This window comes from Actinoplanes teichomyceticus ATCC 31121 (genome assembly GCF_003711105.1).
GTDB lineage: Bacteria > Actinomycetota > Actinomycetes > Mycobacteriales > Micromonosporaceae > Actinoplanes > Actinoplanes teichomyceticus.
The window spans coordinates 5,708,561-5,823,903 of record NZ_CP023865.1; the positions used below are offsets into that span (position 1 = coordinate 5,708,561).

General features: G+C 72.6%; 99 protein-coding genes (2 of these 99 running past the window's edge). 48 read left to right on the forward strand and 51 right to left on the reverse strand.

Translation table 11 applies throughout. The features are described 5' to 3' along the window. The 3 genes in view from ACTEI_RS25010 to ACTEI_RS25020 are tightly spaced (at most 60 nt apart) and all read right to left on the reverse strand, a layout consistent with a single transcriptional unit that may run on beyond the window. Positions 1-208, reverse strand: partial view of a carbohydrate ABC transporter permease gene (locus ACTEI_RS25010; RefSeq protein ID WP_122979895.1) — the beginning only. Its footprint begins 689 nt before the window's first position; the window shows 208 of its 897 coding nt (coding positions 1-208); its start codon is at positions 206-208; its stop codon lies beyond the left edge, outside the window. Positions 209-214: 6 nt separating this feature from the next. Then, positions 215-1,144, reverse strand: a complete 930-nt coding sequence (locus tag ACTEI_RS25015; RefSeq protein WP_122979896.1) for a carbohydrate ABC transporter permease — start codon at positions 1,142-1,144, stop codon at positions 215-217. Between the two features lie 60 nt (positions 1,145-1,204). Further along, positions 1,205-2,470 carry an ABC transporter substrate-binding protein gene (locus ACTEI_RS25020; RefSeq protein ID WP_122979897.1) on the reverse strand — a complete coding sequence of 422 codons (1,266 nt, stop codon included), beginning with the start codon at positions 2,468-2,470 and terminating at the stop codon, positions 1,205-1,207. Positions 2,471-2,733: 263 nt separating this feature from the next. Between ACTEI_RS25020 and ACTEI_RS25025 the strand changes: the two genes are divergently transcribed. Beyond that, a complete protein-coding gene (locus tag ACTEI_RS25025) occupies positions 2,734-3,747 on the forward strand; it encodes a LacI family DNA-binding transcriptional regulator (protein WP_122979898.1) in 1,014 nt (337 codons plus the stop codon). 22 nt (positions 3,748-3,769) lie between these two features. Here ACTEI_RS25025 and ACTEI_RS25030 read toward each other — a convergent pair whose 3' ends face one another. Then, entirely contained in the window at positions 3,770-5,419 is a 1,650-nt protein-coding gene (locus ACTEI_RS25030) for an aspartate:alanine exchanger family transporter (protein WP_164466086.1), read from the reverse strand. 322 nt (positions 5,420-5,741) lie between these two features. Beyond that, complete coding sequence (locus ACTEI_RS25035; RefSeq protein ID WP_122979900.1) at positions 5,742-6,839, reverse strand: cellulose binding domain-containing protein; 1,098 nt, start codon at positions 6,837-6,839, stop codon at positions 5,742-5,744. Between the two features lie 315 nt (positions 6,840-7,154). Here ACTEI_RS25035 and ACTEI_RS25040 point away from each other — a divergent pair, with 315 nt between their 5' ends. Beyond that, positions 7,155-8,420, forward strand: coding sequence for a CobW family GTP-binding protein (locus tag ACTEI_RS25040; protein ID WP_164466088.1), 1,266 nt, complete (start codon positions 7,155-7,157; stop codon positions 8,418-8,420). A gap of 91 nt (positions 8,421-8,511) precedes the next feature. Here ACTEI_RS25040 and ACTEI_RS25045 read toward each other — a convergent pair whose 3' ends face one another. Continuing rightward, on the reverse strand, positions 8,512-12,222 hold the full coding sequence (locus ACTEI_RS25045) for a non-ribosomal peptide synthetase family protein (RefSeq protein ID WP_122979901.1): 3,711 nt from the start codon (positions 12,220-12,222) through the stop codon (positions 8,512-8,514). Positions 12,223-12,297: 75 nt separating this feature from the next. Here ACTEI_RS25045 and ACTEI_RS25050 point away from each other — a divergent pair, with 75 nt between their 5' ends. After that, a complete protein-coding gene (locus tag ACTEI_RS25050; RefSeq protein ID WP_122979902.1) occupies positions 12,298-13,185 on the forward strand; it encodes a haloalkane dehalogenase in 888 nt (295 codons plus the stop codon). A gap of 16 nt (positions 13,186-13,201) precedes the next feature. Here the strand turns inward: ACTEI_RS25050 and ACTEI_RS25055 are convergent, their stop codons facing one another. Together ACTEI_RS25055 and ACTEI_RS25060 are read right to left on the reverse strand one after the other, a co-directional pair. After that, a complete protein-coding gene (locus ACTEI_RS25055) occupies positions 13,202-15,007 on the reverse strand; it encodes a class I adenylate-forming enzyme family protein (protein WP_145830933.1) in 1,806 nt (601 codons plus the stop codon). After that, positions 15,004-15,834, reverse strand: a complete 831-nt coding sequence (locus ACTEI_RS25060) for an aminotransferase class IV (RefSeq protein WP_122982393.1) — start codon at positions 15,832-15,834, stop codon at positions 15,004-15,006. Before ACTEI_RS25060 ends, ACTEI_RS25055 begins: the two co-directional genes overlap by 4 nt. A gap of 231 nt (positions 15,835-16,065) precedes the next feature. Between ACTEI_RS25060 and ACTEI_RS25065 the strand changes: the two genes are divergently transcribed. From ACTEI_RS25065 to ACTEI_RS25090, 6 genes are all read left to right on the forward strand, one after another. Next, positions 16,066-17,241: a sulfotransferase family protein gene (locus tag ACTEI_RS25065; protein WP_164466090.1), complete on the forward strand. Its 1,176-nt coding sequence runs from the start codon at positions 16,066-16,068 to the stop codon at positions 17,239-17,241. After that, positions 17,238-18,467: an ABC transporter substrate-binding protein gene (locus ACTEI_RS25070; protein WP_122979905.1), complete on the forward strand. Its 1,230-nt coding sequence runs from the start codon at positions 17,238-17,240 to the stop codon at positions 18,465-18,467. Before ACTEI_RS25065 ends, ACTEI_RS25070 begins: the two co-directional genes overlap by 4 nt. A gap of 13 nt (positions 18,468-18,480) precedes the next feature. Beyond that, positions 18,481-19,398, forward strand: a complete 918-nt coding sequence (gene cysD / locus ACTEI_RS25075) for a sulfate adenylyltransferase subunit CysD (RefSeq protein ID WP_122979906.1) — start codon at positions 18,481-18,483, stop codon at positions 19,396-19,398. Continuing rightward, positions 19,398-20,633: a sulfate adenylyltransferase subunit 1 gene (locus tag ACTEI_RS25080; protein ID WP_122979907.1), complete on the forward strand. Its 1,236-nt coding sequence runs from the start codon at positions 19,398-19,400 to the stop codon at positions 20,631-20,633. The genes cysD and ACTEI_RS25080 overlap by 1 nt, the downstream gene beginning before the upstream one ends. Before the next feature lie 73 nt (positions 20,634-20,706). Next, positions 20,707-21,309 carry a mycothiol-dependent nitroreductase Rv2466c family protein gene (locus ACTEI_RS25085; RefSeq protein ID WP_122982394.1) on the forward strand — a complete coding sequence of 201 codons (603 nt, stop codon included), beginning with the start codon at positions 20,707-20,709 and terminating at the stop codon, positions 21,307-21,309. A 19-nt stretch (positions 21,310-21,328) separates the two neighbouring features. Next, a complete protein-coding gene (locus ACTEI_RS25090) occupies positions 21,329-22,159 on the forward strand; it encodes an arylamine N-acetyltransferase family protein (RefSeq protein WP_122979908.1) in 831 nt (276 codons plus the stop codon). A gap of 88 nt (positions 22,160-22,247) precedes the next feature. Here ACTEI_RS25090 and ACTEI_RS25095 read toward each other — a convergent pair whose 3' ends face one another. The 16 genes from ACTEI_RS25095 to ACTEI_RS25170 all read right to left on the reverse strand — a co-directional run bounded on the left by ACTEI_RS25095 (position 22,248) and on the right by ACTEI_RS25170 (position 41,014). After that, positions 22,248-22,919: a TRM11 family SAM-dependent methyltransferase gene (locus ACTEI_RS25095; RefSeq protein ID WP_122979909.1), complete on the reverse strand. Its 672-nt coding sequence runs from the start codon at positions 22,917-22,919 to the stop codon at positions 22,248-22,250. After that, on the reverse strand, positions 22,919-24,148 hold the full coding sequence (locus ACTEI_RS25100; RefSeq protein WP_122979910.1) for an MFS transporter: 1,230 nt from the start codon (positions 24,146-24,148) through the stop codon (positions 22,919-22,921). Before ACTEI_RS25100 ends, ACTEI_RS25095 begins: the two co-directional genes overlap by 1 nt. Beyond that, a complete protein-coding gene (locus ACTEI_RS25105) occupies positions 24,145-25,401 on the reverse strand; it encodes an ATP-binding protein (RefSeq protein WP_122979911.1) in 1,257 nt (418 codons plus the stop codon). Before ACTEI_RS25105 ends, ACTEI_RS25100 begins: the two co-directional genes overlap by 4 nt. Before the next feature lies 1 nt (position 25,402). Then, complete coding sequence (locus tag ACTEI_RS25110) at positions 25,403-26,686, reverse strand: ATP-grasp domain-containing protein (RefSeq protein WP_122979912.1); 1,284 nt, start codon at positions 26,684-26,686, stop codon at positions 25,403-25,405. A gap of 16 nt (positions 26,687-26,702) precedes the next feature. Beyond that, positions 26,703-27,647 (reverse strand): cysteine synthase A, encoded by a 945-nt coding sequence (gene cysK, locus ACTEI_RS25115; protein WP_122979913.1) that lies wholly within the window; start codon positions 27,645-27,647, stop codon positions 26,703-26,705. Between the two features lie 15 nt (positions 27,648-27,662). Beyond that, on the reverse strand, positions 27,663-27,887 hold the full coding sequence (locus ACTEI_RS25120) for a tautomerase family protein (RefSeq protein WP_122979914.1): 225 nt from the start codon (positions 27,885-27,887) through the stop codon (positions 27,663-27,665). Continuing rightward, the gene (locus ACTEI_RS25125; RefSeq protein WP_122979915.1) at positions 27,887-29,290 is read right to left on the reverse strand and encodes a lyase family protein; all 1,404 of its coding nucleotides are present in this window, start codon (positions 29,288-29,290) and stop codon (positions 27,887-27,889) included. Before ACTEI_RS25125 ends, ACTEI_RS25120 begins: the two co-directional genes overlap by 1 nt. Then, complete coding sequence (locus ACTEI_RS25130; protein ID WP_122979916.1) at positions 29,287-31,197, reverse strand: FAD/NAD(P)-binding protein; 1,911 nt, start codon at positions 31,195-31,197, stop codon at positions 29,287-29,289. Before ACTEI_RS25130 ends, ACTEI_RS25125 begins: the two co-directional genes overlap by 4 nt. Continuing rightward, entirely contained in the window at positions 31,184-33,241 is a 2,058-nt protein-coding gene (gene pabB, locus ACTEI_RS25135; RefSeq protein ID WP_122979917.1) for an aminodeoxychorismate synthase component I, read from the reverse strand. Before pabB ends, ACTEI_RS25130 begins: the two co-directional genes overlap by 14 nt. Before the next feature lie 32 nt (positions 33,242-33,273). After that, positions 33,274-34,491: a 3-deoxy-7-phosphoheptulonate synthase gene (locus tag ACTEI_RS25140; RefSeq protein ID WP_122979918.1), complete on the reverse strand. Its 1,218-nt coding sequence runs from the start codon at positions 34,489-34,491 to the stop codon at positions 33,274-33,276. Positions 34,492-34,661: 170 nt separating this feature from the next. Further along, complete coding sequence (gene pdxR / locus ACTEI_RS25145) at positions 34,662-36,149, reverse strand: MocR-like pyridoxine biosynthesis transcription factor PdxR (protein ID WP_164466092.1); 1,488 nt, start codon at positions 36,147-36,149, stop codon at positions 34,662-34,664. Positions 36,150-36,364: 215 nt separating this feature from the next. Then, positions 36,365-37,024: an acyl-CoA synthetase family protein gene (locus ACTEI_RS25150; RefSeq protein WP_122979920.1), complete on the reverse strand. Its 660-nt coding sequence runs from the start codon at positions 37,022-37,024 to the stop codon at positions 36,365-36,367. Between the two features lie 76 nt (positions 37,025-37,100). Then, positions 37,101-38,468, reverse strand: a complete 1,368-nt coding sequence (locus ACTEI_RS25155) for an aldehyde dehydrogenase family protein (RefSeq protein WP_122979921.1) — start codon at positions 38,466-38,468, stop codon at positions 37,101-37,103. Then, positions 38,468-39,538, reverse strand: a complete 1,071-nt coding sequence (locus ACTEI_RS25160; RefSeq protein ID WP_122982395.1) for an acyl-CoA synthetase family protein — start codon at positions 39,536-39,538, stop codon at positions 38,468-38,470. The genes ACTEI_RS25155 and ACTEI_RS25160 overlap by 1 nt, the downstream gene beginning before the upstream one ends. A 20-nt stretch (positions 39,539-39,558) precedes the next feature. Continuing rightward, positions 39,559-40,410, reverse strand: a complete 852-nt coding sequence (locus ACTEI_RS25165; RefSeq protein ID WP_122979922.1) for an SDR family NAD(P)-dependent oxidoreductase — start codon at positions 40,408-40,410, stop codon at positions 39,559-39,561. A gap of 28 nt (positions 40,411-40,438) precedes the next feature. Beyond that, entirely contained in the window at positions 40,439-41,014 is a 576-nt protein-coding gene (locus tag ACTEI_RS25170; RefSeq protein ID WP_164466094.1) for an FMN-dependent NADH-azoreductase, read from the reverse strand. 332 nt (positions 41,015-41,346) lie between these two features. On the opposite strand from ACTEI_RS25170, the gene ACTEI_RS25175 reads away from it, so the two are divergent. Beyond that, a complete protein-coding gene (locus tag ACTEI_RS25175) occupies positions 41,347-42,633 on the forward strand; it encodes a cation:proton antiporter (RefSeq protein WP_122979924.1) in 1,287 nt (428 codons plus the stop codon). 25 nt (positions 42,634-42,658) lie between these two features. Here ACTEI_RS25175 and ACTEI_RS25180 read toward each other — a convergent pair whose 3' ends face one another. Together ACTEI_RS25180 and ACTEI_RS25185 are read right to left on the reverse strand one after the other, a co-directional pair. After that, positions 42,659-43,099, reverse strand: a complete 441-nt coding sequence (locus ACTEI_RS25180; protein WP_122979925.1) for a hypothetical protein — start codon at positions 43,097-43,099, stop codon at positions 42,659-42,661. Next, the gene (locus ACTEI_RS25185; RefSeq protein ID WP_239082704.1) at positions 43,096-43,470 is read right to left on the reverse strand and encodes an MmcQ/YjbR family DNA-binding protein; all 375 of its coding nucleotides are present in this window, start codon (positions 43,468-43,470) and stop codon (positions 43,096-43,098) included. Before ACTEI_RS25185 ends, ACTEI_RS25180 begins: the two co-directional genes overlap by 4 nt. A 92-nt stretch (positions 43,471-43,562) precedes the next feature. Between ACTEI_RS25185 and ACTEI_RS25190 the strand changes: the two genes are divergently transcribed. From ACTEI_RS25190 to ACTEI_RS25230, 9 genes are all read left to right on the forward strand, one after another. Continuing rightward, positions 43,563-43,988, forward strand: coding sequence for a PPOX class F420-dependent oxidoreductase (locus ACTEI_RS25190; RefSeq protein ID WP_203723839.1), 426 nt, complete (start codon positions 43,563-43,565; stop codon positions 43,986-43,988). Positions 43,989-44,106: 118 nt separating this feature from the next. After that, entirely contained in the window at positions 44,107-45,306 is a 1,200-nt protein-coding gene (locus ACTEI_RS25195) for an ABC transporter substrate-binding protein (RefSeq protein WP_164466096.1), read from the forward strand. A 2-nt stretch (positions 45,307-45,308) separates the two neighbouring features. After that, a complete protein-coding gene (locus tag ACTEI_RS25200; protein WP_239082703.1) occupies positions 45,309-46,199 on the forward strand; it encodes a branched-chain amino acid ABC transporter permease in 891 nt (296 codons plus the stop codon). Then, a complete protein-coding gene (locus ACTEI_RS25205; RefSeq protein WP_122979927.1) occupies positions 46,196-47,194 on the forward strand; it encodes a branched-chain amino acid ABC transporter permease in 999 nt (332 codons plus the stop codon). Before ACTEI_RS25200 ends, ACTEI_RS25205 begins: the two co-directional genes overlap by 4 nt. Next, a complete protein-coding gene (locus tag ACTEI_RS25210) occupies positions 47,191-47,931 on the forward strand; it encodes an ABC transporter ATP-binding protein (RefSeq protein WP_122979928.1) in 741 nt (246 codons plus the stop codon). The genes ACTEI_RS25205 and ACTEI_RS25210 overlap by 4 nt, the downstream gene beginning before the upstream one ends. Further along, the gene (locus tag ACTEI_RS25215; protein WP_122982399.1) at positions 47,924-48,619 is read left to right on the forward strand and encodes an ABC transporter ATP-binding protein; all 696 of its coding nucleotides are present in this window, start codon (positions 47,924-47,926) and stop codon (positions 48,617-48,619) included. The genes ACTEI_RS25210 and ACTEI_RS25215 overlap by 8 nt, the downstream gene beginning before the upstream one ends. 190 nt (positions 48,620-48,809) lie before the next feature. Then, positions 48,810-49,550, forward strand: a complete 741-nt coding sequence (locus ACTEI_RS25220) for a VOC family protein (RefSeq protein WP_122982400.1) — start codon at positions 48,810-48,812, stop codon at positions 49,548-49,550. A 461-nt stretch (positions 49,551-50,011) separates the two neighbouring features. After that, entirely contained in the window at positions 50,012-51,298 is a 1,287-nt protein-coding gene (locus ACTEI_RS25225; RefSeq protein ID WP_122979929.1) for an extracellular catalytic domain type 1 short-chain-length polyhydroxyalkanoate depolymerase, read from the forward strand. 185 nt (positions 51,299-51,483) lie between these two features. Continuing rightward, entirely contained in the window at positions 51,484-53,529 is a 2,046-nt protein-coding gene (locus ACTEI_RS25230) for an Ig-like domain-containing protein (RefSeq protein WP_122979930.1), read from the forward strand. A gap of 104 nt (positions 53,530-53,633) precedes the next feature. On the opposite strand, the gene ACTEI_RS25235 is transcribed toward ACTEI_RS25230, so the two are convergent. Beyond that, positions 53,634-56,057: a ricin-type beta-trefoil lectin domain protein gene (locus ACTEI_RS25235; protein ID WP_122979931.1), complete on the reverse strand. Its 2,424-nt coding sequence runs from the start codon at positions 56,055-56,057 to the stop codon at positions 53,634-53,636. 524 nt (positions 56,058-56,581) lie between these two features. On the opposite strand from ACTEI_RS25235, the gene ACTEI_RS25240 reads away from it, so the two are divergent. Beyond that, a complete protein-coding gene (locus tag ACTEI_RS25240) occupies positions 56,582-57,769 on the forward strand; it encodes a cellulose binding domain-containing protein (RefSeq protein ID WP_122979932.1) in 1,188 nt (395 codons plus the stop codon). Between the two features lie 151 nt (positions 57,770-57,920). Beyond that, entirely contained in the window at positions 57,921-58,394 is a 474-nt protein-coding gene (locus ACTEI_RS25245) for a GNAT family N-acetyltransferase (RefSeq protein ID WP_122979933.1), read from the forward strand. Between the two features lie 158 nt (positions 58,395-58,552). Here ACTEI_RS25245 and ACTEI_RS25250 read toward each other — a convergent pair whose 3' ends face one another. Genes ACTEI_RS25250 through ACTEI_RS25260 form a run of 3 tightly spaced genes read right to left on the reverse strand, consistent with a single transcriptional unit; the run spans position 58,553 to position 61,996 of the window. Beyond that, the gene (locus ACTEI_RS25250) at positions 58,553-60,826 is read right to left on the reverse strand and encodes a heavy metal translocating P-type ATPase (protein WP_122979934.1); all 2,274 of its coding nucleotides are present in this window, start codon (positions 60,824-60,826) and stop codon (positions 58,553-58,555) included. Positions 60,827-60,836: 10 nt separating this feature from the next. Next, positions 60,837-61,787: a hypothetical protein gene (locus ACTEI_RS25255; RefSeq protein WP_122979935.1), complete on the reverse strand. Its 951-nt coding sequence runs from the start codon at positions 61,785-61,787 to the stop codon at positions 60,837-60,839. 2 nt (positions 61,788-61,789) lie between these two features. Next, on the reverse strand, positions 61,790-61,996 hold the full coding sequence (locus tag ACTEI_RS25260; protein ID WP_122982401.1) for a heavy-metal-associated domain-containing protein: 207 nt from the start codon (positions 61,994-61,996) through the stop codon (positions 61,790-61,792). Between the two features lie 144 nt (positions 61,997-62,140). Between ACTEI_RS25260 and ACTEI_RS25265 the strand changes: the two genes are divergently transcribed. The 5 genes from ACTEI_RS25265 to ACTEI_RS25285 all read left to right on the forward strand — a co-directional run bounded on the left by ACTEI_RS25265 (position 62,141) and on the right by ACTEI_RS25285 (position 67,480). Beyond that, on the forward strand, positions 62,141-62,518 hold the full coding sequence (locus ACTEI_RS25265; RefSeq protein ID WP_203723838.1) for a helix-turn-helix domain-containing protein: 378 nt from the start codon (positions 62,141-62,143) through the stop codon (positions 62,516-62,518). A gap of 171 nt (positions 62,519-62,689) precedes the next feature. Beyond that, positions 62,690-63,454, forward strand: a complete 765-nt coding sequence (locus ACTEI_RS25270) for a 3-hydroxybutyrate dehydrogenase (RefSeq protein WP_122979937.1) — start codon at positions 62,690-62,692, stop codon at positions 63,452-63,454. Between the two features lie 138 nt (positions 63,455-63,592). After that, a complete protein-coding gene (locus ACTEI_RS25275) occupies positions 63,593-65,488 on the forward strand; it encodes a helix-turn-helix domain-containing protein (RefSeq protein WP_122979938.1) in 1,896 nt (631 codons plus the stop codon). Between the two features lie 102 nt (positions 65,489-65,590). Beyond that, on the forward strand, positions 65,591-66,940 hold the full coding sequence (locus ACTEI_RS25280; RefSeq protein WP_122979939.1) for an MFS transporter: 1,350 nt from the start codon (positions 65,591-65,593) through the stop codon (positions 66,938-66,940). 246 nt (positions 66,941-67,186) lie between these two features. Further along, positions 67,187-67,480 (forward strand): DUF1330 domain-containing protein, encoded by a 294-nt coding sequence (locus ACTEI_RS25285; RefSeq protein WP_239082671.1) that lies wholly within the window; start codon positions 67,187-67,189, stop codon positions 67,478-67,480. 304 nt (positions 67,481-67,784) lie between these two features. Here ACTEI_RS25285 and ACTEI_RS25290 read toward each other — a convergent pair whose 3' ends face one another. Continuing rightward, positions 67,785-68,420, reverse strand: a complete 636-nt coding sequence (locus tag ACTEI_RS25290) for a CGNR zinc finger domain-containing protein (RefSeq protein ID WP_203723813.1) — start codon at positions 68,418-68,420, stop codon at positions 67,785-67,787. 97 nt (positions 68,421-68,517) lie between these two features. Between ACTEI_RS25290 and ACTEI_RS25295 the strand changes: the two genes are divergently transcribed. After that, complete coding sequence (locus tag ACTEI_RS25295; protein WP_122982402.1) at positions 68,518-68,970, forward strand: VOC family protein; 453 nt, start codon at positions 68,518-68,520, stop codon at positions 68,968-68,970. Between the two features lie 82 nt (positions 68,971-69,052). Further along, a complete protein-coding gene (locus ACTEI_RS25300) occupies positions 69,053-69,934 on the forward strand; it encodes a pyridoxamine 5'-phosphate oxidase family protein (RefSeq protein WP_122979942.1) in 882 nt (293 codons plus the stop codon). A 205-nt stretch (positions 69,935-70,139) separates the two neighbouring features. On the opposite strand, the gene ACTEI_RS25305 is transcribed toward ACTEI_RS25300, so the two are convergent. Continuing rightward, the gene (locus ACTEI_RS25305; protein ID WP_122979943.1) at positions 70,140-70,910 is read right to left on the reverse strand and encodes an SDR family oxidoreductase; all 771 of its coding nucleotides are present in this window, start codon (positions 70,908-70,910) and stop codon (positions 70,140-70,142) included. A 142-nt stretch (positions 70,911-71,052) separates the two neighbouring features. Between ACTEI_RS25305 and ACTEI_RS25310 the strand changes: the two genes are divergently transcribed. The 5 genes from ACTEI_RS25310 to ACTEI_RS37360 all read left to right on the forward strand — a co-directional run bounded on the left by ACTEI_RS25310 (position 71,053) and on the right by ACTEI_RS37360 (position 76,355). Then, entirely contained in the window at positions 71,053-71,613 is a 561-nt protein-coding gene (locus tag ACTEI_RS25310) for a TetR/AcrR family transcriptional regulator (RefSeq protein ID WP_122979944.1), read from the forward strand. Between the two features lie 678 nt (positions 71,614-72,291). Then, complete coding sequence (locus tag ACTEI_RS25315; protein ID WP_122979945.1) at positions 72,292-74,259, forward strand: CRTAC1 family protein; 1,968 nt, start codon at positions 72,292-72,294, stop codon at positions 74,257-74,259. After that, entirely contained in the window at positions 74,256-75,221 is a 966-nt protein-coding gene (locus ACTEI_RS25320; RefSeq protein WP_122979946.1) for an enediyne biosynthesis protein, read from the forward strand. Before ACTEI_RS25315 ends, ACTEI_RS25320 begins: the two co-directional genes overlap by 4 nt. A 67-nt stretch (positions 75,222-75,288) precedes the next feature. Beyond that, positions 75,289-75,855 (forward strand): hypothetical protein, encoded by a 567-nt coding sequence (locus ACTEI_RS37355; RefSeq protein WP_164466098.1) that lies wholly within the window; start codon positions 75,289-75,291, stop codon positions 75,853-75,855. Then, entirely contained in the window at positions 75,852-76,355 is a 504-nt protein-coding gene (locus ACTEI_RS37360) for a copper resistance CopC family protein (RefSeq protein WP_164466100.1), read from the forward strand. Before ACTEI_RS37355 ends, ACTEI_RS37360 begins: the two co-directional genes overlap by 4 nt. On the opposite strand, the gene ACTEI_RS25330 is transcribed toward ACTEI_RS37360, so the two are convergent. The 3 genes from ACTEI_RS25330 to ACTEI_RS25340 are packed head-to-tail and all read right to left on the reverse strand — an operon-like array spanning position 76,347 to position 79,057. Further along, complete coding sequence (locus ACTEI_RS25330; protein ID WP_187645991.1) at positions 76,347-77,588, reverse strand: RNA polymerase sigma factor; 1,242 nt, start codon at positions 77,586-77,588, stop codon at positions 76,347-76,349. The two genes, ACTEI_RS37360 and ACTEI_RS25330, sit on opposite strands and share 9 nt — an antisense overlap. Continuing rightward, complete coding sequence (locus ACTEI_RS25335) at positions 77,576-77,947, reverse strand: YciI family protein (RefSeq protein WP_122979947.1); 372 nt, start codon at positions 77,945-77,947, stop codon at positions 77,576-77,578. Before ACTEI_RS25335 ends, ACTEI_RS25330 begins: the two co-directional genes overlap by 13 nt. A gap of 33 nt (positions 77,948-77,980) precedes the next feature. Then, positions 77,981-79,057, reverse strand: coding sequence for a TIGR03560 family F420-dependent LLM class oxidoreductase (locus ACTEI_RS25340; protein ID WP_239082672.1), 1,077 nt, complete (start codon positions 79,055-79,057; stop codon positions 77,981-77,983). Positions 79,058-79,174: 117 nt separating this feature from the next. Here ACTEI_RS25340 and ACTEI_RS25345 point away from each other — a divergent pair, with 117 nt between their 5' ends. Then, a complete protein-coding gene (locus ACTEI_RS25345) occupies positions 79,175-79,744 on the forward strand; it encodes a dTDP-4-dehydrorhamnose 3,5-epimerase family protein (RefSeq protein ID WP_122979948.1) in 570 nt (189 codons plus the stop codon). 120 nt (positions 79,745-79,864) lie between these two features. Beyond that, on the forward strand, positions 79,865-80,446 hold the full coding sequence (locus ACTEI_RS25350; RefSeq protein WP_122979949.1) for a dihydrofolate reductase family protein: 582 nt from the start codon (positions 79,865-79,867) through the stop codon (positions 80,444-80,446). A 42-nt stretch (positions 80,447-80,488) separates the two neighbouring features. On the opposite strand, the gene asnB is transcribed toward ACTEI_RS25350, so the two are convergent. Genes asnB through ACTEI_RS25375 form a run of 5 tightly spaced genes read right to left on the reverse strand, consistent with a single transcriptional unit; the run spans position 80,489 to position 85,105 of the window. Beyond that, the gene (gene asnB, locus ACTEI_RS25355; protein ID WP_122979950.1) at positions 80,489-82,333 is read right to left on the reverse strand and encodes an asparagine synthase (glutamine-hydrolyzing); all 1,845 of its coding nucleotides are present in this window, start codon (positions 82,331-82,333) and stop codon (positions 80,489-80,491) included. Between the two features lie 31 nt (positions 82,334-82,364). Then, positions 82,365-83,246 carry a glucose-1-phosphate thymidylyltransferase RfbA gene (gene rfbA, locus ACTEI_RS25360; protein ID WP_122979951.1) on the reverse strand — a complete coding sequence of 294 codons (882 nt, stop codon included), beginning with the start codon at positions 83,244-83,246 and terminating at the stop codon, positions 82,365-82,367. Further along, positions 83,243-83,419, reverse strand: a complete 177-nt coding sequence (locus tag ACTEI_RS25365; protein WP_122979952.1) for a ferredoxin — start codon at positions 83,417-83,419, stop codon at positions 83,243-83,245. Before ACTEI_RS25365 ends, rfbA begins: the two co-directional genes overlap by 4 nt. Next, positions 83,416-84,615, reverse strand: a complete 1,200-nt coding sequence (locus tag ACTEI_RS25370; RefSeq protein WP_122979953.1) for a cytochrome P450 — start codon at positions 84,613-84,615, stop codon at positions 83,416-83,418. Before ACTEI_RS25370 ends, ACTEI_RS25365 begins: the two co-directional genes overlap by 4 nt. Next, positions 84,605-85,105 (reverse strand): pyridoxamine 5'-phosphate oxidase family protein, encoded by a 501-nt coding sequence (locus ACTEI_RS25375; RefSeq protein WP_122979954.1) that lies wholly within the window; start codon positions 85,103-85,105, stop codon positions 84,605-84,607. The genes ACTEI_RS25370 and ACTEI_RS25375 overlap by 11 nt, the downstream gene beginning before the upstream one ends. A 126-nt stretch (positions 85,106-85,231) precedes the next feature. Here ACTEI_RS25375 and ACTEI_RS25380 point away from each other — a divergent pair, with 126 nt between their 5' ends. The 3 genes from ACTEI_RS25380 to ACTEI_RS25390 are packed head-to-tail and all read left to right on the forward strand — an operon-like array spanning position 85,232 to position 88,792. Further along, the gene (locus ACTEI_RS25380) at positions 85,232-86,353 is read left to right on the forward strand and encodes a nucleotide disphospho-sugar-binding domain-containing protein (RefSeq protein WP_122979955.1); all 1,122 of its coding nucleotides are present in this window, start codon (positions 85,232-85,234) and stop codon (positions 86,351-86,353) included. Further along, on the forward strand, positions 86,350-87,555 hold the full coding sequence (locus ACTEI_RS25385) for a cytochrome P450 (RefSeq protein ID WP_122979956.1): 1,206 nt from the start codon (positions 86,350-86,352) through the stop codon (positions 87,553-87,555). The genes ACTEI_RS25380 and ACTEI_RS25385 overlap by 4 nt, the downstream gene beginning before the upstream one ends. A gap of 10 nt (positions 87,556-87,565) precedes the next feature. Further along, a complete protein-coding gene (locus ACTEI_RS25390; protein ID WP_122979957.1) occupies positions 87,566-88,792 on the forward strand; it encodes a serine hydrolase domain-containing protein in 1,227 nt (408 codons plus the stop codon). A 4-nt stretch (positions 88,793-88,796) separates the two neighbouring features. Here the strand turns inward: ACTEI_RS25390 and ACTEI_RS25395 are convergent, their stop codons facing one another. After that, positions 88,797-90,002, reverse strand: coding sequence for a nucleotide disphospho-sugar-binding domain-containing protein (locus ACTEI_RS25395; RefSeq protein WP_122979958.1), 1,206 nt, complete (start codon positions 90,000-90,002; stop codon positions 88,797-88,799). A 184-nt stretch (positions 90,003-90,186) separates the two neighbouring features. Between ACTEI_RS25395 and ACTEI_RS25400 the strand changes: the two genes are divergently transcribed. Beyond that, complete coding sequence (locus tag ACTEI_RS25400) at positions 90,187-91,377, forward strand: nucleotide disphospho-sugar-binding domain-containing protein (RefSeq protein WP_122979959.1); 1,191 nt, start codon at positions 90,187-90,189, stop codon at positions 91,375-91,377. Positions 91,378-91,767: 390 nt separating this feature from the next. Beyond that, a complete protein-coding gene (locus ACTEI_RS25405) occupies positions 91,768-92,547 on the forward strand; it encodes a helix-turn-helix domain-containing protein (protein WP_122979960.1) in 780 nt (259 codons plus the stop codon). Here the strand turns inward: ACTEI_RS25405 and ACTEI_RS25410 are convergent. From ACTEI_RS25410 to ACTEI_RS25435, 6 genes are all read right to left on the reverse strand, one after another. Next, positions 92,526-93,164: a MerR family transcriptional regulator gene (locus tag ACTEI_RS25410; protein ID WP_164466102.1), complete on the reverse strand. Its 639-nt coding sequence runs from the start codon at positions 93,162-93,164 to the stop codon at positions 92,526-92,528. The two genes, ACTEI_RS25405 and ACTEI_RS25410, sit on opposite strands and share 22 nt — an antisense overlap. A 199-nt stretch (positions 93,165-93,363) precedes the next feature. Further along, positions 93,364-94,722, reverse strand: a complete 1,359-nt coding sequence (locus ACTEI_RS25415; RefSeq protein WP_122979962.1) for a cytochrome P450 — start codon at positions 94,720-94,722, stop codon at positions 93,364-93,366. Beyond that, positions 94,719-95,243 (reverse strand): flavin reductase family protein, encoded by a 525-nt coding sequence (locus ACTEI_RS25420; protein WP_122979963.1) that lies wholly within the window; start codon positions 95,241-95,243, stop codon positions 94,719-94,721. Before ACTEI_RS25420 ends, ACTEI_RS25415 begins: the two co-directional genes overlap by 4 nt. A 10-nt stretch (positions 95,244-95,253) precedes the next feature. Next, complete coding sequence (locus ACTEI_RS25425; protein ID WP_122979964.1) at positions 95,254-95,691, reverse strand: acyl-CoA thioesterase; 438 nt, start codon at positions 95,689-95,691, stop codon at positions 95,254-95,256. Then, a complete protein-coding gene (locus tag ACTEI_RS25430) occupies positions 95,688-101,414 on the reverse strand; it encodes a type I polyketide synthase (RefSeq protein WP_122979965.1) in 5,727 nt (1,908 codons plus the stop codon). Before ACTEI_RS25430 ends, ACTEI_RS25425 begins: the two co-directional genes overlap by 4 nt. Positions 101,415-101,443: 29 nt before the next feature. Next, positions 101,444-102,430, reverse strand: coding sequence for a DUF1702 family protein (locus ACTEI_RS25435; RefSeq protein ID WP_122979966.1), 987 nt, complete (start codon positions 102,428-102,430; stop codon positions 101,444-101,446). 209 nt (positions 102,431-102,639) lie between these two features. Between ACTEI_RS25435 and ACTEI_RS25440 the strand changes: the two genes are divergently transcribed. Continuing rightward, positions 102,640-103,440, forward strand: coding sequence for a TIGR03084 family metal-binding protein (locus ACTEI_RS25440; protein WP_122979967.1), 801 nt, complete (start codon positions 102,640-102,642; stop codon positions 103,438-103,440). A 49-nt stretch (positions 103,441-103,489) separates the two neighbouring features. Here the strand turns inward: ACTEI_RS25440 and ACTEI_RS25445 are convergent, their stop codons facing one another. Next, positions 103,490-104,476 (reverse strand): DUF1702 family protein, encoded by a 987-nt coding sequence (locus ACTEI_RS25445; RefSeq protein WP_122979968.1) that lies wholly within the window; start codon positions 104,474-104,476, stop codon positions 103,490-103,492. Between the two features lie 193 nt (positions 104,477-104,669). Here ACTEI_RS25445 and ACTEI_RS25450 point away from each other — a divergent pair, with 193 nt between their 5' ends. Genes ACTEI_RS25450 through ACTEI_RS25460 form a run of 3 tightly spaced genes read left to right on the forward strand, consistent with a single transcriptional unit; the run spans position 104,670 to position 107,838 of the window. Beyond that, positions 104,670-105,242 carry a DUF5987 family protein gene (locus tag ACTEI_RS25450; RefSeq protein WP_239082674.1) on the forward strand — a complete coding sequence of 191 codons (573 nt, stop codon included), beginning with the start codon at positions 104,670-104,672 and terminating at the stop codon, positions 105,240-105,242. Further along, positions 105,239-106,876 (forward strand): FAD-dependent oxidoreductase, encoded by a 1,638-nt coding sequence (locus ACTEI_RS25455; protein ID WP_122979969.1) that lies wholly within the window; start codon positions 105,239-105,241, stop codon positions 106,874-106,876. The genes ACTEI_RS25450 and ACTEI_RS25455 overlap by 4 nt, the downstream gene beginning before the upstream one ends. 5 nt (positions 106,877-106,881) lie before the next feature. After that, positions 106,882-107,838, forward strand: coding sequence for a carboxymuconolactone decarboxylase family protein (locus ACTEI_RS25460; protein ID WP_122982407.1), 957 nt, complete (start codon positions 106,882-106,884; stop codon positions 107,836-107,838). On the opposite strand, the gene ACTEI_RS25465 is transcribed toward ACTEI_RS25460, so the two are convergent. Next, positions 107,822-109,228 carry an FAD-dependent oxidoreductase gene (locus tag ACTEI_RS25465; protein WP_122979970.1) on the reverse strand — a complete coding sequence of 469 codons (1,407 nt, stop codon included), beginning with the start codon at positions 109,226-109,228 and terminating at the stop codon, positions 107,822-107,824. The genes ACTEI_RS25460 and ACTEI_RS25465 overlap by 17 nt on opposite strands. A gap of 176 nt (positions 109,229-109,404) precedes the next feature. Between ACTEI_RS25465 and ACTEI_RS37365 the strand changes: the two genes are divergently transcribed. The 4 genes from ACTEI_RS37365 to ACTEI_RS25480 all read left to right on the forward strand — a co-directional run bounded on the left by ACTEI_RS37365 (position 109,405) and on the right by ACTEI_RS25480 (position 112,950). Continuing rightward, positions 109,405-109,584 (forward strand): hypothetical protein, encoded by a 180-nt coding sequence (locus ACTEI_RS37365; RefSeq protein WP_145830935.1) that lies wholly within the window; start codon positions 109,405-109,407, stop codon positions 109,582-109,584. A 5-nt stretch (positions 109,585-109,589) separates the two neighbouring features. After that, positions 109,590-111,212, forward strand: coding sequence for an acyltransferase family protein (locus ACTEI_RS25470; protein ID WP_122979971.1), 1,623 nt, complete (start codon positions 109,590-109,592; stop codon positions 111,210-111,212). Continuing rightward, positions 111,209-111,706, forward strand: coding sequence for a thiol peroxidase (gene tpx / locus ACTEI_RS25475; protein ID WP_122979972.1), 498 nt, complete (start codon positions 111,209-111,211; stop codon positions 111,704-111,706). The genes ACTEI_RS25470 and tpx overlap by 4 nt, the downstream gene beginning before the upstream one ends. Before the next feature lie 83 nt (positions 111,707-111,789). Next, positions 111,790-112,950, forward strand: coding sequence for an epoxide hydrolase family protein (locus ACTEI_RS25480; protein WP_122979973.1), 1,161 nt, complete (start codon positions 111,790-111,792; stop codon positions 112,948-112,950). Between the two features lie 53 nt (positions 112,951-113,003). Here ACTEI_RS25480 and ACTEI_RS25485 read toward each other — a convergent pair whose 3' ends face one another. Together ACTEI_RS25485 and ACTEI_RS25490 are read right to left on the reverse strand one after the other, a co-directional pair. Then, on the reverse strand, positions 113,004-114,185 hold the full coding sequence (locus ACTEI_RS25485; RefSeq protein ID WP_122979974.1) for an acyl-CoA dehydrogenase family protein: 1,182 nt from the start codon (positions 114,183-114,185) through the stop codon (positions 113,004-113,006). Positions 114,186-114,204: 19 nt separating this feature from the next. Then, positions 114,205-115,343, reverse strand: partial view of a GMC family oxidoreductase gene (locus ACTEI_RS25490; RefSeq protein ID WP_122979975.1) — the 3' portion only. 439 nt of this gene lie beyond the right edge of the window; only the last 1,139 of its 1,578 coding nucleotides appear in the window; the start codon falls outside the window, past its right edge; it ends in the stop codon at positions 114,205-114,207.

The window sequence follows — 115,343 nt, forward strand, 5'->3', positions numbered from 1 at the left end:
GGGGCACCTGGGCGACGGCCTCGCTGGTCTGCGAGGACACGACGAACGACCAGTAGAGCGGGAAGATCGATCCGGCCACGACCGCGATCAGCGCGGCGTAGGTCCAGACCGAGGCGCGGCGCGGGTATCCGAAGGAACGCCGGCGGGGCGGGCGCTGCGGCGCGGGCGTCCCGGCGCGGGTGGACGGCGGGTTGGCGAGAGCGGTCACGTCGGCTCACTCCTCGTTGGCGATGCGCCGGGTCAGCAGGAAGTTGACGATCGCGAAGACCGCGATGATCAGGCAGAGGGTCCAGGCGATCGCGGAGGCGTAGCCGAACCGGAATTCGCGGAACCCCTGTTCGTACATGAACAGCGCGATGGTCTGGAACTGCCGGTCGGAGCCGCCGGTGGGGGTGGAGGTGCCCGCGAACAGCAGCGGCTCCGCCATGATCTGCAGGCCGCCGATCGTCGAGATCACGGTGGTGAAGATGATCGTCGGCCGCAGCTGGGGAACGGTGATCCGCCAGAACTGCTGTGCCGACGAGGCGCCGTCGAGTTCCGCGGCCTCGTACATGTCGTGCGGGATCGCCTGCATCGAGGCGAGGTAGATCAGCGCGTTGTACCCGGTCCACCGCCAGGCCACGATGATCGAGATGGCCAGGTGGGAGCTCCAGGTGTCGGCCTGCCAGTCGATCGGTCCGGCGCCGACGAGCCCGAGCAGCCAGTTGACCATGCCGAAGTCACGGCCGAACAGCTGGGTGAAGACGATCGTCACGGCCACGATGGACGTGATGTTGGGCAGCAGCACACCCATCCGCAGGCTGGTGCGGGCGCGCAGCTTGTGGTTGAGCAGGTGCGCGATCCAGAGCGCGGCGAGCAGTTGCGGCACCGTGGACAGCACCCAGATGCTCAGCGTGTTGCCGAGCGAGTTCCAGAAGTACGGGTCCTGCAGCATCTCGCGGTAGTTCGCCAGGCCCACCCACTGGTGCGCCCCGCCGTCGAGCAGGTTCCAGTCGTTGAACGACACGTACCCCGTGTAGATCAGCGGGAACAGCCCGAACACACCGAACAGCAGGAAGAACGGCAGGACGTACAGGTACGGCGAGCCCTTGGAGTCGAGCCGGCTCAGGGCGGCTCGCCGGGAACTCAGCGCGTTGATGGCCATTGTCGATCCTTCGTCGCCGGGACGGCCGGCGGTCAGCTGACCGCCGGCCGTGTGGATGGGCTACTTGGCGAGGCGCTCGACGTCGCTGACCGTCTGCTGCCAGGACTCGTCGGAGCTCTGCTTGCCCTGCTCGACGCGGCTGAGGCCGTCGCGGATGGTGGTCTGGATGTCACCGGCGCGCGGGCCCTGGTACTGCGGCTTGAGCTCCTTGGCGGCGGTGGTGAAGATCTTGCCGACCGGAGCGTTGTTGAAGAACGGGTCCTTGAGCGCGGCGATCTCCGGCTTGTCGTAGAGCGCCGGGATGGACGGCAGCAGGCCCGCCGTGGTGAACACCTTGGACTGCTGCTCGGGGGCGGTGAGCCAGGCGGCGAGCTTCTTGGCTTCCTCGACGTGCTTGCCCTGCTTCGGGACGGTCAGGTAGGAGCCGCCCCAGTTGCCGCCGCCGCCGGGCACGGCCGCCACGTCCCACTTGCCGGCGAAGGCCTTCGCCTGGTCCTTGATCTTCGCCATCATCCAGGCCGGACAGGCGATCGTGGCGAACTGGCCCTTGGCGAAGCCGTTGTTCCACTCCGGCGAGCTCTCGATCAGCTTGGCCGACAGGTTGGCCTGGATCGCCTGCACCACCAGGTTCCAGGCCTCGCGCACCTCGGGGTTGCTCTTGACCACGATGGTGTTGTCCTGGTCGTAGAAGCCCACCGGCGCCTGTCCGATCACGGCGTTGTACAGCGCGCCGCCACCGTCGAAGAACGCGGTGCCCTTCGGGGCCTTCCTGGTGAACTGCTCGCCGAGCTGGATGTACTTGTCCCAGCCGCTCGCCCACGCGGCGGAGACCTGGTCGCGGTCGGCGGGCAGGCCGGCCTGCTGGAACAGGTCGCGGCGGTAGCAGATGGCCAGGCCGCCGACGTCGGTGCCGTACCCGATCTGCTTGCCGTCCTTGGTCAGTGACGCCTGCCACTTCCACGGCAGGTACTCCGACTCGCGGTCCTTGCCCAGATCGACGAACTGGTTGCCGACCTCGCGCATCTGGGCGATGAAACCGGTGTCGACCGCCTCGATGTCCGCGGCGCCCGAGTTGGTGGCCAGGTGGGTCGCCAGGTCGCGGTGGTGCGCGTTGTAGTCGGCGGTGCGCTCCCGGATCTTGATGTTCGGGTGCTCCTGTTGGTACTGCTGGTAGAGCTGCTGGTAGCCGAAGTTGCCGAAGAGGCTGACGTTGAGCGTGACGTCGCCGCCGTCGCCACCGGACTCGCCGCCGGAGCCGCAGGCGGTCAGCGCCACCGCGGCCACCGTGGCCGCCGCGGCAACCCGCGCCAATCGGGCAAAGACCATGTCAATATCACCTTTCCTTCGGTGTAACCGGTTTCATGAAACCGGTTACACGACGAACAGGGCGAACTAGCAAGCTGAGCACTGGAGAGCCCGGCAGGGGTGTGGCCGGAGGATTCAGGGCTGGGATGCGGCCCTTGCGCCAAGAGTTTGCCCCCATCAATGCCTCACATGTCAAGTAACGAAGAGGTAACGAGATCGCCGACATTGACCCGCGCGACACGCGGCTGTTACGGTGATGAAACCGGTTACATAAGGACGTCGTCATGTCCAGCATCAGGGAGTTGGCACGCCGGTGCGGTGTCTCCGTCGCCACCGTGTCCCGGGTCTTCAACACACCGGAGGTGGTCAGCCAGCGCACCCGCCAGCACGTTCTCGACATGGCCGCCGAGATCGGCTACCTGCCGAACGAGTCCGCCCGCACCCTCGCGACGAAGAAGTCGAACATGGTCGGGCTGGTCTGGGACACCGACCACCGCCGCCCCGGCTGGCGACACCCGTTCCTGCAGGACATCCTCGTCGCGTTGAAGAGCGCCCTGAGCGCGCAGGGGCTGCACCTGCTCATGCTCGCCCCCGACCAGAGCGCCGGCCTCGACCCCGGGCAGCGTTTCGTGCGCGCGGTGCAGCGGCACAACGTCGACGGGGTGGTCGTCATCGACAACGGCAGCCGGGATCCGGCCGTGCTCGCCCTGGCCGACGCCGGGGTGCCCTGCGTCGCGCTCGACCTGCGGTTCACCGGCCCCCGCTGTACGTACATCACGTCCGACAATCACGGCGGTGGCCGCCTCGCCGCGGCGCACCTGATCGAACGCGGTCACCGGCGGATCGCCACGATCACCGGCCCGCTGCCCGCCTGGCCGGCCGTACGGCGGCTGGCCGGTTTCCGCGCGGCGCTCGCCGAGGCGGGCGTGCCCCTTGCCGACACCGACATCGAGTCGGGCGACTGGTACCTCGACAGCGGGCACGCCGCCATGAACCGGCTGCTCGCCCGCGATCCCCGGCCGACCGCCGTGTTCGCCGCCGGCGACGAGATGGCGGTCGGCGCGATGCGCGCGATCCACGAGGCCGGCCTGCGGATCCCCGACGACATCGCGATCATCGGCTTCGACGACATCGAGGTGGCCGCGCTGATCCCGCCCGGGCTCACCACCATCGCCCAGGACAAGACCGGAATCGGCACCGGGGCCGCCGAGGCGATGGTCGCCATGCTCCTGGGAACGGCGCCCCCGCCCGGGCCCACGACGCTGCCCACCACGCTGGTCACGCGCGGCTCCACCTGAACCGGCCGCCGGCCGCGGCGGCTCAGTGGTGCAGCAGCACGATCATCAGCTGAGCGACGAGGACCTTCAGGACCATCGCCACCGGGAAGACCGTCGAGTACGCCAGCGCCGGCAGCTCGTTGCGGGCCCGGTCCTCGGCGAACGTCAGCACGGCCGGGTTGGTGTCGATGCCGGCCATGACACCCATCAGCCAGGACAGCGGCATCCGCAGCAGCCGGCCGACGGCGATGCACGCGACCGCGGTGCCGGCCGCGACCAGCACACCGGCGGCGATCGTCTTCCACGCGCCGCCGTCGGCGAACCCGCGCACGAGCGCGCCGCCGGACTTGAGCCCGACCCCGGCGAAGAACAGCGCGACGCCGACCTGGCGCAGCACCGCGATCGTGGAGCGCGGCTGCTGCCAGGTGATCCGGCCGGTGCGCCCGATCCGCCCGAGGACCAGGCCGGCGATGAGCGGCCCGGCGGCCAGGCCGAGGCGCAGGGTCGCGCCGCCGGCGAGCGGCACCGCGACCGCGCCCAGCACCAGGCCCAGCGCGAGACCGAGGGTGAGGCCGGTGAAGTTGACCCGGGCCAGCGACTGGTCGGAGTCGCCGAGCAGGGCCGTCACGTCCGGCATGTGGTCGCGGGAGGTGACCACGCGGACCCGGTCGCCGAGAAGCAGCCGGGTGGCGGGGGTCGCGATCAGGTCGTGGTCACCACGCCGGACCCGGGTGATCAGCGCGCGGTGGCGGCGCGGCAGGTCCAGGTCGGCGACGGCCATGCCGGCCAGGGCGGGGTCGGAGACGGTGATCCGGCGGAAGTCCAGGGTGCTGCGGTCCAGCGACAGCGCCGGCCAGGCGTTCTCGCCGAGCCGGGCGACCAGATCGCGGGTGGCGGCGCGGGTGCCGACGACCGACAGCAGGTCGCCCTCCCGCAGGACGTCCACCGTGGCCGCCAGGTGCATCTGGTCGCCACGGCGCAGCCGCACCAGCAGCGCGTCACCGCCGCGGGCCAGCTCGTCGGTGAGCTCACGGACGCCGGCGCCGGCGCCCCGGGTGACCCGTACGGTGCGTTCCACCAGCTTCATCGGGGCGGGGGCCAGATGCGTGTTCTCGGCCGCCTCGCGCCCGAAGTCGACCCGCACGAAGATCATGTAGGTGATGAGTGCGCCGATCATGGCGACGACGCCGTACCCGTAGGTCAGGCTCATGCCGACCGCCGCGTCGCTGGCCAGGGCGTCCGCGTGGGCCGGGTCGACGGCGCGCAGCGCCTCCTGGGCGCCGCCCAGCGCGGGCGCGTTGACCAGCGCGCCGGCGAACACTCCGGCGGCGGTGGCGGGCGTGAGGTGCAGCGCGGCCGCCGCGCCGACCGCGGTCAGGGCCGCGACGGTGAGGATGCCGGCCACGAAGATGTTGTCCAGCAGACCGCGCCGGCGCAGGGCGGCGAAGAAGGTCGGGCCGCTGGCGAGACCGATCAGGTAGACGAACAGGGCCAGGCCGAACTGGTCGGCGAAATCCGGCAGCCGCAGCCGCTCGTCCAGGGCGCCGACGCCGAGGCCGACGAAGAAGACGGCCGCGACACCGAGCGCGACGCCGCGCACCCGGACGCTGCCGAGCAGGTGCCCGAGGCCGAGGACGACCGCGCACAGCAGGACGGCGTTGGCCGCCAGCAGGTTGATCGGGGACAAGCTCACCCTCGGTATCGTGTGCGGCCCGCGCGGGTCAGCGGGGGCGATCCAGCCTAAGAGCTGCCCAGTTGAGATGATCCACCGGGCGTTCCGCGCGCGGCGCCGGTCACCGCCCCGGGGCCGCGACGGCGGCGCGACCGGGCCTCGGCCGCGATGCACGACCCCGGCGGATACGGTGAGTAACCGTATTGCGGAACTGGGCGGAAGGCCTGGTGGATGCCCCGCTGGTGGGACCGGGTCCTGCCGCATCCGGACGCCGAGGGCAGGCGCTGGAGCGGGACGGTCCGCCGCGCCCCGGTCGAGGTCGCGGCGGTCCGGCCCGGGCGGATCAGCTGTAGCTGAGCGAGAAGTTGTCGACCGTGAACGCGGACGCGCCCGCGGTGCCGGTGATCTCGAAGCCGAACTGCGCCTCGCCCACGGTCACGTCGCCCCACCATCCGTTGGTCCGCAGCCAGTTCAGGACCGCCAGCACGTCGACGGTCGCGGCGTTCGTGTTGGTGCGCACGAACGAGAACACCGCGTTGGCCCCGTTGGAGCCGCGGTAGACGTTCCAGGTGCTCCCGCCGACCGACACGTTGCGCGCGGTCGGGACCGCGCCGTTGGCGTCGTACTGCTCGGCGATCGGCCCCACCGCGCCGGCCTGGTTCGCCCAGATCATCACCTCGTACGCGTGGTTGTCGGCCCAGATGTCGTAGGCCGTGGTGTAGTCGCCGGTGCTCGGCACGGACACGTTGAACGAGCTGGTGAACGTGGCGAGCGAGCTGAGCCTGCGGTTGAGCGTTCGGCCGGTGTTCGGGTAGGACTTCACGCCGGAGGTCCGCGGGTGGTCGGCGACCACGCCCCAGTTCGTGCCGCTTCGCGCCCAGATCGTCTGCGAGCCCGCGCCGGAGCCCCAGATGTTGTTGTAGAGCGTGTACCCGTTGCTGGTCCACGACGCCCACCGCCCGGAGTCGACCCAGGCCGCGTCCGGCGGGACGCCGGTGCCGGGCTGGCCCGTCGGCGAACTGGTCGGGGTGGTCACGCCGCCGGTGCAGGCGAGCCCGTTGAGCGTGAACGCGGCCGGCAGCGGACTGCCGCCGCCGGTCGCGTTGAAGCCGAACGACACCGTCGCGTTGGTGGCCACCGAGCCGTTGTAGCCGGCGTTGCGGGCGGTGACCTGGGACCCGTTCTGGGTCAGCGCGGTGTTCCACGACTGGGTCACCGTCTGGCCACCGGCGAACGACCACGCCAGCGTCCAGGAGGTCAGCGGGTCACCCAGGTTGGTGATCGTGACGTTCGCGCCGAAGCCACCGGGCCACTGGCTGCTGACGGCGTAGTTGACGGCGCAGCCGGCGGCAGCGGCGGCGGGCCGGGCGGTGAGCACGCCGGCGCCGGCGGTGAGGGCCGCGGTCGCGGCCAGGGAGAGCGCGAGAGTACGTCTGCGCATGGCGGTCGGTCCAATCTCGTGGGGAGTCACACGGCGTCCGTCGAAGCGCTTCGACAAGGGGGCGAGGCTTCCCGGGCGTCAGTGCGAGATGGCGCCGATGGTAAACGTGAGCACTCCCCGTAAGCAAGACGGCGATCGATGCCTGCCGAGTGCGGCGCCGTGCGGGGAGGCACTCGCGGCCGTCAGCGAACCGGGCCGCGGGCGCGGGGTTTCCAGCGGCCCGGCCACCGCGACGCCGCCGGGACGGGCGGGCACGACGCACGGGAACGGCATGGCGGACTTTACAATGAAAATCGTTTCCAACAAGATGGGCGGGTGAGTATCGACCCGAGCACCTCCGTCGCGCCGGCACGCGCCGACCGCCGGCCGGCCGTCACCGTGCTCTCCGGCTTCTCCCCCGCCGCCGTGCAGGCGGCCGCCCGCGCCCTGCTGATCGGCGCCGACCGGCTCCTGGCGATCAGCCACGACCTCACCGGGATCCGCCACGGCATCGTGCGGCGTACGGTGCGTTCGGCCACCGCGCTGATCGAGCAGAGCACCGTCGAGCCGGTGCACGGCTGCGTCTCCTGTACGCTGCGCGACGACGTGCTGCCCACCCTGGTCCGGCTGGCCCGCACGTGCCCGGACAGCGACCTGCTGCTCGTGCTGCCACCGGCGGTGGAGCCCGAGACGGTCGCCACCGCGTGCGCGCGCTGCCTGGTCGACGGCGCGCCGGTCACCGACGCGGTGCGGTTCGACTCGTACGTCACGGTGGTCGACGCGGACCGCTTCCTGGGCGACCTGGCCAGCAGCGACGACCTGCGCGACCGGGATCTGCACGCCGCCGACGACGATCACCGCGCGGTCGCCGAGGTGGTCGCGCACCAGGTGGAATTCTGCGACACGGTGATCCTGTGGAGCCGGCCGGACACCGATCCGGTCGAGCTGAGCCGGCTCGGCACGCTGGTGCACCGGCTGGCGCCGTGGGCCGTCCAGGTGCCGACCGGCACCACGCACAGCCTGGACTGCACCGGACTGACCGCGCTGGTGCACGGCACCGGACGCCACGACCCCCGACGGCCCGGCGTGCTGGGGCTGGCCCTGGAAGGGCGCCCGATCGCGGTGCACGCGCCGAGCCCGGACGGGGTGACCTCGATCGTGTTCGAGAGCCGGCGCCCGTTCCATCCGCAACGATGGCACGACGCGCTGGGCACGCTCACCGGCGACGCGCTGCGCGGCCGGGGGCAGCTGTGGATCGCCAGTCAGCCCGACGCGGTCGTCGGGTTCGAGTGCGCCGGCGGCGGTGTCCGCATGGACGGCCTCGGCTACTGGCTGGCCGCCCTGCCGGTCGAGCGCTGGACGCGGACCAGCGACGACCGGCGGCTGGCCGCCGACCTGGGCTGGGACCCCTACTACGGCGACCGGCGTACCGTGCTGGCGCTGATCGGCCTGCGCCTCGACGCCGCGGCGATCACCGGGACGCTCCGCTCCTGCCTGCTGACCGACGCCGAGCTCGCCGACGGGATGGACCGGTGGCGGCAGCTGAGCGACCCGTTCGCCGGCTGCTTCCCGCTGACCGGCGACCACGCCGAGGGCAACTGATCGAACGTGGCGCCCGCCCGGGCGCCACGACGTCCGGCGCGAGCCTCGCCGCCCGGGCGCCGCGACGCCGCGACGCCGCGCGGCCGGCGTCTCATGACGTGCCGGTCTGTGCGCCGATGGCGGCGATCACCTCGTCCACACCCGGGGCGCGCAGCAGCCCGTAGTGGTCGCTCTCCAGGTCGATCACGGTGGGGGCGACGATGCCCGGCAGCGCGGGGAGGTCGTCGCCGCGGGCCCGCAGCACGGTCACCGGAGCCTGGATCTTGCCGTCGTCCGGGACCCGGTGCAGGCCGTAGGTGTGCCGTACCACGCGCATGATCCGGCGGATCAGCGCGGGTTCCAGGGTGGGGAAGCAGCGGCCGGCGAACGCGGCGAAGGAGTCGTCGTCCACCGCGACGGCCAGGCATTCGTCCGCCATCGGGCCGGTCATCGTGCCGGCGAAGACCGAGAAGAGCACGGCGACGTACCGCTTGTCGGCATAGTCGGCGACCCCGGCCCCGGCGCCGCTGCCGGGCCGCGCCGGCGAGCCGGGCGCGAGCAGGATCAGGTGCTCCACCTGCTCGCCCGCCTGCTCCAGCTGGTACGCGGCCTCGGCCGCCACCCGCGCACCGAAGGAGTACCCCCACAGCGTGTACGGCCCGTGCGGCTGCCGTTCCCGGATCGCGGCCACGTCCTGCGCCGCCATCGACCCGATCGTCGCGTACGGGATCTCCCCCTCGTTGATGCCGTACGCCTGGATGCCGTAGAACGGGCGGCCCGAGCGTTCGGCGAGCACCCGCAGGTTCATCGGGTACCCGCCGAGACCGGGCCAGCAGAAGACCGGTGAGCCGGCGGCCGTGGCGCCGAGTCGTACCAGGCGCGACGCCCGGCGGCCGTCCTGCTCGCCGAGCCGGCGCGCCAGCCCGGCCACCGTGGGGAAGTCGAAGATGACCTGCACCGGCAGCTCGACGCCGAACTCCCGGTTGATCCGGCCGACCAGGGTCATCGCCATGAGGGAGTTGCCGCCGGCCGCGAAGAAGTCCTCCTCCGCCGACACGGTCTCCTGCCCGGTGACGGCCCGCCACAGGGCGGCGACGCGACGCTCGGCGCCGGTGCGTGGCGCCACGAACGGCCGCTGCGCGACGCCGGCCGCGGCGGAGGCGGCCAGCGCCTTCTGGTCGATCTTGCCGTTCGGGGTGCACGGGATCCGGTCGAGGATCACCACGCGGTGCGGGATCATGTAGCGGGGAAGCGTGCTGGCCAGGTCGTCGCGGATCATCTCGGCGGGGCCGCGCATGTGCACGGTGTCCTCCTTCATCCCCTCGGAGGCCACCTGCGCCGCGCTCACCGAGCCGCCGAGCGCGAAGTAGAACGGCAGCCGGCCGCCCGCGATGGTGGCGACCCGGTGCGCCGAGGGCAGGTCGTGGCCGCTGTCCGAGCTGTATCCGGAGGACATGAAGCCCAGGCCGAGGTCGTTCATGGACAACCGCTGCAACGTCCGGCCCAGGTCCAGGTAGCGGCGCCAGTCGGGCCCGCGGCGGCGCACCATGGTGATGCCGAAGGCCGCCCGGTCGTGGACGTGCTGGTTGATGGCGATGACGTGCCGGCGCTCGACCATCCGGTCGGAGATCCGGACCAGATCCCGGCCGCGGTAGGCGTACTGGCCGGGTGGCAGGTCGACGCCGCGGTCGGGGTGGACCTGCAGGTACAGGTCCACCCCGTCGGGTCGTGCCGCGCGGTACGGCACGACGGCGAACCGGCCCAGATAGACGTCGCCGTCGGCGCAGCCGAGCAGGTCGCCGGGGGGCGGGTCGTACGGCAGGCCGGTCACGGTGAGCCCGAGCCGCGGGAGGACCTCCTCGAACAGGCCGGTCATGTGACCGGCCTCGATGGCGAGCACCTCGCGGATGTTGTCGCGGTACACCGGCTCGATGGCGCGTCGCCGGCCGACGAAGTGCACCCGCAGTCCCGGTTCGGCACGCGGCGCGGCCGGCGCGACCTCGACCAGCTCATGGCGCAGCGGGTGGTAGTAGTAGAAGCCGGCGGGCAGGCCCCACAGCCCGGCTGTCTCCAGGATCATCTGGGTGGCGTAGAGCGCGCCCGGCGAGGCGTAGCCGTACTTGGGCAGCAGCCGCTGCGGGCTGCGGAACTCGCCGAACCAGCGCAGCGCCGCGCCGAACTCGGCCCAGCTGACCGCGGTCAACCGGCGGGGCGCCGCGGCGGGCGGGCGCCGGGCGAGCAACCGGAGCAGGGCGGCCCGGGTGACCGGGGCGCCCTCGTAGAACCGGTAGGTCTTGCGGGCGAAGACCCGGCGGCGCTGTTCGGTGGTGGGCTCCCGGCCGGCGAGCGGGATCACCGGGCGCCCGGCCAGTTGCCCGGGATCGCGGACGCCGGGATGGGACAGTTGCGCCCGCACCTGCAGCCGGCTCTCCTTGGACTGGTGGTGGGCGGCGGCCCGGCCCTGGTCCATGAGCGCCGCCTCGCGCGGGTTCAGTTCCACGTACACCAGGAGGTCCTGCGCCTCGGTGGCGACCGCCGCGGCCTGCCGGACCCAGGGATGCGCCTCGGCGGCGAGCCGCACCTCGTCCAGCTCGATCCGGTATCCGCGCAGTTTCACCTGGTTGTCGGCGCGGCCGGCGAACTGCACAGTCCCGTCGCGGTTGGCGCAGGCCAGGTCGCCGGTACGGAACAGCCGGACGCCGCCCGGGCCGGTGACGAACCGCTGCGCGGTCAGCTCCGGGCGGCCCAGGTAGCCGCGGGCCAGCTGGTTGCCGCCGATGTACAACTCGCCGACCTGGCCGGCCGGGACCGGCGCCCGCGCCGGGTCGAGAATGTGGTACTCGGTGCCCGGGATCGCTCGGCCGATCGAGACGCCGGGCGGGCTGCCGGGGCCGACCGCGACCGGATCGACCTCGAAGGCGGACGTGTTGATCGTGCATTCGGTGGGTCCGTAGAGGTTGACCAGCCGGGTGTCCGGCATCGCCGCGAGGCACTCGGCGGCGAGCGTGCGGGGCAGCAGCTCCCCGCCGGTGAAGATGCGGCGCAGCGAGGGGCAGTCGCCCAGCGCCGCGGTGTCGAGCAGGGCGCGCAGCAGCGTGGGCACGCATTGCAGCACGGTGACGCCGTGCCGGCGGACGGCCGCGACGATCCGGTCGGGGTCGCGGTGCAGGCCGCGGGAGCCGGCGACCACGGTGGCGCCGGCGGCGGTCGCGAGGATCTCCCACTGCGCCGCGTCGAAGCTCATCGGGGTCTTCTGGAGGATGACCGCGCCGTCGAGCCGGAAGGTCTCCCGCAGCCAGCGCAGCTGGCTGACGATGGCGCGGTGTTCGATCATGACGCCCTTCGGGCGCCCGGTGCTGCCGGAGGTGTAGACGACGTACGCGAGGTGGTCCGCCCGGTGCGCCGGGCCCCGGTGCGCCCCGGCCGGGGCCTCCTCGGTCGTGACGATCCGGGTGCCCGGGGCGACCAGGTCGGCGAGCCGGTCGCCCAGCCGCGGCTGGGTGAGCACCACCCGGGTCCGGCTGTCGGCGAGCATGTAGCGCAGCCGGTCGTCCGGGTAGTCCGGGTCGAGCGGCAGGTAGGCCGCCCCGGCGTGGAGGATGCCCCAGGCCCCGGTGACCGAGTCGACGGACGGGTCGACGAAGAGCCCGACACACGTCTCCGGCCCGGCGCCGGCACGCGTGAGGTGGGCGGCCAGGGCCCACGCGCGTTCGGCGAGGGCGCGGCGGGTCATGCGGCCCCCCTCGTGGCTCACCGCGGTGGCGGCCGGGTCCGCGCGGACCGCGTGGTCCAGCAGGTCCGTCAGGGTGGGATCGCTTTCCATCGATTCCTCCGGCTGGGGCGGGCGGACACGCCGCGAACACATGTCCGATTCGTCCACTATTTGGTAAAAAGGGGCATGACCTACAGCGCCGCCGCGACGATTCCGGCCACCGACCCGCATCCCCGACGCCGGCTACCGATCGAGGGCAGTCACATCGAGTTCGTCGACACCGGCGCCGGCGACCCGATCGTCTTCCTGCACGGGAACCCGACCTCGTCGTACCTGTGGCGCAATGTCATCCCGGCCGTCGCCGACCTGGGCCGCTGCCTGGCTCCGGACCTGATCGGCATGGGTCGGTCCGGGCCGGCCCCGGACGGCGGCTACCGCTTCGCCGACCACGTGCGCTATCTCGACGCCTGGTTCGACGCGGTGACCGCGGGCCGGCCGGTGACGCTCGTCCTGCACGACTGGGGATCCGCGCTCGGCTTCCACTGGGCGGCCCGTCACCCGCAGCGGGTCCGCCGGATCGCCTACCTGGAGGCGCTCGTGCAGCCCCGGCTGTGGAGCGACTTCGAGCCGGGGCGGGACACCCTGTTCCGGGCCATGCGCTCGGCCGACGGCGAGCGGCTGGTGCTGGGCGAGAACTACTTCGTCGAGCAGGTGCTGCCGCGCAGCGTGCTGCGGACCCTCACGGACGCGGAGATGCAGCGCTACCGGGAACCGTTCGGCGACCCGGGCAGCCGGCTGCCCACCCTCACCCTGGCCCGGGAGCTGCCCATCGAGGGTGAGCCGGCCGACGTGACCGCGGCGGTCGCGGCGTACGGCGCCTGGCTCGCCACCTCCACCGTGCCCAAGCTGCTCATCCGGGTGCGGCCCGGGGCTCTGCTGACCGGCCGGGCCCTGCGGTTCGCCCGGACCTTCCCCGCCCAGCGCGAGACGTCGGTGGCCGGGATCCACTACCCGCAGGAGGACTCGCCGCACGAGATCGGGGCGGCGCTCCGGGCGTTCCTGCTGGACAGGTGAACGCCCGGAGCCCCTCTCACGCGTGCGCCGCGTCGGATTCGACGGCCGGCTGAGCCGCGAGCCGTCGCAGCACGCTCTGCTCGGTGGGGGTACGCGCCACCTCCAGGCCGCCGTCGTCGTCGTCGCTGAGCAGCAGGTGGGCGAAGCGGGCGCGGACCTCCCGCTTGAGCACCTTGCCGGTCACCCCGAGCGGGATCTTGTTCTCCCCCTTCGAGATCACCAGGGCGGCCAGCTCGTGCCGGCCCGCGCGGCGCAGCGCCACGTTGATCTGGTTGAGCAGCTCCTCGGCCGACAGGTTCGCCTGGTCGATCAGGCGCAGCGCGGCGATCGGCGCCAGCGAGGTCGGCTCGACCGGGTCGACCACCCCGACCACGGCGCAGTCCACCACGACCCGGCACGCCTTGAAGATCTCCTCCTCGAGGGTGAGGCTGTAGACCGGGCCACGCCGGGTGGTGATCACGTCGGTGGTGCGGTCGTAGTGGTAGAACCGGCCCTTCTCGTCGCGGTAGCCGACGTCGCCGGTGAGCCAGTAGCCCTGGCGGATCGACTTGTGCGTCAGCTCGTGGTCACCCCAGTAGCCGAGCGTGACGGTCGGGGTGTGCACCGCCAGGAAGCCCACCTGGTTCGGGCCCAGCTCCCGGCCGTGCTCGTCGAAGACCAGCGCGTCCTCGACGATCGGCTCCGGATAGCCGACGCACCGGCCGTACGCCTCGGTGTCCGGTCCGTGGATGTTGAGGAACAGCGCCATCCCCATCTCCGAGGCGCCCAGCCCGTCGAGGTAGTGCGAGCCCGGCCGCCAGGCGCCGTTGCTGCGGTGCCGGCCGAGCCGGACCAGCTCCCGCACGTGCGCCTCGTGCGACGCGTCGGCCGTACTGATCCAGGTCGTGACGTTGGCGGCGGCGGACGGCTCCAGCCCCAGCGCGATCAGCTCGCTGAAGGTGATCGGGAAACCGGTCACCACACTCGGCTTCCACCACCGCATGGCCGCCGCGACGGTGGCGCCGTCCTGCGACTCCATCACCAGCGTGGGCAGCCCGATGACGGTGGCCATCATCATGTAGCTGTAGCCGGAGGAGTGCGAGGCCGGGAACGCCAGCAGCATCTTGTCGTCGCGTCCGGACGGCAGCGTCATGATCCGGGGCCGCTTGCCGGCGAAGAACTGCCGGTGACCGAAGGTGGCGGCCTTGGGCATCCCGGTGGTCCCCGACGAGTGCGAGATCAGGACCGGGTCGCGGTCACCGTGCCGGTAGGGATACACCGGCGGCAGCGGCCCGGCCGGCGGCGCCGCGTGCATCTCCTCCTGGGAAGCGGTGAACCGGAACGGGCGGGCGTCCTGCAGGCCGTTCAGCAGCGGCCCGAGCTTGTCCGCGTCCACCACGACGCCGACCGCGTCGAGCCGGCTCAGGTAGCGGGCCGCGGTGTCCGGCACCATGTTCGGGTTGATCACCGCCGGGATCGCGCCGATGCTGTTGAGCGCCAGGAAGTGCACGAAGCTGGCCATGCCGTTGCGGGTGAACACGCCGACCCGGTCGCCGTGCGTGACCCCCTGGCTGTGGAACCAGCGGGCGTACCGCTCGGTCTCGTCGCGCAGGTCGGCCAGCGAGTAGACGACGACGTCCTCGGGCCCGCCGCCGGGCGGCAGGTGGTGGAACAGCGGGGCCTGGTGATCCTGCCCGCGCTCCAGCGCGTGCCACAGGAAGTCACCGGCGCCCAGCTGGCGGGTGGCCAGCAGCTCCAGACGGGCCCGCAGCCCGCGGTGCGACGGGCCGAAGTGCATGCGCGGAACCGAAGCCAGGTGCCGCTTCACTGATCTGAGTCTCACTGCGTCTCCTCGTTGAATCGGGGCGGCCGGATGGCCTCGGGATCGGGGACGGGTTCCATGAGAGCGTCGAGATGGGCGCGCCAGTCGCGCAGCCGGTCCTGATCGGCGGCCGCGGTCGGCCGCCCGTCGATGTGGGTGACCTGCCGGATGCCGTGCAGGGCGCTGGTGATCCAGACCTCGCTGTCGAGCAGCTCCGGCAGGTAGGCGCAGCGGTGCCGCACCGGCACCCCGAGCGCCTGGCAGCGGCGCAGCAGGAGGTCCCGGGTGACCCCGGGCAGGATGCGCCCGTCCGCGGCCGGGGTGTGCAGCACGTCGTCGTGCCACCACCAGACGGTGCTGAAAGCTCCCTCGCGGACCCGGCCGCTCTCGTCGCGCAGCAGCGCCTCGTCGGCGCCGTGCTCGCGGGCAGCCTGGCGGATCCTCTCCTGGTCGGGGAAGTCCGGCCCCTTGATGCGGGGCCGGCGGCGCGGGTCCGGGCCGGGCCACACCCACGCCGTCGCCCGCTCCGACAGCGCGGGCACCGGGCGTAGCCGCAGGGCCAGCCGTTGCGGCGGGCCCGCGTGCAGCTCCAGCCGGGGGAACCAGGACCCGGTACGGGGCAGCGCCTCGGTCACCGCCGCGCGGAACTGCGCCACGCGCTCCGGCGCCACACCGCACTCCTCGACCGATGCGGCGAACCGGCGCCAATGTCGCGGGTAGCCGCGGGCCCGCCCGTTCACCAGGAGCCAGGAGTCCGCGACCACGGGACGGTAGGGACCGTCCTCGACCTGGTGGTTGCCGCCTGTCTCCCACAGCAGCAGGGGCGCGGATCGCGTCGCCGGTGGCATCGTTCCCTCCTCGGTGGACCGGTGTGGCGCAACGGCTGGGCCGACCGTAAGTCCGGTGATCGCCGCAGCTCCAGTGCCATGTCCGAGCCGGCGTCCGTGCCACTTGCCGGGCCGCGTTTTGGACCCGTGTCCCGCCGCGACGTGGCCCTGTACCGGCCCGCGACGTCCTGCCTATGGTCCGTGCCGATGACGGCCGGGGTGTCCGGCCGGAGAGGCCAAGGGGAGGGTGCCGTGACCGCCATCATCGAACCGATACCGGACGTCTACCGGGTGGAGCAGTTCGTCGACGCCGCGCGGCAGCGCGCCGGCGTGCCGGACTTCGAGTTCGCCCATCTGGACGCGCTCGACCGGCTGCTGACCGCGCTCGACGAGGAGGGACAGCTGAACGCGGCGGGCCGCGCCTCGGTGCGCGGCGCCCTGGTCGCCGCGCTGGCCACGCAGGCCGCCGCGGAGCGGGCGCGGGAGAAGAACCCGCAGATCGAGAAGACCGAGATCCACCGGCCGGTCTTCATCACCGGCATGACCCGCAGCGGCACGACGCTCATGCACAACCTGCTCGGGCAGCACCCCGACCTGCGCTCGCCGGACCTGTGGGAGCTGATGGCCCCGGCCACCGACGGCCGCGACGAGGCCACCAAGCAGGCGCTGGTGCGGGCCGCCGAGAACTTCTGCACCGACTACTACACCGTGGCGCCGCGCCTCAAGGCGGTGCACCTGTGGGAGCCGCACCGCCCGGACGAGGACCACCGGCTCACCGCCCCGACCTTCAAGACGATGGCGTACGAGCTGCGTTACACGGTCCCCAGCTACGGCGAGTGGCTCAAGACCCAGGACCAGTACGACGCCTACGACTACCACCGGTACCTGATGCAGCACATCGTGTGGCGGGTGCCGACCGAGACGCTGGTCCTCAAGGACCCGTTCCACCTGTGGCGAGCCGACGCGCTGGTGCGCACCTACCCGGACGCCCGCCTGATCTACATGCACCGGGCGCCGAGCGTGACGATCCCGTCGACCTGCAGCCTCACCGAGATCATCCGGCTGGCCCGGTCCGACCACGCCGACCGGCTCGCGCTCGGCCGGCTCTGGACGCAGCGCTTCGCCGAGATGCTGGAGCTGTTCGCCACCGCGCAGCGCGAGCACCTGGGCGGCACCCCGGTCCTCGACGTCGACTACCAGCGCCTGATGGCCTCGCCGATCGAGGTGATGGCCGAGATCTGCGAGTTCCTCGGCGCCAGCTGGAACGGCACGGTGGAACGGGCCTTCCGCGACTACCTGGCCGACAACCGCAAGGACAAGCTCGGCCGGCACGAGTACCGGGCGCAGGACTACGGGCTGGACCCGGACGAGCTCGACGAGCGGTTCGCCGGCTACCTGACCCGCTACCGGATCGGCGGCCGGGCATGAACGCGCGAGAGGTGGTGCAGGGCGAGGCGGCCGCCTACGCCGAGTCGGTCCGCGACGCCGAGAAGGTCACCGTCGGCATCGTCACCCCGCTCACCACGCCCGGTGACCCGGTGGCCGGCACACTGACCGTGCGGGGCGCCATCCTCGGCGCCGAGTACGTACGCGAGCACGGCGGTCTCGGCGCCGGCCGGCAGTTCGACTTCGTCATCCGCGACGACCAGGAGACCGTGGCGCTCGACGGCGGCACCATGCCGCGCTCGGCGGTCGGCGCCCTGGCCAAGGTGGCGATCGTCGACCAGGTGATCGCCGCGCTGGGCCCGTGGCACCTGCGCTACACCGACGAGGTCGCCGAACTGGCCGAGCGGCTGGGCCTGCCCCTGTTCGTGGAGAACGCGCACCCGTCGGTCACCGCCAAGCGGCGGCGTACCGTCTTCCGCACCTTCACCTCGCTGGCCGAGCGGATCCCGCTGCTGCTGCGCTTCGCCGCCGAGCAGGGCTTCAAGCGGATCGGCGTGATCCACGCGAACACCGTCTTCGGCGAGTCGGCCGCCGGCCTGATCGCCGCCGAGGTGGAGCGGGCCGGCGGGACGTTCGAGCTGTACTCGGTCCCCTTCGACCAGGAGTCGACGACCGACCTGCGCCCGGAGCTGGAGGCGATCCAGCGGTGGCAGCCGGACGTCGTGATCAACGTGGGTGTGGTGCGTACCAACCACCTGATCGTCAAGCAGGCCGCCGAAATCGGCCTGCTGCCCGCGACGCCGATGATGGCGCCCTTCCAGTGGCCGCTGCGCGCCACCGACTACTGGGCGAACCTCGGCGAGAGCGGCCTGCACCTGGTCTGGCCCGCGACCCAGTTCAGCCCGAACTGGCCGGGGCTGACCCCGATGGGTACCTGGTTCGCCCAGCGCTACCTCGACCGGTACGGCACCACGCCACCGGACACCGCGCTCAACGCGTTCACCGACATCACGATCATCGCCCAGGCCCTGCGGTCCGCGCCCCGGATCGGCCGGGACGAGCTGATCGAGGCGCTGGAGTCCGGCACCTTCGACACCTGGCGCGGCCCGGTCAGCTTCGAGCGCGGCGCCACCCACTGGCACCACAGCCCGCCGCCCGCCGTTCTTCAGCAGTACCAGCAGGTCGACCAAGACGTGTCGACCGTCCCGGTCGTTTATCCGCCGGAGATGAGCACCGCCGGATACGTGCGCCCCGGTAACGGAACCTGAGAGGACTGTCCCGATGACCGATCGCGTCAATCCCGATCTGCGGCCGTCCTACCTGGACGTGCTGGAAGCCGATTCGGTGTACATCATCCGCGAGGTGGTGGGCACCATGGAACGCCCGGTGCTGCTGTTCAGCGGCGGCAAGGACTCCGCCGTCATGCTGCACCTGGCCCGTAAGGCGTTCAGCCCGGGCCGGCTGCCCTTCCCGGTGCTGCACGTCGACACCGGCCACAACTTCCCGGAGGTCATCGAGTACCGGGACCGGACCGTGGCGGAGCACCACCTCACCCTGCACGTGGAACGGGTGCAGGACTACCTCGACGACGGGCGTCTCACCGAGCGCCCGGACGGCACCCGTAACCCCCTGCAGACCGTCCCCCTGCTGGAGGCGATCGAGCGCAACCGCTTCGACGCCGTCTTCGGTGGCGGCCGGCGTGATGAGGAGAAGGCGCGGGCGAAGGAACGGGTCTTCTCGCTGCGCGACGAGTTCGGCCAGTGGGACCCGCGCCAGCAGCGGCCGGAACTGTGGAAGCTCTACAACGGCCGGCACGCGCCGGGTGGGCACGTCCGGGTCTTCCCGCTGTCCGACTGGACCGAGATGGACATCTGGCACTACATCGAGCGGGAGCAGATCCCGCTGCCGTCCATCTACTACTCCCACAAGCGTGAGGTGTTCCAGCGCGCGGGGATGTGGCTGGCGGCCGGTGAGTGGGGCGGCCCGCGCGAGGGTGAGCAGGCCGAGATGCGCACGGTCCGGTACCGGACCGTGGGCGACATGTCCTGCACCGGAGCGGTGCTGTCGGACGCGGCCACGACCGCCGAGGTGATCGCCGAGATCCGAGCCTCGCGGATCACCGAACGAGGGTCGAGCCGCGCCGACGACAAGATGTCCGAGGCGGCCATGGAGGACCGCAAGCGGGAGGGGTACTTCTAGTGACCACCAGCCTTCTTCGCCTGGCCACCGCGGGAAGCGTCGACGACGGCAAGTCGACCCTGGTCGGGCGCCTGCTCTACGACGCCAAGTCGATCCTCGCCGATCAGCTGCAGGCGATCGAGCAGGCCAGCCGCAGCCGCGGTCAGGACGTCGATCTGGCGCTGCTCACCGACGGCCTGCGCGCCGAGCGTGAGCAGGGCATCACCATCGACGTGGCGTACCGCTACTTCGCCACCGACGCGCGCCGCTTCATCCTCGCCGACACCCCGGGCCATGTGCAGTACACCCGCAACATGGTGACCGGAGCGTCCACCGCCCAGGCCGCGGTCATCCTGGTCGACGCCCGCCACGGGGTGCTGGACCAGACCCGCCGGCACACCGCGGTCGCCGCGCTGCTGCGGATCCCGCACGTCGTGCTGGCGGTCAACAAGATGGACCTGGTCGGCTTCGACCGCGAGGTGTTCGCCGAGATCGACACGGCGTTCCGCGCGCTGGCCGAGCCGCTCGGGCTGACCGACGTCGTCACCGTGCCGGTGTCGGCGCTGCGTGGCGACAACGTGGTCGAGCCCTCCGCCGCGATGCCCTGGTACTCCGGGCCCACCCTGCTCGGCCACCTGGAACAGCTGGACGTCGACGAGGACCTGTCCGGCAAACCCACCCGGATGGCCGTGCAGTGCGTCCTGAGCGACGGCAGCTATGCCGGTCAGGTCGCGGCCGGCCGGCTGCGCGTGGGCCAGGACGTGCTCGTGCTGCCCGAGGGCCGGACCGCCACGGTGCGCGGCATCCAGCGCCTCGGCCGGGAGTGCGCCGAGGCCGGCCCCGGGCAGTCCGTCGCCGTCCACCTCGACACGGACGGGCCCGGGCTGCGCCGCGGCGACCTCATCGTCTCCCCCGAGGAGCCGCCGGAGATCACCGCCCGGCTCACCGCCACGGTGTGCCACCTGACCGAGCGGCCGCTGCGGGCCGGTCAGAAGGTCCAGGTGCAGCACCTGACGCGGGTGGTCGACGGCCGGGTCACCGCCATCGGCGAACGGCTCGACCTGACCACGCTGGACCGGTCCTCGGCGCCCGAGGCGCTGGCGGTCAACGACATCGCCACGATCGACCTGGAGCTCGACGAGCCGATCACGCCGGACCCCTACCGGTTCCTCCGGACCACCGGCGCGTTCCTGCTGATCGACCCGGCCGACGGCGCGACGTTGAGCGCCGGGCTGGCCGGGCCGGCATTCCGCTGATCCCCGCGACATTTCACCGTTCCCGATGGGAGGAACCCCAACCGTGTCCGACACCGAGCGCACCCGCGTGGACATGTTCTTCGACCCGGTCTGCCCGTGGGCCTGGCTGACGTCCCGCTGGCTGCTGGAGGCGGAGAAACTGCGCCCGATCGAGGTGCGCTTCCGGATCATGAGCCTGTCCGCGCTCAACGAGGGGCGTACCGACATCGACCTCTTCTATCAGCGCAACATCGAGTCATGGCGTAAGCCGGTTCGCGTGATGATGGCCACCGAGCAGCGCCACGGACACGACGCGGTCCGCGCCCTCTACACCGCCGTCGGCACCCGCAAGCACGTCGAGGGCCAGCGTTTCGGGGTGGGGCTCTACCGCGCCGCGCTGGCCGAGTGCGGTCTGCCGGCCGAGCTGGCCGACGCCGCCGGCGACGCGAGTCTCGACGATGCCGTCCGCAAGAGCCACCAGGAGGGTATGCAGCCGGTCGGGCTCGACGTCGGAACCCCGACGGTGCACGTGCACGTACCGGGCGCGGACACCGTCGCGCTGTTCGGACCGGTCGTCACGCCCGCCCCGCGTGGGGACGACGCGGCCCGGCTCTGGGACGGCTTCCTGCTGATGGCGCAGACGCCCGGCTTCTACGAGCTCAAGCGCAGCCGGACCCGTGGCCCCCAGATCCGCTGAGCGGCTGCGGAGCACGGCGATGAGGCTCGACCACGCGGTCGTGTCGCGGTACCTGGCCCGGCTGGGGTTGCGGGAATCACCCGCACGGACCCCGGCCGGGCTGGCCCTGCTGCACGAGCGGCACGTACAGCGGATCTCCTACGAGAACATCGACATTCAGCTCGGCCGGCCGACCACGGTGCGGCCCGAGGAGAACGCCGTCCGCACCGCCGGCGGGCGGGGTGGTTACTGCTTCCACCTGAACGGGTCCTTCGCCGCGCTGCTGGCCACGCTGGGCTTTCCGGTCGTGCTGCACCGCGGCCAGGTCAAGAAGGAGCCGGACCCGCCGTACGGCGTCGCCGTCGCCAACCACCTGACGCTGACCGTCGAACTCGGCGGCACCGGCTGGCTGGTCGACGTGGGACTCGGCGACGGCCTGCTGCGCCCGGTGCCGCTGCGGCCCGGCGTGGTGCACCAGCCGCCGCTCACGTTCCGGCTCAGCCGCACCGGCCGCACCTGGCGGTTCGTCCACGACCCGCGAGGATCGTTCACGGTCATGGACTGGACCGAGGAGCCGGCCGAGCCGGGCGACTTCGCCGGCCGGCACCGGTTCCTCTCCACCGATCCGGAGTCGACGTTCGTCCGGCGTTTCCTGGCGATGAACCGCGACCGCGACCGGGTCCACACGCTGGTGGACCGGAAGCTGGCGCGGATCGACGCCGACGGGCAGGTCGAACAGCAGCTCGACAGCTTCGACGAGTGGCGCGACGTGCTGGCCGACACGTTCCGGCTACGCCTCGACGCCGTCGACCTGCACCGCCTGTGGCGCCGCCTCCACCAGACCGCGAAGAGCGGTGCCGAGGGAGGCTGAGCCGGCGCCGCCGCGGGCGCCGCCCGCACACCTCGACGGCCGTCCCGCCACCACCGGCGGGACGGCCGTCCGTTTCTCGCGCGCAGCGTCACTTCCGCTGCGCGATCAGCAGGTATTCGTGTGCCCGGTTGGTGAGCATCGGGTCGTCCCCGCCGATCGGTCGCGGATAGAGGTGGATCCGCTCGTCACCCAGGGTCAGGTGACGTCCCAGCAGCCGGCCGACGTCCCAGGCGAGCGGGACGAACGCGCCGGCGAGGCGCCGGTTCTGCACGGCCACCACCGCGTACGCCCCGGGCCGCAGCGTCGCGGTCAGCGCCGTGAACGCCTCGTCGACCGCCGCCAGGTACGCCTCGTAGTCACTCACGGCGTACAACTGGCCCCGCACCGCAGAATCGGCGTCCAGGGCGGTGCCGAAGTACGGCAGGTCGGTCACGATCAGGTCGACGGATCCGTCCGGCACCGGCGGGCGGCGGGCGTCGGTGCAGATCACCACCTGCCCCGGGTACCGCCGCAGCCGTTCGGTGGCCTGCGCGGCGCGCTCCGGCGAAACCTCGATGCCCACGCCGCGGCGGCCGGTGATCGAGGCGGCCACCAGCGTCGTGCCCCACCCGCAGAACGGGTCGAGCACCAGGTCGCCGGGGTGGCTGAACTCGGTGATCAGCGGGGCGATCTGGCTGACCCAGCCACACTGCCCGGCCGCCGCGGGCGGCGTGTGCTCCGGGTCGTCCCCGGTGAGCACGTGCCAGCTGGACACTCCCATCAACGTTCCTCCAGTACGGTCATGGCGGTCGGGGTGCGGACCGCTTCGGCGGGCAGGCGTGGCTCCAGGCGCAGCACCCCGAGCGCGGACACGGTCACGCCGGCGGCGAGCACCAGCCACATGCCGGCCGGGGACAGCGCGAGCAGCCCGGTGAGCACGGCCGGGGCGAGGGCGGACGGCACCGCCCAGGACAGCTGGTAGACCGCGATGTGCCGGCCCCGGGTCTCCTCCGGGGCCGCGTTGACCACCAGCGCCGAGGCGGTCGCGCCGTGCAGCAGCTCGCCCAGCGTGAAGATCGCGGTGGCGACGAACACACCGACCAGCAGGGTGACGCCGGTGGACACGATGCCGAGCACCGCGAAGGACACGAAGGACACCGCGAAGACGGCGGCGCCGGCGGCCACCGCCCGGGTCCGGCGGAACCGGGTGAGCAGGCGGGTGACCTGGATCTGGGCGAGCGCGATACCCACGGTGTTGACCGCGTAGAGGGTGCCGATCAGCGAAGCCGGCTGGTCCAGCTCGGTGGTGAGATAGACCGGCAGGCTGACCGCGAGCACCATGTAGCCGAACGCGGTGGGGATGTTGAGCAGGGTGAGCCCGAGGAACGGCCGGTTGCGGACGACCGTGCGGTAGCCCCCGGACGGCGGCGCCGCGCCGGCCTCGGCGCGGTGCGGTGCGGGAATGGACCGGATCAGCGCGGCCGCCCCGGCGAACGCCGCGGCGCTGGTCAGGACGATCGCGGTGAAGGCGTGGTCGTCGCCGGCCGCCAGGACGCCGCTCGCGATCAGGCCGCCGGCGCCCAGGCCGGCGTTACGGATGCTGCGCTGCGCGGCGATCAGTCTGTCGCGCTCGGTGCCCGTGGAGATCTCGGCGACCAGCGCGTGGACCGACGGTGAGAAGGACACGTCACCGAAGGCCACGACCAGGACCGCCAGGAAGAGCGGCACGGCCGAGTCGACCAGCGGGTAGCAGGTGAAGGCGGCGGCCCGCAGCAGATAGCCGCCGGTCACCACGGCCCGTGCGCCGAACCGGTCGACCAGCACGCCGGTGAGCGGGTTGCTCAGCAGTCCGAGCACCGCCGCGGCGCTGACCACGGCACCGACCTGGCCGATCGGCAGGCCGGTGGTGTGGTGGAAATAGATCAGCGACAGGGGCAGGTACATGCCACTTCCGGTGGCGTCGACGATCATCGCCGCCATGTACCGGACGCGGATCCCGGCGCTCGTCATGACACCTCCGCGATCTCGAACCCGGCGGCGATCCGGTCGCCCAGCTTGCGCAGCCGGGCCTCGCACTCGGCGCGGCTGGGCGCGCTCGCCACGACGCAGGCCAGGAAGTCGGCCGACCCCGCGGCGGGCGGGATCACCTGGCCCGGCCGGGCCCAGTACCAGTGCCGCCGCACCCACTCCTCCTCCGGCGCCGGCGGAACCGCGCGGACCAGGCCGGGCCGCTTCATCAGGATCACCTGGCCGGCCATGGTCCGCGGCCGGGAGCCGGCCAGCCCGTCCAGGCCGGGGGTGGGCAGGCCGAGCTGGGTACGGACCTCCAACTCGGCCAGGTTCACCCCGAACAGCACCTCGAAGACCTCCCGGACCTTCCCCCCGCTGCTGCGGCAGGCGATCTCACAGAGCACCAGCCGGTCGTCGGGGGTGTGGAACACCTCGGCGTGGAACGCGTGGTCGGTGAGCCGGCCGGACCGGTCGGTGAGGGCGGCGAGAACCCGGTCGACCAGGGTCAGCAGCCGGTCGGTGAGCGGGTCCTGCGGATCCAGCGCCAGGTCGACGCGCGGGCCCGGGTCGGTGCCGAACGACGCGAGGTCGTACTGGTACTGCGACGGCCAGGCGACAGCCGTGCGCCCGGCGCGGACGAAGCCGTCGACGTGGCACATCCGGCCGGCGACGAAGCTCTCGACGATGAGGTCGTCACGCGACCGGCCGGGACCGAACGCCTCGGCGAGCACCGCCTCCAGCCCGGCCTCGTCCCGGACGATCCGCAGGCCGATGCTGTTGTAGCCGGCGCGCTGCTTGAGCACGACGGGCAGGCCGTGCTCGGCCACGAACGCCCGGACCTGGCCGGCGTCGGACGCCGCGGCGTAGGGAGCGACGGGGATGCCGGCGGCGCCGGCCAGCCGCTTCATCACCAGCTTGTCCCGGAACGGGAGGATGTCGCCCGGGTACGGCCCGGCAAGCCCGCGCCGCTCGCGCAGCGCGGCGGCCACCTGCAGGTCGGCCTCGTGCGGGGCGAGCACGTGGCTCACCCGGTGCTGTTCGGCGAGCGCGGCGGCCCGCCCCGGCATGTCGCGCTCGTAGTCGTCGAGGACTTCGAGGTGGCGGAAGCCGAGGTGGTCCGGCGGCACCCGCTCGCCGAAGGCCTCCAGCTTGTCCCGGGCGGCGACGATCACCACGTCGCCGTCGTAGTCGGCCAGCCAGCGCTGGTACGGGAACGGTTCGAACGGGTTGCGGTGCAGGACGAGTACGGCCATCTCAGCCCACCATCACCGGCACGACGTCGGCGGCCCGGGCGAGCGTGACCTCACCGGACGGCTCCTGGACGCGTACCCGCAGGTGCTCCTCGACGATCCGCGCCCCGCGCTCCAGCGCGGCCTGCGCGCTCTCCGCCTGCACCGCGACCAGGCCGAGACGGTCCCAGTTGTCGTGGCAGTCGCGCACCTCGTCACCGGGCCGGGCGCTGATCCGCACCGCCAGCACCCCCTCCTGCCGGGCGGCCTCCTCGACCCCGTCGACCGACAGCACCCGGCCGGCCGGCGCCACCAGGGCGCGCACCGCGGCCGTACGGGTCGCCATCGGCCGGTCCGGCAGCTCGTCGACCAGCCGGAACGGCCAGCCCACGGCGAGCCGGTCGAGGTCGATGCCGAAGGCCGCCCGGACCAGCTCGGGTATGGCGTCGCCGCCGTAGCGGTTGTGCCCCTCCACGATCCGCGGGCCCTGCCCGGTCAGCTTGACCTCGGTGTGTCCGGCGCCGTCGGCGATGCCGATGTGGTCGAGGAACCGGGTCACCGCCGCGCACACCCGGGCGCGCTCGTCCTCGCCGATGCGGGCCGGCACCACGTGCCCGAGCTCGGCCGGCCGGGTCGGGTGGGTGAGCTTCTCGGTCACCGTGACGACCACGTGCCGGCCGGCGAAGCTGAACGTCTCGACACTGAACTCGCGGCCGTCGAGGTACTCCTCCATGAGGAAGTCCTCAAGCACCAGCAGCGTGGACACCCGGTCGGTGCGGGTGCCGCGCAGCCGCCGCACCTGCCGCCAGACCCGGTCGTGGTCGCCGGGACCGTCCACCCGGAAGACGCCGATGCTGGCGGTCGCCGTGGTCGGCTTCACCACGTACGGGTACCCGTGCCGGGCGCCGAACGTCACCAGGTCGCGCGGGTCGTGCACCGGCGCGGCGGCGACCGCGGCGGCGTCCCGGCCGGCCAGGTGCTGCCGCATGGCCAGCTTGTCGCGCAGCCGGCGGGCGGCCGCGTAGCCGGTCCCGCCGAGACCCAGCAGGTCGTTGACCCGGCCGGCGATCTCCAGTCCCGGCTCGGTCAACGACACCACCCGGTCGATGCGCCACTGCCGGTGCAGGTCGCGGACCACCGGCTCGGCGTAGGCCCAGTCGGTGTAGTCCCCGACGACCGTCACGTCGGCCAGCGCGCGCTGCCGCTCTGTGATCTTGGTCGGGTGCTGGAGCAGCAGCACCCGCAACCCCAACTCCTTGGCCGCGGCGACCGTGGCGTCTACTCCGCCCACCACCAGAAGGGTTGGCATCGGCTTCCTCTCTCTTTCAGTGGGACCACTGGCTCAGGTAGCGCTCGCCGGTGTCCGGCAGGAGCACGACGATGGTTCGCCCGGCGCTGTCGGGGCGGCGGGCCACCCGGATGGCCGCGTGCACGGCGGCGCCGGAGGAGATCCCGGCGAGCACGCCCGCCCGGCGGGCCAGCCAGCGCGTGGTGTCGGCCGCCTCGTCGTCGCGGACGGTGAGGACCTCGTCGATGAGCTCACGGTCGGTGGTGGGCGCGATGAAGCCCCCGTTGTAACCGGGGATGGCGTGGGTGCCCGCCTCGCCGCCGGAGAGCAGCGGCGAGGCGGCCGGTTCGACGGCGATGGCGCGCAGCCCGGGCTTGCGCTCCTTGAGGTACGCGGCGGCGCCGCACAGCGTGCCGCCGGTGCCCACGCCGCAGACCAGGATGTCCACGTCCCCGGCGGTGTCCGCCCAGATCTCCGGGCCGGTGGTGGCCCGGTGCGCCCGCGGGTTCTCCGCGTTGTCGTGCTGCCGGGCGAACCAGGCGCCCTCGGTCGCGGCCACGATCTCCTCGGCGCGGTCCACGCAACCCTGATAGCGCAGTTCCCGCGGGGTCTGCACCACCTCGGCGCCGAAGACGCGCAGCAGCGCCACCCGCTCGGCCGTGGCGTTGTCCGGCAGCACTATGACGCAGCGGTAGCCGCGCGCGGCGGCCAGCGCGGCCAGCGCGATACCGGTGTTGCCCGAGGTGGCCTCGACCACCGTGCCGCCGGGGCGCAGCCAGCCGCGCTCCTCGGCGGCGCGCAGCATGAACAGCGCGGCGCGGTCCTTGACGCTGGCGACCGGGTTGGCCGACTCCAGCTTGGCGATCACCTCGGTGTCCGGCGCCAGGCCGTCCACCGGCAGGCGCAGCAGTGGGGTGTTGCCGATCAGGTCATCGATGGCGGCCGCGACGCGTCGCGTGGCCGGGAGCGCGGTGGTTGTCACCGGTTACCTCCGTTGTCAGTAGTTGGGCGCCTTCTTGAGCAGGTGGCGGCGCTCGACGATCTCCGGCTGGTAGACCCTCGCGTCCCACTCCGGCTGGTCGACCGGCTCCAAGGCGATCGAGACCACGCCCGGATCGCATCCGAGCGCTCCGGTGACCGCCTCGGTCACCCGGCTGAGCAGGCGCTGCTCGGCCTCGGGCGCCAGCGGCACCGGAAAGAACTTGATGTTGACGTGCGGCATCAGTCAATCCCCTCGTGGTAGCGGTGCAGGACCCGGTCGACGAGCTCGCCCGCGGCGCCGACGTAGCCGGCCGGGTCCAGGGTGGCCGCGACCCGGCCGGCGTCCATCACGTCGGCGACGCGCGGGTCGGCGGTGGCGACGTCGCGCAGCGACTTCCCCCGCTGGTGGGCGCGAAGGGCCAGGTCGACGACGATCTCCTCGGCCACGGCCGGGCCGAACGGCGGGCCGAGCCACACCGCGAGTCGCCCGGCGGCGGCCAGCTGACCGAACACGTCCAGGTTGGCGCGCATCCGTGCCGGGAAGACGGTCAGCCCCTCGGTCAGCTCGGCGGCGGCGTCGGCCGCTCCCCCGGCCAGCCGCAGCGCCTCGCGCAGTGGCTGCCATTCGGCGTGCCAGGCCCCACCGGGCCGCTCGTCCTCGGCGACGAGGCAGTGCGCCACGCTGGCGGCGAGCAGCGGCACCTGGGTGGCCGCCGTCCGGATCCGGGTGGCCAGCACCGGCTGCCGCCGGTGCGGCAGAGCGCAGGACAGGCCACCCCCGGGTGGGGCCGGCTCGGCCAGCTCACCGATCTCGGTACGGGTCATCACCTGCACGTCGGCCGCCAGCGCACCGAGGACGCCGGTGGTCAGGCTGGCCGCGGTGGCGATCTCGTGCAGCGGCGTGCGGACGGTGTGCCAGGCCAGGGCCGGCTCGGCGAGGGTGACCTCCTCGGCGAAGGCGCGGATCAGCCGGGCCGCGTACGCCTCGCCGGAATCGCCGGCCAGCCGGGCGTACTCCAGGTAGCCGCCGAGCGTGCCGGCCTCGCCGCCCAGCTGCACCGGGAGCCCGCCGTCCAGCACCGAGCGCAGGCGCCGCCGGGCGTCGAGCACCCCGGTCAGCCAGCCGGCCGCCTTGAGCCCGAAGGTGATCGGCGCCCCGTGCTGGGTGAGCGCCCGGCCGGGCATCGCGGTGGCCCGGTGCCGCGCCGCGAGCGCCGCCAGCGCATCGGCGGTGGCCGCCAGGTCCGCGTCGATCAGCCGCAGGGCCCGGTCGGCGACCAGCATCAGCCCGGTGTCCAGGATGTCCTGGGCGGTGGAGCCGCGGTGCACGTACTCCGCGGCGGCCGGGTCGACGGCCGTCACCGCGGCGGTCAGCTCCGCCACGAGAGCGTCCACCGGGTTGCCGGCCTTGACGCCGCGCCGGGCGATCCGGTCCAGGTCGAGGCGGCCGGCGCCGGCCACCGCGGTGATGGTGGTGGCGTGCTCGTCGGGCACCACGCCCAGCTGTGCCTGGGCCCGCACCAGCGCGGCCTCGGCGTCGAGCATCGCCTGCAGGACGGCCTCGTCGTCGGTGACCGCCTCGATCGGGCGGCCGGCGCTGGACGGGCTGAGCAGTCCGTGGTCGAATCCCGGGTCCTTGGTCATGCCGCGCCGTCTTCCGCGTACGCGGCCGGGGCGGTGGCCGGTGTGCCGTCGCCGGCCCGCCCTTCGACGCCTCCGGCGATGCCGAGCACGGCGAGACTGATCGCGTCGGCGTCGGCGAGCGTCGCCGGGCTCACGCCGGGCCGGGCCCCGCCCGCGCTGGACCAGCACACGCCCTCGGGCGGGACGCCGAAGACGAACCGGCGCGGGTGCGCCTGCCCGGCCGCGGTCACCGGGCGGAAGGGGCGGCCGGTGACGGCCACGGCGCCGGTGACGTACGGCGCGCCGGTGGGGTCGGTGGTCTCCTCCACCGCGCAGGTGCGGTTGGCCAGCATCCAGCTCAGCAACGGGTCGGCGGTGCGGCGCAGGTCGGTCCGCGGCAGCCGGGCCTCGATCATGCCGGTCACCTGGTGCCGGACGCCGGGGGTCTGCGCCGACGTGACCAGGAACGCCGCCCGGTCCGGGTGCGGCTCGACGTGCAGGTCCGCGCCGGCCGGCTGCACCACGCCGGCCCGGATCAGGGCGGCCAGCTGCTCGGTGCGCGCCGCCGGCAGGCCGAGGCCGAGCAGCGCGTTGATCGGGGTGTACCACTGGTCGAGCCGCCGCCGGCCGGCGTCGGTGAGCCCACCCGGCCCGAGCGCCAGCCGTACCTCGTCGCGCAGGTCGTCCAGCACGCCCACCGCGGCCTCGATCGGGCCGTCGTCGCCGGTCGGGTCCGGCCGCGGGTCGAGGCGGTCGAGCAGCCACTCGCGCAGCTCGTCCGGCCCCGCGAAGACCGGCCCGTCGCCCGGATATCCGATGTCGTCCCAGCTCCACCGCCGACTGATCGGGTAGCGCTCCAGGATGTCGCGTTCAGCGGGGCTGCGCCAGGCGACCGCGAGGTAGTCGGCCTGGAACGCGCGGGCGGTGCAGTCGCATACGTCACGGCGCAGCAGCGCGGTGTAGAAGGCGGTCTCCACCTCCTTGGCGATCCGCGGCCACGCGTCGGCGCCCAGGTCCAGCGGCGCGCCGGCGCGCCGCCGCCGGCCTGCGCGCGGGTCGCGCCCGCCGGCCGGGCCGGGCAGGCCCCAGCGCGAGCCGACCAGCAGGCGCGGTTCCAACCCGGACGGCAGGTAGTCGAGCCGGCCGCGGTCGTCGCGGACGTACCGCCCGGCCCGCCCCTCGGTGAGCAGGGCCAGGTAGTCGGAGAGGCACATCCCGACCCCGCGCAGCAGGGTGGGCTCGCCCGGCCGGACCATCGACAGGTCCACGTCGGCCGGATTGGCCGGCAGCACGTACGTGAGTCCCTGCTCCACCGCGAAGCCCGCCAGCCGCTGCTCCTCGCCGGTCGGTGTGACCGGGTAGTGGCCCTGGGCCAGCACCACGGCGTCGAGGCCGGCGATGCGGTCGCCGGTCTGCAGCAGCAGGCACTGCCGGCCGTCCGGCTCGTCCCACAACGCCACCGCCAGGGTGGCGTGCGCGTGGATCGTGACGTTGTCGCCCGAGGTGGCGAGCACGTGGCGGTAGGCCCAGTCGAGATAGTGGCCGAACAGGCGGCGCGTCGCGGACGAGTCCGGTTCCAGGGCGCGCAGCTCGTCCGCCACGTCCGCCGGGAACCCGCTCAGGTCGCCCAGCAGCACCTGGAAGCGGGCCCACTCGTACAGGGTCGGGCCCTCGCGCAGGTCCCCCTCGATCGCCACGGCGCGATCGGCGAAGACGGTGGTCCGCGCGGCCGGCGTGTTCATCAGCAGGACGCTGGACTGGTCGGTGCGCCAGACCCGGCCGGCGCCCGGCGGGTACGGGTCGACCACGTCCACCCGTACCCGCCGGGTGGGGTCACCGGCGGCGTTGCGGGCGATCCGTTCGAGGACCGCGAGACCGCGGGGTCCCATCCCGACGATGGCGACCGCCAGCGTGTCATCGGCGGACATCGGCGCTCTCCTGGTACTGGCCGGCCAGCACGGCGCGCAGCGGCGCCGCGGCCTTGAGCAGCATCTCGGCGAACTCGCCCTCGGGGTCGGAGTCCAGGATGATGGCGCCGCCGGCGCCGATGCGCATCCGGTCGCCGGCGAGCACCGCGGTCCGGATGACGATGTTCAGGTCGGCGGTGCCGTTGCAGCCGAGGAAGCCGATCGAGCCGGAGTAGACGCCACGCGCCGTGGTCTCCAGGCCGTCGATGATTTCCAGGGTGCGGAGCTTGGGCGCGCCGGTCATCGAGCCGCCCGGGAAACACGCCTCGACGCAACCGAGGATGTCCGCGTCCGCGCGCAGCCGGCCGCGGATCGTGGAGACGAGCTGGTGCACGCTCGCGTACGACTCGGTCTGCATGAGCTTGGGCACCGTGACGCTGCCGACCTCGCACACCCGGCCGAGGTCGTTGCGCAGCAGATCGACGATCATGAGGTTCTCGGCGCGGGTCTTGTCGCTGACGGTCAGCTCCGCGCGCAGTTTCTCGTCGATCACCGGGTCGGGGTCGCGGGGCGCGGTGCCCTTGATCGGCTTGGTCTCCACCGTGCGGTCCGCGGTGACCCGCAGGAACCGCTCGGGCGACGAGCAGGCCACCTCGATGTCGCCGAATCGCAGGTACGCCGCGTACGGCGCGGGGTTGTACCGGCGCATGGCCTGGTAGAACGCGAATCCGTCGCGGGGGCGGGGCAGCACCACCGAGTTGGTCAGGCAGATCTCGTAGCTCTCCCCGGCGACCAGCTCGCGCTTGCAGGAGGCGATGTCGGCCAGGTACTGCTCCCGGTCGCGGACCAGCGCGTCGGCCAGGACCGTGGTGTCGACCGGCGGCGCGGCGAGCGGCTCGGCCGGCGTGGCCTCGGGAACCGACAACAGCCGCTCGACGGTGGCGGTGAGCCACTCCTCGGCGGCGGTGTCGCCGCCCGCGGTGCCGTCGGAGAGCGCCACGAGGTACGTCACCTTGTCCCGATGGTCGACGGCGATCAGCCGGTCGGCGAGCAGCCAGCAGGCGTCCGGCGTGTCGGCCCGGTGCACGATCGGAGAGCCGAGGTCGCCCTTGAGCTCGTAGCCGAACCAGCCGACGTAGCCGCAGGCGAGGTCCCCCGGCAGGTCCGGGTGCCGGGCCTCGATCTCGGCGAGCCGGCGCCGCAGGTAGGTGAAGATCGTGCCGGGCTCCCGCCGGGTCTCGCCGGTGGGTGTCGTGACCTCGACGGCCCCGGAGCCGGTGTCGTACCGGACCACCTCGGACAGCGGCCCCGCCGCGTCACCGAGATAGGAGAACCGGGACAGCCCCTCCTCGACCCGGGCGCTGTCCAGCCAGAACGCGTGGGTGGCGTCGCGGTAGAGCCGGTCGAAGGCGCTCTCCGCGTCGGTCTCCCAGCCGAGGGAGCGCACATGCAGCCGGTGGGCCGTCCGCGCCGGGCGGACCCGGGCCTGGTGGGCGAGGGTCAGCTCACGGAAGTTGGTGAACAGGGTGACACCGTGCTCGGTGCAGATCGACTCCGGGTGGAACTGCACCCCCCACATCGGGCGGGTCCGGTGCCGCAGCGCCATGATGACGCCGTCCTCGGCCCACGCGGTCGCTTCCAGGTCGGGCGGCAGCTGCTCGACGCACAGCGAGTGGTAACGCACCGCCGTGAAGTTCTGCGGGACACCCGCGAACAGGCCGGTGCCGTCGTGGGTCACCGAGGTGAGGTGACCGTGCCGGGGCTCGGGCGCCGGCACCACCTCGGCGCCGTGCCCGGCGGCGATGCCCTGGTGCCCGAGGCAGACGCCGAGGACCGGGACCGGCGCTTCGGCGATCACCCGGGCCGAGAAGCCGAAGTCATGCTCGCGGTCGGGCCGGCCGGGCCCGGGCGAGATCACCACGTTGTCGAACGTGGTGAGGTCCAAGTCCGCGATCGTGGGGTCGTCGTGGCGCACCACCACCGGCTCGGCGCCGTTGACCATCGCGATGAGCTGGAACAGGTTGTAGGTGTACGAGTCGTAATTGTCGACCAGCAAGGTGCGCACGACGAAAGCTCCTTCTCGCAGATCCGGTTCGGTCAGGGGCGCATCGCTTCGGCGACGGCGTCCACCACGACCCCGGCCTGGTGCGGGTTCAGGCGGGGATCACACAACGAGTGGTACGCGCGACCCAGCCGGCTCTCGTCCGGCACGGTCGGCCCGCCCACGCATTCGGTCACGTCTTCGGCGGTCAGCTCCAGGTGCAGGCCGGCCGGCTCGGCGCCGCCGGCGCGCACCGCGGCCACGAAACCGGTGGCCTCGGCGACCACGGTGTCCAGGTGGCGGGTCTTCAGGCCCACACCGGTCCGGACGGTGTTGCCGTGCATGGGGTCGCAGATCCAGGCGACCCGGTGACCGGCCGCCGCCACCGCGTGCACCAGGGGCGGCAGGCGGTCGGCGACGCGCCCGGCCCCCATCCGGCTGATCAGGGTGAGCCGGCCCGGCAGCCGATGCGGGTCGAGCAGCGCGCAGATGCGCACCGCGTCCTCGGGCGTGGCGTCCGGACCGATCTTGACGGCCACCGGGTTCCCGAGGCCGGCCAGGAAGTGCAGGTGTGCGCCGCCGATCTGGCGGGTACGGTCGCCCACCCACGGCAGGTGGGTGGAGCGCAGGAACCACTCGCCGGATTCGTCGTCGAACCGGGTCAGCGCCTGTTCGTACTCCAGGATCAGCGTCTCGTGGCTGGTGTCCAGCGGCCCTCCGGCCCCGGCCAGCTCCTCGATCACCTGCTTGGCGGTGTAGTACGCGGACAGCAGCCGGTACGGGTCCGGCTGGCGGGCCGCCGTCGTGGGCGCCGGATCGTTGACCATGAGCCCGCGGAAGACCGGCAGAAGCCGGTCGCCGACCTGCTCGGTCGGGGCCGATCGCGGCTTGGCGAACTGCCCGGCGATCCGCCCGACGGTGACCGCCCGCCGGCCGGACGACTCGGCGAGCCGCTCGCCGAGCGCGGCCAGCAGCCCACGTTTACCGCGGGCCGCCTCGGCCGCCGCGCGGCCCAGTGGCTCCGCGCAGTCACCGCCCTGCAGCAGGACGGCCGCTCCCTCGGCGACCTGGGCGAGATCGTCGCGGAGCGCGCGGATCTCGCCGACCGCCGTCAGCGGAGGCAGCCCGGACAGGTAGTCGGTGACGGCGGCGAGTTCGCCCGGATCGGGCCAGTCCGGCTGTTGTACGGCGGGCAGCGCCCGCCAGGTGTCCGGCCGCCAGAGGCCGGCGTCGATTTCCTCGAAGTTGGGTGCCAGAAGCCGTGGCGAAGGCATGCTCTCCCCCTACAACCGTGTGGAGCACGTCGCGGCATCGATGTGTCGGAACGGACCGTATAGGGGGTGTCAGACATGGCACAGAGCCATGTGGAGATTCACGGAAGTGCCACTGGAATTGGTTCCGCGAGAAGCGTCCGACATGGCTCTGTGCCGTCGAAGTGGTTCCCTTATATGCTGCGACGCATCCCCGGATTCCGGACATCACGGCCACCGGTGGGGAAGCGACTCCCGGTATAGCGTTCGACCACCATCGCGAGGCGATCCACACCAGAAAGAATCTTCTCGGGTGGCGTGGCGGCGTAACCCAGGACCAGCCCTCGCCCCAGCCGGTCCGGCTCGTCGGCGAAGGAGGACAGAGGGTAGACACGCAACCGCGACTCCCGGCTGAGCTGGGCCAGTCGTCTCTCGTCGGTGTCGTCGGGGGTCCACGCGACCAGGTGCGTCCCGGGTGGAGCGTCGGTGACCGTGACGAAGCCGCCGAGTTTCGCGCGCAGCCCGTCGACCAGGGCCTCACCACGCTCGGCGTAGATGCCGCGCATCCGGCGGACGTGCCGGGCCAGGTGGTTGCCGTCGATGAATTCGGCGAGCGCGGCCTGGGTGAGGATGTTCAGCGAGTTCACCGTGGCGCGCTGGACGGCGGCGGCCACCTGCGCGAGATCGGGCGGGACGACCAGATAGGCCAGGCACATGCCGGGGAAGAGGATCTTGCTGAACGTGCCGACGTAGATGGCGCGTCCCTCGGCGTCCGTCTGGTGCAGCGGCGGACCGGGGTTCTGCGACCAGAACTCGCCGTCGTAATCGTCCTCGACCACCCAGCCGTCCCGCTCCCGGGCCCAGTCCAGCAGCCGCCGGCGGCGGGCTTCGGACATGCGGACGCTCAGCGGGAAGTGGTTGTTCGGCGTCACCACGGCCATCCGGGCATCCGGATATCGCTCCGCGCCGACGTCGATGCACATCCCCTCGGCGTCGACCGGAACCGGGCAGAGGCGGACACCCGCCGAGTGCAACGCGCCCCGGATGGCCTGCAGACCCGGGTCCTCCACGAGGACCTGGTCGCCGGGCTCCAGCAGCGTCATCGCCACCATGTGCACCGCGGTCTGCGCGCTGGGCTGCACGATCACCTGTTCGGGAGTGCACCGCACGCCGCGCATGAGACCGAGCATGGCGGCGATGCCCTTGCGCAGCGGCCAGTAACCGGCCGGGTCCCGGTGGGTGTACAGCGCGCCGGTCAGCTGATGCGAGGCGCGCAGCAGCAGATGCCCCCAGACCTTGGCCGGGAACTGGTCGAGGGCGGGCACCCCGAGGGTGAACGGCCGGTCGGGGTAGCGCAGCTGGTCGTGCGCCGGGGTGAAGTAGGCGGCCGCCTCGGCCATCCGGGTGGCGGCCCGGGAGATCCGCAGCTCCGGGCGGGCCGCCGGACGCGGGGGCGACGCGCCCTCGTCACGAGCGGGCTTGCGGGAGGCCACCACGGTGCCGGAACCGACCCGGCCGTCGAGGTAGCCCTCGGCCAGCAGCCGGTCGTAGGCGACGAGCACCGTGTTGCGGGACACCCCGAGCTCCTTGGCCAGGGTGCGGGTGGCCGGCAGGCGGGTGCCCGCCGGCAGCTGCCCCGCCTCGATGCTCCATCGCATCTGCTCGTACAGCTGCTGGTACAAAGGAATTGTCGAGTTGCGGTCGAGAACGAGACCGCTCCCGGGAAGTGCGGGAGAATCTCGAGGCATTGATCCCCCCTTGCGAGTGCCGAGTCAGGCCGGACGCCAAAACGGCGCCCGGCCTCGCTGACAATTTTCACGGACCACTCGCGACACGACGGGATGCAACCGATCCGTCAAGTCCGGAGTGGACCGCCGGAATTCTCGTTCCAGCAAAGCTAGCCGACACCCAGAAGTAGGTCGGCCATTTGTGTCGGATTATCGACCACATAAGGCGCGTCAGCCGCCGGTAGTGTCGTCGCAATGGGCCGGTCGCCCGATTGCGTGGCGAGATGGACGACCTCACCGGAGGCCAGCCTCTGATAGGTCTCGATCTGCCCGGCCAGGGTGCTCAGCCCGCCCGAAGCGGCCGGCACGCGCCACGGATTGCGCACCGCGTGGTCCAGCGCGAACCCGGTGAGTGCCACCACCAGCGGCGACCGCCGCGGATCGAGATACGCGATCTTGCAAACGTCGTCCTGATCGGCGCAGATCCGCGGGGCGACGCTCACCGCGCCGGCGCCGGCCTCCTCGATCGATACCGCCCGGTAGTCCGGCCTCACGCCGGTGAGGCGCTCGTTGCAGGCGAGCAGGGCCGCGCCGGTGTCGTCGGTCAGCACCACGTCCGGATCGCCGAGCAGGCCGACCGGCCACGGATCCCGGGACTGGATCGGCGTGCTGATCACCACCGCGCCGGCGATCAGGCCGGCGATCAGCCCGACGAATCCCTCCAGCGGGCTCATCGCCACGATGGCCAGGCGTGTCTGCTCGCTGTCGCTGGGCTCACCGATGTGTCGCGCCAGGTTCGCGGCCCGGCGCAGCAGCTCGCCGTACGCCATCGTCTGTTCCCGGCCGTCGGGTGACTGGCACCGGACCGCCGTGCCGGTCGCCCACCATCCGTCCGTCAGTAGGTCCTCAAGCCATCGCATCCTCTTTCCCCCCCATGTCGACGATGCCCTTCGGGTGAAGCAGAAAGACCGACAGGTTCCCGTCGTGCGGCGTGCCCGGCGCCGCCGCCCACGGCAGCGTCCGGCCGCGGGTGACCTTGCCGATGCGCGGATCGGCGACGGCGCCGGCCACGATGTCCTCGTCTTCGGTCAGCAGGTTGGCGACCAGCGCGCCACCGAGCAGGTCCGGCTCCCCGCGGCGCCACGGGGCCACCACGACGAACGGGAACGGCAGTTCGAGGCCGACCGCCGGGTGCCGCGGATCGTCCGTGGACAGCACGGTCGGCAGCGGCCGGTACGAGCCGTCCGGCAGGCCGGTCACCGGCTCCGCGCCCACCGGGGCGTGCACGGTCAGCTCCTCCCGCAGCCCGCGCAGCTGCCCGGCGAGCACCTCCGCCCGGGCGGCGTCGACCGCGGGCAGCACCGCGTCCGGCGCGGTGACGACCGGGCCGCCCAGCTTGTCGAAGCGGGCCGCCAGCCCGTCGGCCACCGCCCGGACGTCGCCGGTGGTCAGCACCAGCGAGATGTTGTTGCACCGGGTGCCGCCGTCGTAGGCCGCCGCGGTCGCGAGGTGGTCGAGAACCTCGTCGGTGGGCGCGACGTCCAGCAGGGCACGGCTGCGCCCCGGGCCCCGCGTCGTCACCGACGCGCTGCCGCGCCAGCGGGCCACCGCCTCGTCGCCGCCGTAGACGATGCCCCGGTCCGCGGACTCCAGCAGATAGGAGCCCACCGCGTGGCTGCCGGGCAGGTAGGACACCCGGTGCGCGGGCAGCCCCGCGGCGAGCAGCGCGAGGACGAGCCGGCGGGCGGTGAACGGGTCCCGGGTGCCGGGCCGGACCAGCACGCTGAAGCCGAGCGCGAGGGCGTGCAGCCACGAGTCGTTCGGCGCGGGATGGTTGCTGGCCATCACGGCCGCGAAGATCCGCCCGGCCGGCACCCAGACGGTCCGGTAACCGCTGCCCTGCTCGGTGGCGGGCAGTTCGGCGGCCACGGTACGCGGCAGCCGGTCGATCGCGCGCACGATGTCGGCGGTGGCGTGGCGGACGGTTCCGCGCGGCAAACCGGTGCCCAGCGCCACGCGGCGCTCGTACTCGTCCGGGGTCTCCCCGTCGAGCTCGGCGTTGGCGAACAGCTCGGCGGCGCGCACCAGCAGGGCGTGCTCGACCGGCCGGCCGTCGGCGGCGCGCCGGGCCTGGGCCAGGGCGCCGGCCGCCATGAGCCGCGGCGCCTGACCCACGTCGGCCAGCGGGGTGCCGCACACGTCGGCCAGCACCGCCCGGTCCAGGCTGTGCACCGTGCGACCGCAGACGATCGGCTCGATCGCGGCGGCCGACATCAGTACACCCCTTCGATGACCCGGTTCGCGCCGACCGTCGCGATCGTGCCGACCTCGGCCAGACCGTCGACCGCACCGCCCTCGGCCGGCTCGACCCGCACCGCGGTGTCCCGCTCCATGACGTTGGGCAGGAACATCTCCTCGGTGACCAGGCTGAGCCGCACCCGCCCGCGCTCGCCGTAACCGACCGGCTCGCCGTCCTCGACCAGGTCGATCCGGATCGCCTCGGCCCACGGCTCGAACACGCAGCGGTGCTTGTCGCCGGGTTGCGGCGGGCGCTGCGGCGCCACGCCCATCAGCGTGTTGCCGTAGATGCCGATGACGGTGGTGTCGGGGAAGAAGATCTCGTCCACCTGCCGCAGGCTCTCCGGGCTGAACGACGTGCCCGCCCAGATGATCGTGTCGACCCGGCGGTTGACCAGCTCGTGCAGCTCCGGGTCGGCGCAGATCGCCTCGATCAGCGGCGGAGTGGTGCTGAGCACCCCGATCGGCTGGGAGCTCAGCACGTCGCGGGCCTGGTCCAGCAGGTGGCGCACATAGCGCCCGACGATCTCCGTGTCACCGGCCGCGACCAGGCGCTTGACCCAGCGCGGGTCGAAGTCGACCGGGTAGAACAGCCCCCCGCCGAGGGCGGCGTAACGCGCGCAGTCGTACGCGAACACGTGCGGCCCGCTCGGGCCCAGGTGCAGCCAGTGCGCCGGGTCGGGCAGGTGGTGCGCGCGCAGCCGCTCGAAGGCCCAGGACAGCAGGCGGCTGCGGTAGTCGCGGTCCACGATGCGCTTGGGCGCGCCGCTGCTGCCACCGGACTCGTACACCTGGAACCCGGCGCCGGTGAGCCCGCGCGGGATGAGGTCGCCGGCCGGCGTGGTGCGCAACCGGTCGCTGAGGTCCGGGAAGCGCAGCAGCCCGGCCGCGTCGGTCACCTCCTCGATCGGGTCGAAGCCCAGCTCGGGCAGCTGCCGCAGCCAGAAGGGCGATCCGGTCTCCGGGCTGAAGTGCCACCGCATGAGGTGCCGGACGCGCTCGTCGAAGGTCAGGCCGGTGGTCGCCGGAACGCTGGTCGTCGTCATCATCTCCCCCGCAGTCACGCTCATCGACCGGCGGCGACGGCCGGCTCAGGGAACGACATGGCCAGTCCCACCGTACGGGTGGCCGCCAAGTCGGCGGTCACCTCGGCGAGCTTGAGCTGCACCCGCTCGACCGCGTCGGTGCCCAGCGGCAGCCGGAAGGTGGACTCGGCGGCGTCGCCGAGCGCGATGATCGCCGCGGCGGCCTTCGCGGGGTCGCCGGCCTGGGCGCCGTTGTGCGTCCCGGCCCAGGCACGCACCCGGCCGGAGGTGGGGGCATAGTCGTCGATGACCCGGCCGGCCAGGCGTACCGACGACGGGTCGAGGAAGTTCGTGCGGAACAGCCCCGGTTCGACCAGGGAGACCCGGATGCCCAGCGGCTCGAGCTCCACCCGCAGCGCCTCGCTGAGACCCTCGACGGCGAACTTGGTCGCGGCGTAGACGCCCCAGCCGGGCTTGGCGCTGAAGCCGAGGATCGAACTGATGTTGATCAGGTGCCCCCGGCGCCGGCCGCGCATCGCCGGAAGCGCGCTGCGGACCACGTTGAGCAGGCCGAACACGTTGGTTTCGAAGACCGACCGGACCTCCTCGTCGCTGGCCTCCTCGACCGCGCCGATCAGCCCGCGGCCGGCGTTGTTGACGAGCACGTCGATGCCGCCGAAGCGGTCCACCGCCGCGGCGACGGCCGCGTCGGCCTGCCCGGGGTCGGTGACGTCGAGCGGGACGGCGAGCAGCCGGTGGTCGTAGGCGGCGAGCCGGTCGAGCGCGTGCGGGTCACGCGCCGCCGCGACGACCCGTTCGCCGGCGTCGAGCAACTGTTCCACGATCTCGGATCCGAGGCCGCGAGACGCCCCGGTCACGAACCAGACAGACATGTAACTTCCTCTCCCTCACGAAGGGGTGCTACAGCGCGAGTGCGGCCTTGCGCGCCTCGTCCCGGGCCCGGTCCAGGTCGCCGGCGAGGCGGTCGGTGAAGTCGGTCGGGCGCAGCGTGATCGCGGTGACCTGGGTGAGCCCCAGGAAGCCGAGCCAGTAGTCGAGGTACGACGACTGGAAGTCCGCGCCGAAGTGGGCGGGCAGACCGGGCGCGTACGCCCCGCTGGTGTAGACCACGCAGGCGGTCCGGCCGGCCAGCAGGCCGGTGTACCCGGTCTGCGGGCTCAGCCGGAACGTCAGGCCCGGCTGGGTCACGACGTCGATGAAATGCTTCAGGACGTACGGGATGCCGAAGTTCCACATCGGCACGGAGAACAGGTAGTGGTCCGCGGCGGTGAACCGGTCGACCATGGCCCTGGACCTCCGCCGGAACGCGGCAACGCCGTCGGCGGCCGTCGGCAACGGCGTATCGAAGAGGTCGACGACGTCGACGGTGGCGTCCGGGTTCCGGTCGCGGAACGTGTCGAGGAACGCCTCGGCGACGGCACCTGAGCGGCTGCCGGGACCGGGCGGGGTGGCTTTGACGTACAGCAGTCGGGTCACTGTCTGTCCTACCATCACCGAGTCGGGTGAGAGCGCTTCAATCTCACGGGAATCAGTCATACGCGGGCATCCCTGCACACTCGCAGTAGCGATGCAGGGGCGGAACGTCGAGCACGCTAGTCGACACCGCGGCAGGCGCCCAGTGCCATTCATCGCGTGGGGACGGTGCCACTGATCCGCGCTGATCCACACCCCGGAATTGGCACCCTCGGTGACACCGATGTGGACATGGGCCGGCACAGCGGGCGCTGCTACGGTCGGTCACCGCGGCGCACTGTGCGTAGTTCCCCGGGCTCGGCCAAGCCCCTGCCACGTGAGGATCCGGAGTTCCCATGAAGTCAATCGCCCCTGCGGCCGAACTCACCGTAGCGACGGTGCTGGCCGACATCGCCATCGTGCTGGTGGTCGGATACGTCTTCGGCCGGGCGGCTCGGCGGCTCGGTCAGCCCGTGGTCGTCGGCGAGATCCTCGCCGGCATCGCACTCGGCCCCAGCCTGCTGGGCCTGCTTCCCGGCGACCTGACCTCCGCCGTCTTCCCGCCCGCGGGCCGCCCGTACCTCTCGGCGATCTCCCAGGTCGGGTTGCTGCTGTTCATGTTCCTGATCGGATGGGAGTTCGACCGCCGGCTGGTGGCCCGCCGCAAGAGCCTCACCGTGTCGGTGTCGGTGTGCTCCATCGCCCTGGCGTTCGGGCTCGGCGTGGGCCTGGCCGCGCTGCTCTACGACCGGCACGCGACCGTGGCCGGCCGGCACGTCCCGTTCACCGCCTTCGCGCTGTTCATCGGCGCCGCCATGTCGATCACGGCGTTCCCCGTCCTGGCTCGCATCCTGCGGGACCGGCGCATCGCGCACACCGAGGTGGGCGTCCTGGCGCTGGCCAGCGCCGCCATCGACGACGTGCTGGCCTGGTGCATCCTGGCCGTGGTCGCCATGGTGGCGACCGCGCGGGACCCCGGCGATCTGATCCAGGTCGTCGCGCTGTCGGCGCTCTACGTGACGGCGATGACAGCGGTGGTCCGGCCGGCGCTCGCCAGGCTGGTGCGGCGCGTGGAGTCCGCCCCGGCACTGGCGGTGATCACCGCGTCCGGGGTCTTCCTCTCGTCGTACGCCACCACCTGGATCGGCATCCACGCGGTCTTCGGCGCGTTCGCGTTCGGCTTCGTCATGCCCCGCGAGCCGGTCGAGCGGCTGACCCAGGCGGTCCGCCGGCCGTTCGAGAACATCGGCCTGCTGCTCATGCCGGTCTTCTTCATCGTGACCGGGCTGAGCGTGGACATCAGCGGGCTGACCGTCACGAACGCCGTCGAGCTCGCCGCGATCGTCCTGGTCGCCTGCGCCGGCAAGATGCTCGGCGCCACCGGCGCGGGCCGGGCCTTCGGGCTGCCCTGGAGCGACGCGCGCCGGCTGGGCGTGCTGATGAACACCCGAGGCCTCACCGAGCTGATCGTCCTCAACGTCGGGGTCAGCCTCGGGGTTCTCGACACCCCCATGTTCACCATGATGGTGATCATGGCGCTGGTGACGACGGCGATGGCCGGGCCGCTGCTGTCGCGGCGCTGGCCGGACTCCGGAGACGAAATCGCCGCCCGCGCCGCCGAACCGGTCGCGGCCCGCGGGTGACGATCCACCGGCGCGGCACGGGCGCTCAGCGGCGCCCGTGCCGCCGCCACAGCTCGTGCACCTGCTGTTCGGCCGCGGCCGGCACCGTGGTCCCGGAGCCGAAGACGTAATCCCAGGCCACCCCGGGCGCCTCCGCCTTCAGCACGTGCGGCTCGATCCGGTCCTCGACCGGGAGCAGGCCGTCCCACGCCACGTCCACGTAGTTGGTCACGGCGCCGGGGTCGCGGTCGTGCGGCCCGGGATACGGCGCCCGGGTGACCACCGCGTGCCCGACCAGCCCCCGGCGCCGGCCCTGCATCAGCAGCCAGGCGTCGGTGCCCTCCGGGATGTTGACCCGCCGCCCGACCGTCCACGAGCCGGCGAGCGTACGGGCCGGTGAGACGCCCGGCACGAGCTGGTCGTAGCCGGGTGTCCAGCCGTTCCAGCGCTGCGGGTTCCAGCCCAGGATGACCGCCGCCACGGTCACCGCCCGCCCTGGTCGTAGGCGGTCACCAGCCGCTTGGGCGCGGCCCGGCGCCAGCCTTCCACCACCAGGTCGCGGATCTCGTCCGGATCGGCCCGGGCCAGCTGCGCGCGCACCCAGCCGTACCGGCCGAAATAGTCGGCCGGGTCGTACGTCTCCGGGTCGGCCGCCATCAGCTCGGCCAGCTCCTCCTTGGACGCCTTGATGATCGCGACCACGCCGTCGGCCGAAGTGCTGGCGAAGATCTTGTCGCGGACCCGGAAGGTCGGGTGTCCCCACGTCTCGACCTCCACCGCGTCGGGCATGGCCAGGGCGAACTCGCGTACCTGCTCAACCGTCGTCACCGGCACGTCCGGTTTCTCCTCTCTGCTCACGCGTGAGCTTCGCAGGCCCCCTGGTCCCACGGAAACGACCACTTGCGGACAGGGGAAGGGGGCCAATTGCCGGGCATGACATGCTCCGCACCATGCCGAAGATGTCCCGGGAGGAAGCACTGGCCTTCCTCACCGCCGGTACCCGTACCGGCAAGCTCGCCACCGTCTCACCCGCCGGCGTGCCGCACGTGGTGCCGATCTGGTTCGTGGCCGACGGCGACACCCTGCTGTTCACCACCGGCCACAGCAGCATCAAAGCACGCAACCTGCGCGCCGATCCGCGTGCCGCGCTCAGCGTCGACGTGCAGGACTTCCCGTACCACTACGTGTCTGTGCAGGGCCGGGTCGGCCTCCAGGAGGGCGCGCCCGACCTGCTCGACTGGACCACCCGGATCGCCCAGCGGTACGTGCCGGCGGACCAGGCCGAGGCCTACGGCCGGCGCAACGCCGTTCCGGAGGAGCTGCTCTGCCGGCTCTCGATCGAACGGATCACCGGATTCAGCGACATCGCGTTGTGATCCACGGCGGGCCGGAGTGGCTCCGGGCCGCCGTGCGATGTGGCTCTGGCTCGCCGGTTCCCGGCGCTCCTACGGTGTGGCCACACATCCCACTCGACGTGTCGGGGGAGCACACACCATGGGCGCAGCTCGCATCAACCGCAGAACGCTGCTCGGCTTCGCCGCCGCGGTCGGAGCCGCCGGGGTAACCGGGTGCGGCAACAGCCTCGGCGGCGCGACCGCGAACGCGGCCGGCGGCGCAACGATCAAGATCGGCCTGGTCATTCCGCAGTCCGGGGTCTATGCCCCGCTCGGTGAGGACATCCGGCGTGGCTGGGAGCTGTGGCTGGCCCGCAACGGCGGGAAGCTCGGCGGCCTGCGCGCCGTCACCGTCGTCGCCGACGAGGGCGAGGGGCCGCAGACCGGCGTCCCCGCGGTCCAGCAGCTGCTGCAACGCGACCAGGTCGACGTCCTGGTCGGCATCGTCAACTCGGCCACCGCCCTCGGCGTGCGTGACCTGGTCGGCGGCGTGCGCAAGCTGCTGCTGATCGCCAACGCCGGAGCCGGCGAGATCACCGGGTCCGGGCGCAGCCCGTACATCTGGCGCACCTCGTTCACCAACGCGCAGGTCGCCGCCGCGATGGGCCGGCATCTCGCCGGCACCGGCCTGCGCCGGGCCTACGCCATCGCGCCGGACTACGTGGCCGGGGCCGAGGCGATCGCCGGCTTCAGCCAGGCGTTCCGGGCCGGCGGCGGCACGATCGCCGGCGAGAGCCGGCCGCCGTTCGGCAAGACCCAGGACTATCAGCCGTTCCTCAGCCGCATCCAGTCGTCCGGCGCGCAGGGCACCTTCTGCTTCTTCGGCGGCGCCGAGTCGGTCGCCTTCGTCAAGCAGTACGCCCAGTTCGGCCTCTCGGGCAGGATGCCGCTGTACGCCTCCGGGTTCCTGGTCGAGGGCGGTGTTCTCGCCGCCCAGGGCGACGCCGCCGTCGGCGTGCTGTCCACCCTGCACTACACCGCGGAGCTGGACAACCCGGCGAACGTGGCGTTCCGCACCGCGTACCGGGCGGCCTATCAGGTGGCGCCGACCGTCTACGCGGTCCAGGCGTGGGACGCCGCCGCGGTGCTGTCCCGCGCGCTGGAGAAGACCGGCGGCGCCCGTGACGGCGACAGCCTGGCGCGGGCCGTCGAGGGTCCCGCCGACAGCCCGCGCGGGCCGTGGACGTTCGCCGGCCAGTCCCCCCGGCAGTCGTTCTACCTGCGCCGGGTCGAGTCGCGCGGCGGCGAACTGGTCAACACCGTGGTCTCCGACCTCGGTCCGCTGGACGCGGAGGCATAGCCGTGGCCGGCGCCGACGTGGCGGCCACGGCCGTGCTCAACGGCCTGGCGGTGGGGCTGCTGCTGTTCCTCACCGCGGCCGGGCTCTCGCTGATCTTCGGCATGATGGACGTCCTCAACCTCGCGCACGGCTCGCTCTTCCTGGCCGGCGCGTACCTCGCCTGGTGGGTCGGTGGCGACCGGCAGACCTGGCCCTCACTGGCCGCCGCGGCCGGGGCCGCCGTGCTGGTCGGCATCCTCGGCGGCGCCGTGCTGGCGCTGCTGGCCGCGCCGCTGGCCCGCCGGTCGCACCTGGAGCAGGCGCTGCTCACCCTCGGCGTCGCGCTGATCGCCGGTGACCTGTTCTCGGCGCTGTTCGGCGACGACGTGCGTGCCACGGTGCCGCCGCCGGGGCTGGACGGCACCATCACCGTCGCGGGCTGGACCTATCCGCGGTACCGCCTGGTCCTGGTCGTGGTCGGCGCCGTGCTGGCCGCGGCGGTCTACTGGACGGTCGAGCGGACGCTGCTGGGCGCGCTGTTCCGCGCCACGGTCGCCGACCGGGACATGGTGGCCGCGATCGGCATGGATCCGCGCCGGGCGCGGGTCGCGGCGTTCGCGCTCGGCGCCGTCCTGGCCACCCTGGCGGGTCTGCTGGGCGCCCCGATCTACCACGCCCGGCCCGGCCTCGACCTGACCATCCTGGTGCTGGCGCTGGTCGTGGTCGTGGTCGGTGGCCTCGGCACGGTCCGCGGGCCGCTGCTGGCCGCGCTGCTGTTCGGCCAGGTCGAGTCGGTCGGCCAGGCGGTGCTGCCGGAATTCGCCTCCTTCCTGCTCTTCGGGGCCCTGGCGGCGGTGCTGGTGGTCCGCCCGCGGGGCCTGTTCGGGGCGGCCACGGCGGGAGCCGCACGATGACCGCCGGCACCCTCACCACGCTCGCCCGTCGCCCGCGGTGGCTGGCGCCGGCGACCTCGGTGGTCACGGTGGGCGCGCTCGCCGCCGGGCCGTTCCTGCTGCTTCCGTACGCGACCGCGACACTGACCCGGATGCTCGTCTTCGGCCTGCTCGCGGCGAGTCTGAGTGTGCTGGTCGGACTGGCCGGGACACCGTCGCTCGGACATGCCGCGTTCTTCGGCGCCGGCGCGTACGCGACCGCCTGGACCGCCGTGCACCAGACGTCCACCGTCCTGGCGCTGTGCGCCGGCACGCTCGTGGCCGCCGTCCTGGCGGCGCTGGTCGGCGCCGTGGCCGTACGCACCCACGGCGTCTGGTTCCTGATGTTCACCCTCGCCGTCGGGGAGTTGCTGCAGCAGACCGCGGACAGCTGGGAGCCGGTCACCGGCGGGTCCAACGGGCTCTACGGGATCCCGGCGCTCGCCGTCGGCCCGCTGGTCGCCGACGGTCCCGCGACGACGTACTGGTTCGTGCTGATCTTCTTCGTGCTCGGCATGGCGACGCTGTGGGCGGTCGCCACCTCCTCGTTCGGCACCAGGCTGCGCGCCGTCCGGGACAGCGAGGACCGGATGCGGGCGCTCGGGCACCGCGCCACCGCGGTGAAGTGGACCGCCTTCCTCCTGGCCGGCGCGGTGGCCGGCCTGGCCGGTGGCCTGTTCGCCGCGCAGCAGCGCCTGGTCACCCCGGCCGACCTCGGGTTCAGCACCTCCGCGCTGGCCCTGCTGGCCGTGGTGATCGGCGGCAGCGGGTCGCTGTGGGGGCCGGTGCTGGGCGCGGCGCTGGTGATCGCGGTCCGCGACGTGCTCGGCGCGGACCTCGACGGGCACGGCCCGCTCGCGCTGGGCCTGCTCTTCGTCCTCGTCGTCTATCTGCTTCCCGGTGGGTTCCTGCGCCCGAGGGGCGCCGGTCCCCGACCGCTTCCCGGCATCCGGCTCCTGCGAAGGGATCAACGGTGAACGAGTTGCTGCGCTGCGCCGGCGTGCACCACCGCTACGGCGCGCTCCCGGTGCTCACCGGGATCGATCTGACCGTCGTGCCGGGCGCCCGGCACGCCCTGATCGGGCCCAACGGCGCGGGCAAGAGCACCCTGCTCAAACTGATCGCGGGCGCGATGCGCCCGTCGGCGGGACGGATCCACTACGCCGGGAACGACGTCACCCGGCATCGCGAGGGCCGGCGCGCCCGGGCCGGCATCGGGCGTACCTTCCAGCACTCGACGCTGTTCGGCTCGCTGACCGTACGCCAGAACGTGGCGCTCGGCCTCGGCGCCGGGCGCGCCGGCCGGCGGCACCGCGAGGCGATCGACGCGCTGCTGGCCTCCGTCGGCCTGCAGGACCTGCCGGAGGTGCCGGTGGCCACGCTGTCCTACAGCCAGTGCCGCCGCCTGGAGATCGCCGTCGCGCTGGCCGCGCGGCCCCGGCTGCTGCTGCTCGACGAGCCGGCGGCCGGCATGTCCGGCGAGGAGCGCGCCCGGCTGGTCGATCTGCTGCGCGGCCTGCCGCCCACGGTCACCGTGGTCTTCGTCGAGCACGACCTGGACGTGGTGTTCCAGCTGGCCACCGAGGTGAGTGTGCTGCACCTGGGCACGATCCTGGTCACCGGGTCGCCGGACGAGGTGCGCCGCAGTCCCGAGGTACGCGACGCCTATCTCGGTGCCCGGACGGTGGAGGTGAGCCGTGCTGCGGATGCATGACGTGGTCGCCGGGTACGGCCGCGGCGCCGTGCTGCAGGGTGTCGACCTCCAGGTGCCGTCCGGGCGTGCGGTGGCGCTGCTGGGCCGCAACGGCGTCGGCAAGTCCACCCTGGTCTCGACGATCGCCGGCCTGCTGCGCCCCACCGCCGGCGAGATCCGGCTGGACGGCCGGGACATCGCCGGCCTGCGCCCGGACCTCATCGCCCGGGCCGGCGTCGGCCTGGTGCCGCAGGGCCGGCGGATCTGGCCGTCGATGACCGTCGCCGAGCACCTGGCGCTCGCCGCCGGGCGGGGCCGCGGGGCCGGCCGGGCGTGGCCGGCCGAGAACGTGTTCGAGCTGTTCCCGCGGCTCGCCGAGCGCCGCCGGCACCTGGCGGCCCAGCTGTCCGGCGGCGAGCAGCAGATGCTGGCCATCGGCCGGGCGCTGGCCACCGGGCCGCGGGTGGTCCTCATGGACGAGCCGTCCGAGGGGCTCGCGCCGGTGGTCGTCGACGAGGTGGCCACGGCGCTGCGCGCCCTGGTGGCGGCCGGGCTGTCGCTGCTGCTGGTCGAGCACGACGTGCACCTGGCGCTCGGGGTGGCCGACGAGGTGGCGGTGATGGTCCGGGGCCGGATCGTGCACCGCTGCCCGGCCGCCGCGTTCAGCCGCGACGAGGGCCTGCGGGAGCGGCTGCTCGGCGTCGCCTGAGCCGACCCGCATGCTGGTCAGACCGGAGGCGGGTGCGCCCGTCGACGCTCACCTGCGGCCGGTGGTGTGCGCCCGCCACCGGCCGCCGGCGGGTGCGTGGCTCCCCGCCCGGCGGACCGGGCGCGCCGGGCCGGGTTTCGGCGGCGCGGGCACGGACGGCGGCGCCGCGCCGATGCGTACGATCGTCGGCATGGCGCTGCGCCCCGTCCAGGTCAACATCAAGGCACGTGACGCCCCGGCGGTCGGCCGGTTCTGGGGGCACGCCCTCGGCTGGCACGTCTTCCAACCCGGCGTGACCACCTACGTCGGACCCGCCGACGAGTTCGTCTGGCCGGACCCGGACACCCTCGGCATCGACGTCGTTCCGGTTCCGGGTGCCGGGACGGCCGGGAAGAACCGGGTACACCTCGACCTCGCCACCACGTCGGCGGCCCATCAGGCCGAGTTGATCGCGCGGCTCGTGGCTCTCGGCGCGACGCCCGCCGACATCGGCCAGGGCGACGTGCCGTGGGCCGTGCTCGCCGACCCGGAAGGCAACGAGTTCTGCGTGCTGGAGCCCCGGGAGATCTACCGGGACACCGGGCCGGTCGCCCGGGTGGTCATGGACTGCGTGGATGCGCGTGCCACGGCCCGCTTCTGGGGCGAGGCGACGGACTGGACGGTGCACGAGGTGACCGACGACCGTGCGGCGTTGCGCTGCGCCCAGGGCCGTGGACCGTACCTGGAGTTCGTCCGCACGCCCGGCGCGAAGACCGCCCCCGGTCGGGTCCATCTCGACCTGCTGCCCCGCCCCGGCGACGACCACGCGGCGCAGGTGGCCCGGCTGCGGGCGCTCGGCGCGGCCGACCTCGACGTGGGCCAGGGCGATGTCTCGTGGACATGCCTGACCGACCCGGAGGGTCACGAGTTCTGCGTCCTCACGCTGTCCTGACGGCTCGCCTGCGTGCCGGCGCCCCGCAGCGCTGAAACCAACGCCATTTTTTCGGCCCGCAACTCCGAAACTTCCGGAAGCCGGGCTTCCGTGAGCGACGGCATTTCCGCAGCTGGACACCGCAGCCCCCGGGTCCGCTGGCACAGCGAGCAAATATTCATCGTTGTAATTGCCGCAACCTCTCTGTAACGTTTCGGTCGATCCGGATCAGCCTGCTTCCCGGCCGCGCGCGGCCGCTTCCCGCCTCCCCCGTCGTGCTGGAGGGCACGGCATGTCTGGTCCCCCGTCCGCTCCCGGCGGCGCCTGTTCCGCGACCGCCGCCACGGTCGCGCTCGGCGCCGTGAGCGCGGTCCGCGGCATCGGGTTGTCTGCCGTCACTCGTCCCGCCCGCTGAGCGGCACCTCCCCCACCCAGGTGTGGTCGCGCCCGTCCGCACGGCCACATCGCGAAAGGAACCGTCCATGAAACGACACTGGCGCAAACTGCTGGCCTCGATGGCCGCGGTCCTCGCCGGCCTGGTCGTGACCACCGCGCTCCTGCCCGCGTCGCCGGCCTCCGCGGCGGCGTTGACGGAGGTCACCGGGTTCGGCGCCAACCCCACCGGCATCCGCATGTACCTCTACGTGCCCGACCGGCTGCCCACCAAGCCGGCGGTGCTGGTGGCGGTGCACTACTGCACCGGCTCCGGCCCGGCGTTCTACTCCGGCACCGAGTTCAAGTCGCTGGCCGACCAGTACGGCTTCATCGTCATCTACCCGTCGACCGTGCGTACCGGCAACTGCTGGGACGTCTCCTCGCCGGGCGCGCTGACCCACAACGGCAACAGCGACCCGGTCGGCATCACCTCGATGGTCAGGTACGTGCAGCAGAGGTACAACACCGACACCGCGCGCACGTTCGTCACCGGCGCCTCGTCCGGCGCCATGATGACCAACGTGCTGCTCGCCGACTACCCCGACGTGTTCGCCGGCGGCGCCGCGTTCTCGGGTGTGCCGCACACCTGTTTCCAGGCGAGCGCCGGCAACCCGGCCGACCCGAGCCAGCAGGCCGGCTGGAACAGCGCGTGCGCGAACGGCCAGATCAGCAAGACCCCCGCGCAGTGGGGCGACGCGGTGCGCAACTCGTACCCGGGCTATTCCGGGCCCCGCCCGCGCATGCAGCTGTGGCACGGCGCCACGGACACCACGCTGCACTACAACAACTTCGGCGAAGAGATCAAGCAGTGGACCAACGTGCTCGGCGTCAGCCAGACACCGGTCAAGACCGACACGCCGCAGCCCGGCTGGACCCGCACCTGGTACGGCAACACCTCGGCGCAGCCGCCGGTCCAGGCCATCAGCCTCGCCGGCGTCGGCCACGCGCTGCCGATGCCCGGCCAGGCGAGGATGGCGATCAGCTTCTTCGGCCTCGACCAGGGCACCGTCCCGCCGTCCTCGTCGCCGACGTCGTCGCAGCCGCCGCTCCCGGGTGGGTGCACCGCGTCGATCTCGCTGAACTCGTGGAACGGCGGCTACGTCGCCACCGTCACGGTCACCGCCGGTTCGTCGGCGCTCAACGGCTGGACGGTCGACACCACCCTGCCGTCCGGTTCGGCCATCACCAACGTGTGGAACGCCAACGGCAGCGCCAGGACCGGGGCGGTGAGCTTCACCAACGTGGGCTTCAACGGCTCCGTCCCGGCCGGCGGCACCACCCAGTTCGGCTTCCAGGGCACCGGCACCGGGCCGGCCGGCGCCACCTGTCGCTGACCGGCTCCCGGCAGACGCGAGCCGGCGGCAGGCACCGGACCTCGGGCGGGCGCGGGCCCATCGATCATCGGAATCCTCGGTGAGCGATGGGCCCGCGCCCGCGCGCCGTCACGGCACCGGCCACACCGGACAGCGAGCGCCTCCGTCGATCCCTAAGATGCCGGGGAACACGGGAGGACAACCGTATGCACAACACCACGGCCCGGCGTGCGCTCGCCGCCCTGGCCGCGCTCACCGCGCCCCTCACCCTGGCGGCCCCCGCGCGGGCCGACGACCGCCTGCCCCTGGGCGCGGGCGCGACGGTGTCGGTCACGGCCACGCCGGGCGGCGGCTTCACGGCGCCGCTGTCGGTCACCAACACCGGCACGATCCCGATCGACGGCGTCGCCGTCTCGTTCTTCGGCATCGACGGCTTCGCGACCGAGAGCCGGTACCGCAACTGCACCTACGACATCCGCGGGCAGTTGGAGGCCTGCGTCTTCGACCGGACCCTGGAGCCGGGCGGGTCGTACCGGGTGGATCTGCCGTTGCGGGCCCCGGCCGACGCCTACGCGCCGAGCGCCATGAGGACCCAGTTCACCTGGGAGAAGAAGGCGTACCACCGCCCGTACGGCACATCCGGTGACGGCGCGACCATGCCGCTGCTCGACGACGCGACGCCGGAGGAGGTGGGCGTCTACCCGTGGCAGTTCGTGGATCTTGCGATCACCGGCCGGCAGAGCGCGGATCTGGTCGCCACCGGCGGCAAGGTGTACGGCGCGCCCGGCGACGTGGTGACGGTCCGGGCCGGGGTACGCAACGACGGTCCGGCCACGCTCAAGTGGATCGGCACCGGCGTGCCGCCCGGCCTCGTGGTCGTCACGATCCCGCCGGGCGCGTCCGTGCAGAGCGCCCCGGCCGACTGCGCGCCGGCCACGGACGCGCAGCGGACCCGCGCCGACGCGGCGCAGTACGCGTGCGTACTCGACGGGCTTCTCAAGATCGGCAGGTCCCACGCCCTGAGCCTGCCGTTCAGCCTGCGGATCGACCGGGTGATCCAGGACGCGGCCGGTCTGGTCGAGGTGAACCCGGCGTGCACGTGCGAGCGCTTCGCCGAGGACCTCGACAGGTCCAACGACACCGCGCCGCTGGTCCTCAACCCGGCGCCGACCGCTCCGGGCGGCACGGACACCAACCCGCCGGTCGTCACCGCCACCGGGCTCACCGAGGGTCAGCTGCTCGGCTGGTACCGCGACATCACCCCGTCCTGGTCCGACGACGTCGCGGTGACCAAGGTGCAGGTCCTGGTGAACGGCACGGTCACCGCGACCCACGAGAGCCCGCTGCCCCACCAGGTCGGCGTCGTGCTGCCGAGCGGGGTGCACGGGCAGGAGCCGCGGATCACCATCCGTGCCTTCGACGCGGCCGGAAACACCGCGGAGAAGACCACCCGGGTACGGGCGGACGTGCTCAGCCCGGACGCGACGCTCACCCCCGCGTCCGGGTCGCGCGTGCGTGGCGTGGTCACGTTCCGGGCCACGAACGTCTCCGACGACACCGCCCGCATCGAGCTGCTCGACACGTCCGGCACGATCGTCGCCCGCAGCACCGCGGCGCCGTGGACGATGACCTGGAACACCAGCGGCCTCACCGGCGCGCAGTCCCTCGCGGTCCGGGTCTTCGACCGGGCCGACAACATCACCTTCGACATGGGCACCTACCACGTCGACGACTCCGGCCCGGCGGTCAGCTCCATCACCCCGGGCGACCGGGCGCTGGTGCGCGGCAGCGTGCGCACCACCGCGCAAGCCTCCGACCCGAGCGGCATCGCCACGGTGCGGGTCACCGGCGGCACGGCCACGGGCTCGCCGTGGGCCTGGACGGTGACCCCGAGAACGCAGGGCAACCACACCATCGAGTGGGTCGTGACCGACAAGCTGGGCAACACCACGGTCGCCCGGCGCGTCGTCGTCAACGACACCGTCGCGCCCGCGCTGAAGCTGACCAAGGCGCCGAAGAACGACGCGAAGCTGACGAAGACCACGACGCTGGCCGCGTCCGCGAGCGACCGGAACGGCGTCGCGAAGGTGCAGCTGCTGGTCAACGGCAAGGTGGCCGGCACCGACACGAAGGCCGGCTACAGCTTCACGCTGTACCCGAAGAGGTACGGCAAGAAGTTCACGGTCCAGCTCCGCGCGTACGACCGGGCCGGCAACGTGACGACGCTCGGTAAGCGCACCTATCGCCGCTGAGCCGCAGGTGACCGGCGGTACCGGATCCGCCGGGATCGTCCACCCGATCCCGGCGGATCACCGGAGCGGGCCTCCCCGGCGCCGCTGGCTGTTCCTGCCCCGGGTCACGCCCGGATCCACCGCTGGTTGCTGCCGCCGTTGCACGGCCACAGGACGACGGCCGTGCCGTTGGCCGTCCCCTGACCGGTCGCGTCCAGGCACAGGCCGGATGCGACACCGGTGACGGTGCCGTCGGCGTTGATCCGCCACTGCTGGTTGGCGCCGCCGGTGCAGGACCAGATCCGCACCCGGGTGCCGGCGGAGGCGTTCGGGGCGTCCAGGCACTTGGTGCCGTACACGGTCAGCTGACTGCCCGAGGTCGCCGTCCATCTCTGGTTGGCGCCGCCGTGGCAATCCCAGAGCTGCACGACCGTCCCGTCCGCCTGGCTCTGCCCGTCGACGTCCAGGCACCGGTTCGAGCCCGCGCCGCGGATCTCACCGGTGGCGCTCGGCCCGCTGCCGAGCGGGGTGACGGACAGGTTGTCGAACTGGGCCGGCACACCCTGCCCGGTGGCGTAGCCGACCTGCCCGGCGACCCACGCGGAGTCGGAGGCGCGGCCGACGGTGGTGCCGTCGATGGCCGCGGTCAGGGTGGCGCCGTCGAGCGTGAGCGACAGCCGGTGCCAGCGACCGGTGCCCAGGGCCGTCGTGGTCCCGCCGGCCAGGACCCGCTGGGTGCCGCCGGTGTCGTTGCTGCGGATGGACCACGACCCGTCGTCGGCCACCCGCAGGTAGTAGGCGTTGAGGTTCTGCGGGCCGTCGTGGTTGTAGTTGCCGGCCCGCCCGACGAGTTGCACGTAGCCGCTTCTCTCCAGCAGCACGTCGGAGGACACGGTGTAGTTGCGCCAGTTGAGGTCACCGAGCAGCGTGTACGGCTCGGCGTGGCCCGAGGTCCAGAAGATCGGCGCCTGCTCCGACATCTGGCGTACGCACTGCGCGGTACGGCCGCCTGCGCACGGGGTCACCTCGAACGAGCCCTGGTGGTCCGACAGGTACCTCGCCTGGCGCCCGGTCCGGTAGCCGTCGAAGTCGTCGCCGTAGGGCAGCCCGAGAACGCCCTGAGCGGGGCTGGTCGCGGCGCCCCGGCCCGCTCCGGTGGTGGTGGTGATGCTGTAGACGTGGCCGGGCTGCACGGTCAGCGAGAACGAGCCGTTCGACGGGCTGATGTCGGCGCGCCGGACGAAATGCTCGGCCGGGTTGCTGGACCTGACGTCGGTGGACCACACGTGCACGGTCCCGGCCGACAGTCCCCCGGTGACGCCGAACCGCAGGTCCTGGGCCGATCCGGCGTCCATCGTCTCGATGATCGTGCTGTAGTCGCGGCCGTCGGGCGACTTCAGCGAGACGTAGCTGCCGTTGTCGCGGTTGCCGCCGAGGTAGCCGCTGGAGCTGTCGAGGTACCGCCATCCCGGCGCGGTGAACTGGGTCGTGTGGCCCATGACCCAGGCGCTGCGGCCGATCGAGTAGTAGCCGGACCAGGGTTGCGGCGCCACGGCCACCCCCGTGGTGGCCCAGGGGACGTTCGGTGTGACCGCGGCGATGACCGGCCAGTTCAGGTACGCGGTCATCCGCCCGTCGAGGTAGCCCCGGTTGATGCCGCGGGCCAGCGCCGGCGCGCCGCCGTTGTAGTCGTCGGAGCCGTTCTCGCTGGCCCACAGCGTCTTGCCGGAATTCACGGCGTTCGCCGAGCTCGGGCAGGTGGTCTGCGCGCTGCGATAGCCACAGACGTAGTGGCTGCCGTACACCGAGACGGCGGCTCCGAACGCGGGGTCGCGCAGCGCGTCGTCCGCGGAGCCCCAACCGAAGTCGTCGGATGCCACGATCCGCACACCGGCGTACCCGCGGGCGTTCAGCGCCGCGCGCAGGTTCTTGTACCAGTTCAGATCACGGCCTCGTTCGTTCCAGCCACCGAGGTAGTCGATCGTCAGACCGTGGGAGGCGGCGCATCCGAGCCACGTGATCAGGTAGTCGATCGAGTCGTTCGACCAGAAGTTGCCGTTGCCGATCCACCCGGGGGCTCCCCAGGACAACCCGACGAGCCTGATGTTCGGGTTACGGGCCTTGGCCTGGCCCATCAGCCACCATTCGTACCCCCGGTCGCAGTTCACCGTGCCCCGGGTGTGCTGGTGGCTCGGCTCCGCCCCGGAGGTCGAGTTCGTGTCCCCGCCGATCTCCACTTTCATGATCTGCATCGCCGCGCCGTATCCCGGCTTGAACAGGTAGTCGAGGATGTCGCTGCGCTGCGGCTCCGGGTAGTCGATGAGCAGGCGGCTGTTGCCACCGCCGCCGCTGATCGCGCCGACCCCGTCGAACATCCGCCCGCCGGACGCGCCGTCGATGGTGATCGCCGCGGCGGCCCGTGCCGGCCGCGGGGACACGACGAGCGTGCCGGCGAGCGCCAGCAGCAGCGCCGCGGCCCCGGCGCAGCCGCGGGAGCGCCACCACCGGCGGAGCAGCCGGTGGTCGGACCGGCCGGATCGCGTTGTCATCCCGGTTCCCTTCGCCAAGACCGCCTCTGGGTGCCCGTCGTGACGGCCCGGGGCCGGTACGCGGGGTCCGCTGCTGATCGACGTCGTCGCGGTACTGCCGTGGACGGCGGATCCGCATGTCACGACAGTTACGCGGTCGTCAAGTTAGCGTTAACCACCGTACCGGTCAATGACGCTCATCAATGGAAGGCGTCCCGCCTCCGCGCCACGGCAGGCGAGTCCGACAATTGAACACGGTAGGCAATAACGGACAAAAATAGGGATTTCGCCCTCCATCGACACGGATCGACCGCTGCGCGTAACACTTTTTCGCCGGCCGGCAGGCCTATGTATTTCCCAGGGCGGGAAATCACCCAGCACACATTCACGCTCTTAACTGAAAATATGTGACTGTTAACATCAGCGAAACGTACCGCCCGGCCTGACGGTGAGGCCGGGGCGGCAGCCGACGACCCGGCGCTGTCGCGGCGGCAGTCGTCGGCCAGACAGCCGTGACAGATCCGATGCCGGCTCGGGAGGGCGGAATGCGAACCAGGGCGAAGATCGGCGTGGTACTGAGTGCCGTCGTCGTGTCGGTCACCGCGGCAGCCGTGGTGCTCGGCGCGACACCGGCCGATGCCGCCACCGGCGGTTCCGGTCCGTATCCCGCGGATTACGAAACCTCGGCCGGGCTGCCCGATCACACCATCTACCGGCCGCAGGCCCTCCCGGCGCAGCGGCTTCCCATCTTCGTGTGGGGCAACGGTGGCTGCGCGGCCAACGGCACCGGACAGGTCAACTTCCTGCGGGAGATCTCCTCGCACGGCTTCCTCGCGATCGCCAGCGGAGCTCCGAACGGGTCCGGCTCGACGACGTCGCCGATGCTCACCCGGTCCATCGACTGGGCGGTCGCGGAGAACTCCCGGCCGGGCAGCAAGTATTACGGCAGGCTCGACACCACCAAGATCGCCGTCGGCGGCTGGTCCTGCGGAGGCCTGGAAGCCTATGCCGTCTCCCACGACGCACGGGTCACCACGACCACCATCTTCAGCAGCGGACTGCTCAACGACGCCGACGACTACCAGCTCAGGAGACTGACCAAGCCGATCGCGTACTTCATCGGCGGTCCCAGCGACATCGCCTACCCGAACGCCGTCGACGACTGGGGCAAACTCCCGGCCGGACTGCCCGCCTTCATGGGCAACCTGAACGTCGGGCACGGCGGCACCTACGACCAGCCCAACGGCGGCGAGTTCGGCCGCGTGGCGGTGCTCTACCTCACCTGGCGGCTCAAGGGCGACACCACCGCCGGCGCCAACTTCGTCGGCGCGGCCTGCGGTCTGTGCCGCAGCCAGTGGCAGGTACAGCAGAAGAACCTGACGCTCGACGACGGTACGCCGGTCACACCGCCGGTCACGCCGTCCAGCTCACCGTCCGGCGGGGCAAACCCGGCCTGCTCCGCGGTCTACGCGGTGCAGGACCAGTGGCCCGGGGGCTTCGTCGCCAACGTGACCGTCACCGCCGGGTCCACCGCGCTCACCGGCTGGCAGGTCGCCCTGGGCCTGCCCAGCGGAGCCACGATCACCTCGCTGTGGAACGCCGTCCCCGGCGACGCCGCCACGGTCACCAACCAGAGCTACAACGGGCGGTTGACCGCCGGCCAGAGCACCACGTTCGGGTTCCAGGGCACCGGGAACGGCAGCGGCGCCACGGTCACCTGCGCCGCACGCTGATCGGACCGCCCCAGCCGGACGGCAGGCCGTCTGCTTGCGGCGTCACCCGATGCGTTCCGTCGAGTCGCCCAGGTGGGTCCCGCTGGGCGCAGCGTGATCTTCACTATGCGGGCGTGAGAACCCTTCCGGCGGTCCGGTTAGGGTGCGTCTCATGCGGCTGGAGAAGATCACTCCCGGAAACTACGAGGCGGCCTTGGCGTTGTCGGTGCGTCCCGACCAAGAGGACCTGGTCGATCCGGTGGTCAAATCGCTGGCTGTGGCATACGTGTTCGCCGACTACGCGTGGCCGAGACTGATCTACGACGACGATCGCCTGGTCGGCTTCGTCATGGCCTTCCTGGACATCCCGTGGAATCCGGACCGTGATCCCGATGATCGGCGGTCCGGTGTCTGGCGGCTGAACATCGCGGCCGACGCGCAGGGAAGGGGCTACGGTCGATTCGCTGTCCGAGCTGTCTGCGACGAGATCCGCGCCCGCGGCGGCACCCGGGCCTACGTCACGTGGGAACCCCGCGAGGGCGGCCCGGAAGGGTTCTATCTCACGTTGGGCTTCCGCCCGACCGGCGAGCGAAGCGGTGGCCAGGTCGTTGGCGTTTCTTCCTGGAGACCTTCGGAGGCCAGGTGACGGGCGGCCATCCCGCCGTCGCGCCGGCCGTCCGGGGCTCGGGTCACCGCCGTGACCGTCCCGCTGAGCCGGCGCTCTGTCCTGCCGAAGCAGGGTAGCGCGCACGGCGCCGCCTCGGCCCGGCCGTGTCGCCGGGCCGAGGCGGCGCCGTCCTACGGTCAGGGCTGGTGGGCGATACCGGTGAAGCGGCGCAGTCGCAGGCTGTTGGCGACGACGAACACCGAGCTGAACGCCATCGCGGCGCCGGCGATCATCGGGTTGAGCAGCCCGGCCGCGGCCAGCGGGAGGGCGGCCACGTTGTAGGCGAACGCCCAGAACAGGTTGCTCTTGATGATCCGCAGCGTACGGCGTGACAACCGGATCGCGTCGGCCGCGGCCATCAGGTCGCCGCGGACCAGGGTCAGATCCGACGCCTCGATGGCGGCATCGGTGCCGGTGCCCATGGCCAGGCCCAGATCGGCCTGGGCCAGCGCGGCGGCGTCGTTCACGCCGTCGCCGACCATCGCCACCACCCGCCCCCGCGCCTGCAGCCCCTTGACGACATCCACCTTGTCCGCCGGCAGCACCTCGGCGACCACCTGATCGATGCCGACCTCGGCCGCCACCGCCCGCGCCACGGTCTCGTTGTCGCCGGTCAGCAGCACCGGCGTCAGCCCGAGAGCGCGCAGCTGGGCGACAGCCTCCCGGCTGGTCGGCTTGACGACGTCGGCGACCGCGAGCACCCCCCGGGCCCGGCCGTCCCAACCGGCGACCACCGCGGTCCGCCCGGCCGCGTGCGCCGCGGCGACCGCCTGCTCCACCTCCACCGGCACGGCCAGCCCGGCCTGAGCCAGCAACGCCGGCCGGCCCACATGCACCAGGCGGCCGTCCACCGTGCCGCTGACCCCGCGTCCCTCGGCGTTGACGAAACCGTCGACCCGCGGCAGCACCGCCCCGCCGCCGGCGGCGGCCCGGGCCACCGCCTGAGCGATCGGGTGCTCGGACGCGGCCTCCACCGCCCCGGCCAGACGCAGCAACTCATCCCGGTCCACCCCCGGGGCGGCGACCACGTCGACCAGGGTCATCCGCCCGGTGGTGACCGTGCCGGTCTTGTCCAGCACCACGGTGTCCACACCCCGGGTCGACTCGAGCATCTCCGGACCCTTGATCAGAATGCCGAGCTGGGCGCCACGGCCGGTGCCGACCAGCAACGCGGTCGGGGTGGCCAGGCCGAGCGCGCACGGGCAGGCGATGATCAGCACGGCCACCGCCGCGGTGAACGCGGCGGTCCAGCCACTGCCGGCGCCGACCCACCAGCCCAGCGTGCCGACCGACAGGGCGATCACGATCGGCACGAACACCGCGGACACCCGATCGGCCAGCCGCTGCACCGCCGCCTTGCCCGCCTGCGCCTGTTCGACCAGCTTCGCCATCTGTGCCAGCTGGGTGTCGGCGCCGACCCGGGTGGCCCGCACCACCAAGCGGCCGCCGGCGTTGACCGTCGCCCCGGCGACCGTGTCGCCCGGCTCGACCTCGACCGGCACCGACTCACCGGTCAACATGCTGGCATCGACCGCCGACGTACCCTCCTCGATCACCCCGTCCGTGGCGACCTTCTCCCCCGGCCGGACCACGAACCGGTCGCCGACGACCAGCTCGTCCACCGGGACACGCCGCTCGGCGCCGTCGCGCAGCACGGCGACGTCCTTGGCGCCCAGCTCCAGCAGAGCCCGCAGGGCGGCACCGGCCCGGCGCTTGGAACGCGCCTCGAAATAGCGGCCGGCGAGGATGAACGTGGTGACGCCGGCAGCCGCCTCCAGGTAGATCGTGCCGGCGCCGTCGGTGACGCCGATGTCCAGGCTGAACGGGTGCGTCATACCCGGCTCACCGGCGGTGCCGAGGAACAACGCCCACAACGACCACCCGAACGCGGCGATCGTGCCGACCGAGATGAGGGTGTCCATCGTGGCGGCCCCGTGCCGCAGATTCGTCCACGCGGCCCGGTGGAACGGCCACCCACCCCACACCACCACCGGCGCGGCCAACGTCAACGACAACCACTGCCAGTAGGTGAACTGCCAGGCCGGGACCATCGCCAACACCACCACGGGCACGCTCAGCGCGATGGCGGCCGACAACCGGGTCCGCAGGGCCCGCAGCTCGTCGACCGGCTGCGCCCGCTCCGCCGCGTCCTCCCCGGCCGGCCGCGGTGGCGGCGGCAACGTGGCGGTATAACCCGTCCGCTCGACAGTGGCGATCAGATCATCGGTGGTGACCCCCTCGGCGTACGCGACGCTCGCCTTCTCCGTGGCGTAATTGACCGTCGCGGTCACCCCCTCCATGCGGTTGAGCTTCTTCTCGATCCGCGCGGCGCAGGAGGCACAGGTCATACCACCGATCGCCAGCTCGATCCGGTGCGGGGCCACGGGCAGCGGCCCGGTGACGGTTGCCATGGGTGCTCTCCTAGTTGTGGGTGTGACCGTCGGCGCCGTGCGCGGGCGACGGCTGCGGGGCGGCCGGCGCCACACCGCCGGTGGCAACGGTGAACTCGGCGGTGCGGACCTTGCCGGCGTGCTGGAAGTCCAGGTACAGCCGGTACGTCCCGGCGCTGGGCACCTCGGCGTGGAACACGACGTCCGGACCCGCCGCGGTGCGGCCGTCGCCGGGCGTGCCGTCGGGGTGTACGTGCAGGTAGGCCAGGTCACCGTCGCGCAGCGCCACCAGGTGGCCGTAGGCGCCGAGGTAGGGCTGCAGGTCGGTGACCGGCCGGCCGGCCCTGCTCACCGACAGGGTCAGTGTCGACGAGCCACCCGCGGTGAGGTCACCGGCGAGGGTGACGGTGTAGCCGTCCACGGTCGCGGTCCGCGCGGGCCCGGGCAGCGGGGTCGGTCGGTAGTCGCCGGGTGCGGGCACGTCCGCGCCGAGGGTGAGGCCGTCGGGGCGCCCGGCGGGCTGGAAATCGGCGAAGACCCGGTACTGCCCGGCGGCGGGCACGGCCAGCGGGATCGACCAGGTGCCGTCGGCGCCGAGGTGCGGGTGGACGTGCTGGAAGCCGGACAGGTCCCGGCGGACCACGATCAGGTGCAGGTCCTTGTCGTGGCTGGTGGTGTAGCGGGTGACGGGCTTGCCGTCCGGCCCGGTGATCTGGAACCGGAACGGCTGCGCGGCGCCGGGCGGCAGCTCGCGGCTCAGCGGGGTGAGCCGGTAGCCGTCCTGGGTGACCTGCAGCCCGGCGGGCAGGGCCACGGCCACGGCGGCCGGGTCCGGGGCCGGGCTGCCGGCGTGGCCGTCGTGCGCGGCCGGGGTCGTGGTCGCGGGCCTGGGCGCCGCGGTGGCGTTGCCGAGACCGAGGGCGGCCGCGAACACGGCCGCCAGCCCGATCCCGAAGCCGCCCAGTTTGATGGCGGTGTTCATGACTACCTCGCGAGTTCGTATCCGGCCTCGTCGACGGCCGCGGCCACCGCGGCGGTGTCGACGGGCTGGTCGCTGGTGACGGTGACCGTGCCGGAGGCCAGATCGACCTGGACGTCGGTCACACCGGGGATCCTGCCGACTTCGGTGCCGACCGAGTTGACGCAGTGCGAGCAGGTCATGCCGGTCACGGTGTAAGTCTGCGTCGTCATGACGGTCTCCTTCATTGATTCGGACGGCAGCGCTGGTCGCCGCCGGCACCTACAGACTACCCATACCCCCTAGGGGTACCAACGGCGGGTCGGGTGTCGCCGCGCGGCTCAGGGACGCCTGCGCCGCGGACACCGGCCACCCGGGTGCATCCGTACGCCCGGCGGCAGACCCTGGGCCGCCCACGTCAGGAACGGATCAGCGGCGGCGCCACGCCGCACCTCGACCGGGTGGCGCAGCCGCCTGCTCACGTCCCGGCGCCCGCCGGATCAGCGAGCAGTTCCTGGTCTACCTGCGCCGGTTTCAGCCAGGACGTCGGCATCACCCCGGCCCGGTACGTGGAGCAGGTACGGGTCCGCGCCGCCCAGACCCTGCTGGAGAACACCGACGACACCACCGACACCGTCGCCCGCCGCTGCGGCTTCGGCACCGCGGAGACCATGCGCCGGGCCTTCCAGCGCGTGCTGGGCATCCCGCCGGCCAGCTACCGCGAGCGCTTCCACGCGGCGCACCCCTGGGGATGAGCTGGACCGTCGACCGGAGCGGGTGTGCGGGCACTCCCGGCAAGCGGCACCGAGAGCTTCCGCACCCTGCCGGGGCGACGGCGGTTGCGCGATCGGCCACACAGGTCGGCCGCTACTTCTGTGGATCGGCCACATACCGATGGCCGCCGGGAGGTCCGTACGGTCGGCGCCATGACGACGGCACGAGTGGTCGATCTGGACCTGACGGGGCGTACCGCGCTGGTCACCGGCGCCGGCAGCGGCATCGGCCGGGCCTGCGCCGAGCGGCTGGCCGCGGCCGGCGCCGAGGTGGTGGTGCTGGACATCGACGAGCGGTCGGTGACGCGGGTGGCGGCCGCGATCGGCGGCCGGGCGGTGACCGCCGACCTGTCCGACCTCGACACCCTGGACGCGTTCACGGCCGCCGACGTGCTGGTCAACAACGCCGGGCTGCAGGTGGTGGCGCCGCTGCCGGACTTCCCGGCCGACAAGTTCGCGCTGCTCCAACGGGTCATGGTGGAGGCGCCGTTCCGGCTGATCAAGGCGGTGCTGCCACACATGTACCAGCGCGGCTGGGGCCGGATCGTGAACATCTCCTCGGTGCACGGGTTGGTCGCCTCGCCGTACAAGGCGGCCTACGTGACCGCCAAGCACGCCCTGGAGGGGCTGTCCAAGGTGACCGCGCTGGAGGGCGCCAAGCACGGGGTGACCTCCAACTGCGTCAACCCGGCCTTCGTCCGTACCCCCCTGGTCGAGCGGCAGATCGACGACCAGGCCGCGGTCAACGGCATCGACCGGGCCGAGGTGGTCGACAGGATCCTGCTCGACCGGGCGGCGATCCGTCAGCTGATCGAGCCGGAGCAGGTGGCCGAGATCGTGGCGTACCTGTGCAGTCCACCGGCCTCGCTGATCACCGGATCGTCGATCGTGATCGACGGCGGCTGGACGGCGCACTGATCCGATGACCGGCGCCGACCGGATCGACGCGCGGCACGCCGCGGGTCCGAGCCGACCCGTCGTCGCCGACGGACCGTGTCGATTGCCGGATCCGGCGACAGTGTTCAGAATGGCGCCGGGAGCCGGGGCGGGAGGGCGATGCGGCACGAACAGGAGTTCCTCGAACTGCTGGCGCGTGAGGCCGCCCTCGTGGAGTTCGAGCGGCCACTGGTCGACGCCCGCTCAGCCGGCCTGTCCGGTGCCGCGCTCGCCGACCTCGAGCAGGCCAAACTGCTCGCTCTGCGGGTGCGGGCGCTGCTGGAGCGGCGCCGCCGCCGCGAGGAGGAGCTGTCCGCTCTCTACGACACCGCCGGCGACCTGGCCGGGCTGCGGGACGTGGACGCGGTGCTGCGGGCCATCGTGCACCGGGCCCGGACCCTGCTCAATGTCGACGTGTCGTACATGACGCTCAACGACGCCGACCGCGGCGACACCTACATGCGGATCACCGACGGGTCGGTCGCGGCCAGCTTCCAGCGGCTGCGACTGCCGCCGGGCGCCGGGCTGGGCGGGCTGGTCGCGCTCACCGGCACGCCGTACGCCACCGCGAACTACCCGTCCGACGCCCGGTTCGAGCACGTGACCTCGATCGACGTGGGGGTCAGGGACGAGGGGCTGGTGGCGATCCTCGGCGTGCCGATGCGGCTGGGATCCACCGTGATCGGCGTGCTGTTCGCCGCCGACCGCACCGAACGGCCGTTCGCCCGCGACGAGGTGGCCCTGCTGCAATCGCTCGCCGCACACGCGGCCGTCGCCCTCGACACCGCGCGCCTGCTCAGCGAGACCCAGACCGCCCTCGCCGAACTGTCCGCCGCCAACACCGTGATCCGCGCGCACAGCGAGTCGGTGGAACGGGCGGCCGCCGCCCACGACCGGATGACCGCGGTCGTGCTGCGCGGCGGACAGGTCGACGACGTCGCCGCCGACCTGGTGGACGTACTGCACGGCGCCCTGCTGGTGATCGACGCGCACGGCCGTACGGTGGCCACCGCCGCCGGCCCGGACCTCTCCGCCGGCCTCCCGGAACCCGACGCCGCCCTGATCGAGGAGGCCGTGGCGGCATCGCGCGGCAAGGGCGGCAGCGTCCGGCGCGGCGACCTGGTGATCACCGCGGTGGTGGCCGGCGCGGACGATCTCGGCGCGCTGGTGCTGCGCCCGGCGCAGCCGCTCACCGACGTCGACGAGCGCATCCTGGAACGCGCCGCCCAGGTCACCGCGCTGCTGCTGCTCTTCCGGCGCACCGTGGCCGACGCCGAGGCGCAGGTCCGCGGTGACCTGCTCGACGACCTGATCAGCCGGCCGGTGCGCGACACCCAGGCGGTGCGGGTCCGGGCCGGGCGGTTGGGACTCGACATGGACGCGCCGTTCGTCGTCGTCGCCGCCGGCAACGACGCCGGCGATGGTCTGGGCCAGCGCGCGGTGTCCTGGGCGCGGACGTTCGCGGCCGGCCGGCGCGGCCTGGCGATCGCCCGGGACGGCCGGGTGGTGCTGCTGCTGCCGGGCGAGGACCCGGGCGCGGTGGCCCGGCTGGTCGCCCGGGATCTGGGGCGCACGCTCGGCCGGCCGGTCACCGCGGGCGGCGCCGGCCCGGCCCGGGGAGCGCAGGCTGTCGCCTCCGCCTACCGCGAGGCCGACCGGTGCCTCAGCGCGCTGGTCGCCCTGGGCCGCTCCGGCACCGGCGGTGGTACGGATGAACTCGGCTACGTCGGGCTGCTGCTGAGCGAGCGACGCGACGTGGCCGGTTTCGTGCACGCCGTCGCCGGGCCGGTGATCGACTACGACACGCGCCGGGGCACCGCCCTGGTCCGCACCCTGGAGGCCTGGTTCGAGGCCGGCGGCGGGCACGCGAAGGCCGCCGAGGCGCTGCACGTGCACGTCAACACCGTCACCCAGCGTCTGGAACGGGTCGCCCACCTGCTCGGCGACGACTGGCAGGCGCCGGCCCGGATGCTCGACCTTCAGCTGGCCCTGCGCTTGCACCGGCTGCGTGGCTGACCGACATGACATCGATCACCGTTGTGTGTCCCGGCTCCATGTGCTGACGGCCGCGCCACGCATAGCGTGCCGGTACTGTCGCCCACCGAGAGGACCGCGCCCATGTCCCGTACCCCCATCGTCAAGGTCGTTCTGGCATCCCTGGTCGGCACCGCCGTGGAGTGGTACGACTTCTTCCTCTACGGCTCCGCGGCCGCCCTGATCTTCGGCACCCTGTTCTTCCCCTCGTCCGATCCGGTGACCGGCACCCTGCTGGCGTTCGGCACCTATGCGCTCGGCTTCGTCGCCCGCCCGCTCGGCGGGGTGATCTTCGGGCATTTCGGTGACCGGGTCGGCCGCAAGCGGATGCTGGTCGTCTCGCTCCTGGTGATGGGCCTGGCCACCGTGGCGATCGGCCTCCTGCCGACGTACGCGACGATCGGCCTGGCCGCACCGGTGCTGCTGCTGGTGTGCCGCCTGCTGCAGGGCTTCGCGGTCGGCGGCGAGTGGGGCGGGGCCGTGCTGATGGCCGCCGAGCACGGCGACGACGCCCGGCGCGGCTTCTGGTCCTCCTGGCCACAGGCCGGTGTCGCGCTCGGCAACCTGCTCGCGACCGGCGTGCTGTGGCTGCTCGCGCTGGTGCAGCCGGACGAGACCTTCGAGGCGTGGGGCTGGCGGGTCCCGTTCCTGCTCAGCGCCGTCCTCGTGCTCGTCGGCCTCTGGGTGCGCCTGTCCATCGAGGAGTCGCCGGTGTTCCGGCAGGCCCGCGCCGAACGCGACGCCCGCGACGGCGGCCGCGGTCACCAGCCACTGCTCGAGGTGATCCGCCGCTACCCGCGCGAGATCCTGCTGGCGATGGGCATGCGGCTCGCCGAGAACATCGGGTACTACCTGGTCACGGTCATCTCGATCACCTACCTGACGACGTTCGCCGGCACCTCCGCGGACCGCGGCATGATCCTCACCGCGCTGCTGATCGGCTCCGCCGTCCAGTTCGTCGTCGTCCCCGCCGTCGGCGCGCTCTCCGACCGGGTCGGCCGCCGCCCGCTCTACCTGACCGGCGCGATCGGCCTCGCCCTCTGGTCGTACGTGTTCTTCGGCCTGGTCGGCAGCCGCTCCGAGCCGAAGATCATCCTCGCCGTGGTCGTCGGCCTGATCCTGCACGCGCTCATGTACGCCCCGCAGGCCGCGTTCTTCTCCGAGCTGTTCGGCACCTCGGTGCGGTACACCGGCGCCTCGGTGGGATATCAGCTCGCCTCGATCATGGCCGGGGCGCTGGCCCCGATCGTCGCGCTGAAACTGCTCGGCGACGTGAGCCGGCCGAACACCACGGCGGTGGCCGTCTACATGACCGTGGCGTCGGTGCTCACCGTGGTCGCGGTGCTGCTGGCCCGGGAGACCGCCGGGTCGTCGCTGCGCCACGACCGGACCCTGGACAGCGCCGAGGACCAGCAGTCCCCGGCCCGTACCTGAGCCGGACATTCGTCGGAGCGCCTCGACGACGACCGCCGTCCGCCGGCCGCGCGCGGATCGCGACGGCGCCCAGGCTCCCGGCGCCCGGCTGGTGCGGCCGGCGAACCAGGGTGCCGGCCGCTTGTCCGGCCCGGCACGCCGGGACTCGCGACGACCGGATCCGGCCGGTCATCGATGATCGGCGGTCGGCGTATCGCCGGCCGGCACGATCCTCGGCTCGGCGCCGGATAGGGCATCATGGGTGCCGTGGGAGCCTATTGGATCAACACGTTCACCGCCATCCACGACGAAACGAAGCTCGCGCGCTACATCGATCTGGCCGGCCCGGCGATGCGGGCGGCCGGCGGAGTGTTCCTCGCCCGCGGTAACCCCGTGCACGTCCTGGAGGGATCCTCCGGCCTTCGCACCACCGTCATCCGCTTCGACAGCGTCGATGCCGCGGTGGCGGCATACCACAGCCCGGCCTACCAGGAGGCGCTCGCCGAGCTGGGCGACGGCGCGGAACGCGACATCCGGATCCTCAACGCCGTGGATTCCTGACCGTCCGCGGCGGCCGGCTCCCGGGATCCAGCGCGGATCGCCCGAGGGCCGCGGCCGGGCGAGGGCCGCCCACCCCAGGTGAGCGTCCCTCCGCCCGTCCGTCCGCGGAGGCGCCGCGTCGCCGTTCCGCGCGCCGTGTCCCCCGCACTCCCTACCGGCACGAGCCGGCAGAGAAGCTCGCCGCGGCCGCCTGCCGGGCCCAGAGACACCGCGATCGCACCGGCGGCCGCCGCACCGCCACCGGTCGCATGGCCGGCGCCGACCGCCGTGCGGCACCTTCGATCGACGAGCCGCTCCCGGCGTGCTACCGAGCCGGTCGCGGCTGATCGCAGCCCCCGTCGGGGTCGCCCGTCCCCTTGGACCTGGCGTAGTGCCGGGCGGCCCGGGCGCGGTTGGAGCACCCGGCGGAGCAGAACTCCCGCCGTGACCCTTCGCGGACGAAGTAGAGCACGCATCCGGGACCCGGGCAGGCCCGCACGTCGTCGCGCGGCCGGCCGCCGAAGAAATCGACGGCTTCCTCCGCGAGGGCGGAGAGCGCGGCCGCGACCGGCCGACCGGCCGAGCACTGCGTCACGTGCGGTTCCGGAAGAGTACGCAACTCGCGCCATCGCGGTGTCCGGCCGGCGTGCCGGTTGAGGGTCGCCACGGCCTCCGGGTCCGGTGGGCGCCCGGCCACCGCGGTGGCGCCGAGGGCCCGGATGGCGTCGCGCAGCTCCCGGGCCAGGCGTAGCTCGTGGTCGGTCACGCTCCGCACGTCGTCGTCGGTGAGCGTGACGCCCAGGCGTGGACGCATGTCGCGCAGCCACGCGGCGAGGTGTTCGACCGTCTGCAGACCGTCCTTGAGCCGGCCTCGCACGGCGTAGACGGTGTTGCCCAGTTCGATCGGCGCAGGCTCGCCGAGGAGCGGCGCACCCCCTCCGGGAAGACTCGCCACACTCACGTTCTAACGATACCCGGCCCTTGACACCGTGAGAAACTCCGGGCAGGGTTCTAACGGACACGCAAGGATTCATCCGTTAGAAATGCTGGAGGTTCGCATGAGTTCGCCCCACCTCACGACCGGGCACGTCGGGTTGAACGTGACCGACCTGGCCCGCTCCACCGACTTCTACCGTCGGGTCTTCGGCTTCGACCTGATCGGGGAGCAGACCGGCGGCGACCGCGCGTTCGCGTTCCTCGGCCGTGACGGGGCCCTGCTGGTCGCGCTGTGGCAGCAGAGCGGCGGCCGGTTCCCGGTCGACCGCCCGGGTCTGCACCATCTGTCGTTCCAGGTGCCCGACATCGAGGCGGTGCGGCGGGCCGAGGCCACGCTGCGGGACCTGGGCGTGGAGATCCTCCACGACGGCATCGTCCCGCACGGCGAGGGCGCCTCCTCCGGCGGCGTGTTCTTCACCGATCCGGACGGCATCCGTCTGGAGATCTTCGCGCCGACCGGCGCCGACACCGCACCGGCGCCGACCCAGGGCGCACCGACCTGCGGCTTCTTCTAGGCCGCTCGCCGCAGTCCACCGGCCCGGGCCGCGCGGACACCCGCCGCGTCCCGGCCCGGGCCCCACCCGAGAGGAGCACCCCGTGCCGCATCAGGGCGAGCAGACGGTTCAACGCCGTGCCGGCGTCACCGTCGACCACTGGGGATCGGCCCGCGTCGACCCGGTCATCCCACCGGTCGCCGCGCGATTCCTGAGCCGGCAGCGATTGGTGGTGATCTCGGCCGTCGCCGACGACGGCGCGCCCTGGGCCAGCGTCCTCACCGGACCGCCGGGATTCGCCACCTCACCCGATGACCGGACCGTCGTCACCGATCGAGTGCCGGGTCCCGGAGACCCGCTCGCCGACCGGTTCGACATCGAACACGACCTCGGCATGCTGATCATCGACCCGGTCACCCGCAGACGGATGCGCGTCAACGGACGGGCCCGCCGCGACGGGCACCGCCTCCTGGTCCGTACCGAGCAGGTGTACTCGAACTGCCCGAAGTACATCCAGACCCGAACCTTCGGCGACGACGAGGCGCCGGTACACCGCGCGGTGGCCGCCGGGACGGAACTCACCGCCGGGCAGCGACGCTGGATCGCCGACGCCGACACGTTCTTCGTCGGTACGTACGCGGCCGGCCACGGCGCCGACGCCTCGCACCGTGGCGGCAACCCCGGCTTCGTCACCGTCGCCGGCAACCGGCTGACCTGGCCGGACTACCGCGGCAACTCGATGTACATGACGCTGGGCAACCTCCAGCTCGAGCCGCGCTGCGGACTGCTGTTCCCGGACTGGGACAACGGCCGCACGCTGCACCTGACCGGCCGCGCGACCGTCGACTGGGACCCCGGCCGGGCCTCCGCCGTGCCGGGCGCCCAGCGGCTCGTCGACTTCGACGTCGAGCGTGTCGTCGAGGTGTCCGGCGGTCTCCCGCGGCGGTGGACGTTCGGCGGGTACTCCCGTTTCAACCCGGCCTGAACGCCGCCCATGACCGGAGGGCCCTCGCAGGCGCGTGCACGTCGTCGTCGCGTTCGGCGCCGATCCCGACGTCGACCGGCTGCGCGACAGCGGGATACGCCTCGGCGGCGGGGTCGGCCCGGCGGGCCCGCGCCGGAGAGACGAGGGAGACGCCATCATGGCCGCGTCGACCGCCACCGGCGCGGCCCGGCCGGGCGACCGCGCCTCAGAGGTGCGATCCGCCGGTGGCGTCGATGTTCTGGCCGCTGACCCAACGCGCGTCGGCTGAAGCAACGAACGCGACGACGTCGGCGATGTCCGCGGGTTCGCCGACCCGGTTGAAGGTCGAATACGCGGCGGCGTGCGCCCAGGCGTCGGGGTTGTCGCGGAGCCAGTCGGCGTTGACGTCCGTGTCGACGATGCCGGGCGAGACCGAGTTGACGGTGATGTTCCGGGCCCCGAGCACCTTGGCGAGGGTGAGGCTGAAGGTGTCGAGCGCCCCCTTGGTCATCGAGTACGCGATCGTCTCGGGGTAGGCGATGCGTGTGACGCCCGAGGAGATGTTGATGATCCGGCCACCGTCGCGGATGCGGTCCAGGCCGTGCTGGACGATGAAGAACGGCGCTCTGACGTTGACGGCGAAGACGGCATCGAACTCCTCCGGCGTGACGGCGTCGATGCCCTTCGAGCGTCCGATCGCCGCGTTGTTGACGAGGATGTCCAGGCCGGGCGCTGCCCCGATGTCACGTAGCCCGGCGTCGAAGCCGGCCCACAGCGTGGCCGCGTCGCCGGGGCGACCCAACTCGGCGTGGACCGCGAAGGCGCGACCGCCGGCCTCGGTGATCAGCTCGATCGTCTCCTTCGCCGCCGTCACGTTGCTGCCGTAGTGCACCGCGACGAGGGCGCCGTCGGCGGCGAGCCGAAGGGCGATCGCGCGTCCGATGCCACGACTGGCACCGGTGACGAGCGCGGTTCTGCCGGTGAGCGATCCGTTCACGGGAACTCCCTTTCTGTAGTGATCGCTACAGAAGGTAGCGGCACTTCTTTAACGGGCGCTATAGAATGGGACTGTGACCACTGCGACACCACGACGCGGACGACCCCGCGCCTTCGACCGTGACCGGGCCGTCGCCGTGGCCATGCACGCGTTCTGGGAGCACGGTTTCGAGGCCACCTCGATCGCCGAGCTGACCGCGGCCATGGGAATCGGTGCGCCCAGCCTCTATGCGGCCTTCGGTGACAAGAAAGCGCTGTTCCGCGAGGTTGTCGAGGTGTACAGCCGCACCCACGGCGCGTTCGCCATGCGGGCGCTGGCCGAGGAACCCACCGCTCGCCGAGGCGTGGAGCGCATGCTGCACGAGGCCGCCACCGAGTACAGCGATCCGCGACACCCGCGCGGCTGCCTGGTCATCAGCGCCGCGATCAACTGCAGTCCGGCCTCGGCCGACATCGAGGAAGACCTCCGCCGGCAGCGCAACGCCAACGTCCGCGAGATCGGACGCCGCATCCGAACCGACATCGACACCGGAGCGCTGCCGGCCGACGCGGATCCGCAGACGTTGGCGATGTTCACCGCGGCGACGCTGCAGGGCATGTCCCAACAGGCACGCGACGGCGCGACCCGCGCCCAGCTGGAGTCCGTCGCGCAGGTCGCGATGCGCGCGTGGCCGGCGCCCGCACGGCGAAACTCCCGGCCGTAGCGGCAAGCCCGATACCGTCCTTCCGGCCGTGTGCGCGCGACCGCGGCCCGTCGGCGCCGGGCCGTGAAGGTCGCCGACCGCGCTACGAGCACGGCAGCTCGCCGCCCCGCCGCCCCACGAGTGCGGCGCCGGCCTACGGCGCAGGAGTTTCCGTCGATGTCCTCGTGGCGTGGTAGCGCCGAATCTTCGCGCGCCCCGCTGGACCCTGATACCCCGTTGCGCGGCCGTCTCGTCGGTCACGTCGGGCCAGCCGGCGGCCGAGGTGTACCCGAAGCTGATCATCCGGCCACCGCAGCCGAGCGGCTCGAACACGGTCTCGGCGACAGCGCCGGCACCACCGTCCCGGCCACCCCGTTACCGGGGATCATCGGCGGCCGCGGACAAGGGCCCATCACGCTGACCAGCACCAATGCCATGACATGCGGGCGGACCGGCCGCGTCCGGCCGATGGTGCACGACGGTGGCCGCCTGCGAAGTCACGGCGGTGGAGGCGTTTGCCGGCGAGGTGAACGGCTCTCCGCGGCAGGCCTTCGCCGTATATTTCTTGTCACGTGCGCAGCTGCGACCGCGGCGGGCAACAGAGCACTCTGCCGTATGACGGGGGCACCCGCGCGCCGCGAGGATCACGGAGGTTGAGGGACGCCGATCGACGTCCCCGAATCTCCGAGGGGATGTGCGATGCCATCCAGATCCGCCGGTGGGCTGCGCCGGCTCGCTCCAGCCGCATTCGTCCTCGTACTCGTGTCGGCGCTGTTCCTCGGCGCCCGGCTTCCCGCCGCGTCCGCCGGGGACCGGGCCTCGATGGCGTCGCGGTTCGCGTTCACGCAGCTGCCCATCGCGCTGCCGCCGGGCTTGCCGATGCAGACGGTACGGCAGGTGAACCCGCAGTACGAGCACATCAAATCGTGGATCTCATCGGTCGGCGCCGCGGTGGCCGTCAACGACCTGGACGGGGCCGGCAAGGCCGACGATCTCTGCCTGGTGGACACCCGTACGGACCGCGCGGTCGTCACCCCGGCGCCGGGCGGAGCCGGACGCTACGCGCCGTTCGTGCTCGATCCGGCACCGCTGCCGACCAGCCCGACGATGGCGCCGATGGGCTGCGTACCCGGCGACTTCAACATGGACGGCTGGACGGACCTGATCGTGTACTACTGGGGACGTACCCCGGTGCTGTTCCTGAATGCCGGCGCGGGGGGCACGCTGAGCGCGACCTCCTTCCGGGCGACCGAGCTGATCCAGCAGGCGGACTCGCCGGACCACGTCTATCGCGGGGCGCTGTGGAACACCAACGCGGTGGCCGTGGCGGACTTCGACGGCGACGGGCGCCCCGATGTCGGGGTGTTCAACTACTTCCCGGACACCCAGGTGCTCGACCCGCAGGGGCACCCGAACGTGCAGATGAACCACTCGATGTCGAATGCCACCAACGCGGGCGGGGCGCACGTGCTGCGCTGGACCTCGGCCACCGCCGACTCCGTGGTGTTCACCGAGCAGCCCGCGATCGACCCGGCTGTGGCGACCGGCTGGACACTGGGCTCGGCGTCCGTGGACCTCGACGGTGACCTGCTGCCGGAGTTGTACCTGGCCAACGATTTCGGCCGGGACCGGTTCTTCCACAACGTCTCGGCGCCCGGCCGGATCCGGTTCGCGCTGGCCGAGGGCAAACGCGGGCCGCTGGACCCGAAGTCGCTGGTGCTCGGGCACGACTCGTTCAAGAGCATGTCGATCGACTTCGCCGACCTGCGCGGCACCGGCCGCTTCGACGCGTTCGTCAGCAATATCACCACCTCGTGGGGGCTGGAGGAGAGCAACTTCTTCTGGCGCAACACCGCCGCCGATGCCGCGAGCGCGCGGGACCAGTTGCGGCGCGGGGTCGCACCGTACGACAACAGCGCCGCCGGGCGAAACATCGCGTGGACGGGCTGGGGCTGGGACACCAAGGCCGCGGACTTCGACAACAACGGCCTGCCCGAGATCGTGCAGGCGGCCGGGTTCGTGGCCGGCGACACCAACCGGTTCGCCTGGCTGCAGGAACTGGCCGCCGCGAACGATCTGCTGCTGGCGAACCCGGCGATGTGGCCGAACGCCGAGCCGGGCGACGACCTTGCCGGTGACCAACCGCTGGCGTTCTGGGCCAAGGAGGATCACGTCGATCGCTACGTCGACCTGTCCGGGCCGCTCGGGCTCGGCGATCCCACGCCCAGCCGGGGCATCGCCGTGGCCGACGTCGACGGTGACGGCAGCCAGGACTTCGCGGTGGCCCGCCAATGGGGTGCACCGCAGTTCTTCCGCAACGGCCACCGGGCCGACTCCGACTTCCTCGGGCTGCGGCTCTACCGCCCGGTGCCGTCCGGCGCCACCAGACCCGGCCCCGTCGGCACGCCCTCGTACGGCGCCCAGGTGCGCATCACCACCGCCGACGGCAAGGTGCAGACGGCCCAGCTCGACGGCGGTGGCGGGCACTCCGGCAAGCGCAGCTTCGACCTCTTCTTCGGGCTCGGCGGCAACGGATCCGCCCCGGTCAGCGCCGAGCTCAGCTGGCGTGACCTCGGCGGCGCCACCCACACCCAGCGGCTGAACCTGAGCACCGGCTGGCACTCGCTCATCCTCGACTCCCAGGCACAGGAGGTGGCCTCGCGATGACCGCGGTCGTCACACCCCATCCGATCCCGGAACCCGGCACCGTCGCGCCGCGGTACGCCACCACCACCGAACGCGTCGACGCCACCGATCCGCGCTACAAGGCGCTGCGCAACTTCGCCATCTCGATGAGCGTGTTCAACATCCTCGGCTACACCCTGCTCGGCTTCGAGCAGCCGTGGACGTGGCCGTTCTTCGCCCTCGCCGTCGGGTACGCCACCGAGATCACCGTCGAGCTGATCGCCGCGTGGGCGCAGCGCCGCCGGCCTGCGTTCCGCGGCCACGGCGCCTGGGGCGTGTACACGTTCCTGCTGCCCACGCACATCACCGCGCTGGCCGCGAACATGCTGCTGTACGCCAACGACACGTTCTGGCCGATCGCGTTCGCCGTGGTCGTCGCGGTGGGCCAGAAGGCGGTGCTGCAGGCGCCCATCAAGGGCCGGATGCGGCACTTCATGAACCCGTCGAACCTGGGCATCACCGTCACGCTGCTGGTTTTCTCGTGGGTCAACGTCGCACCGCCGTACCACTTCACCGAGGACGTGCCGGACGTCATCCGGATCATGGTGCCGATCATCATCATCACCGCGGGGACGGTGCTCAACGCCGCGCTGACCAAGAAGGTCGGCCTGATCATGGGCTGGATGGGGGCTTTCATCATCCAGGCGGTGGTGCGCCACTTCGTGTTCGACGTGGCGTTGTGGGCCGCGCTGGGCACCATGACCGGCGTCGCGTTCGTGCTGTTCACCAACTACATGATCACCGACCCCGGCACGACGCCGAGCGCGTTCAAGCACCAGTTCATGTTCGGCGCTAGCGTCGGCGCGGTGTACGGCGTGCTCATCGCGTTCAACATCGTCTACACGCTGTTCTTCGCGGTCACCCTGGTCTGCCTGGTGCGCGGGCTCTACTGGTGGGCCCGCTGGTTCCGCGAAGGCCGGCAGCAGCCCGTCTCCCCCGCCTGACCATCCCTGGGACGCCGCCGCCGTGCCGCGGCGGCGTGCCCGCCCCACCCTTCGCGAGGAGCACCGCATGACCACGTACGACGCGGCCCCGCCCCGCCGCCTGCCCTGGTTGAACACCACGCATCACCGCACCGCGCTGACCCTGTTCATGATCGTGGTCATCGCGCACTGGGCCGAGCACCTCGCCCAGGCCTACCAGCTGTGGGTGCTCGGCTGGGCCCCGCCGCAGGCGCGCGGCGTGCTGGGTCTGCCGTTCCCCTGGCTGATCAAGTCCGAGTGGCTGCACTACGGCTACGCCATCGTCATGCTGATCGGCCTGTTCCTGCTGCGCCCCGGCTTCACCGGCCGTGCCCGGACGTGGTGGACGGTGGCGCTCGGCATCCAGTTCTGGCACCACATCGAGCACCTGCTGTTGCTGGTGCAGGCCCAGACCGGGCACTTCCTGTTCGGCCGGGCCGTGCCCACCAGCATTCTGCAGATGGTGGCGCCGCGGGTGGAGCTGCACCTGTTCTACAACACCGTCGTGTTCCTGCCCATGGTGGTCGCCATGGTGCTGCACCTGCGTCCGAACGAGACCGAGGCCCGCGCGGCCGGCTGCGGCTGTGCCCGCCCGGCCGCGTTGCCGGGCCGGTGAACCGGGTCAAGGCGCTGGCGGTGCTGGCGGTCACCGTCGTGCTCGCCCTGTTCCTGTGGCGCCCGGCGCACACCTCCCCGCGTCTGAGCAGCGTGTCCCCCGCCGACGGCGTCCGGCTCGACGACCCGCCCGCCGAGGTGGTGCTGACGTTCTCCGGCCGCCCCGAGACCAGTCTGGTGCACATCGTGGTGACCGGCGCCGACGGTACGACCATGCCTCAGCAACAGCCGCGGGTGAGCGGTGACCGGATCGTCGCGCCGCTGACGGCGATCGGCGCCGGCGCCTACCGGGTCGCGTACCACGTGGAATTGAGCGACGGATCGCAGATCGCCGGGGACATCGGGTTCGCCGTCGGCGCCGGTGCGGCGGCGCCCGCGGCCGGGCATGCGCACCTGAGCAAGGATCCGCTGAGCCTGGTGCTGGTCGTGCTGGATGTGGTGCTGGCCGTCGTGCTGGTGGTGGTCATGCTCCGGCGCCGCCCGGCCGGCCGGTCACGGTAGCGGGCGGTCCAGCCGCTGCCGGGCGGCGGTGAGGTGGTCACGCATGGCCCGGTCGGTGGTCAGGGAGATCGCTTTGCCGTACGCCTCCCGGGCCGCCTCCACCTGCCCCGCCGCGGCCAGCAGGTGGGCCCGGGTCGCCCAGGCCGGCTGGAAGCGCCGCGCCGCCGTGCCGTCCAGGGCGTCGAGCAGAGCCAGCCCGGCGTGCGGGCCGTCGGTGTGTTCCAGCACCGCGGCGAGCGACACGGTGGCGCCGAGCGTGGGGGCGACGTCGAGCAGGCCCCGATGCAGCACCTTCAGCGCCGCCCAGTCGGTGACGCTGGTGCTGCGCCGGGCGCAGTGCGCCGACTGGATGGCCGCCTCCAGCTGGAACCGGCCGATGCGGGCGTGCCGGTGCGCCCGGTGCAGGTAACGCTCCCCGCGGTCGATCAGCTCGCCGTGCCACGCCTGCGGGTCCTGGTCGGCGAGTGCGATGAACGAGCCGTCGCCGGTGGTCTGCGCCGCGCTGCGGGCCGACGACAGGCAGATCAGCGCCGCAAGGCCGAGCGTCTCGGGTTCGCTGGGCAGCAGCTCGGCGAGCGTCTCGGCCAGGAACAGCGCCTCCGCGGCGAGCAGCCGGCGTTCGGTGGCCGCGGCGATGCCGTGCCAGTCGATGGCGTACGCGGCGTACACCGCTTCCAGCACTGCGGTGAGCCGGGCCGGCATGGCCGAACGGTCCGGGATGACGAACGGGATGCCGGCGTCGCGGATGCGCTGCTTGGCGCGGACCAGCCGTTGCAGCATGGTCGCGGCCGGCACGGCGAAGGCCCGCGCGATGTCCTTGGCGGTGACGCCCAGCACGGTCTGCAGCATCAGCGGGGTCCGGATGGTGGCGCCGATCGCCGGGTGCGAGCACACGAACATCAGGGCCAGGCGCTGGTCCGGGATCTCCACCGGGTCGGCGTCGGGGGCGGCGTGCAGCTCGGCGACCTGTTCGAGCGCGACGCTGGTGCGGTGGGCGGCGGAGCGGTACCGGTCGCGCTGGCGGTTGCGGGCCACCGTCAGCAGCCACGCCTCGGGATGATCTGGTACGCCGGTGCGCGGCCAGTGGATCAGGGCCTGCTCGAACGCCTCGGACAGGGCGTCCTCGGCGCCGGCGATGTCCCCGCTGCGCGCGGCGAGCAGCGCCAGCAGCCGCCCGTAGCCGGTGCGGGCGACAGCCTCCGCCCGCACCGACGCGGCGGTCATCTCACCCATGCGCCGTCGAGGAAGGCCGCGGCGGTCGGCCGGATCTCGATCGTGCCGTACTGCGCGCCCGGGCACTGCTCGGCCCAGGCCAGCGCGGCGTCCAGGTCGTCGACGTCGATCACGAACACCCCGGCCAGCGCCTCCTTGGTGTCGGCGAACGGGCCGTCCTGCACCTGCAGCGAGCCGGTGCGCATGCTCACGGTGGTGGTCGAGGAACTGGGGTGCAGCACGTCCGCCGAGCGCAGCACACCGGCGGCCTCCAGCGAGACGGCGTACGACTGGTACGCCTGTCGGAACGAGCTCATCTCCTCCTCGGAGATCTCCCCCGCGGCCGGTTCGGGGGCGGTGAGCAGCAGGCAGTAACGCACGGTGTCCTCCTTGACGCGATGGCGGCTTCCCCATCATGACGAATCGCGGGCGCCGGAGACGACACCGCCGCTCACCGCCGGAATCACCTCGCGGCTGAACAGCTCCACTCCGGAACGGTCGTGGGCGATGCCGGGGAAGTACACCATGGCGTACGCCAACCCGAGCGCGCGCATCCGCAGCAGCCGCTCGGCCACCTGCTCGGCCGTGCCCACCAGCAGCCCCGAGGCGTAGTCGCGGCAGATCCGCTCGGCCTGCTCGGCGCCCACCAGCCGCTCGTAGCGGGCGCGCAACCGGCGCAGCGTGTCACGGACCTCGGCCGTGGTCTCGCCGATCACCACCTTGTAGCTGGCGGAGCGCCGGATCGTGGCGAAGTCGCGTCCCACGTCGCGGCAGTGCCCGGCCAGGACCGCCGATTTGTGCCGGAAGCCGTCGGGATCGCCGGTGAAGTTCGTGTACGTGGCATGGCGCGCGGCCAGCCGCAGGGTCACCTTCTCGCCACCCCCGGCGATCCACATCGGGATGCCGCCGCGTTGCAGCGGCAGCGGGCGGCACACGGCCCCGCTGACCCGGTGATAGCGTCCGTCGAGCGTGGCCCTGCCCTCGGTCCACAGCCGGTGCAGGATCTCGACGCTCTCGCGCAGCCGGCCGAGTCGCTCGCCCAGCGGCGGGAAGTCGTAGCCGTACGCGCGCCACTCCGCCTCGTACCAGCCGGCGCCGAGCCCGACGTCGACGCGGCCACCGGAGATCACGTCGGTGGTCGCCGCGATCTTGGCGAGCAGGGCGGGGTTGCGAAAGCCCGCGCAGGTGCACATCTGCCCGAGGCGGATACGGGCCGTCGTGGCCGCCAGCGCTGCCATCAACGCCCACACCTCGTACGTCGCCTCGTCGGTGGCCACCGGCAGGGTGTGCAGGTGATCGACCAGCCAGAGGGAGTCCCACGGCCCCCGCTCGGCCAGCCGGGCCACGTCGAGCATCGCGGTCCAGTGCGCGGCGGTGTCGATGCCGGCCAGCTCCATCCGGGAGCCCTGCGGCACGAACAGCCCGAACTGCATGGCCGGGCCGGTCGGGGCCGCAACGGGCGGGGCGGCCAGGGTGATGGGGCTGGTCATGGGCTTATTGCAGCACCGGCGCGGGGCCCGGAACGTCTCCCAATGTGCCGTCCGCATTCGTGCTCAGCTGCGCCGCCGAGGCTGCCGCGGCGCTACTCACCCGGACACAGTAAAGGTATGCGAACAACCTCCTCGATTCCGCTGCGGGCCGAGCCCACCGCCATACCCGGCCTGCTGATGCTCACCATGCGGCAGGCCGTCGACGCGCGCGGTACCGTCCGCGAGTTCTTCCGCGCGTCTGCGCTGGCCGAGATCGGCGGACCTGCCGGCCCGTGGCAGCAGATCACGCTGACCAGCACCGCGCCGGGGGTGATCCGCGGGCTGCACGGTGAGCAGGTCACCAAGCTGGTCACGGTGGCTTCCGGAACGGCGTTCGGGGTGTACGTCGACGCGCGGCCCGGCTCGGTGGCGCGCGGCAAGGTGGTCACCGTCGAGCTGCGCCCGGGCACCCAGGTGCTCGTCCCGCCCGGGGTGTGCAGCGGCCTGCAGGCGACAGGCGGCGAAGCGGCCGAGTACCTGTACGCCGCCGACCGCGAGTGGCAGCCGGGGCAGCCGCACATCGGCGTGCACCCGCTCGACCCGGCCCTTGGGGTGAGCTGGCCGATCCCGGTCGCGGCGGACGACACGACCCGGTTGTCGGTCCGGGACGCCGCGCAGCCCACGCTGGCCGAGGCTCTGGCGGGCTGACGCCGTACGGGTGAACGGGTTCATGGATTTTTCCGGGGTGTCGTTTTCGCGGGGCCCTGGTTCGTCTGTCTGCCGGGACGGCACTCCGCCGGCCCCGCTGAACGAGAGGAAGAACTGCCGATGCGACGCGTGACCGTGCTCAACAACGTGAGCCTGGACGGCGTGATGCAGGCCCCCGGGCGGCCCGACGAGGACCGCCGGGGCGGGTTCGACCGCGGTGGCTGGGCGACCGGCTACGAGGACGAGGTGAAGGGCCGCACGCTCGGGCAGGGCATGGCCACCGGCGGTGCGCTGCTGCTCGGGCGGCGTACCTACGAGGATTTCTATCAGGTGTGGCACGGCCGGACGGACAACCCGTTCACCGAGGTGCTGGACAAGCTGCAGAAGTACGTGGCGTCGCGCACGCTCGCCGAGCCGCTGCCGTGGCAGAACTCGACGCTGCTGGAGGGTGACGCCGCGGACGCCGTGGCGGCGCTGAAGCGGACCGACGGCCCGGACCTGCTGATCATGGGCAGCGGCGAGCTGGTGCAGAGCCTGCGCGAGCGGGCGCTGATCGACGAGTACATGCTGCTGATCCACCCGCTGCTGCTGGGCACCGGGCGGCGGCAGTTCCCCGACGGTGTGCCCGCCGACCTCAAGTTGGTGGGCGAAACGGTGGTCACCACCACGGGCGTGATCATCGCGCGGTACCAGCCCGCCTGATCCGGTACGGCCCGGCGGCTGGTGCGCCGCCGGGCCCGCCGTTCACCAACGCAGGCTGAGGTCGTACCGGGAAAGCCAGGAATTGAGCTGCACCGCCATCTCCATGCTCGCGCGCAGCACCGAGATCGACACCTCGCCGACCGGACGCCGCAGCTGCTCCCGGGCGGCATCCACGTTGAGCAACGCCAGTACCGGCGCCTGCGGATCGGCGAGCATCGCGGCGAACTCGGCGCGCAACGTGTGCTCATATGCCGGGTCTTGCACCGTCGGATAGACCACCTTGCGCCGCTGCAGGACGCTGTCCGGCAGCAGCTCGCGGCCCGCGGCGCGCAGCAGGCTCTTCTCGTGCCCGTCGAACGTCTTCATCGCCCACGGCACGTTGAACGCGTACTCGACCAGCCGGTGGTCGCAGAACGGTACGCGCACCTCCAGCCCGACCGCCATGCTCATCCGGTCCTTGCGGTCGAGCATGGCCTGCAGGAAACGTGTGAGGTGCACGTAGCTCACGGCCCGCATGCGCTGGTCGAAGCCGGTCTCGCCGGCCAGTCGCGGCGCTTCGGCGAGGGCCTCGGCGTAGCGCTCCCGCCGGTAGCCGCTCAGGTCGAGCCGTTTGAGCAGACCCTCGTCGAGCAGGCCGCTGAGGGCGTGCTCGTTGTGCAGGAACGCCAGCCACGGGAAGGTGTCCGCCTGCACCGCCTCGGGGTGGAACATCCACGGGTAGCCGCCGAAGATCTCGTCCGCGGACTCCCCCGACAACGCCACGGTCGAGTGCTGCCGGATCGCCCGGAACAGCAGGTAGAGCGAGGTGTTGAAGTCACCCGAGCCGTTCGGGACGTCGGTGGCGCGCAGCACCGCGGCCCGCGCGTGGGCGTCGGTGAGTTCGGCGGTGTCCAGCACGATGTCGCGGTGCTCGGTGCCGGCATGCCGGGCGAGGTCGTGGGCGAACGGCAGGTCACGGGTCTCGGCGATGAGGTTGGGGGTGAACATCTCGCCGTACCCGGTGAAGTCGACGGTGAACGAGCGCAGCGGGCCGTCTCCTCGCTCGTGCAGCGCGCGGGCGGCGAAGGCGGTGACCACGCTGGAGTCGAGGCCGCCGGAGAGCTGGGCGCACAGCGGCACGTCGGAGACGGTCTGCCGGCGCACCGAGTCGTCGACCAGGTCACGCACCGTGCGTACCGTGGTGTCCAGGTCGTCGCTGTGCTCGCGCGCCTCGAGAGCCCAGTAGCGGCGGCGGGTCAGGCCGGTACGGCCGACGCGGACGAGATGACCCGGACGGACCTCGTGCACGTCGCGGTAGACGCTACGTTCCGGGGTCTTCGCCATCGCCAGCAGTTCGCGCAGCCCGTCCTCGTCGACGGCGCGCGACGCGTCCGGGTGCGCGAGGATCGCCTTGGGCTCCGAGCCGAACAGCACCCCGTGCGGCAGACGCTGGTAGTACAACGGTTTGACGCCCAGCCGGTCGCGGACGAGCAGCAGTTCCTGACGGCGCACGTCCCAGACGGCGAAGGCGTACATGCCGTTGAGCCGGTGCACGAACTCCTCGCCCCACTGCACGTACGCGCGCAGCACCACCTCCGTGTCGCTGCGGGTACGGAAACGGTGCCCGTATCCTTGCAGCTCGGTGCGCAGCTCGGTGAAGTTGTAGACCTCACCGCTGTAGCTGATCACCGCGAGCGCATGACCGTCCTCGTCCACGGTCATCGGCTGGCGACCGCCGGCCACGTCGATGACCGCGAGGCGCCGATGGCCCAGCGCCACCGGGCCGTCGAGCACCAGGCCCTCGGCGTCCGGCCCGCGGCAGCTCATGGTGTCGGTCATGGCCTGGGCGATCGCGCGCCGCCCGGCCGGGGCCCGGTCGAAGTCGAGCCAGCCGGTGATGCCGCACATCAGAACTCCTTGTCGTCGCGGGTACGTGGGCTCATGAGTCGGCGCCGAGCTCGCGGGCTATCTCCATGACATAGCGGCCGTACGCCGATCCGGACTGTTCGACGCCCAGGCGGTAGCAGTCGTCGGCACCGATGAATCCCATCCGCAGCGCCGTTTCCTCCAGGCAGGCGATGCGCACACCCTGGCGTTCCTCGATCGTGCGTACGTACTGGCTGGCCTGCATGAGGGCTTCGGGGGTCCCGGCATCCAGCCAGGCGTACCCGCGGCCGAGATCGATCAGCTTCGCCCGGCCGTCGGCGAGGTACTGCTGATTGAGGTCGGTGATCTCCAACTCGCCGCGCGCGGAGGGACGCAGCGCGGCGGCGCGGGCGACCACGTCGGCGTCGTAGAAGTACAGCCCGGTGACAGCGCGGTTGGAGTGCGGCCGTAGCGGCTTCTCCTCCAGGGACACCAGCCGGCCCTGCTCGTCGAGCACGCCGACGCCGTAGCGTTCGGGGTCGCTGACCGGGTAGCCGAACAGGGTGCAACCGTCCACGGCAGCGACCTCGTCGCGCAGGAGCTTGGAGAACACCGAGCCGTGAAAGATGTTGTCGCCCAGGATCAGCGCGCATGGCTCGGCGCCGATGTGGTCCGCGCCGATCACCAGCGCCTCGGCGACGCCGCGCGGCACGTCCTGCGCCGCGTACGTGATCTCAACGCCCAGGTGGCTGCCGTCGCCGAGCAACCGGCGGAAGTGCGGCAGGTCGATGGACTTGCCGATGAGCAGGATGTCGCGGATACCGGCGAGCAGCAGCACGGACAGCGGGTAGTAGATCATCGGTTTGTCACCGACCGGCAGCAGCTGTTTGGAGACCGGGATGGTGATCGGGTGCAGCCGGGTACCGGAGCCGCCGGCGAGCACGATGCCCTTCACCGCAGCGCCCCGGACGGGCACAGCCGGATCGCGAGGGCGGCCACATCCTCGGGTGGTTCCGGCAGGTCGGCGGCGCGCGCGAGCACCCGGCCGTCGTCGTCCTGGTCGAAGTAGCGCGGCGCGGTGAGCACGCACAGCGCCGCGCCGATGCAGCGGTCGCGGTCCACGATCATGGCTGTCCCCAGGTGAGCGGGAGCCGGTCGACGCCGTACACGCTGGCGTCGGTGCGAAACGGCAGGCCGGTGATCGGCTCGGCGAGACGCAGGCTCGGAATGCGGGTCATCAGGGTGCGCAGCACCACGTCGAGTTCGAGGCGGGCGAGGTTCTGCCCGAGGCATTGGTGTGCGCCGTAGCCGAACGCGACGTGGTGCCGGGCGCCGCGCCCGGTGTCCAGGGTGGCCGCGTCGCCGAAGGCCACCGGGTCATGATTGGCCGCGGCGAAGCCGAGCAGCAGGCCCGCGCCGGCCGGGATCGTCGTGCCGGCCACCGCCACGTCCGCGGTGACCACCCGCGGCATGGTGTCCACGATCGCCAGGTGGCGCAGCAGTTCCTCGACCACCGCGGGGGTACGCTCCGGCTCCGCGCGGAGCAGGGCGAGCTGATCGGGGTGTTCGAGCAGGTCGGCGACGCCCAGCGCGATCATGCTGGCGGTGCTCTCGAACCCGGCGATCAGCAGCAGCATGGCCAGCCCGGCCAGCGTGTCGTGATCCACGGTGCCGGCGAGGCGGCCCAGCAGGTCGTCCGGCCGGTCCGTCTCCTTGGTGGTGACCAGGTCGTCGAGGTAGTCGCGCAGCTCCTGGCCGGCCTGGCGGCGCTGGGCCGGGTCGACGCCGCGGCGCACCTGCACGGCGGCGCGTTCCTGGAAGAATTCACGGTCGGCGTAGGGCACGCCGAGCAGCTCGCAGATGACCATGGCGGTGACCGGCAGCGCGACGGCGGTGACGAGGTCCGCCGGGCGGGGGCCGGCCAGCATCGCGGTGATGTGCTGGTCGGTGATCTCCTGAACGCGCGGGCGCAGGGCGCGCATGCGGCGCAGCGTGAACTCGGGGATCAGGACCCGGCGGCGCACCGCGTGCTCGGCGCCGTCGAGTCCGATCAGGGAGCGGCCGACGGCGGCGATGGCGGCGCGCCCGGCCGGGGTCACGGGTTCGGTCAGCGGCAGGTTCGGGTGCCCGCGGTCGGCGCTGACACGCGGGTCGGTGGCCAGCCGGCGCACGTCGTCGTAGCGGGTGACCAGCCAGGCCGGTTCCCCGCCGGGCAGCTCGACGGGCGCGACCGGGCGCTGTTCGCGCAACACCGCGTGCTCGGCGGGCGGGGCGAACGGGCAGGTCCGCGCGATCGGGTAGGCGAGGGGTTCGTCAGCGGCCACGGCGACTGAATTCCTCGTCGTTGCGCCCGCCGCTGAAGCGGGTGGTGAAGTCGAGCACGCCGACCCAGGTGGGGCGCACCGCAATGCGGACCATGCGGACGCCGGGCCGGTTCACCTCGGCGATGCGTCTGGCGCCGAACTCCGGGCCGCCGTAGCGCTGGTTGGCGAGCACGAACTCCGGCGCCACCCCGTCGACGTCGGTGAGCGTCGCCGTACCGCGGATCATCAGGATCTCGGGCGGGTGCACGCTGGTGTCGATGGTGATCGCCACGTCCGGGCGCTCGCGCAGCGCCGGGATCTTCAGCGCGCCGGCGAACGAGGCGAACACCACCTCGGTGCCGTTGAAGTGGAACATCATGGGCAGCACGCGCGGTTTGCCGTCCCGGCCGGTGTACGCCAGCCGGGCCAGCTCCTTGGAGGTGAGCAGCCGCTGCGCCACCTCGGTCTGCAGCAGTCGCACGTCGCCCTGGGCAAGTGCCGGTGCGGTCACGGGGCATCTCCCTGCAGTCGCGGTAAGAGAGCTCCAATGTGCTGGCCGCCCGTCTGCGCGGGCCACTCTGAGAATGCGGCAATGCAGGAGTCGCCCGGCTCGGCGTACGGGCAATAGGAACGGGGCATGAGATTTTTGTTCATGCCGTTACCGGCGGTCGGCCACGCCTTCCCGATGGTGCCGCTGGCGTGGGCCTTGCGAAACGCCGGGCACGAGGTCACGTTCCTCACCGGCTTCGACGGGGCCGACGTCCGCAACGCCGGTTTCCCGGTGGTCGATGCGATGCCGGCGGAGCAGACGAAGAACGACGGTTTCCCGAGGATCGTCGGGGAGAATCCGGCGCTGTTCCGGTCGATGGCGCATCTGAGCGACGAGGAGATCCGGGCGCTGAAGCCGGCCGTGGTGAAGCTGTGGGACGGCGAGCACGACGCGTTCGTGGCGCACGCCGAGCGGCTGGAACCGGACCTGATCTTCTTCGACCCGGTGTTCAACGCGGGTCTGGCTGCCGCGGCGGTGCTGCAGGTGCCGGCGATCGGGCACAACTACATGCTCAAGAGGTACGCGCCGGAGTTCGTCCGCGAGCACGCCCCGCGCGCGTTCGAGCGGCACGGTGTGGACCTGCCGAAGAAGCTCGCGCTGCTCGACATCGGGCCGCCGCCGCTGATGGAGGACGGACCGAGCACCTGGCATGCGCGCTATGTGCCGTACAACGGTGGCGGTCTGTTGCCGGACTGGCTGCTGGACCCGCCGTCGCGGCCCCGCGTGGCGATCTCGCTGGGTACGCCTCTGCCGCACCGGACCGGCACCGAGCGCTTCACCCACGTGCTCGACGCCGTACGCGAGGTGGACGCGGACTTCGCGCTGACCGTCAGCGAGAGCACCGCCGCCACGCTGGGCCCGCTCCCGGACAACGTGCGCATCACCGGCTGGCTACCGCTGTACGAGCTGGTGCGCACCTGCACCGCGGTGATCCACCACGGGGGCAGCGGCACGATGTTCAGCGCGAACGCCGCCGGCCTGCCGCAGTTGATCATCCCGCAGGGCGCTGACAACGACTTCAACGCGCGCGCCGCCGAGCGGTACGGGTTCGCGCTGGTCGGCTCGGTGGGCACGGTGGACGCCGCATTGATCGGGCGCCTGCTCACCGACGACGGCCTGCGCACGGCGGCTCAGCGGTTGCGCGACGAGATGCAGGCGCTGCCCACGCCGGCTGATCTGGTGCCCGCCATCACCGAGTTCGCGTCATGAAGCCGCTGGCGTTCCCGTTCCCGCCCGGCGAGTCGCGCTACGAACCCTCGCCGGTGTTCGCAAGGCTGCGCGAGGAGCGGCCGGTCGCCCCGGTCACCACTCCGGACGGCATGTCGGCGTGGCTGGTCACCCGGTACGCCGATGTGCGCCGGGTGCTGACCGACCCGCGGTTCAGCCGGGCCGCGGCCACGCGGGGCAACGTGCCGCTCAACGGGCTGGGGCGGCTGTCGAACGAGTCGCTGCTGGCGCTGGACCCGCCGCAGCACACCCGCCAGCGCAAGCTCATCGGCCGGGCGCTGACACCACGGCGGGTGGAGTTGCTGCGGCCGCGGGTGACCCGGCTGGTCGACGAGTTGCTGGGTGCGCTTGCGCGCGCGCCGCAGCCCGCTGACCTGGTGTCCGGGTTCACCGTGCCGCTGCCGGTCCTGGTGATCTGCGAGCTGCTGGGCGTACCGGTGGCCGACCGGCACCGGCTGCACGCGTGGTCCGACGAGGTCATGGGCGACTGGGGCGCCCGCGCCGAGGAACTCGACCGAGCGCTGGCGGATTTCATGGCCTACTTCGCCGAGCTGTGCGCCGCGAAACGCCGTTCCCCCGGCGATGACCTGATCACCGAGCTGGTCGCGGCGCGCGATGACGACGACGGCACGCTCTCGGACAGCGAGCTGATGAACCTGTGCGTGGGGTTGTTCGTCGCCGGGCACGAGACCACCGTCGGCGAGCTGAACATGTTCGTGCTGACGCTGCTGCACCACGGCGAGTGGGAGCGGCTGCGCGCCGAGCCGGAGCTGATTCCCGGCGCGGTCGACGAGTTGCTGCGCTTCGTGCAGATCAGTGCTGCCGGGGGCACGCTGCCGCGGGTCACCACGGAGGCGGTGGAGCTGGGCGGCGTGACGTTGCCGGCCGGGGCGGTCGTGCTGACCGCGACGCCGTCGGCCAACCGCGACGCCGATCGGTTCCCCGATGCCGATCGGCTGGACCTGACCCGCTCCGACGTCGCTCACCTCACGTTCGGTGCGGGCGCCCATCACTGTCTCGGTGCGGTGCTGGCGCGCATGGAGTTGCAGGAGGCGCTGTACGGGTTGATGCGGCACGCGCCCGATCTGCGGCCGGCTGTGCCCGAATCAGACCTGTCGTTCAAACGCGGCATGATGATCCGCTCGCTGGAGAGCCTGCCCGTCACGTTCACACCGGCTTCCTGAAGGAGATTCGATGAATCGGCGACAGTTACTGCTGAGCGCGTCGGGTGTGGCCGGCACGGTGTTGCTCGGTGCACCTGCCGCGGCGGCCCCGGCCGGTCCGGATCTGACCGGGCTGGTGGAAGACCTGCACACCGCGGGGATTCCGGGTGTGCACGCGCGAGTCGAGCGTGGTGGCCGCGGGTACGCCCCGGCGGCAGGTGTCGCCGATCTGCGCACCGGGAGGGCGGCGCGGCCCGGTCTGCGGCACCGGGTCGGCGGGGTCACGAAAAGCTTCGTGGCGGTCACGGTGCTGCACCTGGTGGGCGAGCGGCGGGTGGATCTGGACCAACCGGTGTCGCGCTATCTGCCGGGCGTGGTGCCGGGTGATCGGGGACGCCGGACCACGGTACGGATGCTGCTCAACCACACCAGCGGGATCGCCGACCACGCCCGTACGGCTCTTGACCCGGCCGGCGACGAGCGGGTGCTGTTCGCCACCCGCGCCAGCATCGCCGCGACGGCGACGCGCCGGTTCACGCCGCCGCAGTTGGTGGCGAGAGGGCTGGGGATGGCGCCGGTGGGCGAACCGGGGGCGCTGTGGTCGTACTCGAACACGAACTATGTCCTGCTTGCCATGCTGATCGAACGGGTCACCGGGAGGTCCTACGAGGCGGAGGTGACCCGGCGGGTGCTGCGGCCGCTGGGGCTGAACGCCACCACACTGCCCGGAGGCCGGCGGGCGTTGCCGGGCGCGCACATGGCGGCGTACGTACCGTGGGATGACGGGCGCCCGCGCGACTTCACCCGCTACGACATGTCGTGGGCGTGGGGCGGCGCGGACCTGATCTCCACTCCCGGGGATGTCAACCGGTTCTACCGGTTGCTGCTGGGCGGGCGGGTGCTGCCGGCGGCACTGTTGCGGGAGATGATGACGACCGTGCCGATGGCCGCGGCGTACCCGGAATATGCCGGCTATGGGCTGGGCATCTTCTGGCTTGCCGGGACGTGCGGGCGGATGTGGGGGCACGACGGGCTGGCGGTCGGGCACAGCACCTATTCGGGGCACGCGGAGGACGGGCACTCGGTGCAGTTCACCCTCGCCGAGAACGCCAACTTCTTTCCGCTCGGCGATCCGCGGGTCGCCGCCATCGACGCCGCCCGCACGGCGTTCGAGGGCGCTGTGTTCGACGGCTGCGGCGCCCCTGCCCGGCTCGGCCGCTGGTGGCCGCACCGGGTCCGGGACGCCTTCCTGCACTAGGTCGTTATGCGGGGACCCGGGCGATGTCGGCGAGCAGGTCGACCGCCCGGGTCAGCGGCATTTCGCGGGCGGCGCCGGCGCTGAGCCGGGCCGCCGCGTCGCGCATCTGCGGGTCGGACACGGCCTGCTGGACCGCTGCGCGGATGTCCGCCGGGTCGAGCGAGCCGAAGTCCAGGTGGATCCCGGCGCCGGTCTTGGCGAGCAGTGCCGCGTTGGCGGGCTGGTCGCCGAGCATCGGGATGGTCACCTGCGGCACGCCCAGGCTCGAGGAGGTCAGCAGCGAGCTGGCGCCGGCGTGGTGCACGATCGCCGCGCAGGTGGGCAGCACCAGGTCGTACGGCACCTGGTCGATCAGCCGCACGTTCGCCGGGAAGTCGGTCGCGTTCGTGGCGTCGGCGGCCTCGCGGGTGAGGACGACCTCGATGTCGAGGTCGCTCAGGGCGCCGAGCACGGTCGTCAGGTAGGAGCGGGCGGCGCCCAGGAACGGCATGTTGGACGTGCTGCGGCTGACCAGCACGCGGGGACGGGTCGGCTGCTCGGACAGCCACGGCGGGATGTCGCCGGTGCCGTTGTAGGCCACGCCGCGCACGCTGACCCGGCCGGTCAGCCCGGGCAGCTGCAGGCCCGGGGGGAACGGGTCGACGGTGCACGCCGCGGTGTCGGTTTCGGTGCGGGCGCCGTACGAGCGGTAGAGCTCCAGCAGCTCCTCGGGCCACTCCGCGCGGGTCTGTCCCTCGGCGAAGCCGCCCATGCTGTAGCCGGCCTTCGTCCAGTCCGGACTCCACAGGTGCCGGATCAGCGGCACGCCGAGCACGTCGGCGAGCAGCGGGCCGGCGTAGAACATCGGGTCCGTGACGACCAGGTGCGGGCGCCACGCCTCGCCGAACGCGACCAGTTCCGGCGCGCAGGCCTGCGCGGAGCGGATCCAGGGCAGCCCGAAGCGGCCCTGCGGCGCCCCGCTGATCGCGCCGACGCGCCCGCCGGGACGCATGGACTGCGGGTTGGCTTTGAGGAACGTCATGATGTCGGCGATCAGGTCGTGAGACGCGCCGACGACGGCCACGGGCAGGCCGGCCTGCACGACGGCGTCGCGGACGGCGGGCTGCGCGGCGAAGCGCACCTCGTGCCCGGCGGCCCGGGCCGCCCAGGCGAGGCTGACCATGGCGTTCACGTGCGGGGTGGATGCCAGCGGGGTGAAGAGAATGCGCACATCGCCTCCTGGGCTGCGGCAAAAAGTCCGGTCTGCCGTCATCCTCGCGAGCGGCGTGCGGGCCCGGCATCTTCGTGTGTGCGTTCGCGGCCGGCGAGTGGCAAGAGAGCGGTCCGGAAGATGCACGGCGGGTGCGGCAGCGGCGAGGCTGGCGGGCAATGGCAGTCGAGGACGAGGAGTTGCGATGCGTGTGTTGTTCCTGCCCCTGGCCATCCCGAGCCATGCCTTCCTGATGACGCCGCTGGCCTGGGCGTTCCGGTCGGCCGGGCACGACGTGCGGGTGGCCAGCCAGCGCCGGGTGCTGCCGGCGATCACTCAGGCCGGGTTGCCCGCGGTGGAGGTCGGCGGGGACAGCGACTTCCAGAGCGAGGCGGTGGGCTTCCTCCGGCAACGCCCGCAGCAGCTGCATCACGCCGACGGCCGCGGGGCGCCCGGGGCGGGACCGACCGAGCCGTGGATCCGCACCGCCGAGGCGTGCGCCGCGGACCTGGTCGCCCTGGGCGAGGCGTGGCTGCCCGATCTGGTGGTCGCCGATTCCATGGTGTACGCCGGTCCGCTGCTCGCCGAGGTGCTCAAGGTGCCGTTCGTGCGGTTCTCCTGGGGGCCGGACTGGCCGAAGACGGGGCTGGGCATGGGTGGGCGGCACGTGGACGATCACGAACCGGTGCGCTGGCCGCAGCGGCTGCTCGAGCTGTACCGCCGGTACGGTGCGCGGGCCGAGCAGGACACTGCGGCGGTCACGATCGACCCGTTCCCGGCCGCGCTGCAGATCCCCGGGCTGGCCGGGCGGCTGAGCGTGCGGCCGGTGCCGTACAACGGCTCGGGCACGGTGCCGGGATGGCTGGCCGAGCCGCCGCGCCGCCCGCGGATCTGTGTCACCTGGGGCACCAACACCACCGTGTACATGGGCGATCGCGGCTTTCTCGTGCCGACCATCCTGGACGGGCTCGCCGGGCTGAACGCCGAGATCGTGCTCGCGCTGTCGCAGGGCGACCGCGACCGGCTCGGTGAGCTGCCGGCGGGCGCTCGGGTGGTGAGTGGGCTGCCGCTGGATCAGTTGCTGCCGACCTGTTCGGCGATGGTGAGCCAGGGTGGCGCCGCGGGGCTGATCACCGCGGCGGTGCTGGGCGTACCGCAGATCGCCGTGCCGATGATGGCTGATCAGCCGACGAATGCGCGGCTGCTGGCCGAGTCGGGGGCCGGGATCGCCCTGCAGCCGGACCGGCTGGATGCCGCCGCCGTGCGCGCGGCCGCCCAGCAGCTGCTGACCGGCTCCGGGCCGCGCGCGGCGGCCGAGCGGTTGAGCCGGGAGATCGAGCAACTCCCGGCACCGTCCGCCGTGGTCGATCGGCTTACCGCGCTCGCCCGGGCGTAGCCGGGTCTTTTCTTCACCCTTGCTCTCCTTGCCCGGCCGCCGGACCCGGGGCCGATTCGGACGAACGGCAACATTGCCAGGAAACCGACGCCCGGCAATGGCGGCCCGGCTCGGGTACACGCAGTTCACCAACGTCATCCCATTAGCGGATAGCCGTTGTTTCTTTCCGAGAACCGGTAGTCGATAGTGCCACTAGCCATTGGGGTGCATCATCGTCACCCTTTGCCGATCCTCACGCTCCGGGTTAAGATCGATACATCGAAATGCTTTCATCGCTTTCGGTTCCCGACCGATGACGAGTCCTCCCATTCTTCGCCATTTGTTTGAGCGCGCCATTGTCAGCAATGGCGGCGATCATTCGCGAACGCTTGCACATTCAGGGAGTTTCACGTGGAGAACACCGCCGAGAAAGCCGTCGAGCGAGCTATCCTGACGATGCACGACAACCTGGGCGAGCCGTTGACCATTGATGACATGGCACGCGCGGCCATGTTCAGCAAATTCCACTTCTCGCGCATCTTCCGTCGGGTCACCGGCATCTCCCCGGGCCGTTTCCTGTCGGCGCTGCGGCTGCAGGAGGCCAAGCGGCTGCTGACCTCGACCAGCCTCAACGTGGCGGACATCAGCCTGCGGGTCGGCTACAACAGCGTCGGCACCTTCAGCTCGCGGTTCACCCGCAGCGTGGGCATGCCCCCGACGACGTACCGGCGGCTGGGCGGCTTCGACGGCGACATCCCCCGCGACGCCAGCCGGGACCGGGCGACCGGTTCGGTGCAGGGGCGGGTGCGTGCGACCGGACCGGTCCCGCTCGGCCTGGTGTTCCTCGGGCTGTTCCCGGATCCGCTGCCGGAGGGTCTGCCGGTGCGGTGCACGATCCTCAACGGCACCGGGTCGTTCCGGCTCGACGACGTGCCGGAGGGCACCTGGTACCTGATGTCGCAGTCGGTGGCCGGTGGCGACGCGCCGGCGGTGGACGCCGCGCTCAGCTTGGATCACGAGGTGCACGTGGCGACGAGTCAGCCGCTGACCGTGCGCCGCGAGCAGCTGGTGCAGGGCGCCGACCTGACGCTCAGCCCGATGCGCACCATCGACCCGCCGGTGCTGCTCGCGCTGTTCAACGCCCGGGTGGACGCCTTGCACCGGGGCAGCTACGACGCCTTGGCAGCCTGAGGCTTGGCGGCTGGAGGATCGTTGAGCATCCGGTGCTCGCTGGCCAGCAGGCGCATCGACTCGAACGCGACGCCCAGCAGCACCGTGCGCGCCACCGCGGCCTCGGCGGTCGGGGCGGGCAGCCTCACCGGCTCGGCCGCGATCATCCGCTCGGCCGCCTCGGCGTAGGGACGGAACACCTCGGCGTCGCAGGCGATGCCGAGACGATGCAGCGCCGCGAGCACCTGGGTCAGCGCGCTGCGGCCCGGGGAGTCGGCGTCCACCGACCAGCCGAGGCGGTCGACGAAGTCGTCGACGATCACCCGCGCGCGATCCACGCCGGCGCCCCGCTCGTCGGAGGCGTCCGGGAACAGCGCCCAGATCGTGGCACGGCAGCGCTCCCCCGGCACCATGCCGGTGCTGTCCAGGGCCTCCAGGATGCGCTGCACGGCGGCCAGGCTCAGCCGGCCCGGTCCGGTGAGGATCCGGATCAGCCGCAGCCGGGTCACGTGCTCCTCGCCGTACTCCGCCTGGTTGCGGGCGGTCGGCCGGCCTGCCGCGAGCAGCCCCGCGCGGATGTAGAACTTGATGGTCGGCACCGGCACACCACTGATCTCAGCTAGTGTAGAGATGCGCATCCCGCGTCCTCCGTCCGGACGGCCAGCAGGACCGCCCATCTCACCTTATGAACACGAAGCGCAATTTGATCATCACGCTTCGTCGATCTTAGGTGATCAAGAAGGCATCGGCAGTCGCCCTAAAGGTCAGCCGGAACCTACCGACCGGCGGTCCCACCCCCCTCACGTTCCATGATCACAGGGGTGGTGTAAAGGCTTCTCAGCGCACAGGCTGCACCAGCACCGGCAGACCGCCGCGGATGCGCAACGACAGCATCGGCTCGGGCACGACCCGGTGCCCCGGCCGGGTGCTCAGACGCAGGTCACGGCAGACTGCCGCGACGACGAACACCGCCTCCATCAGGCCCAGCTGGTTGCCCACGCAGAACCGCGGGCCCGCACCGAACGGCAGGTAGACGTAACGCGAGAGCTGCGCGCGGGCCTCGGGCGCGAACCGCTGGGGATCGAAGCGATCCGGGTCCCGCCACAGCGCCGGGTGCCGATGCAGGGTGTACGGACAGATCAGCACGTCGGCGCCGGCCGGCACCCGGTAGCCGCCGATCACGTCCGGGGCCTGCGCCTTGCGCGAGAGCATCCACACCGGCGGGTACAACCGCATCGCCTCGGCGACCACCATGGACGTGTACGTCAGCCGCGCCAGGTCCTCGTACTCCGGCGCCCGGTCGTCGAGCACCTCGCGGGCCTCCGCGGCGACCCGGTCACGGACCTCGGGATGCCGGTCCAGCAGATGCAACGTCCAGCCCAGCGTGCTCGCGGTGGTCTCGTGGCCGGCCAGCAGCAGCGTGACGAGTTCGTCGCGGATGCGCCGTCGCCCGGCCTGCGGATCGCCGAGGTCCTCATAGGCGCGGATCAGCCGAGACAGCGCGTCCTCGCCGTCACGCCACCCACCACGCATCCGTCGTTCGGCGACCAGCCGGCCGACGACCGCGTCCAGGTCCCGCCGGGCCCGCCGGAAGCGCCGCTGGCGAGGCAGGGGCAAGGCGTGCGGCACGGTGCCCAGCGACGCCATCTCGAACATCGCCTGGTCCTGCATGGCCTCGAAGGAGTGCCCGAGCGAGGTGAACCCGCTCAGATCGACGTCGAGCAGGGTACGGCCCAGCACGCCCAGGGTCAGCGCGGTCAGCTCCGGCACGACGTCGACGGGGCCCCGGCCGGCGTACGCGCGCAGCCGCTCGACCAGCAGCATCGCCTCCGCCGCCACCGCCGGGGCCTGCTCGGCGACGCGGCGGGCGCGGAACACCGGCTTGATCACCGCTCGCTGGTCGCGCCACAGCCGGCCCTCGCTGGTCAGCAGCCCGTCGCCGAGCGCCCGGCGGGCCTGCGCGAGCCCGATGCCCTTGTGGTAGTTCTCGCTGTTGTCGGCGAGCACGTGCTTGGCGTGCTCGGGATGGTTGAAGAAGTACAGGCCGCGGCGCCCGGGGGCCAGGCGCACCGCGTCGCCGTAGGACGCTGCCGAGGACATCAGGCCGAGCCGGTCGCGGCCCAGCTTCCACAGCACGCCGAGCAGCGCCGGGCCGCTCGGTCCCGGGGGCACGGCGGTGCGCGCCACGGCCGTCATCGCGTCACCTCGGCCGCGAGCACCTGGCGGAACCGGCCGTCGAGGAACAGCAGCGGGTCGTCGCCGTCGGCACGACGCATCGACAGCAGCTCACCGACCACGATGCTGTGGTCGCCGCCGTCGTACATGTGCCGCAGCACGCACTCGAAGCCCGCCAGCGCGCCGCCGATCAGCGGCGCGCCGGTGGCCGGTCCCGCCTCGCAGGCGATGCCGTCGAACTCGGCGAGGCCCAGCGGCCGGCGCCGGTCGGCGAAGTGCCGGGCCACCTGGTGCTGACCGGCGGCGAGCACCGAGACGGCGAAGCTGCCGGCGTCGAGGACCCGCTGGTGCATCACCGCCGTACGGTCCACGCACACCAGCACCAGCGGCGGGTCCAGCGACACCGAGGTGAACGAGTTCGCCGTCATCCCGTGCGGCCGGGAACCGCCGACGGTCAGCACCGTCACCCCGGTGGCGAACGCCGCGAACGTACGGCGCAAAGCCCGGAGATCCGCAGAAGCTGTTCTCAGTTGTCCGTCCATGGCAGCCTCCTCATGGCGATGCGGTGGCGTACGGCGCGAGCGCCCGGGTCAGGGCCTCGGGCACGCGGGCGGGCACGGTGCGGGTGTTGGGGCCGCGCATGCACGCGATGCGCTGCCGGCCGCGGGCGACCAGCGTGTCCGAACCGGCGGGCTCCAGCCGTACGTAATCGAAGCTGAACTCGATCTGGGTCTGCGCCAGGTCGACGAGCCGCATCCGGATCGACAGCTCGTCGAACGCGGTGATCTCGGCGTAGAACTCGCAGTCGACCTTGAGGGTGAACAGCTTGAGGTCGTCGCGCAGGTCCGCGAGGATCTCCGGGGCCCGCTGCTGCAGGAACATCTCCCGGCAGCGGCCCTGCCAGCGCAGATAGTTGACGTAGTAGACGTTGCCGACGATGTTGGTTTCCTCGAAGCCGACCGTGTGCCGGTATTCGTAGAACTCGCTCATGCCGTCCTCCCGCCGGTGAGCACCGCGGCCACGACCGGGCCGGGCACGTCGCGCAGGGTGGTGACGACCGAGGCGATGCGCAGGTCACCGGAGGCCAGCACGGCCCAGCCGGCGGAACCGGCGGGCAGCGCGGTCAGCGGCGCGTGTGGTTCCAGCCCCGCCTTGTGCAGGCATTCGATCGCCGTCCACACCCGGGTGGCCGCCACGTCCAGCGGTTCGGCGAGGTCGGCGGCGAGCAGCCGGGCCAGGGCGGTGTGGGCGCCCAGCAGCCCCCGCCAGTCCGGATCGGACCGGGCGGCGACCGGTTCCAGGTCGCAGGCCAGCGGACCGTCACCGGCCACGGCGAGGGTGACCCCGGCGCCGTGCGAGGCCGAGACGGTGCGGCCGCCGTCGACCTCCGGGCGACCGTCGGGGCGGTAGCGGACCTGTGCGGGGGTGCCGAGCGCACGGGACAGGGCGGTGGCGGTGACCGCCCGGCGCTGCGCCCGGTCCCCCGTACCGCCGGGTTCGACCGCCACGGCGAGGCTCGCGCCGGTGAGCTGTTCGGCGCTGCGTTGCAGGTACGAGCCGAGCAGCGCGGGCACCCACGGGCCGGCCGCGCCGCGGTGACGTACCGCGTGCAACCGCAGCCCCTCCCAACGCTCCAGGACTCGACCGTCGAGCGCGCGCACCGTGATGTCGTAGATGTAGGTGTCGCCGTCCTGGGCGCGTTCGGTGGCGTGGAACCGCACCGGGCCGGATCCGCCCAGGCGCCCGGGCCGGAGCCGGTCGACGGCCACGGGCAGCAGCGTGGCATCCGGGACGCACACCTGGTTGCCGTGCATGAACGCGTCGCGGGCGCCGGGGTCGCCGAGCAGCAGTTCACCCGGCAGGTAGGGGCTGAACCAGCCGTCCGGGCCGGCCACGCCGACCTCGGCGGTGACCTCGCGGGCAGCGGCGCGCAGGAACCGGGTCAGCCGCTGGAACCGCCGGCCCTGGAACAGGGTGTCGCCGTACAGGTCGCGAGCCGGGTCGAGCGCGACCGGGGTGGCGTCGCCGGGGTTGGCGGGCGGCTCCTGGGCGGGTGGCTCGGCCCAGCGCAGCCGGGCGCGGAAGTGGTCGGCGGCGAACCCGGTCTCCGCGCTGCGGATGGCGACCTGGACGGTGTCGTCGCCGGTGACGGTGGCTGCGATGCGGATGGCGGTCTGGCCCTGCGGGGGTACCACGATCGGGCGCGGGAACTCGGCCTGCTCGAACGTCGGCAGCCCGGTGTGGCCGGTCAGGGCGGTGGCGACCTGCGCCATGCCCTCGAGCCCGAGCACCGCGGGGAACAGCAGGTTGCCGTCGAGCTCGTGGTCGGCGAGGTAGGGGTCGGTACCGGCGTTGAGGTCGGTCTCGCAGATCAACTCGACGTGCGGGGTGTGTGCGAGCACCCGGTCGGCGAAGCGCAGCATGGGCAGCTCGCGGCGGGCGTAGCGCAGGGTGTCCAACTCGTCGACCCGGCTGGTGACCACGACCACGCTGGGGGTGTCCGGGTCGGACAGCAGCCGTCGCAGGATGGTCACGCCCTGGTCCGGGGTGATGGCGCGGATGCCCTGGCGGGTGAGCGTCTCCACGACGGCGAGGCGTTCGCCCATGCCGACGCCGGACCACACCGACCATTCGAGGCAGACGGTACGGCAGCCCGGCAGCCGGTCCGCCAGTTCGCGGGTCAGCTGCGCGAGCCGGTGGTTGGCGGTGGCGTAGTGCGCCTCGCCGTGCAGCCCGGCGCGGCCGATGATGCTGCCGAAGGTGACCAGCAGGCGCAGCGCCGCCGGGTCGACGGCGGCCAGCACCGCACGCAGGCCGTCCTCCTTGGGGGCGAGCGTGGCTTGCAGGGTGGGCAGGTCGAGGCGGGCGAGCGCGGCGGGCTCGTTGCGGCCGGCGCCGTGCAGGATCGCGGTGACGGGTCCGAGCTCGGCCGTGACGGCGGTGACCGCGCGGGCGATCGAGGCGGTGTCGGTGACGTCGGCCTGCTGGTAGCGCACGGTCAGGCCGCGGGCGCTCATCCGGTCGAGATTCGCGGCCAGTTCGGCATCTCCGGCCGGGTCGGACCGCCCGATCAGGGCCAGCTTCGCCCCGCTGTCCGCAGCGAGCGCCAGCGCGCATTCCGCGGTGATGCCCTTGCCGCCGCCGGTGACCAGCAGCACGTCGCCGGGGCCGAGCACGGGCTGCTCCCGGCCGGCGTGCACCGGCAGGGCCCGCAGCAGCGGGGTGCGGCAGGTGCCGTCGGCGTCGTAGTGGCGTTCCCGGTAGCCGGTGGTGGCGGCCACCTCGGCGGCCACCCGCTCGGCCGCGTCCGGCAGATCCGGCAGGTTGAGTACGGTCACCGGTAGCCACGGGGCCTCCAGGCGCAGGGTCTTGGCCAGCGCGACGGCGTCCTGGCCGTCCTGGACGACGACGAACCGGCCGTCCTGCGGGCCGCGCAGCGCGGCTTGTGCGCCCAGCAGCGCGGGTTCCAGCTGGGCGCCGGTGCACCGTGGTGGCAGGCAGACCAGCACCCCGCCGGGCAGGGCGGTGCGTTCCAGCGCCGTACGCAGTGCGTCGGCGCCGTCGCCGTACATCTGCCAGCGGCCGCCGTCTCCGGCTGGCGCGGGCGCGGCCGGTGGCACGTCGACGGGGTCGGCGGCGAAGGCGCGCACCCAGGGCGCGGCGCCGTCGATCGCGGGTGCCGGGGTGGTGGCGGGTGCGGTGCGGGTCAGCTCGTCGAGGGCGTCGGCGAGTTCGCTGAGCGAGGCGGTCGCGAAGTGGGCCGGGGCCTGCGCCGGGGGCACGCCGAGCAGTTGGGACGCCTCGTTGACGATCTGGCCCACCGTGATGGAGCTCAGGTGCAGGTCGTCGAGGAGCAGGCTGGTGTCGTGCACCAGGCTGACCGGTAGTTCGGCGCGGTCGGCGGCGAGGCGGCGCAGCAGCTCGACGGTGGTCTCCCCGGTGCTTTCCGCCGGGCCGGTGGCGTCCGGCGCCGCGGGCGTGGGTGGGGGCACGGCGGGCAGGTCGATGGCGGGTGCGGCCTCGCACGGGCTGGCCAAGAACTGCGGCCGGTCGGGCAGGGGGCGGCTGAGGCGGTCGGTGAACAGCGCCGGGTAGCGGTCGGCGGCGCCGATGGCGTACGCGGCGGCGGCCACGGTGAGCAGCGAGCGCAGCGACTCGTCGTCGGTGTCCAGCGCGACGGCGGGCACCTCGGTGATGCTGTCGGCCAGCGTGGTGAGCACCCGGCCCGGACCGACTTCGACGAACAGGTCGACGTCCTTGGCGGCCAGGGTCAGCGCGGGCGCGAACAGCACCGGGTCGGTGATCTGGCGGCGCAGCAGGGCGGGCACGTCGGTGCCGGCGGTCAGCGGTTCACCGGTGACGGTGGACACGACCCGCTTGCCGAGAGGGCCGAACCGTTCGCCGGTGAGCCGGGCGGCGAACGCTCCGGCCGCGTCGGCGACCAGGGGTGAGTGGAAGGCGTGCGAGACGGCGAGTTCGCGGGCGTCGACGCCGGCGGTACGGGCGCGCTCGACGACCTGCCGTACGGCGTCCACGGCACCGGCGACGACGGTCTGCCCGGGCCCGTTGTGCCCGGCCACGACCACGCCCAGCCCGGCGGTGAGCGCGGCGGCGCGGTCGGGTCCCGCGGCGAGGCTGGCCATCGTGCCGGACGCGCTGTGCTCGGCCATCGTGCGGCCGCGTTCGCCGGCCACGCGCAGCAGCGTGGCGGTATCCATGACCCCGGCCCAGCCGAGCGCGGCGAGTTCGCCGAGGCTGTGTCCCACCGCAACGCTCGCCGCCAGCCCGAGCACGTCGAGGGCGCGCAGCCCGGCCAGCGAGCCGGTGATGATGCGCGGCTGAGCGACGGCGGTGGCGACCATGTCGCCGGTGCTCGGCAGCGCGGCGAGGGTGTAGACGTCGGCTGCCGCGGCGATCCGGCGACGCAGGGCTCCGCCGCTGGTGCCGCGCCCGGAGCCCTGGCCGGGGAAGAGCAGGCCGAGCCGGCCCGGGGTGCTGACGTGGCCGAGGAAGCAGCCGGTGCCGCTGATCCGGGTCTCCCCCGCGGCGAGCGCGTCGATGACGCGGCTGAGCCGGCGGACGGCCTCCTCCGGGGAGGAGGCGACCACGGCGGCGCGGTACGGTCGGCCGGAGAGCTGGGCGTGCAGGTTCACGGCGAGATCGGCCAGGCCCGCGTACGAGATGATCTCGGCCTGCTCGCGCAGGGCGGTCAGACGGCTGCCGAGGTTCTGCGGTGAGTCGGCCTCGACGAGCAGCAGTTCCGCGTCCTGCAGAGAGGTGGCGAGCGCGGCGGTGCGGCTGTCGAAGCGTGCCGGGGTGTGCGGGCGGGCGGCGTCGAGCACGACGTGGGTGTTGATGCCGCCGAAGCCCATCGCGGTGACCCCCGCGCGGATCGGCTGCTCGGGCGGCCAGGGTTCGGCGCTGCGCAGGGCGCGCAGCGGGGCGTTGTCGCGCTGCAGCAGCTCGTGCGGGTCGGGGCAACCCAGGGTGGGTGGCAGCACGCCGTGCCGGACGGCCATCGCGGCCTTGATCAGCCCGGCCATGCCCGCGGCGGCCTTGGTGTGCCCGATCATGGCTTTGATCGAGCCGATCGCGGCGGGCGCGGCGTGCGGGTCGGCAGCGGCGCGTTCGGCGCAGAGAGCCCCGAGTTCGGTGGCGTCACCCACGGCGGTTCCGGTGCCGTGCCCTTCGAACAGGGCGACCGTGTCGATGCCGAAGCCGGCGCGGTCGTACGCCCGGCGCAGGGCGAGCCGGTAACCGTCCGCCTCGGGCCGGGTGATGCCGCCCTTGCCGTCGGAGGAGACACCCCAGCCGGCGATGGTGGCGTACACCTCCCGGCCGGCGGCGAGGGCGTCCTCCTCGCGCATCAGCACGGCCATGCCGCAGCCCTCGCCGGGCCAGAAGCCGTTGGAGCGGCGGTCGTAGACGCGCATCTCCTCGCGGGCCAGCGCGCCGGTCTTGGCGAAGCCGATGATCTCGAACGGGTCGATGGACAGGTCCACGCCGCCGGCCACGGCCACGTCGAGTTCACCGGCGAGCAGGGACCGGCAGGCGGTGGTGACCGACAGCAGCGACGACGAGCAGGCACCGTCCACGGTGTAGCCGCCGCCGTTGAGGTCGAAGTAGTTGCAGATACGCCCGGCGATGGTGTTGGACAGCCCGCCGGCGAGGGTGTCCTCGTCGACCGGCGGGAACGGCTGCTTGTAGCGGGTTTCCAGGGCGTCGAGGAAGGCCGCGGTCCGCTCGTCGTCCCAGCCCTGCTCGCGCAGCGCGGCGGCGGTGGTGCGGCGCACGTACGGCCATCGCAGACGCAGCTGCGCGGCGCGGCTGAACTCGCCGGTGAGGGTGTTGCCGACGACCACGCCGGTGCGCTCGCGGGGCAGCCCCTCGCCGTCGGGGAAGCCGGCGTCGGTGAGCGCCCGGGCAGCCATGTCCAGGGCCAGCCAGTGGGTGAGGTCGGTGGCCCGGTAGGTGCTGCCGGCGATGCGGAAGCCGACCCGGTCGAACTCGTAGCCCTCGATCACCGCGGCGGTGCGGGCGTAGAAACGGTCGGGGGTGCCGGGGTCGGCGTCGTAGTAGTCGTCGAGCCGCATCCGTACGTCGGGCAGCCGGCGGAAGGCGCGGCGGCCGGCGAGGGCGTTCTCCCAGAGTTCACGCGGCGAGGTGGCGTCGGGGTATCGGCACGCCATGCCGACGATGGCGATCCTGCTCATGCGGGCACGTTCTCCTCGTGATGGTGGTGTCAGGACACGACGGCGAACACGTCGCGGAGCCGGGAGCGCCAGGTTTCGTAGGCGACGCCCGGGACGTCGCCGGCGGCCGGACGGGTACGGTCGCACTGCTCGGCCGCCTCCTTGGCGGTCATGGCGCAGAGGACGCCGGTGGCCAGGTCGGTGTGCGTGTTCTCCAGGCCGGCGCGGACCCGGGCGGAGGCGGCGAACGCGCTGCCCTGCGACACCGCGGCGCGATGCTCACCGGCGCGGTGCAGCAGCCGGGTCAGCTCGCCGGCGTCGGCGCCACCGGCGTAGGTGGCGGCCAGCCCGACGCCGCTGTACAGGTCGGCGCGCCGCTGCGGGGCGAAACCTTCGACGGTGGTGGCGACCCGGTCGGCGTCGGTGCCGCAGACGAACCACAGCGCCCGGCCGATGCCCTGGTCGAAGGCGTTGCCGGCGTAGGCGTTCTCGGCGTCGGGCCGCCACGGTACGACGGTGTCGCGGCGCTGACCGTGCACGTAGTCGCGGGTGCGGAAATAGGCTTGGTGGAAGCCGTAGCCGTCGAGCACCAGCCAGCGCAGCACCGGGTCGGGGGCATACAGCGCGGACCAGCGCAGCCGGGGCAGCCGGGCCATCGCCCAGCCGACGCCGACGTAGGCCATGTAGACGTGCGGGTCGCCCGGACCGGCCAGGAACCGGCGAACGTTGTCGGTGCGGCCGAACGGCAGCCCGTCGAGCACGGCGCAGGCCATGGTGGCGCCCTCGTAGGCGAAGCCGCGGAAACGGGCCGGCACGTTCTCCAGGGCGGTCACCGCGTCGGCGGGGGTGGCGGCTTCGGCGATGCGCGCGTATCCGTACAGGAACGTTTCGCCGACGGTTTCCAGAAGGTGCCGGGAAGCGTGGTCCTTCTCGTGGAATCCGCGGGTGCTCAGACGGGTCTGGGAGACGTCCGGTGTGAGGATCCGGCGGCGCAGGCGACGTAACAAGGTGGGCACGGGTCCTCCCCGGATAATCATTGACGCGCCGTGAGAATGGCGAAGTAATGCGATGGGAAAAATGCTGCCGCCGGGTGGTGGAGGCGTCTACTTCGACGGTGCGGTGGTGCCGGTTCTTCCGTCGTGCGGCATTGCCTCTTCGGATGCCGGATCGCATCGGCGGAGAAGACGGCGCCTTCACGGCTGGCCGATGCTGCTGCTATCACGCCCGCTTATCGAGAGGACGGCCCGTGACCGCGTCCGATGTGTTCGAGGATCTGGCCCGCGAGGGCGACGAGGTGGACCGGCTGGTGGCCGGTCTCGATGACGCCGGCTGGGACACGCCGACGCCGGCGCCCGGCTGGACCGTACGCCATCAGATCGCCCACCTGACCGCGGTGTTCACGATGGCCGGGCTGGCGGCCGCCGACCCGGACCGGTTCCGGGCGCTGGTCAGCCGGCTGTCCGGGGAGTTCGCGGCCGACGTGCACGCCGCGATGGCGCCGCTGCTGCAGCTGCCCCCCGCGGCCGCGCTGGAACGCTGGCGTACCGAGCGCGCCACGGCCGGCAAGGCGCTGGCCGCCGCGGCGCCCGGGGATCTGCTGCCGTGGCTGGTGCGCCCGATCCCGCCGGCGGTGCTGGCCGGTGCGGGGCTGATGGAGTTGTTCGGCCATGGCCAGGACATCGCCGACGCGCTGGGCGTCACGCCGGTGCGTACCGATCGGATGCGTCATCTGGTCGGGTTCGCCGTACGCACGTGGGATTTCGGTTACCAGGCGCGGGGTTTGCCGACGCCGGACACCGAGTTCCGGTTCGAGATCACCGCGCCGTCGGGCGAACAGGTGTGGGCATTCGGGCCACAGGATGCGGCGCAGCGGGTGAGCGGACCGGCCGTGGACTTCTGTCTGCTGGTCACGCGGCGGCGGCACCGCGACGATCTGGCAGTGACGGCCGAGGGCGCCGTGGCGCAGCACTGGCTGGACATCGCGCAGGCGTACCGGGGTCCCGCCGGTGAGGGCCGGCAGCCGGGTCAGTTCGCCGCCGTGCGGTGACGCGAAACGGCGCTTCCGGATTCCCGGAAGCGCCGTTTCGCGCGGGGGTTCAGACCCGGTCGAGGCCGGGCACGGCGGCGCGGATCCGCCGGCGCCACTGCTCGTACGCGGGCAGCGTGCCGCTCGCGGATTCGGGCACCGCGCTGGCATCGGCGAGATCCGTGGCGCCGGCGGCGGACAGCCCGGCGAGGATGTGGATCGCGGTCTCGGTGTGCTCGGGCACGAACCCGGCGTGCGTGCGGGCGCGGGCGGCGAACACCGCGCCCTGAGCGACGTCCCCGCGGTAGGACGAGGCCAGGGAGCGCAGCATGGCGTACCCGGCGCGGTCGGTGCCGCCGGCGAACGTGGCGGCCAGCCCGGCGCCGCTCCACAGATCGGCGCGGCGGGCGTGGGCGAACCCGCCGATCGTGGCGGCGAGGCCGATGGCGTCACCGCCGTGCACGAACCACAGCGCCCGCCCGACGCCCTGGTCGAAGGCGCGGGCGAAGTAGTCGCGGTCGCCGAGCCACGGGTACGGCCGCGGGCGTTCCTGCTCGGCCACCCAGCGGTCGGTACGGAAGTAGGCGCGGTCGAAGCCGTAGCCGTCCACGGCCAGCCAGCTCATCGTCGGGTAGTACGGCACACCGCTCAGATCGGGCAGCACCTTGCGCCACAGCGGACGCGGCAGGCGGGCCATGGCGAAACCGACGCCGATATAGGTCAGAAAGGTGTGCGGCCGTCCCGGACCGGCGAGCAGGTCGCGTGCCCGGTGTCCACGGCCCGCGGCCATCGCGTCGAGGATGGTGAGCGCCATGGTGGCGCCCTCGTAGGCGAAGCCGCGGTGCTCGGCGTCGACCAGGTCGAGCCGGCGCTGCAACTGCCACTGCGTGCGCGTGTCCATGCCCCATTCGAAGCCGCAGATCACCGCCTGCGGGATGGCTTCCAGCGCGCGGGTGTGCGCGGAGGCGGTGACGGAAAAACCGCGGCGGGCGAAGGTCACCTCCTCCAGCGGCGGGGCGAGCATGAGCCGGCGCACAGCGCCCAGCACGTGGGCCATGACGTCCTCCTGTCCGGGCGCCGGCCGGACCCCGGCTGCCGGGTTCATCCTCGCCGCGCCCGCGGGCGGGCCACGTCTTCGCGCGTGCGCTGCCACGGTGCGGGCTGCCGGGCGCGGCGTCACCGCATCGTCGAAGGTGTCCGGCGCTGCGGCCCGGACGCACGATGAGCGGCACACGAGACGAGGAGGTGCCGTGAACGGCGAGGAGAGTGTCCTGGAAGATCCGGCGCGCGTGCAGACCATCGAGGCGTTCGCCGACACCATCGTGCCCGGTGAGCGGCGCGGTCCGGATGATCGGGCGGTGGCGGGCGCGGCCGCGGGGCCGGGTGCGGTGGCGGCGGGGGCGCTGGAACTGCTGCGCTGGCCGGCCGGAGGTCTGTCGGACAGCCTCGACGGCCTCGCGGACATCCTGACCATGCACGCCGAGGAGTACGCCGCCCGGCGCGGTGTCGAGCTGGATCCGGCGGTGCCCGCGTTCGTGGCGCTGGGCTTCGAGGATCGTACGGCGCTGGTGCTGGAGCTGACCGCGCCGGAGCACCCGGAGAAGCAGCTGTGGGTGGGGCTGGCGTTGTTCAGCAACATGGCGTTCGACAGTGCGGCGCACCTGGCCACGGCCGACGCGTTCGCGCAGGGGCATCCGGGGTTGCGGCATCTGGGCTATACGCCGCCGGGCGCCGACGGTCTCTGGCGGTTTCCGCAATACAGCTATCGGCGTCCGTTGGCGCCGTTGCATCCCGGCACGACGAGCACGGGGAGTCCGGCATGAGCGCCGTGGAGAGCACCGACGTCCTGATCATCGGCAGTGGGTTCGGCGGGGCGATCGCCGCGTACCATCTGGCCGCCGGTGGCGCCAGGGTGGTGGTGCTGGAACGCGGGCCGTGGCTGAGCGCCGAGGAGTTCGAGCACGACTTCAAGCTCGGTTCGTCGTACACCCGGGCCTTCGATTTCGTGGTGGGCGACGGGATGAGCGTGCTGGGCGGCAACTGTGTGGGTGGCGGCAGTGTCGTCTATTTCGCCACCATGCCGCGCGCGCCGCGGTTCGTTTTCGAGCGGCACGGCAGTCTGGGGCGGCGGATGTGGCCGGCGGCGATCAGCCGGGACAGCCTGGAACCGTGGTACGACCGGGTGGTCGAGGCGTTGCCGGTGACCGGACAGAGCTGGTCGCAGGTGCCGTACGCGGGTGGCCTGTGGGCGGCGGCGTGCGCGCACGCGGGTCGTACGGCGAACCCGGTGCCCTCGGCGATCGACGTGGACAGCTGCACCAACTGCAACTGGATGATGGCCGGCTGCCGGTTCGACGCCAAGCGCTCGCTGCTGCTCAACTATCTGCCCGCGGCGCTGGCGCACGGCGCGCAGATCCGGCCCCTGCATGAGGTGCAGCGGCTGTCGCGTACCGGCGACGGCGGCTACCGGGTGCACTACCGGATCGTCGACGACGAGGACTACCGGATCCTGCATGACGCGGGCACGATCGACGCGAAGATCGTCGTGGTGGCCGCGGGCGCCGGTGCCACCCCGGCGATCCTGCAGCGCTCGGAGGCGGAACTCGGGGCGATGCCGCACGCGGTGGGGCGGTACTTCTCGGGCAACGGCGAGCGGCTCAACACCGCCGTGTTCGACGAGGAGCGGGTCCGCGAGGTGCTGGGGCTCGACCGCGGTGACGGGGTGGCGTACGAGGCGTACCAGATCGGCCGGGGCCCGACGGTGGCGAACTGGGACCGGCTCGACGCCTCGCTGCCGGAATTCGAGCGGTTCTCCCTGGAGCAGCTGTACTTCCCGCCCGGCCTGGGCACCATCCTGGCGCAGACGCCCGGCGCGACGCAGCCCCGCTGGTTCGGCACGCGCAAGAAGGACATGCTGCGTGACTGGCGCTCCTGGCTGACCATTTTCACCATGTCGGAGGACGACAACGAGGGGGTGTTCGGCCCGCCGCCGGAGACCGGCAACGCGCGCCGGTTCTCGCAGCAGATGCTGGGCCACGGCCCGCTGCGCTACCGGCCGAGCGTCAACACGCAGCGCGGCTGGGACCTGTCGGACCGGGAGGTGAAGGACATCCTGGAGCGCGACGGGCTGGCCCGGGTGGAGCCGTGGACCAACGATCTGATCGGGGCGTACACGGTGCATCCGCTGGCCTCCTGCCGCATCGGTGACGACCCGCGCACCTCGGCATTGGACGGCAACCACGAGCTGCGCGACCATCCCGGCATCTTCGTCACCGACGGCTCGGCGGTGCCGGGGGCGCTGACGGTGAACCCGGCGCTGACCATCGCCGCGCTGGCGGAGCGGGCCATGCCGGCCATCGTGCGGGCGGCGCGGCAGCGGGGCGTACCGGTCAGCTACGGCGCTCCGGCGCCGGACGGCTCGACGGCGGGCCGGCGCGCGGTCCTGCGGCTGCGATGACCCGGATGCTCGGAGCCGAGCGGCTGCTGGCCCGGCTGACCCGGGGCGTGTCACAGCAGCAGGTGCGCTATGTGGCGGCCGTCCCGGCGGCGGCCGCCACGCCCCGGGTGCGTGCGGTGTACGCACAGGTCGAGCGGGATTTCGGGATGCTCGCGCCGCCGGTGAGCCTGCACGCGCCGAGCCCGGATGTGCTTGCCGCGGCCTGGGTGCTGTTGCGGGAGACCCTGCTGGCCGGCGACCGGTCGGCGCGGGCCGGCAAGGAGGCGGTGGCGGCGTCGGTGTCGGCGATGAACGCGTGCCCGTACTGCGTGCAGGTGCATACCGCCACGCTGACCGGGCTGCGGCGCCACCCGGTCGAGGGGCGGCCGGCGGACCTCTCGCGGACCGCGGTCGCGGTGACGTTCCACTACCTCAACCGTATGGTCAACATCTTTCTCGGTGATCCGCCGCTGTCCGCCGTGCCGGCGGGTGTCCGCCCGGCGGCGGCCCGGGGCGCCGAGCGGTTGCTGGGACACCTCGGCGCGCGCAGTCACACGCCGGGCGCCTCGCTGGATCTGCTGGGCGTCGCGGAACCACCCGCGGATCTGGCCTGGGCCGGTACGGGCGTCGTCGCGGACGCCCTGGCACGCGCCTGTGCGGCCGTCGAGGCGCGGGCCCGGGAGGCCGTGCCCGCGCCGGTTGCCGAGCTGGTGACCGCGCGGCTGGTGGACTGGACCGGCGCACCGGCCGGGATCGACGCGCGCCGCACGTGCGCGGCCGCCGCCGAGCAGCTGCCGGCGTCCTGCCGCGCGAGCGGACGACTGTTGCTGCTGACCGCGTTCGCGTCGTATCAGGTGACGGCGGCCGACATCGCCGCGTTCCGCCGGGAGCGGGACGGCGATGCGGCGCTGATCGAGGCGACGGCGTGGGCGGCGCTGGCCGCCGCACGCCGCTGGGGCAGGCTGCTCACCGCCGCGCGGTGAGGCTGCGCTCCTCGGTCCGGGGCTGCGCGGCCGGCATCCGCCAGGCGTGGCGCAGCACCCGGGCCACCACGCTCGGGCGCCACAGTGCGCGGGGCGGGTCGACCAGCCCGGTGACGTGCATGAACGCGCGCGTCACCGCGGGGTCGCGGGACATCGCGTACTGCACGCGCCGCTGGTAGGCGTTGAACAGCCGCACCCGCGCCGGGCGGGGGCCCGGCACCCCGGCGAAGTCGAGGTCGCCGCGGGTGGAGATGATCCACGGCGCGGCCATCGCGCGGGCCATGTCGCGCAGCAGCCGCCGGGGATGCACGGCGGCGTGGCGGCGCAGGTGGCAGCGCAGCACGTCGGCCTGGCGGGCGGCGACCGTCATGCCTTGGCCGTACACCGGGTTGAAGCTGGCGAAGGCGTCGCCGAGCACCACCAGTCCGGCGGGGAAGCGGTCGAGGCGTTCATAGTGGCGCCACACGCTGGCCGGGAAGGTGAACGAGGCGGCGTCGCCGATCGGTTCCGCGTCGCTGATCGCGTCGTGGATGTCGGCGACCGGCAGGGTGCGCGCGAAGTCGAGGAACGCGTCCGGGTCGGTGGGCGGGCGGTCGCCGAGGATGCCGGTGAGCGAGAGCCGGCAGTCGCCGGTGGCGGCCTGGCCGAAGAACGCGCCGCGCGGGTGTGCCGGGGAGGCGACCGGGTTGATCGCCTCGGGGCCGCCGAACGTGCCGGGCCGGCGCCGGAACGTACGGGTGGTGTAGGCCAGCCCGATCGGCATCCGTTCCTCGGCCGGTCGCGGGTAGCCGAGTTCGCCGAGCCACACCGGCAGCCGGGAGCCGCGCCCGGTGGCGTCGACGACGAGGTCCGCGTCGAGGTGGTAGGCCCGGTCGTCGCTCACCGAGCGCAGCCTCACCCCGGTGATCCGCTCGCGGCCGGCGTCGGCGGTCAGGGCGAGCAGTTCGGTCTCCTCGCGGACCTGTACCCCGGGCAGTGCGGCGACGCGGGAGCGCAGGTGGTTCTCCAGCACCGGCCGCGAACCGGCGATCGACAGCAGCCCGGTTTCCGCCCGGCTGATCGGGCGGCCGTCGAAGTACCAGCGCATCAGCCCGAAGTCCCGGATGGACAGGCCCGGCAGCTCGCGTGCCTCGTCGAGCAGCCCGGGAAACAGCTCGGCGAGCAGCCGATAGCCGCCGGCGTGCAGCCCGTGCGCGTGCACGGCGTGGGGTGCGCCACGGCGCGGGGCGGTGACGCCGAGCACCCGGTCCCGGTCGATCATCACCACCTCGTCGTAGGACTCGGTGAGTACCCGGGCGGCGAGGGTGCCGGCGATGCTGGCGCCGAGCACGACCGCCCGGTGCCCCGCGTGCGGTGGTGCGGCGCTGCCGGTTGCCGCTTGTCTGGTCATGGTCGCAGCCCCTTTCTCGGAGTCGTCGGGCCATCACAGCAAGAGCGGGCGTACGGCGGCGTCTGCGAACGTGCCCTGTTGACCGGGCCGCTGCGCACGCCGGGAGATGCTCGCGGGCCGCCGGACAGGCGAGTCTCGTCACTGACCGCAACCGTGACGGTGTAGGGAGATCCGCCGTGCCTGAAGTGACCCAGAACCCCGACGGGACCACGACGTTCAGCATCAACTCCGAGGAGCTTCGGGTCTGGCGCGACCGGCTGGTCGACCGCGCGCCGGAGCTCAAGCGGGTGCTGACCGTCGCCGCCTCCCCGCAGGCGCGCGCCACGCTGGCGTTCCTCAAGTCAGCCCTGGCCTGAGCACGATGAGCAGCACAGACCTGCAGCCGGCGGCGCCCGCGCCGGCGCCGGCGCGCAACCCGGCGGTGTACGGCATCCGCGGCTGGGCGGCGCTCGCGCTGACCACCGTGCACGTGGCCATGTTCTCGGGCCTGCTGGGCACCCGGGCGTTCGGGGAGCACCGCCCGCCGAGCAACGCGATCGGCGGGTTCCTGGTCAGCGGGATGCCCTCGTTCATCGGCGTGTTCTTCGTGCTGCCGGCGCTGTACCTGTACCTGCCGGTGGCACGGTCGATCGTGGCCGGTACGCCGCGCCCGGCGCAGGGCCCGGTGCTGGTGCGCCGGCTGGTGCGGCTGCTGCCGGCGTACTGGCTGATGTACGCGGTGGTGCTGGTGGCGTTGAACCGGCAGGACGTGCACGGGTGGTGGGACGTGCTGCGCCCGGTGCTGTTGCTGCAGATCTACTCGCCCACGCCGTTCGCGCCGCACTTCATCAACGGCATGGAGGTCAGCTGGACCGTGCCGAGCATGGTGCAGTGGTATCTGGTGCTGCCGCTGATCGCGTGGGCGGTGCGCCCGTACGCCTCCCGTGGCGCCACTGCGGCGGCGCGGGCCCGGCGGTTGCTGCTGCCGGTGCCCATCCTGATCGCGGTCGGGGTGGCGTGGCTGGCGGTGGTGAAGCTCAACGGCTGGGACAACCGGATGGTGTTCTGGTGGCCGCAGGGTTTCGCCCCGACCATCGGCATCGGGATGGGGCTGGCGGTGCTGCTGGCGCTGGCCCGGGTCTCGCCCGCGGACACCCCGCGGCTGCTGCGGATCGCCGCGGCGCACCCGGGGTGGTGCTGGCTGGCGGCGGGCGTGGTGTACCTCGTCAACTGCGCGCGCCCGTTCAGCGTGATCGGCATGGACGCCATCTACTCGGTGAGCGGGTTGCTGGTGACGTACGCGATGGTGGCGATGTTCGGTTTCTTCGCCTCGCTGCCGCTGGTGGCGCCGGGCGCCCGCGAGACTCGTTTCACCCGGGTGGCGCTGGCGAATCCGGTGATGGCGCATCTCGGGAAGGTGTCGTACGGGGTGTACCTGTGGCACTTCGCGGTGATGCACTTCGTGCTGCAGCCGGGCAATGTGCTCACCGGCGCGGCCCGCCCGATCCGCGAACTGTACGGCCTCAGCGGTTTCTGGCGTCTCGAGCTGGCCACGGTCGCCGGGGCGGTGCTGCTGGCGACGCTGAGCCACCGCCTTCTCGAGGAACCCTTGGCCCGCCGGGTCGACCGGATGCTGAGAACACGCGCCACCGGCCGAAAGCCGGAGGAGCGCCGGCGTGACACCGTACGGGCGAATCTCGTCGATCTGGAGAACCATCCTGGGCGGCGGCTGGTCGACGAGCGTGCCCCGGCAGGTGACCTGGCGCGCCTGTGGACCCTGTTCCACGCCTACTCCACCGCGGTGGACACCGCGGCGCCGACGGTGGTGCTGACCGGGTCGCCGCCCCCGCTGGAGCGGCGGCACATCACCGATGACGGGCGCGAGGAGCTGAGCATCAGCGACGCCCTGGCACGGATGGACGAGTTGTTCCGGCGCACCGCCGACGCGTTCGCCGCGGCCGCCGACGACCACGCCCGCGACGATGAGGAGGACACGGCATCATGACAGCGACCACGTTCCGCGGTAGACCGGTCGTGCTGCGGGGACCCCGCCTACGCGCCGGCGATCCCGCCCCGGATTGCACCGTGCTGGCCGACGACTTCACGCCCGTGCGCCTGCTGTCGGCGGCGACCGGGATCCGGATCATCTCGTCGGTGCCGTCGCTGGACACCGACGTGTGCGACCAGCAGACCCGGCGCTTCCACGAGGAGGCGACCCGGCTGACCGGGGTGAGCGTGCTGACCGTGTCGGTGGACCTGCCGTTCGCGCAGCGGCGCTGGTGCGCGACGTCCGGCCTCGACGGCGTGCGGACCCTGTCGGACCATCGTGAGCTGGCGTTCGGCCAGGCGTACGGCGTGGCGGTGGCCGAGCTGCGGGTGCTGGCACGGGCGGTGTTCGTGCTCGGCCCCGATGATGTGATCCGGTACGCGCAGTATGTCGGCGAGATCGGCGAGCACCCCGGTTACGACGAGGTGCTGGCCGCAGTCAGCCGGATCTAGCCCGCACGCAGGGAGATGCCGCGGCACGGTCGTCCCGGACACGATGGGGCGACCGTGCAGGCGCAGATCCCGGAGGTGGCGGCATGCAGCCGTTTCGTGTCCAGATTCCCGATGACGATCTCGACGATCTGCGGCGGCGGTTGCGCGGCGCCCGCTGGCCCGAGCCGGTGCCCGGCGCCGCTGAAGGGCTCGGCATCCGCGCCGATCAGCTGCGGGAGCTGGCGGACTACTGGCGCGACGGCTACGACTGGCGCGCGGCGGAGGCGGAACTCAACTCCTACCCGCAGTTCCGTACCGAGATCGACGGGCTGCCGGTGCATTTCCTGCACGTGCGCGCCGCGGATCCCGCCGCGCCCGCCCTCATCCTCACGCACGGCTGGCCCGGCTCGATCGTGGAGTATCTCGACCTGATCGGCCCGCTGACCGATCCGGCGGCGCACGGCGGCGACCCGGCCGACGCGTTCCACGTGGTGGTGCCGTCGCTGCCGGGTTTCGGGTTCTCCAGCCCCCTCCCCGGCACGGGGTGGGGTGTGGCGCGCACCGCCGCGGCCTGGGCGGAGCTGATGCGCCGGCTGGGCCATGACCGCTACCTGGCCCAGGGAACCGACTTCGGTGCGTGGGTGAGTACCGCGCTGGGGGCGGTCGACCGCGAGCACGTGCTCGGGGTACACATCAACTTCCTCATCACGGCCCCGCCGGCCGACCCCGCGCAGCTGGACGGGCTCACACCCGACGAGATGCGGCGGCTTCAACGGCTGGGCCGGTTCGTCGACGACGGCTCGGGTTACATGAGGCTGCAGGCGACCCGGCCGGTGACGGCGGCGTACGCGCTGAGCGACTCGCCGCTGGGTCAGCTGGCGTGGATCGCGGAGAAGTTCGGTGAGTGGACCGACTGGTCGAAGACACCCGCGGATGCGGTCGACCGCGACCGGCTGTTGACCAACGTGTCGCTGTACTGGTTCACCCGCACGGCCGCCTCGTCGGCGATGTTGTACGCCGAGAGCGCGCCGATGCTGCCGGTGAGCCGTGAGCCGGTCGTCCCGCCGCCGATCGATGTGCCGACGGCCGTGTCGGTGTTCCCCGCCGACCCGTCGCAACCCCTGCGGCGCTGGGCGCAGCAGGCGTTGCCGGGCATCGTGCAGTGGACCGAGCACGAGCGCGGCGGCCACTTCCCCGCCCTCGAACAGCCGGCGCTGCTGGCCGAGGATCTACGCCGTTTCGCCCGTGCGTTGAGCGCTCACTGAAACAGCGGCGTCCCCGGCCGAGCCGACCGGGGACGCCGCTTTCGGGGAGAAGCTCAGATGTACGGCGAGTTCGGCTCCAGCCCGCACAGCACCCGGCCGTACAGCTCGAAGTTGGTCGACGGAACCATCAGGGCGTGCAGGTTGACGGCGTACACGTCCCGCACGACGCGCTGCATGAGGTTCGACAGGTTCAGCGAGGAGCCGCCGCTGGCCAGGGCGAGCAGGTCGACAGCCTCCTTGCCGAGCCGGCAGATCGCCCCCATGTCGGCGCGGCAGCGGGCCCGCTCCTCCAGCGTCCACCCGTCGCCGCCGCGGCCCTCGTCGACCAGGGCGGTGACCCGGGAGGCGTGGAACTGCGCCTCGTCGATCTTGAGGGTGGCGTCGGCGAGCTGCAGGTGGGTGATCGAGGCGTCGGCCTGCCGCTCGTACGCGGTGTAGGCGATCTTCCGGGTGGGCAGGCGATCCAGGAAGGTTTCCCGGGCGGCCTGGGCGAGCCCGATGACCGTGCCCATCGACGAGGCGTTGGCGACGCCGAGCAGCGGGCTGCGGTACATCGCCAGCTCCGTGTTCGCCGCCGACGCGCTCCGGCCGGCCAGCACGGCGGGTAGCGGCACGATGCGTTCCCGCGGGACGAACACGTCGCGGGCCACGGTGGTGACGCTGCCGGAGCCGCGCAACCCGGCGGTGTCCCAGTCGTCGGCGAGTTCCAGGTCGCCGATGGGCACCAGGGCGACGACGGGCCACTGGCCGGCGCCGTCCGGGGTGGGGGCCATCGCGATGACCTCCTGCCAGTGGCTGTGCAGCGCGCCGCTGATGAACCCCCACCGGCCGTTGAGTTTCAGGCCGCCGGGCACGGGGGTGCCGGTCGCGGTGGGGCTCAGCGTCCCGCACACCCGCACGTCGGGGGTGGCGTACACCTCCTGCTGCACCTCGTCGGGGAACATGCCGACCATCCAGCCGGGGATGGTCCACACCGACGCGGTCCAGGCCACGGCGCCGTCGCCGCGGCCGAGCTGGGTGAGGACGTCGTGCAGGGTGGCGGTGTCGGCCTCGTATCCGCCGAAGCGGGCCGGGACGCGCAGCCGGAACACGCCGGCGTCGGCCAGTGCTTCGATCGTCTCGTCGTGCAGGCGGCGGTGCTGCTCGCTCCAGCGGGCGTGGGTGCGCAGCAGCGGCACCAGGTCGGCGGCGCGCCGGACCAGGTCCGCGCGCGATAACACGGTCGTGCTGGTCACATCGTCCTCCAGCGGGTCTTCAGTGGACGGCCGCGACGGCTTCGACGGGCAGCGGCGTGCGGCCCGCGATGAGGTCGGCGGCCTTCTCGGCGATGGCGATGACCGGGGCGTTCGGGTTGCCGCGGATCATGGTGGGCAGCACCGACGCGTCGACCACGCGCAGTCCGTCGATGCCGTACACGCGCAGCTGGTCGTCGACGACGGCGCCCATGGCACAGGTGCCGCCGGGGTGGTAGATGGAGTGCGCGTACTGGCGGACGTAGGCGCGCAGGTCGTCGTCGGAGTCCGAGGCCGGGGGCGCGTGACGGCCCTCGGTGAAGGTGGCCAGCGCCTTCTGCCCGGCGATGCGCAGCGCGATGCGGGTGGCGTGGACCGCGTCGTCGAGGTCACGCTCGTCGGTGAAGTAGTTGTGCACGATCCTGGGTTTGGCGGTGGGGTCGGGCAGCGCGAGGCTCACGCTGCCGCGGCTGCGCGGCGCGATCATCGAAGGCCCGAACGACAGCGCGTGGTGGGTGGGGGTGCCGAGGCCGCTGTCGGCGAACATCACCGGTGCGGCCAGAAACTCCACGTCGGGATCGGAGAGCTCCTCGGAGGTACGCACGAAGCCCCCGGCCTGCGGTCCGTTCGCGGTCATCGGGCCGCGGCCGTGCCGGGTGAATTCCGCCAGGTCCTCCGGGGTGCCCGCGGCGATCAGGCTGATCGGCTGCGCATGGGTGTAGACCAGTGGGATCAGCGCGTGGTCCTGCAGGTTCTGCCCCACCTCGGGCAGGTCGGCGAGCACGGGCACACCGAACCCGCTCAGCAGCGGCGCCGGGCCGACGCCGGAGAGCATGAGCAGCTGCGGCGAGTTGTACGCGCCGGCGGCCACGATGACCTCGCGCTCGGCGTGCAGGGTGAGCGTCTCGTCGAGGCGGGTGCCGGTGACGCCGACCGCCCGCCCGTTCTCGATGAGCACCCGGTGCACGCGCACGTGGGTGAGCACGGTGAGGTTGGGCCGGTCGGCGGCGGGGTGCAGGAACGCGGTGGCGGTGCTGGCGCGCCGGCCGTCGCGCTGGGTGAGCTGGAAGAAGCCGAAGCCGTCCTGGGTCGGGCCGTTGAAGTCGTCGTTGAAGCCGTACCCGGCTTGGCCGGCGGCTTCGACGAAGGCGGTGGACATGG

Coding starts and splice junctions, on each gene's coding strand:
- ACTEI_RS25020 (WP_122979897.1), bottom strand. CDS start 2,470: ATGGTCTTTGCCCGATTGGCGCGGGTTGCCGCGGCGGCCACGGTGGCC.
- ACTEI_RS25090 (WP_122979908.1), top strand. CDS start 21,329: ATGAGGCTCGACCACGCGGTCGTGTCGCGGTACCTGGCCCGGCTGGGG.
- ACTEI_RS25105 (WP_122979911.1), bottom strand. CDS start 25,401: ATGGCCGTACTCGTCCTGCACCGCAACCCGTTCGAACCGTTCCCGTAC.
- ACTEI_RS25400 (WP_122979959.1), top strand. CDS start 90,187: ATGCGTGTGTTGTTCCTGCCCCTGGCCATCCCGAGCCATGCCTTCCTG.
- ACTEI_RS25175 (WP_122979924.1), top strand. CDS start 41,347: ATGAAGTCAATCGCCCCTGCGGCCGAACTCACCGTAGCGACGGTGCTG.
- ACTEI_RS25460 (WP_122982407.1), top strand. CDS start 106,882: ATGCTCGGAGCCGAGCGGCTGCTGGCCCGGCTGACCCGGGGCGTGTCA.
- ACTEI_RS25225 (WP_122979929.1), top strand. CDS start 50,012: ATGAAACGACACTGGCGCAAACTGCTGGCCTCGATGGCCGCGGTCCTC.
- ACTEI_RS25275 (WP_122979938.1), top strand. CDS start 63,593: ATGCGGCACGAACAGGAGTTCCTCGAACTGCTGGCGCGTGAGGCCGCC.
- ACTEI_RS25125 (WP_122979915.1), bottom strand. CDS start 29,290: ATGACCAAGGACCCGGGATTCGACCACGGACTGCTCAGCCCGTCCAGC.
- ACTEI_RS25470 (WP_122979971.1), top strand. CDS start 109,590: ATGAGCAGCACAGACCTGCAGCCGGCGGCGCCCGCGCCGGCGCCGGCG.
- ACTEI_RS25435 (WP_122979966.1), bottom strand. CDS start 102,430: ATGATTATCCGGGGAGGACCCGTGCCCACCTTGTTACGTCGCCTGCGC.
- ACTEI_RS25385 (WP_122979956.1), top strand. CDS start 86,350: ATGAAGCCGCTGGCGTTCCCGTTCCCGCCCGGCGAGTCGCGCTACGAA.
- ACTEI_RS25110 (WP_122979912.1), bottom strand. CDS start 26,686: ATGCCAACCCTTCTGGTGGTGGGCGGAGTAGACGCCACGGTCGCCGCG.
- ACTEI_RS25390 (WP_122979957.1), top strand. CDS start 87,566: ATGAATCGGCGACAGTTACTGCTGAGCGCGTCGGGTGTGGCCGGCACG.
- ACTEI_RS25245 (WP_122979933.1), top strand. CDS start 57,921: ATGCGGCTGGAGAAGATCACTCCCGGAAACTACGAGGCGGCCTTGGCG.
- ACTEI_RS25160 (WP_122982395.1), bottom strand. CDS start 39,538: ATGACGACGACCAGCGTTCCGGCGACCACCGGCCTGACCTTCGACGAG.
- ACTEI_RS25095 (WP_122979909.1), bottom strand. CDS start 22,919: ATGGGAGTGTCCAGCTGGCACGTGCTCACCGGGGACGACCCGGAGCAC.
- ACTEI_RS25240 (WP_122979932.1), top strand. CDS start 56,582: ATGCGAACCAGGGCGAAGATCGGCGTGGTACTGAGTGCCGTCGTCGTG.
- ACTEI_RS25035 (WP_122979900.1), bottom strand. CDS start 6,839: ATGCGCAGACGTACTCTCGCGCTCTCCCTGGCCGCGACCGCGGCCCTC.
- ACTEI_RS25220 (WP_122982400.1), top strand. CDS start 48,810: ATGGCGCTGCGCCCCGTCCAGGTCAACATCAAGGCACGTGACGCCCCG.
- ACTEI_RS25340 (WP_239082672.1), bottom strand. CDS start 79,057: ATGACCAGCCCCATCACCCTGGCCGCCCCGCCCGTTGCGGCCCCGACC.
- ACTEI_RS25255 (WP_122979935.1), bottom strand. CDS start 61,787: ATGAACACCGCCATCAAACTGGGCGGCTTCGGGATCGGGCTGGCGGCC.
- ACTEI_RS25430 (WP_122979965.1), bottom strand. CDS start 101,414: ATGAGCAGGATCGCCATCGTCGGCATGGCGTGCCGATACCCCGACGCC.
- ACTEI_RS25050 (WP_122979902.1), top strand. CDS start 12,298: ATGACCTACAGCGCCGCCGCGACGATTCCGGCCACCGACCCGCATCCC.
- ACTEI_RS25260 (WP_122982401.1), bottom strand. CDS start 61,996: ATGACGACGCAGACTTACACCGTGACCGGCATGACCTGCTCGCACTGC.
- ACTEI_RS25085 (WP_122982394.1), top strand. CDS start 20,707: ATGTTCTTCGACCCGGTCTGCCCGTGGGCCTGGCTGACGTCCCGCTGG.
- ACTEI_RS25165 (WP_122979922.1), bottom strand. CDS start 40,410: ATGTCTGTCTGGTTCGTGACCGGGGCGTCTCGCGGCCTCGGATCCGAG.
- ACTEI_RS25455 (WP_122979969.1), top strand. CDS start 105,239: ATGAGCGCCGTGGAGAGCACCGACGTCCTGATCATCGGCAGTGGGTTC.
- ACTEI_RS25465 (WP_122979970.1), bottom strand. CDS start 109,228: ATGACCAGACAAGCGGCAACCGGCAGCGCCGCACCACCGCACGCGGGG.
- ACTEI_RS25310 (WP_122979944.1), top strand. CDS start 71,053: ATGCACGCGTTCTGGGAGCACGGTTTCGAGGCCACCTCGATCGCCGAG.
- ACTEI_RS25070 (WP_122979905.1), top strand. CDS start 17,238: ATGAACGCGCGAGAGGTGGTGCAGGGCGAGGCGGCCGCCTACGCCGAG.
- ACTEI_RS25045 (WP_122979901.1), bottom strand. CDS start 12,222: ATGGAAAGCGATCCCACCCTGACGGACCTGCTGGACCACGCGGTCCGC.
- ACTEI_RS25410 (WP_164466102.1), bottom strand. CDS start 93,164: ATGCGCATCTCTACACTAGCTGAGATCAGTGGTGTGCCGGTGCCGACC.
- ACTEI_RS25315 (WP_122979945.1), top strand. CDS start 72,292: ATGCCATCCAGATCCGCCGGTGGGCTGCGCCGGCTCGCTCCAGCCGCA.
- tpx (WP_122979972.1), top strand. CDS start 111,209: ATGACAGCGACCACGTTCCGCGGTAGACCGGTCGTGCTGCGGGGACCC.
- ACTEI_RS25280 (WP_122979939.1), top strand. CDS start 65,591: ATGTCCCGTACCCCCATCGTCAAGGTCGTTCTGGCATCCCTGGTCGGC.
- ACTEI_RS25025 (WP_122979898.1), top strand. CDS start 2,734: ATGTCCAGCATCAGGGAGTTGGCACGCCGGTGCGGTGTCTCCGTCGCC.
- ACTEI_RS25120 (WP_122979914.1), bottom strand. CDS start 27,887: ATGCCGCACGTCAACATCAAGTTCTTTCCGGTGCCGCTGGCGCCCGAG.
- ACTEI_RS25060 (WP_122982393.1), bottom strand. CDS start 15,834: ATGCCACCGGCGACGCGATCCGCGCCCCTGCTGCTGTGGGAGACAGGC.
- ACTEI_RS25350 (WP_122979949.1), top strand. CDS start 79,865: ATGCGACGCGTGACCGTGCTCAACAACGTGAGCCTGGACGGCGTGATG.
- ACTEI_RS25015 (WP_122979896.1), bottom strand. CDS start 1,144: ATGGCCATCAACGCGCTGAGTTCCCGGCGAGCCGCCCTGAGCCGGCTC.
- ACTEI_RS25270 (WP_122979937.1), top strand. CDS start 62,690: ATGACGACGGCACGAGTGGTCGATCTGGACCTGACGGGGCGTACCGCG.
- ACTEI_RS25235 (WP_122979931.1), bottom strand. CDS start 56,057: ATGACAACGCGATCCGGCCGGTCCGACCACCGGCTGCTCCGCCGGTGG.
- ACTEI_RS25320 (WP_122979946.1), top strand. CDS start 74,256: ATGACCGCGGTCGTCACACCCCATCCGATCCCGGAACCCGGCACCGTC.
- ACTEI_RS25480 (WP_122979973.1), top strand. CDS start 111,790: ATGCAGCCGTTTCGTGTCCAGATTCCCGATGACGATCTCGACGATCTG.
- ACTEI_RS25195 (WP_164466096.1), top strand. CDS start 44,107: ATGGGCGCAGCTCGCATCAACCGCAGAACGCTGCTCGGCTTCGCCGCC.
- ACTEI_RS25345 (WP_122979948.1), top strand. CDS start 79,175: ATGCGAACAACCTCCTCGATTCCGCTGCGGGCCGAGCCCACCGCCATA.
- ACTEI_RS25425 (WP_122979964.1), bottom strand. CDS start 95,691: ATGAGCGAGTTCTACGAATACCGGCACACGGTCGGCTTCGAGGAAACC.
- ACTEI_RS37355 (WP_164466098.1), top strand. CDS start 75,289: ATGACCACGTACGACGCGGCCCCGCCCCGCCGCCTGCCCTGGTTGAAC.
- ACTEI_RS25420 (WP_122979963.1), bottom strand. CDS start 95,243: ATGGACGGACAACTGAGAACAGCTTCTGCGGATCTCCGGGCTTTGCGC.
- ACTEI_RS25295 (WP_122982402.1), top strand. CDS start 68,518: ATGAGTTCGCCCCACCTCACGACCGGGCACGTCGGGTTGAACGTGACC.
- ACTEI_RS25130 (WP_122979916.1), bottom strand. CDS start 31,197: ATGTCCGCCGATGACACGCTGGCGGTCGCCATCGTCGGGATGGGACCC.
- ACTEI_RS25150 (WP_122979920.1), bottom strand. CDS start 37,024: ATGGCGTACGGCGAGCTGCTGCGCCGGGCCGCGAACCTGGCGCGACAC.
- ACTEI_RS25155 (WP_122979921.1), bottom strand. CDS start 38,468: ATGTCGGCCGCCGCGATCGAGCCGATCGTCTGCGGTCGCACGGTGCAC.
- cysD (WP_122979906.1), top strand. CDS start 18,481: ATGACCGATCGCGTCAATCCCGATCTGCGGCCGTCCTACCTGGACGTG.
- ACTEI_RS25365 (WP_122979952.1), bottom strand. CDS start 83,419: ATGATCGTGGACCGCGACCGCTGCATCGGCGCGGCGCTGTGCGTGCTC.
- ACTEI_RS25230 (WP_122979930.1), top strand. CDS start 51,484: ATGCACAACACCACGGCCCGGCGTGCGCTCGCCGCCCTGGCCGCGCTC.
- ACTEI_RS25445 (WP_122979968.1), bottom strand. CDS start 104,476: ATGGCCCACGTGCTGGGCGCTGTGCGCCGGCTCATGCTCGCCCCGCCG.
- ACTEI_RS25215 (WP_122982399.1), top strand. CDS start 47,924: ATGCATGACGTGGTCGCCGGGTACGGCCGCGGCGCCGTGCTGCAGGGT.
- asnB (WP_122979950.1), bottom strand. CDS start 82,333: ATGTGCGGCATCACCGGCTGGCTCGACTTCGACCGGGCCCCGGCCGGG.
- ACTEI_RS25380 (WP_122979955.1), top strand. CDS start 85,232: ATGAGATTTTTGTTCATGCCGTTACCGGCGGTCGGCCACGCCTTCCCG.
- ACTEI_RS25190 (WP_203723839.1), top strand. CDS start 43,563: ATGCCGAAGATGTCCCGGGAGGAAGCACTGGCCTTCCTCACCGCCGGT.
- ACTEI_RS25205 (WP_122979927.1), top strand. CDS start 46,196: ATGACCGCCGGCACCCTCACCACGCTCGCCCGTCGCCCGCGGTGGCTG.
- ACTEI_RS25250 (WP_122979934.1), bottom strand. CDS start 60,826: ATGGCAACCGTCACCGGGCCGCTGCCCGTGGCCCCGCACCGGATCGAG.
- ACTEI_RS25415 (WP_122979962.1), bottom strand. CDS start 94,722: ATGACGGCCGTGGCGCGCACCGCCGTGCCCCCGGGACCGAGCGGCCCG.
- ACTEI_RS25330 (WP_187645991.1), bottom strand. CDS start 77,588: ATGGGTGAGATGACCGCCGCGTCGGTGCGGGCGGAGGCTGTCGCCCGC.
- ACTEI_RS25140 (WP_122979918.1), bottom strand. CDS start 34,491: ATGCCTTCGCCACGGCTTCTGGCACCCAACTTCGAGGAAATCGACGCC.
- ACTEI_RS25100 (WP_122979910.1), bottom strand. CDS start 24,148: ATGACGAGCGCCGGGATCCGCGTCCGGTACATGGCGGCGATGATCGTC.